The 93,560-nt window shown below is 50.5% G+C and carries 66 protein-coding genes, 1 pseudogene and 1 CRISPR repeat array; of the genes and pseudogenes, 45 read left to right on the forward strand and 22 right to left on the reverse strand.

Annotated features, from left to right (window positions below; all coding sequences use genetic code 11):
- Both ACO6UY_RS09445 and ACO6UY_RS09450 read left to right on the forward strand, forming a co-directional pair.
- Positions 1–2,388 (forward strand): transglutaminase-like domain-containing protein (locus tag ACO6UY_RS09445; protein ID WP_422489721.1); only part of this gene is annotated, 2,388 nt, incomplete at its 5' end.
- 98 nt (positions 2,389–2,486) lie between these two features.
- Positions 2,487–4,448 (forward strand): WD40 repeat domain-containing protein, encoded by a 1,962-nt coding sequence (locus ACO6UY_RS09450; RefSeq protein WP_422449858.1) that lies wholly within the window; start codon positions 2,487–2,489, stop codon positions 4,446–4,448.
- 308 nt (positions 4,449–4,756) lie between these two features.
- Here ACO6UY_RS09450 and ACO6UY_RS09455 read toward each other — a convergent pair whose 3' ends face one another.
- Genes ACO6UY_RS09455 through ACO6UY_RS09465 form a run of 3 tightly spaced genes read right to left on the reverse strand, consistent with a single transcriptional unit; the run spans position 4,757 to position 8,297 of the window.
- A complete protein-coding gene (locus ACO6UY_RS09455) occupies positions 4,757–6,226 on the reverse strand; it encodes an N-acetylmuramoyl-L-alanine amidase (RefSeq protein ID WP_422449859.1) in 1,470 nt (489 codons plus the stop codon).
- Positions 6,223–6,720, reverse strand: coding sequence for a tRNA (adenosine(37)-N6)-threonylcarbamoyltransferase complex ATPase subunit type 1 TsaE (tsaE, locus tag ACO6UY_RS09460; protein ID WP_422449860.1), 498 nt, complete (start codon positions 6,718–6,720; stop codon positions 6,223–6,225). The genes ACO6UY_RS09455 and tsaE overlap by 4 nt, the downstream gene beginning before the upstream one ends.
- Positions 6,721–6,752: 32 nt before the next feature.
- Positions 6,753–8,297: an NAD(P)H-hydrate dehydratase gene (locus tag ACO6UY_RS09465; protein WP_422449861.1), complete on the reverse strand. Its 1,545-nt coding sequence runs from the start codon at positions 8,295–8,297 to the stop codon at positions 6,753–6,755.
- Positions 8,298–8,450: 153 nt separating this feature from the next.
- Here ACO6UY_RS09465 and queG point away from each other — a divergent pair, with 153 nt between their 5' ends.
- Together queG and ACO6UY_RS09475 are read left to right on the forward strand one after the other, a co-directional pair.
- Positions 8,451–9,548 carry a tRNA epoxyqueuosine(34) reductase QueG gene (queG, locus tag ACO6UY_RS09470; RefSeq protein WP_422449862.1) on the forward strand — a complete coding sequence of 366 codons (1,098 nt, stop codon included), beginning with the start codon at positions 8,451–8,453 and terminating at the stop codon, positions 9,546–9,548.
- 341 nt (positions 9,549–9,889) lie between these two features.
- Positions 9,890–10,645, forward strand: coding sequence for a hypothetical protein (locus ACO6UY_RS09475; RefSeq protein WP_422449863.1), 756 nt, complete (start codon positions 9,890–9,892; stop codon positions 10,643–10,645).
- A gap of 105 nt (positions 10,646–10,750) precedes the next feature.
- On the opposite strand, the gene ACO6UY_RS09480 is transcribed toward ACO6UY_RS09475, so the two are convergent.
- The gene (locus tag ACO6UY_RS09480; RefSeq protein WP_422449864.1) at positions 10,751–11,359 is read right to left on the reverse strand and encodes a trimeric intracellular cation channel family protein; all 609 of its coding nucleotides are present in this window, start codon (positions 11,357–11,359) and stop codon (positions 10,751–10,753) included.
- Positions 11,360–11,693: 334 nt separating this feature from the next.
- On the opposite strand from ACO6UY_RS09480, the gene ACO6UY_RS09485 reads away from it, so the two are divergent.
- From ACO6UY_RS09485 to ACO6UY_RS09505, 5 genes are all read left to right on the forward strand, one after another.
- Positions 11,694–13,046: an NAD(P)-dependent oxidoreductase gene (locus tag ACO6UY_RS09485; protein WP_422449865.1), complete on the forward strand. Its 1,353-nt coding sequence runs from the start codon at positions 11,694–11,696 to the stop codon at positions 13,044–13,046.
- Entirely contained in the window at positions 13,046–14,341 is a 1,296-nt protein-coding gene (gene preA, locus ACO6UY_RS09490; RefSeq protein ID WP_422449866.1) for an NAD-dependent dihydropyrimidine dehydrogenase subunit PreA, read from the forward strand. The genes ACO6UY_RS09485 and preA overlap by 1 nt, the downstream gene beginning before the upstream one ends.
- A 22-nt stretch (positions 14,342–14,363) precedes the next feature.
- Entirely contained in the window at positions 14,364–15,542 is a 1,179-nt protein-coding gene (locus tag ACO6UY_RS09495; RefSeq protein WP_422489723.1) for an ankyrin repeat domain-containing protein, read from the forward strand.
- Between the two features lie 222 nt (positions 15,543–15,764).
- Positions 15,765–16,019, forward strand: coding sequence for a hypothetical protein (locus ACO6UY_RS09500; protein WP_422467818.1), 255 nt, complete (start codon positions 15,765–15,767; stop codon positions 16,017–16,019).
- 27 nt (positions 16,020–16,046) lie between these two features.
- On the forward strand, positions 16,047–17,252 hold the full coding sequence (locus tag ACO6UY_RS09505) for an ankyrin repeat domain-containing protein (RefSeq protein WP_422462093.1): 1,206 nt from the start codon (positions 16,047–16,049) through the stop codon (positions 17,250–17,252).
- A gap of 195 nt (positions 17,253–17,447) precedes the next feature.
- On the opposite strand, the gene sfsA is transcribed toward ACO6UY_RS09505, so the two are convergent.
- The gene (gene sfsA, locus ACO6UY_RS09510) at positions 17,448–18,173 is read right to left on the reverse strand and encodes a DNA/RNA nuclease SfsA (RefSeq protein ID WP_422449870.1); all 726 of its coding nucleotides are present in this window, start codon (positions 18,171–18,173) and stop codon (positions 17,448–17,450) included.
- A 457-nt stretch (positions 18,174–18,630) separates the two neighbouring features.
- Here sfsA and dksA point away from each other — a divergent pair, with 457 nt between their 5' ends.
- The 9 genes from dksA (at position 18,631) to ACO6UY_RS09555 (ending at position 30,779) form a co-directional block, all read left to right on the forward strand.
- Positions 18,631–19,074, forward strand: coding sequence for an RNA polymerase-binding protein DksA (gene dksA / locus ACO6UY_RS09515; protein ID WP_422449871.1), 444 nt, complete (start codon positions 18,631–18,633; stop codon positions 19,072–19,074).
- A gap of 275 nt (positions 19,075–19,349) precedes the next feature.
- Positions 19,350–20,255 carry a tRNA glutamyl-Q(34) synthetase GluQRS gene (gene gluQRS, locus ACO6UY_RS09520; RefSeq protein WP_422449872.1) on the forward strand — a complete coding sequence of 302 codons (906 nt, stop codon included), beginning with the start codon at positions 19,350–19,352 and terminating at the stop codon, positions 20,253–20,255.
- Between the two features lie 207 nt (positions 20,256–20,462).
- Positions 20,463–21,218 (forward strand): hypothetical protein, encoded by a 756-nt coding sequence (locus tag ACO6UY_RS09525; RefSeq protein WP_422489725.1) that lies wholly within the window; start codon positions 20,463–20,465, stop codon positions 21,216–21,218.
- Positions 21,219–21,319: 101 nt separating this feature from the next.
- Entirely contained in the window at positions 21,320–21,967 is a 648-nt protein-coding gene (locus ACO6UY_RS09530; protein ID WP_422467824.1) for an alpha-ketoglutarate-dependent dioxygenase AlkB family protein, read from the forward strand.
- A gap of 175 nt (positions 21,968–22,142) precedes the next feature.
- The gene (locus ACO6UY_RS09535; RefSeq protein WP_422449875.1) at positions 22,143–24,971 is read left to right on the forward strand and encodes a hypothetical protein; all 2,829 of its coding nucleotides are present in this window, start codon (positions 22,143–22,145) and stop codon (positions 24,969–24,971) included.
- 323 nt (positions 24,972–25,294) lie between these two features.
- Positions 25,295–25,471 carry a hypothetical protein gene (locus ACO6UY_RS09540; RefSeq protein ID WP_163370786.1) on the forward strand — a complete coding sequence of 59 codons (177 nt, stop codon included), beginning with the start codon at positions 25,295–25,297 and terminating at the stop codon, positions 25,469–25,471.
- Positions 25,461–28,556, forward strand: coding sequence for an ATP-binding protein (locus tag ACO6UY_RS09545; RefSeq protein WP_422489726.1), 3,096 nt, complete (start codon positions 25,461–25,463; stop codon positions 28,554–28,556). Before ACO6UY_RS09540 ends, ACO6UY_RS09545 begins: the two co-directional genes overlap by 11 nt.
- Entirely contained in the window at positions 28,553–29,926 is a 1,374-nt protein-coding gene (locus ACO6UY_RS09550) for a sigma-54-dependent transcriptional regulator (RefSeq protein WP_422489728.1), read from the forward strand. The genes ACO6UY_RS09545 and ACO6UY_RS09550 overlap by 4 nt, the downstream gene beginning before the upstream one ends.
- Before the next feature lie 292 nt (positions 29,927–30,218).
- Positions 30,219–30,779: a hypothetical protein gene (locus ACO6UY_RS09555; RefSeq protein ID WP_422466616.1), complete on the forward strand. Its 561-nt coding sequence runs from the start codon at positions 30,219–30,221 to the stop codon at positions 30,777–30,779.
- A gap of 430 nt (positions 30,780–31,209) precedes the next feature.
- On the opposite strand, the gene ACO6UY_RS09560 is transcribed toward ACO6UY_RS09555, so the two are convergent.
- Positions 31,210–32,478, reverse strand: a complete 1,269-nt coding sequence (locus ACO6UY_RS09560; protein WP_422462081.1) for an MFS transporter — start codon at positions 32,476–32,478, stop codon at positions 31,210–31,212.
- 392 nt (positions 32,479–32,870) lie between these two features.
- Here ACO6UY_RS09560 and ACO6UY_RS09565 point away from each other — a divergent pair, with 392 nt between their 5' ends.
- The 8 genes from ACO6UY_RS09565 (at position 32,871) to ACO6UY_RS09600 (ending at position 42,028) form a co-directional block, all read left to right on the forward strand.
- On the forward strand, positions 32,871–33,662 hold the full coding sequence (locus ACO6UY_RS09565; protein WP_422462079.1) for a hypothetical protein: 792 nt from the start codon (positions 32,871–32,873) through the stop codon (positions 33,660–33,662).
- Between the two features lie 150 nt (positions 33,663–33,812).
- Positions 33,813–34,718 carry a tRNA (adenosine(37)-N6)-dimethylallyltransferase MiaA gene (miaA, locus tag ACO6UY_RS09570; protein ID WP_422489730.1) on the forward strand — a complete coding sequence of 302 codons (906 nt, stop codon included), beginning with the start codon at positions 33,813–33,815 and terminating at the stop codon, positions 34,716–34,718.
- A 330-nt stretch (positions 34,719–35,048) separates the two neighbouring features.
- Positions 35,049–35,294 carry an RNA chaperone Hfq gene (hfq, locus tag ACO6UY_RS09575; RefSeq protein ID WP_101745449.1) on the forward strand — a complete coding sequence of 82 codons (246 nt, stop codon included), beginning with the start codon at positions 35,049–35,051 and terminating at the stop codon, positions 35,292–35,294.
- A gap of 147 nt (positions 35,295–35,441) precedes the next feature.
- Entirely contained in the window at positions 35,442–36,734 is a 1,293-nt protein-coding gene (hflX, locus tag ACO6UY_RS09580; RefSeq protein ID WP_422449881.1) for a ribosome rescue GTPase HflX, read from the forward strand.
- 603 nt (positions 36,735–37,337) lie between these two features.
- Positions 37,338–38,510 carry an FtsH protease activity modulator HflK gene (gene hflK, locus ACO6UY_RS09585; RefSeq protein ID WP_422449882.1) on the forward strand — a complete coding sequence of 391 codons (1,173 nt, stop codon included), beginning with the start codon at positions 37,338–37,340 and terminating at the stop codon, positions 38,508–38,510.
- The gene (hflC, locus tag ACO6UY_RS09590; RefSeq protein WP_422449883.1) at positions 38,507–39,382 is read left to right on the forward strand and encodes a protease modulator HflC; all 876 of its coding nucleotides are present in this window, start codon (positions 38,507–38,509) and stop codon (positions 39,380–39,382) included. The genes hflK and hflC overlap by 4 nt, the downstream gene beginning before the upstream one ends.
- 125 nt (positions 39,383–39,507) lie before the next feature.
- Positions 39,508–40,707, forward strand: a complete 1,200-nt coding sequence (locus ACO6UY_RS09595; RefSeq protein WP_422449884.1) for an ATP phosphoribosyltransferase regulatory subunit — start codon at positions 39,508–39,510, stop codon at positions 40,705–40,707.
- Positions 40,708–40,735: 28 nt separating this feature from the next.
- Positions 40,736–42,028 (forward strand): adenylosuccinate synthase, encoded by a 1,293-nt coding sequence (locus ACO6UY_RS09600; RefSeq protein ID WP_422449885.1) that lies wholly within the window; start codon positions 40,736–40,738, stop codon positions 42,026–42,028.
- A 292-nt stretch (positions 42,029–42,320) separates the two neighbouring features.
- Here the strand turns inward: ACO6UY_RS09600 and ACO6UY_RS09605 are convergent, their stop codons facing one another.
- Positions 42,321–43,535, reverse strand: a complete 1,215-nt coding sequence (locus ACO6UY_RS09605) for a hypothetical protein (protein WP_422489732.1) — start codon at positions 43,533–43,535, stop codon at positions 42,321–42,323.
- A 414-nt stretch (positions 43,536–43,949) separates the two neighbouring features.
- Here ACO6UY_RS09605 and rnr point away from each other — a divergent pair, with 414 nt between their 5' ends.
- The 3 genes from rnr to rlmB all read left to right on the forward strand — a co-directional run bounded on the left by rnr (position 43,950) and on the right by rlmB (position 48,412).
- The gene (gene rnr / locus ACO6UY_RS09610) at positions 43,950–46,577 is read left to right on the forward strand and encodes a ribonuclease R (protein ID WP_422489733.1); all 2,628 of its coding nucleotides are present in this window, start codon (positions 43,950–43,952) and stop codon (positions 46,575–46,577) included.
- Positions 46,578–46,855: 278 nt separating this feature from the next.
- Complete coding sequence (locus tag ACO6UY_RS09615) at positions 46,856–47,452, forward strand: hypothetical protein (protein ID WP_422489735.1); 597 nt, start codon at positions 46,856–46,858, stop codon at positions 47,450–47,452.
- Between the two features lie 225 nt (positions 47,453–47,677).
- On the forward strand, positions 47,678–48,412 hold the full coding sequence (rlmB, locus tag ACO6UY_RS09620) for a 23S rRNA (guanosine(2251)-2'-O)-methyltransferase RlmB (RefSeq protein ID WP_422466603.1): 735 nt from the start codon (positions 47,678–47,680) through the stop codon (positions 48,410–48,412).
- A gap of 195 nt (positions 48,413–48,607) precedes the next feature.
- Here rlmB and ACO6UY_RS09625 read toward each other — a convergent pair whose 3' ends face one another.
- The 3 genes from ACO6UY_RS09625 to ACO6UY_RS09635 form a co-directional block, all read right to left on the reverse strand.
- Positions 48,608–49,642, reverse strand: a complete 1,035-nt coding sequence (locus tag ACO6UY_RS09625) for a hypothetical protein (protein ID WP_422489737.1) — start codon at positions 49,640–49,642, stop codon at positions 48,608–48,610.
- Between the two features lie 65 nt (positions 49,643–49,707).
- Positions 49,708–53,580 (reverse strand): translocation/assembly module TamB domain-containing protein, encoded by a 3,873-nt coding sequence (locus ACO6UY_RS09630; protein ID WP_422489739.1) that lies wholly within the window; start codon positions 53,578–53,580, stop codon positions 49,708–49,710.
- Positions 53,577–55,346 carry an autotransporter assembly complex protein TamA gene (locus tag ACO6UY_RS09635; protein ID WP_422489741.1) on the reverse strand — a complete coding sequence of 590 codons (1,770 nt, stop codon included), beginning with the start codon at positions 55,344–55,346 and terminating at the stop codon, positions 53,577–53,579. The genes ACO6UY_RS09630 and ACO6UY_RS09635 overlap by 4 nt, the downstream gene beginning before the upstream one ends.
- A 406-nt stretch (positions 55,347–55,752) precedes the next feature.
- Here ACO6UY_RS09635 and rpsF point away from each other — a divergent pair, with 406 nt between their 5' ends.
- The 4 genes from rpsF (at position 55,753) to rplI (ending at position 57,848) form a co-directional block, all read left to right on the forward strand.
- Positions 55,753–56,169, forward strand: coding sequence for a 30S ribosomal protein S6 (rpsF, locus tag ACO6UY_RS09640; protein ID WP_101745436.1), 417 nt, complete (start codon positions 55,753–55,755; stop codon positions 56,167–56,169).
- Positions 56,170–56,257: 88 nt separating this feature from the next.
- Positions 56,258–56,482, forward strand: coding sequence for a 30S ribosomal protein S18 (gene rpsR / locus ACO6UY_RS09645; RefSeq protein WP_020584246.1), 225 nt, complete (start codon positions 56,258–56,260; stop codon positions 56,480–56,482).
- 21 nt (positions 56,483–56,503) lie between these two features.
- On the forward strand, positions 56,504–57,376 hold the full coding sequence (locus ACO6UY_RS09650; protein WP_422449893.1) for a hypothetical protein: 873 nt from the start codon (positions 56,504–56,506) through the stop codon (positions 57,374–57,376).
- A gap of 25 nt (positions 57,377–57,401) precedes the next feature.
- Positions 57,402–57,848, forward strand: coding sequence for a 50S ribosomal protein L9 (gene rplI, locus ACO6UY_RS09655; RefSeq protein ID WP_422449894.1), 447 nt, complete (start codon positions 57,402–57,404; stop codon positions 57,846–57,848).
- Between the two features lie 123 nt (positions 57,849–57,971).
- On the opposite strand, the gene ACO6UY_RS09660 is transcribed toward rplI, so the two are convergent.
- Positions 57,972–60,224: a hypothetical protein gene (locus ACO6UY_RS09660; protein ID WP_422449895.1), complete on the reverse strand. Its 2,253-nt coding sequence runs from the start codon at positions 60,222–60,224 to the stop codon at positions 57,972–57,974.
- A 462-nt stretch (positions 60,225–60,686) separates the two neighbouring features.
- On the opposite strand from ACO6UY_RS09660, the pseudogene ACO6UY_RS09665 reads away from it, so the two are divergent.
- Positions 60,687–60,854, forward strand: a pseudogene (locus ACO6UY_RS09665) (DnaB-like helicase N-terminal domain-containing protein); the annotation flags it as partial.
- Between the two features lie 6 nt (positions 60,855–60,860).
- Positions 60,861–67,543: a CRISPR direct-repeat array (repeat unit 29 nt; unit sequence CGGTTCATCCCTGCAGGCGCAGGGAACAC).
- A 107-nt stretch (positions 67,544–67,650) separates the two neighbouring features.
- On the opposite strand, the gene cas2e reads toward ACO6UY_RS09665, so the two are convergent.
- Genes cas2e through cas3 form a run of 8 tightly spaced genes read right to left on the reverse strand, consistent with a single transcriptional unit; the run spans position 67,651 to position 76,163 of the window.
- Entirely contained in the window at positions 67,651–67,938 is a 288-nt protein-coding gene (cas2e, locus tag ACO6UY_RS09670; protein ID WP_257293982.1) for a type I-E CRISPR-associated endoribonuclease Cas2e, read from the reverse strand.
- A gap of 1 nt (position 67,939) precedes the next feature.
- On the reverse strand, positions 67,940–68,860 hold the full coding sequence (gene cas1e, locus ACO6UY_RS09675) for a type I-E CRISPR-associated endonuclease Cas1e (protein WP_422489743.1): 921 nt from the start codon (positions 68,858–68,860) through the stop codon (positions 67,940–67,942).
- 31 nt (positions 68,861–68,891) lie between these two features.
- Positions 68,892–69,512 (reverse strand): type I-E CRISPR-associated protein Cas6/Cse3/CasE, encoded by a 621-nt coding sequence (gene cas6e, locus ACO6UY_RS09680; protein ID WP_422449897.1) that lies wholly within the window; start codon positions 69,510–69,512, stop codon positions 68,892–68,894.
- Positions 69,499–70,164 carry a type I-E CRISPR-associated protein Cas5/CasD gene (gene cas5e / locus ACO6UY_RS09685; protein ID WP_422449898.1) on the reverse strand — a complete coding sequence of 222 codons (666 nt, stop codon included), beginning with the start codon at positions 70,162–70,164 and terminating at the stop codon, positions 69,499–69,501. The genes cas6e and cas5e overlap by 14 nt, the downstream gene beginning before the upstream one ends.
- Before the next feature lie 2 nt (positions 70,165–70,166).
- Complete coding sequence (cas7e, locus tag ACO6UY_RS09690) at positions 70,167–71,384, reverse strand: type I-E CRISPR-associated protein Cas7/Cse4/CasC (protein WP_422449899.1); 1,218 nt, start codon at positions 71,382–71,384, stop codon at positions 70,167–70,169.
- A gap of 35 nt (positions 71,385–71,419) precedes the next feature.
- Complete coding sequence (gene casB / locus ACO6UY_RS09695; RefSeq protein WP_422449900.1) at positions 71,420–71,869, reverse strand: type I-E CRISPR-associated protein Cse2/CasB; 450 nt, start codon at positions 71,867–71,869, stop codon at positions 71,420–71,422.
- The gene (casA, locus tag ACO6UY_RS09700; protein WP_422449901.1) at positions 71,870–73,432 is read right to left on the reverse strand and encodes a type I-E CRISPR-associated protein Cse1/CasA; all 1,563 of its coding nucleotides are present in this window, start codon (positions 73,430–73,432) and stop codon (positions 71,870–71,872) included.
- Between the two features lie 31 nt (positions 73,433–73,463).
- Entirely contained in the window at positions 73,464–76,163 is a 2,700-nt protein-coding gene (gene cas3 / locus ACO6UY_RS09705) for a CRISPR-associated helicase/endonuclease Cas3 (RefSeq protein ID WP_422449902.1), read from the reverse strand.
- Between the two features lie 339 nt (positions 76,164–76,502).
- Here cas3 and dnaB point away from each other — a divergent pair, with 339 nt between their 5' ends.
- On the forward strand, positions 76,503–77,903 hold the full coding sequence (gene dnaB / locus ACO6UY_RS09710; RefSeq protein WP_422449903.1) for a replicative DNA helicase: 1,401 nt from the start codon (positions 76,503–76,505) through the stop codon (positions 77,901–77,903).
- A gap of 258 nt (positions 77,904–78,161) precedes the next feature.
- Here the strand turns inward: dnaB and ACO6UY_RS09715 are convergent, their stop codons facing one another.
- On the reverse strand, positions 78,162–79,160 hold the full coding sequence (locus tag ACO6UY_RS09715; protein ID WP_422460666.1) for a serine/threonine protein kinase: 999 nt from the start codon (positions 79,158–79,160) through the stop codon (positions 78,162–78,164).
- Between the two features lie 158 nt (positions 79,161–79,318).
- The gene (locus ACO6UY_RS09720; RefSeq protein WP_422460664.1) at positions 79,319–79,774 is read right to left on the reverse strand and encodes a ComF family protein; all 456 of its coding nucleotides are present in this window, start codon (positions 79,772–79,774) and stop codon (positions 79,319–79,321) included.
- Positions 79,775–80,228: 454 nt separating this feature from the next.
- Between ACO6UY_RS09720 and bioB the strand changes: the two genes are divergently transcribed.
- From bioB to ACO6UY_RS09750, 6 genes are all read left to right on the forward strand, one after another.
- Complete coding sequence (bioB, locus tag ACO6UY_RS09725) at positions 80,229–81,362, forward strand: biotin synthase BioB (protein ID WP_422489745.1); 1,134 nt, start codon at positions 80,229–80,231, stop codon at positions 81,360–81,362.
- Positions 81,362–82,585 (forward strand): 8-amino-7-oxononanoate synthase, encoded by a 1,224-nt coding sequence (bioF, locus tag ACO6UY_RS09730; RefSeq protein ID WP_422489746.1) that lies wholly within the window; start codon positions 81,362–81,364, stop codon positions 82,583–82,585. Before bioB ends, bioF begins: the two co-directional genes overlap by 1 nt.
- A complete protein-coding gene (locus ACO6UY_RS09735; RefSeq protein ID WP_422489747.1) occupies positions 82,585–83,355 on the forward strand; it encodes an alpha/beta fold hydrolase in 771 nt (256 codons plus the stop codon). The genes bioF and ACO6UY_RS09735 overlap by 1 nt, the downstream gene beginning before the upstream one ends.
- On the forward strand, positions 83,352–84,263 hold the full coding sequence (bioC, locus tag ACO6UY_RS09740) for a malonyl-ACP O-methyltransferase BioC (RefSeq protein ID WP_422489749.1): 912 nt from the start codon (positions 83,352–83,354) through the stop codon (positions 84,261–84,263). The genes ACO6UY_RS09735 and bioC overlap by 4 nt, the downstream gene beginning before the upstream one ends.
- A 3-nt stretch (positions 84,264–84,266) precedes the next feature.
- A complete protein-coding gene (bioD, locus tag ACO6UY_RS09745; RefSeq protein WP_422489751.1) occupies positions 84,267–84,947 on the forward strand; it encodes a dethiobiotin synthase in 681 nt (226 codons plus the stop codon).
- A 137-nt stretch (positions 84,948–85,084) separates the two neighbouring features.
- Positions 85,085–86,875, forward strand: a complete 1,791-nt coding sequence (locus ACO6UY_RS09750) for an acyl-CoA dehydrogenase C-terminal domain-containing protein (protein WP_422449911.1) — start codon at positions 85,085–85,087, stop codon at positions 86,873–86,875.
- 91 nt (positions 86,876–86,966) lie between these two features.
- On the opposite strand, the gene ACO6UY_RS09755 is transcribed toward ACO6UY_RS09750, so the two are convergent.
- Positions 86,967–87,224 carry a hypothetical protein gene (locus ACO6UY_RS09755; RefSeq protein ID WP_422449912.1) on the reverse strand — a complete coding sequence of 86 codons (258 nt, stop codon included), beginning with the start codon at positions 87,222–87,224 and terminating at the stop codon, positions 86,967–86,969.
- A gap of 517 nt (positions 87,225–87,741) precedes the next feature.
- Here ACO6UY_RS09755 and ACO6UY_RS09760 point away from each other — a divergent pair.
- The 4 genes from ACO6UY_RS09760 to ACO6UY_RS09775 all read left to right on the forward strand — a co-directional run bounded on the left by ACO6UY_RS09760 (position 87,742) and on the right by ACO6UY_RS09775 (position 93,517).
- On the forward strand, positions 87,742–88,674 hold the full coding sequence (locus ACO6UY_RS09760) for a DUF3943 domain-containing protein (protein WP_422449913.1): 933 nt from the start codon (positions 87,742–87,744) through the stop codon (positions 88,672–88,674).
- A 328-nt stretch (positions 88,675–89,002) separates the two neighbouring features.
- A complete protein-coding gene (locus tag ACO6UY_RS09765; protein ID WP_422449914.1) occupies positions 89,003–90,781 on the forward strand; it encodes an acyl-CoA dehydrogenase C-terminal domain-containing protein in 1,779 nt (592 codons plus the stop codon).
- Positions 90,782–91,121: 340 nt separating this feature from the next.
- Positions 91,122–92,267 (forward strand): hypothetical protein, encoded by a 1,146-nt coding sequence (locus ACO6UY_RS09770; protein WP_422465811.1) that lies wholly within the window; start codon positions 91,122–91,124, stop codon positions 92,265–92,267.
- A gap of 110 nt (positions 92,268–92,377) precedes the next feature.
- The gene (locus ACO6UY_RS09775; RefSeq protein ID WP_422489753.1) at positions 92,378–93,517 is read left to right on the forward strand and encodes a hypothetical protein; all 1,140 of its coding nucleotides are present in this window, start codon (positions 92,378–92,380) and stop codon (positions 93,515–93,517) included.
- The last annotated feature ends 43 nt before the right edge of the window (positions 93,518–93,560 follow it).

Here is a 93,560-nt window from a genome sequence, read left to right on the forward strand (position 1 = left end):
CGGCTCAGGCTGCAAGCCATGGGGGTATCTGAGGATCTGAGTCGGTGGCTGACCGATTGCGCCAGTGCCCTCAATAATCATTTCCGACAGCAACGCATTCCCCTTGAACTGACGTTGTCGCAGCTGCTCCGGGCGGCCGATGAATTGGGCAAAATCGCCATGGACCAGTGGACTAAACATCTATCACTGAAGTGGTGGCCCTATCTGAAGTACTGTGAATACAGCTTTCAGTGGCCTTATACTCATGGAAAGGGATCTTCCAGAGGTCCGGACACTCATTCACCGGAGATTTTCAGCTTGGGCTCGCCCCCTGGTGTATCCAGAAACTTTCAGGTTACCCGGTTTTTTCCCGGTAAATGGAGTCCCGATCTGTATCGACTGGAGCTGTATACAGCCGATGTGAACACTGATAAGCAGTTAGTTCAAAGCCGGTTGCCTATACACCCCGTGGAGCAGAGCAATCTTTTGCCCCTGTTAACCGGGCGAACCTATCTGAAAACCGGCGAAACCCCCGGGCGCATGACACTGAAACCGGGCAGCAATTGGCAACGATTGCCATCGCTGACCCCCAACGACGTGTTGACCGGTCTGAGATCCATTCCGAAACAGACGCAGCTGGCACGGGATAAGAGCACCGACCAATACTTTCTTCGTTCCGGACTCACGAAACCGGTGACGGTGGATTTTATTATTAAGCCCGACCTGACTTATTTTCAGCCGTTAACGGCTGATGATCCCATCAACACACAGCCCCTGCGTTGCCCGCCCCTGATCAAAGTACATCTGGATCAGGAGGTGTTCAGCGAATACCCGGCTCCGGGGTACCGGAAGTTGCGGGAAATAGGGCAGTTAGAGAATTTGTCCGAACGGCTACTGGCCCTTGTCGATTGGTTCAGGGCATTTTCTTACGATCGTCCTTTTGACGAAACCGGCATCAGCCTGGTTAAGCAACTGTTGCAGGAACAACAGGGAACCTGCCGCCATCGTGGGTTTCTGTTTCAATTACTCTGTCTTTACTGGGGTATTGAAGCCCGTATAGTAAATTCGGGCTCACATGCTTTCGTTGAGGTCAGATCCTGCAATGGGTGGCGACTTTGTGATTTAGGGGGCGCTGGCAGCTCCACTTACAGTTATTCATCAGAGCCGGAATGGCACAATATTTTCAAGTCAGCGCCAGTGGGCCCCGTCAATTCGCGTTACGCTCAGGACGGAGCCGCTGATGGCTGGAACGGGATATCGTCACTGGCCACTTCTTTGCTCAAGCAACACAAGTGTACTCAATCTGAATTACCCCAAGAGGCGATAAAACAAATCCAGGACACCTTTCTGGAAACGTTCCGGAAAAATTTCCGCCCTATCCCCATAGGCAGGGAGTTATCATCAAGTCGATCTAAACCAGTATCGCCAGGTTGCAAATCTCATAACGGTATCTTTGCATTTCAGATTGTCGTCCATTGGGTACCGGAACAGTATTTGTTGGCGGCCCGACATGCCATTGAGCATTTTTCCACCCTGGCCCCCCCGGAAAAAAAAGCCATTATCGACTGGAGCCACTGTATGCTCATCTGGTCAACCCAATTTACGTCTCCCCTAAAGCATCCTTTCTGTGAGTGGTCGGAGTTTGCCTGGCAACTGTATTTGCAAAGCCCGAATGATTTTCCCGTCCTGCCTGTTCAAAGCCTGCAGACCATTATCCGGTTCAATTTTGATCATAATGGCATGGCTCAACGAATAAGCCAGCGCCTGTTCCAGGTTGAGTCCATCGATAAAGTCTATCTGAAAAATGTCCGCGACAGTCCGGAGGTCGGCAATTTTCCCCTGCTGTGCTCCGGGAAACAATTGCCACAGGTGGCGGCTACCGAAGTTTATTGGAGTCATGCCTCCCGGGGCAAACCGGATATTGCCCGACTGATCCGTGGTCAGCCCTGTTTCCCGGAAAAATCAACCTATTACCAGGAAACCAATACCCTGATAGTGGCCGCCCAGTTTTTGATCGAAAGGGCGTGGGACACTCTCCGGCAAAGCACCAATAAACTGACCGGCTCAGCCTTTCTTAAGGAACTCCCTGTGCCCCAGATCATGAGTACCCTTGATGATCACATCGATGATGCAGAAAATAACCGGCAGTTAATTCGTCTGATCGGCGATCAACGCTCTGCTGACATATATACCCCGGTAATATGTGAAGACCTGAAAAGATTCCGGGTCTTGATCGTTGGCAATTTCCGCGACCGGGTAACCATCTTTGAAAGTGCGGCAGGGCAAAATTTCAACCTGATCGGCAGTGGGATTTTTACTCCGGGTATTGCCCTGGATTGTGAGGATTCGCTGGGAACCATAAAACGCTTGATCAATGAACATGACGCAACCATTTTAAGCAGATATTAAAATTCCTTCTCTCCGGAAATTTAACGAGATTAAAAATGAATCCTTGTTTTACTAACGAGCAATCTACTAAAAGACCAAAGTTGACTCATGACAGTGTAATGAGTCCAAGTACCGATAAGGCTAACTCTGAAACTTCCGCTCATTCATTGCATTTTTCCGGGATACCTTTGAACAAACTCGGTGATATCTCTACTCATCTGAGCTGTGGTGAAATTCAGGAGTTGCAAAAAGAGTGTGGGCAGATCCATCTGTCGGCGGTTACCTCCCGTGACATTAAGGAAAACTGGCCTTTTAAATACCTGTATACCAGACCTGATAAAGCTGAAACCAGGCAGAACGATCCACTCATCACTCACCAACCGGTATTCTCTGAGGAGATACGTCAGATGATTGAATGCCGCGAGTTTAAACTTGAGCGAAAAGGGGTTGCTCATTTTTTTGATGGTCAGAACATAAAAGCGATGTTCAGCCCCTCGGAACGCCATGTCCTGTTCCAGGACTTCCATGTAGTCCGCGGCTGGAGTTGTGATGACAATGGTGACTGGCGGGAGGACGTTGTACTAGGGGTCAAACCAGATAAAACCGCCATCTTCAGCACTTCCGGGCACTATGCGATGGCAGCAGCAGAAGGGGTGTGCAAAGTCTGGAGCTTTGACAGTGGGACCAACTGGCTGGAACAGTTTGAGACCCACAATATCGGCAGGATTAAGAATGTTCAATTTTCCCCCATAGAGCGGGCACTGGCCATCACCAGCAGTGACCATAACGGCCTTGATGCATTGATGATCTGCGTTCGCCATGGCGATAGAGGCTGGATACCGGGATACATGAACAATGGGTTTGAGAATTTGTCTTTTCAATTCAGTCCTTCCGGTAATGATCTACTGATCACTTTCAAACGTGGTGCTGAAATTATGAGCATTGACTACGACGGCCAGGTCAGATGCCAATATTCATATCCGACCAGCGACATGGACGTGAATGCTACCTTCAGTCCGACTGGAGATTGTGCTGTTATCCTCACCAAAACGGTGGGTTCAGATGAAAACACACTGACAATCATTGGCCCTGTAGACGACAAGTGGCAAGAGTTGGGATCCCTCAACATGACAATTCATGATGTCAAATTCAGTAACTCAGCACGGCATCTGATGATCCACACCATAGACCATAAAATCAGACTATGGAGTGTGAATGACCAGGGCCGCTATGTTCAAAAGAAAGAAATTACTGATCAGCCGTCACTTACGGCTACGCAATTCAGTGCATCAGAAGACATCTTCCTGACTCACAATTCTGATAATGGCGTTGTCCAAATCCTGAACTATAACCGTTCGGGCCAATGGGTAATTTCACATAAAAATACTTATTATTTGTCGCGGCAAGCCTGTTTCAGCGATGACCCGGCATCCAACTGTATTATGATCAGGGAGGATAATGATGTTCATGTCGTGCATGTTAGCAACGAAGGCCGTTGCCAATTTAAAAAAATCCATTCAGAAGAGAAAATTGATGAGGCAAGCATCAGCCCATCAGGACGCTATGTTCTGACCACTCATGGTGGCCGTGATGGGCTCATAGCCAGGCTCTGGAGTTTTGACAGCGAGGGTAATTCGTTTGCCAAAACCAGGATTAACCGTCCTGCATCGGTCAACAACGGTTTCAAAGTCAATAAAGCCATATTCAGCGCTTCGGAGCAGTTGCTCCGGCTTTACGGCGGTGGTGGTTTTTTTTCTCTGAATACCATTATCTTTTGGGGGTGTGATAATAACGGCTCATGGACCGAGAGAGGCGTTGTGGACAATGCTGTCTGTGACCCATTGACCGATGAACCTGTCCACAGTCACACAATGCTCCAGATATTGGCTGGCGACGAGGAACAGGACGGAGACTTTAAAATCTTCGGCTACGACCGTGATGGCAATTGGTGCCAAAAGGCAAAAAGAAACCATGGTACAACATTCTCTTCAGGCAGTTTCAGCCCCTCGGGACGAATGCTGTTGACCTGTGGTGACAACAGCGCCAGCATCTGGCAGATCAACCCGGAGAAACAAGTATAAGCAGTCAGTGCCAAAGGGCTGCGCTGGCTTTTTTGCACGCAGCTCTCTGTTTTTTTATGCCTGAAAAACATCATCGGTATTGCCGCATAAGTAGTTGGCCAAATGGAATCGGATATTTCTGGCTAGGTGGGCAGTTGCTATGCAAGGCGCAACGTAGGGAGCATAGCCGTAGCTATGTGACCGGAGTTGCAACGCCGCACGACTGCATGGATGCAGGAGATAGAGCAACGCAGGAGCAGTTGCCGGGAGTGACTGACAACTTAGTCAGAAATATATGATTTCATTTGGTTAACTACTTACACCACGGCTTAATCAGGAATCTGCAGCACCTGCCCCACACGAATAGTATTGGCACTGGATAGCCGGTTAGCACGCCTCAGGTCATTCATGCTGATTTCAAACCGATTGGCAATCTCTGACAGCGTATCCCCGGGTTTAATCACATACCGTGATGGCCGGGTGTTAAGGGTGCCCTCCTGTTTCCACTTGGCAACCAGTGTGTCCGGTGGTGGCTTTTTGTAGAACCAGCTTTTCGTACCATTGAAAATGGCTTTCGCCATCGCCTTCTGGTGACTGCGGCTCTTTAGTTTTCTGGCCTCTTCAGGATTGGTGATAAACCCGGTCTCTATCAGGATGGATGGAATATCCGGAGACTTCAGCACCACAAAGCCGGCCTGTTCCACCTGTTTTTTATGCAGCTGGTTAATCCCACCCATATTCGCCAGAACTTTATTGCCCACTTCCAGGCTGGAGGACAGGGTTGAGGTCATGGACAGGTCCAGCAGAACCCCGGCCAGAACATCATCCTTATCCCCCAGGGATATACCGCCTTCTCCGCCAATCTGGTCTGATGCGTTCTCTTTCTGGGCCAGCCAGCGAGCCGTTTCCGATGTGGCACCTCGGCGTGAAAGGGCATAAACCGACGCCCCTTTGGCACGACGATCCTTAAAGCCATCCGCATGGATGGAGATGAACAGATCGGCCTTGTTGTCCCGGGCAATCTGGGTACGACGGCGGAGGTCTATATAATAATCACCCGTGCGCACCAGCACCGGCCGAAACCCCTTCTCTTTAGACAGCAGGGTGGCCAGCTCTTTGGCTATCGCCAGGGTTACCTGTTTCTCATAACCACCGCCGTAGGCAATGGCCCCGGGGTCTTCACCGCCGTGGCCAGCATCTATCGCCACGATAATATCCCGATGACCAGCGGGCTTCTGCCGGACCACTGGCTGTGGTTTTCTGCTCTTATCATCAAACAGATCAACCACCAGGCGGTGGCCATAGGTCGCATTGGGTTTCAGCAGAAAACTTTCGCTGGACACCTTTTCACTGAGATCCAGAACGATACGCAGGTCATTTTTATTACGGGCACCATGGCGGATCTTTTGAATCGGCGTATCTTTCAGCAGCAGGCTATTGAATGAGCCACTGAGCCGGGCACCGTCAACATCAATAACCAGTCGGCTGGGGTTGCTCAGGTGGAATTTATGGTGTTCAACCGCATCGGAAACATCGAACACCAGTCGTGTTTTATCCGGCGACCGCCAGAGTCTGACATTTTTAATCAGCTTATAGACCGCTTCAGCTACCTGAACCTTCAGGGCTGCAAGCCCCACGGCCAGAATACCCAGCTGCCTGACAAAACGACGCCTGCCACCGGAAAATACCGGTTCAACCTCAGTGCCAGAGGTGGCTCTTTTTCGGGTAGGTGTCGCTGTGCGTTGTCTTCTCGAAAGCCTGGCCAGAACCCGGCGAACAATCCCTGTTCTCTGACTCATCCGCCCCCCTGAAGTGCTCTTATGGTTTCCAGCGCACGCTTCCCTTTTTCAGTCACTGCGACAATCCTTGCTTTCCTGCCGGGCAGCTCACTCTGGTCAAACGAGTGATAGGCAAAGGTAATGTCCAGATCAGCCTCTGGCAGCTCCCCCTGTCCGCGGGTTGGCCACTCAACCAGGCACAGCGCCGCTTCGCTGAAATAATCCCGACCACCAATAAATTCCAACTCCTCAGGGTCGGCAAGGCGATAAAGATCAAAGTGGTAAACCTTATGGTTATTGACCTCGTAAGGCTCCACCAGTGTATAGGTCGGGCTTTTTACCGCGCCCTGATGGCCAAGATGCCGAAGGACACCCCGGCAGAACGTGGTTTTACCCGCGCCAAGATCACCATGCAGAAAAACAATGCCCCGGTCCCCCAGGGCTTCTGCCAGATGCCCCCCCAGCGCCACCATGGCATCTTCATTTTTTATCAGCAGTTCGTATCTGCCTTGCATAAGCCTTTCCATCACAGCCAGTTGCCTGACCCTTAATGACCAATAATAAAATTCAATCGTTGTCGAATAACCGGAATCAACTCCGTTGCCCTTAAGCCGGTTTCACCCTGACCGGCAACCACCTCATCGGCAGCAGATGCATGCAGCCAGGCCGCCATTTGGGCCGCCCTGAAAGGTGTCAGCCCCTGGGCCAGCAGTGCGCCAATAACGCCACTGAGCACATCCCCCATACCGGCCACCGCCATGCCCGGGTTGCCCTCAGAGCACAGCGCGGTGCTCTGGCCATCAAACAGCAGCGTTCCCGCCCCTTTCAGTAGCAGGGCAATCTCTGGCTGCCGGTGTGCTGCACCCTCGCCAGTAAGAACCGTTAATTGTCGATGACTGTCTACCAGCGCTGCAAATCGATTGTTCTGAATCGTTGGAATATCCAAACCCGATAAACGCGCCAGCTCACCAGGATGAGGGGTGAAAATAATCGGGGACTTTCGTCCATTTAGCAATTGTGGATGATCCGATAACAGGTTCAGGGCATCAGCATCCAGCACCATCGGGCACTCTGCCGCCAGGGTATCCTTGAGCAGCTGCAGCCCCCAGTCATCGCGGCCCAAACCCGGGCCAATAACCATGACATTCTTTCCTTCAGCCAGAGAACCCAGGCCGGCCCCGCGCTTTACCGATACCCCCATCACCTCAGGGCAACGCACAGCCAGCGCCGCAAGGTGTCGCTTGCGGGTAACCACCGTGACACGGCCAGCACCGCAATGAAGGGCGGACTCAGCGGCCATCATGATCGCCCCCGGCATCCCGTGGTTACCCCCGATAAGCAGCACATGCCCAAAATCACCTTTATGGGCGGCACGGCTTCTCGGTGACAGCCAGCCGCGAAACTGTTCCGGAGCAATTCGTTGACAGTCAGCAGGAACGGTTTGATAGACCCGTTCAGGCACGCCCAGGTCATTAAAGACCAGCTCGCCACAGTATTCTGGTCCCAACCCTGTCATCAGCCCCTGTTTCAGGCCAATAAAAGAGACGGTAACCCTGGCCTTGACCGCCACTCCCAGCGGAACTCCAGTATCAGCACAAAGGCCGGACGGGATATCCACAGCACACACCGGACGTTCAAGATGATTCAGCCGTTTGATGGCATCCTGATAGTCACCCCGTACTTCACCACAAAGCCCGGTACCGAGCATGGCATCCACAACCACATCCGCACACAGGGACTGGGTGCTGTCGTAAGGTCGAATCACCACGCCAGCATCAGCGCAGGCCTGCCAGGCCGTGAGGGCATCGCCGTTAAGCTCCGCTGGATTTTTCACCGCCAGTACCGAAACCCTCAGCCCCTGCTCTTTGGCCAGTTTGGCGACCATATAGCCATCGCCACCGTTGTTGCCTGCCCCACACAACACCAGCAGGGTTCCGGCTTCTGGCCAGTAGTGGACAATCGTGGACAGCACGGTGCTGGCCGCCCTGGTCATCAGCTCAAAACCCGGGATGCCGTGCTGGTGGATGGCCACATGATCCAGTTGTCGAACCTGATCGGCAGTATAGAGAGACTCTGGTAAGCTCTTATTCATAAGCGTGCCCGCGATGATACAATAGAGATTGTATTTTGCATTCAAACTGTGCCAAACAATCTATGCCAAGAGAGTTAATCCAATTCAGTGCCTGAACCGTTATCTTCACCACCCACTTTAACCACATTGACGGACTCATCGCCAGCACCGGCTATGGAAAAACTCGTTGGGAAAATTCGTATCTGGGCCAGAGAACTTGGCTTTCAGGAGATCGGCATTACCGAAGCCAAAATACCGGAAGATGATCTTAAGCATCTGGCAGCCTGGCTGGCGAAAGGGTATCACGGCGATATGGCTTATATGGCCCAGCACGGTGAGTTGCGGGCACACCCGGAGCAACTGCATCCCGGCGCATTAAGGGTGATTTCTGCCCGTATGGATTACCTGCCAGCGGATACTGAAACCGTGAAACTGCTCAACGAACCGGAAAAAGCCTATGTTTCCCGCTATGCCCTGGGCCGGGACTACCATAAGTTGATCCGCAAACGGCTCACCCAGCTGGGCAGGCAGATTGAAGCTGCCGTTGGAGATCATGGCTATCGCGCCTTTGTGGACAGTGCGCCAGTGATGGAACGTCCATTGGCGCAACAGGCCGGACTGGGCTGGATGGGCAAGCATTCACTGATACTGAACCGTCAGGCTGGCTCCTTTTTCTTTCTTGGTGAACTGTTCACCAACCTCCCGCTGCCTGTGGATAGGCCTTACGAAAATAATCACTGTGGACGCTGTACCTCCTGTATGGACAAGTGCCCAACCCGGGCCATTGTGGCTCCCTACAAGGTGGATGCCCGCCGCTGTATCTCTTACCTGACCATCGAAAACAAGGGCCCCATTCCTGAAGAGCTGCGCCCTCTGATGGGCAATCGCATCTATGGCTGTGATGACTGCCAGCTGGCCTGCCCCTGGAACCGTTTTGCCAAGCCAACCCGGGAGCCGGACTTTCAACCGCGTCACCATCTGGATGACAGTGATCTGGTCGATCTTTTCCTCTGGAGTGAAGAACAGTTTCTGGAACGAACCGCTGGCTCGCCTATTCGCAGGGCAGGTTATGAAAGCTGGTTGCGTAATATCGCCGTGGCACTGGGCAATGCCCCGGGCAGTGACGCCATTATTGCCGCTCTGAAAAGTCGTCTGGATTATCCATCAGAGCTGGTTCAGGAGCATGTCCTCTGGGCTCTCAAGCAACACGATGCCAGGAGGCTGTCCGAGAATAGACTGCCCTACGCGGCAACTGCTCCTGCGTTGCTCTAGCTCCTGCATCCATGCAGTCGTGCGGCGACAGCAAATTGGTCTAAAAATTCGCTTTTGTTTGGCAAATAGCCCCGCTATTCACCTCACAAAACCGATTTTTTATCCTCAATTTTCTGTCGTCCTCGCTACGGGCGCTATTCTCGGACAGCCTCCCAGGTGCTGATGCAGATTGTCCACAGGTGAATCAAGACGGCCAATTCCCGTTACTGAATCTAACGGGCTTGTTAGTGATCTGTCCCGTCGATCAACTAATCTTGGGACAGTAATCATGGCGACTTTATTTTTGACTTGAATCAGGAAAAAGTCTCTTGGAACAATAACTAACAAGGCAGATTATAATCATGAAATCGACTAAACCTATTTTTTTTACGCTACTGTTATCCCTGATGACCAGCAACCTGACTCTTGCAGCCGACGGTGGGAATGACACGGTCTGGATATTTGGCTATGGCAGCCTGATGTCTACGCTTGCCCGCACCGCTACCGCAGAAGACCCCCAAGATGCCGAGTACCTGCCGGTCAGAGTTCATGATATGGCCAGAAAGTGGAATCTCTGGATAGAAAAAGCCACACAGAGAGCGCTGAACATCGAAGCATCCCCCGGAGATTACCTTAATGGCTTACTCTTTCCCGTGAAAACCAAAGATCTGCCAGCTTTTGACATACGCGAAGGGGCATACCATCGAGTAAAAATAGCCAAAGATAAAGTGTCATTTTATCGGGAGGATCACAGGAATAAGGTTCTTGGAACCCACGATGACGTTGAAATTTATGCCTACCTCCCCAACTACAAGTTTTACTTTGGTCCGGAAGATACTGAAAAGAAAATCGCCATGTCCTACCTGAATATTGTCCGTTCCGGCTGTGTTGAAGTGGACCAGACCAATAATCTCAATGGCCAGTTCATCATGGACTGTCACAAAACGCTGGGCCTTGAAGAGTATGACGCTTTTCAGGATGAAGACCAGCCCACCTACATAAGACACCCGAAAAAATTGCTGAACAAAGCAGAGCAAAGAGTGGATTTTCTGAAGGGGTATCTGGAAAAAGACTGGCCCAATTATCTTGAAATCGTCAGGAAATATTGGGGGTTCTGATATCTGGGGGTCGCCGCCCGCTACCCGCAAAAGCGCAAGCGGTTCCGGCTTTTGCGGGTAGCGGGAAGCGTCTGTAGGAATATTGAAGTTATTTCAGGACCATTCCTACACAGGCAACCCAAACCTCGGCAGAGACAATCCCTTATACACTGCCATCAGCCTGAGAATAAGGACAACAGCAGCCGCAATAATTGACGTGTGGTTTATGTTTTGGAGCAATGGCTCCAGCAATATGAACACCGCGCCTCCCGCCATGGCAGCAGATGCATAGATCTCCTGTCTCAATACCATGGGAATCTCCCCGGCCAGCATATCCCGGATGGCACCCCCACCACAGCCAGTCAATACCCCCATCATCACAGCGACCATTGGCTCCACACCAAATGACAACGACTTGGTCAAGCCGATGACCACAAAGACCGCCAGCCCCAGGGCATCAGAGACCTGAAGAATCCACTTGCTGCGCTCATGCCACTGGCGAACCAGGATGGCAAACAGCGTCGTAGCCAGAATAACCAGCAGGTAGAGCGTATCCTGTATCCAGAATACGGGCGTAGAGGAGAGCAAAACGTCTCGAATAGTTCCGCCCCCAACGGCAGTCACGAAGGCGAGTACCATTGCGCCAAAGAGGTCCATGTCTTTACGGCAGGCCAGCCAGACACCACTAATCGCAAAAACCACAGTACCAAAAAGGTCGAGAATATAGAGCAGCATCAACGAATCTACGGAGAAAAGGTCATTGGATTATAGATTATAAATTCGTCTTCCACGGCCAGATATAGTCATATACCGGCATTCTTTCCGAATACCGACAGGCTCCTGGTTTCAATGAGCTTGATGGGTGTCGTTATCAAATGTCTTCGGACTCCGTTCGTCCTGAGCTTGTCGAAGGGCGCAAACTCCTGCCTCCGATAGATCGTGCCAAACACCCTTCGTCCGTGCATCCTGAGCCGAGCCGAAGGGCGCTCAGGGTGAACGGAGATTGTATACATCAAACTCTTTGAAACGATGTACTAGTCTTCGTTACTCCTGATGAGGATTAACCGCCATGAATAAACCCGATATTCACAATGGCAGGCTGCCAGCAGAAGAGTACCGCCGCAACTTTGCCGACATTAAGCCTCCCCTCAGTGATTACCAGGCTCATATTGAAGCCAGCCGATGCCTTTACTGCGAAGCGGCACCCTGTATCCCGGCCTGTCCTACCGGTATCAACATTCCCTCTTTTATCAATCGTATCGCCACTGACAATATCGACGGTGCTGCACAGGCCATTCTGGATGCCAATATTCTGGGAGGAAGCTGTGCCCGGGTCTGTCCAACCGAGGTTCTCTGCGAGCAGGCCTGCGTCAGAAATCATGAACCAGAGTGCCTGCCGGTGAAAATCGGCCTGCTGCAGCGTTATGCCATCGATAACCGCCAGTCAGCTGACCATCCATTTACCCGTCTGCCGGAAACAGGAAAAACCATCGCCGTTGTGGGTGCCGGCCCGGCAGGACTGTCCTGTGCACATGCCTTGGCCAGACAAGGTCACACCATTACCCTGTTTGATGCCCGGGAGAAGCCCGGAGGCCTCAATGAGTTCGGCATCGCCTACTACAAACTGGTGGATAGCTATGCCCGCCAGGAAGTGGACTTCATTTTGGAAATTGGCGGTATCTGTCCGGAGTATGGCTGTCGGCTTGGTCAGAATCTCAGCCTGGATCAATTGCGAGCACAGTTTGACGGGGTGTTTCTCGGGCTCGGGTTGGGCGGTTGCCACTTATTAGGCCTTCCGGGTGAAGCAGCAGAAGGCGTTGAGGATGCTCTCCCGGCCATATCCTCCCTTCGTCAGTGCCATGATCTGAGCCAATTGCCTGTTGGCCGACGTATAGTGGTTATTGGCGGGGGCAACACCGCTATTGATATTGCCTGCCAATGCAAACGGCTGGGCGCAGAGGATGTCACCATTGCCTATCGTCGTGGCCCTGAACAGATGTCAGCCACCGGTCATGAACAGGCGTTTGCCCGGGACAATGGTGTTCGCATCCTCACCTGGGTTCAGCCTTCAGCCCTGCAGACAGAAGATGGCTGCATCACCGCCATCCAGCTGGAAAAAACCGTGCTGGATACCAGCGGCCAATTACAGGGCACGGGAGAGCTGACCACCTTGCCGGTAGACACACTCTACAAAGCCATTGGCCAGCATTTGCTGGTGGATGCCTTTGCCAATACCAGTGACAGCCCTGCGATAAAAGGCAACCGCATAGTAACGGACGACCACTTTCGTACGTCACTGGTTAACGTCTGGGCCGGTGGTGACTGCATTGATAAAGGTGAAGACCTGACTGTCCATGCGGTTGAGCATGGAAAACGGGCGGCCCGGGCCATTGATCAATACCTGCAACGGAGGGAAAGATAATGGCTGATTTAACCAGTAATTTCCTTGGTATTCGCTCCCCCAACCCGTTCTGGCTGGCTTCTGCGCCACCGACGGACAAAGCCTACAATGTCTATCGGGCATTTGAGGCTGGCTGGGGCGGTGCAGTCTGGAAAACCCTGGGTGAAGACCCGGCACCGGTCAATGTCTGTTCCCGTTATTCCTGCCACAGGAATACCCGTGGTGACGTGATCGGGTTTAACAATATTGAACTGATCACCGACCGCCCGCTGCAAGTGAATCTGGACGAGATACGCCAAACCAAAAAAGACTGGCCAGACCGGGCACTGCTGGTCTCGCTGATGGTACCCTGCAAAGAAGAAAGCTGGCAGGCCATCCTCAGCCAGGTAGAGGAGACCGGGTGCGATGGTGTTGAACTGAATTTCGGCTGTCCCCACGGCATGCCGGAACGGGGAATGGGCTCAGCGGTCGGTCAGGTGCCGGACTATATTGAAATGGTTACCCGCTGGTGCAAGCAACACAGCAACCTGCCCGTTGTCGTTAAACTCACCCCCAATATCACTAATATCGTGGTGGCTGCTGAAGCGGCTCAGGCCGGTGGTGCCGATGCCGTATCGCTAATCAATACCATCAACTCCATTACCGGTATTGATCTGGACCGGATGGTGGGATACCACGCCGTCAACGATAAGTTCACCAGTGGCGGTTATTGTGGCGAAGCGGTGAAACCCATCGCCCTGAATATGGTCGGGCAGATTGCCCGCAGCCCGGACACCGCCGGACTGCCCATCTCGGCCATTGGCGGTATCAGTACCTGGCGGGACGCAGCCGAATTTATGGCGTTAGGGGCGGGCACCGTTCAGGTTTGTACCGCCGCCATGCTGAACGGTTTCAAAATTGTACAGGACATGATTGATGGCCTGTCCCGGTGGATGGACCGCAAACACTATCCGACCCTGGACAGCTTTCAAGGCGCTGCCATCCCCAATCTGACCGACTGGAAATACCTGGACCTGAATTACAAGACCATTGCCCACATTGATCAGGACAGCTGTATCCAATGCGGCCGATGCTATGCCGCCTGTGAAGATGCTGCCCACCAGGCCATCGCCATGACACCGGTAAAAAATTCAACCCGGCACCGGTATGAGGTGATCGAGGAGGCTTGCGTGGGGTGTAACCTCTGCCAGATCACCTGTCCGGTGGATAACTGTATATCCATGGTCAGGCAGCAAACCGGCAAACCTTACCTGAACTGGACGCAGCATCCGAATAACCGGGGTCAGGAAGGTAACCTATCGACGGAGCAAACCTGATTTTTCAGTGCCGGAGTATGTCATGAATTCACTGGAATATGCAGTTGTCTGTGGTGACTATGCCATGGTCAAGACCCTGCTGGACAAGGGGGCTGACCCGGATATTCCCGGAAATAACAATGAAACCCCGCTGCACCGGGCAGTTAACGCTGGTCACCATGTTATTGCCAAGACCCTGCTGACCTACGGGGCTGACCCAAACCTCAAGGACATTAGTGGAAGGACAGCCTTGCATTTTGCCGCTCTCGAAGGTCACCATGCTATGGTCGAGCCCCTGCTGGCCATTGGGGCTGACGCGGACCTCAAGGACGTCAATGGATGGACACCTTTGCAATGTGCAGCGAGTAACCGTCATCGCGATGTGTACGATAAACTGCTACCTAAAACTCATCAGCCGGATTGGAACAGCCTGCTACAGGTATTTTCCCGTTCAGGGTGGAAGGATCAAGTTGAGGCGGCACTGGCCAAGGGGGCTAACCCGAATATCCAGGACAGTGAGGGTGATACACCTTTGGGAGGCGCAGCTACGGCTGGCCACCATGCTATTGTTGAGACCCTGCTGGACAACGGGGCTAACCCAAATATTCCCGATAGTGGTCAATACACCCCGCTGCACCGGGCAGCGGCCATTGGTCATCATCCTATGGTCAAGACTCTGCTGGACAGAGGGGCTGACCCGAACCTAAAGGATGGAACTGGACGGAAAGCCTTGACATCTGGACTTAACAGTGATTACCCAGATGTATACAGAACCCTGTTACCTGTAACCCATCAGCCGGACTGGAACAGCCTGTTACCGAAACTTGTCTATGAAGGATGGAAAGATCAAGTTGAAGCGGCACTGGTCAACGGGGCTGACCCGAATATTCCCGATTTTTACCACAAAACCCTGCTGCACAGGGCAGCCGAGGATGGTCACTTTGATATTGTCAAGACTCTGCTGGTCAACGGGGCTGACCCGAAATTCAAAGACTGGAATGGACGGACAGCCTGTCAATGTGCAATGACAGAAGCCATTAAAGAAGCAATCCAGCATTTCATGGCTGAACCTCACTCTCTCCAATTCTACTGCCGGGCCAGCATCCGGGGGCGGCTGGTCAAGTGTCTGCCCGACAACGGATTACCAATGAAGGAGGCGGTCAGGTTTCTGCCGCTTAATCCTCCAACAATGCAGTATGTCGATCGCCTGCTGTCACTGTAGGGCGAGCCGGAGCTGCTCCGGGAGGCTGTCCGGATGCCTTACACGGCAACTGCTCCTGCGTTGCTCTGGCTCCTGCATCCATGCAGTCGTGCGGTTGCAATAAATTGGTCTAAAAATCCGCTTTTGTTCGGCAAATAGTCCCGCTACTTGTGCCTTAGGATATTCACCTCACAAAACCGAATTTTTACCCTTAATTTTCTGCCGTCCCCGCGACGGGGTCGCTTGGATGGGCGCTATTCTCGTGCAGCCTTCTGGGTGCATCATATCCCCGGTTTTTGTCGTTTTCCTGATGGCACCAGCAGCCAGTTTGATGTGATCAGGCAGGCCTGTGTTGTGGGTAACCCCTGCCAGTTCACCTGTCCTGTGGATAACTGTATTACCATGGTCAGACAGCAAACCGGCAAATCCTGTCTAAAATGGACGCAGCACCCGAATAGCAAGGGTCAGGAAGGTAACCTATCGACGGATCAAATCTGAATTTCTATTGAGGGAGTACGTCACATTATGAACACTCTGGCTGAAGCAGCTGCTGATGGTGACCTTGCCAAGGTCGAAACCCTTCTGGACTCAGGGGCTAATCCGAACATTCTCGGATATTTCAGTTACACCCCGCTGCACCATGCAGCTCACTTTGGTCACCATGCTATTGTCAAGATCCTGCTGGCCTATGGGGCTGACCCGAACCTCAAGCGCATGAGTGGGTTGACAGCCTTGCAATCTGCAGTTGACGCTGGTCATCTCGATGTATACAAAACCCTGTTACCTGTAACCCATCAGCTGGACTGGAACAGCCTGTTACAGAAATTTTCCCGTCATGGATGGGAGGATCAAGTTAAGATGGCACTGGCCAAAGGGGCTGACCCGAACATGCCCGGAGTTGACAACTACACTCCGCTGCACGATGCAGCTGCCAATGGTCGCCTTGCTATTGTCAAGATCCTGCTGGCCAGCGGAGCTAAGCCGAACATTCTCAGATATAGCAATGCTACCCCGTTGCACGATGCAGCTGCCGCTGGTCACCATGCTATTGTCGAGACCCTGCTGGCCTCTGGGGCTGACCCGAACCTCAAGCGCATGGGTGAGTTGACAGCCTTGCAATGCGCAGTTACTTTTGGTCGTCTTGATGTATTTAAAATCCTGTTACCCCTAACAACCCATCAGCTGGACTGGAACTGCCTGTTACTGAAATTTTCGGATCATGGATGGAAGGATCAAGTTGAGATGGCACTGGCCAAAGGGGCTGATCCGAATATTCTTGGAGGTGGCAACCACGATCTCTACACTCCGCTGCACTGGGCAGCGGCCAATGGTCACCTTGCTATTGTCGAGACCCTGCTGGCCAGCGGAGCTGACCCGAACATCCCAGGAAGACACAAGAACACCCCGCTGCACCTGGCAGTCAGTGGCTATTATTGCGATGCTCGCGATGCTATTGTTGAGACCCTTCTGGTCAACGGGGCTGACCCGAACCTCAAGGAGCAGAATGGACAGGCCGCCTGGCAATATGCAGGACCAGCTACCAAAAACCTCATCCAGAATTTCATTTCTGCCCCTCGTTTTCCGTCTCTCAAATCCCGCTGCCGGAGCAGCATCCGGGGCCGACTGATCAAACACCTGGATCGCAACAAGCGGCCAATGAAGCAGGCGGTCAATTCGCTGCCGCTGCCTTATTCGGTAACGCAGTACATCTACCTGCCGCTGTCACGGTAGAGCGAGCCGGAGCTGCCCTGGCAGGCCATAGGTGTGCCATATCTCCGATTCCTGCCGTTTTCCTGAACGCCTCCACAGCTAAAAGGCAGCGACAAAAATTCCAGTACCATGATTCATATTGTCCGGTGCTACAACTCACATCTTCGTTCTCACGGGGGCCGTAGGGCACCGAACAGAACCAGGGCATTATGTTTGTTATCCAACCGGCAACTGCCTGACCAGGGTAATGTTATCCGGCGACATGTCTGCCCCCCAGGCCATCACTTCTACGCCAGCGGCAACCGCCTTTTGCAGTTCTTCTGCATAAACCGGGTCAATCGCCTGTGCCGCCGCCACATGGTCAATACCGGTATGCTGAACGCAGAAAAACAACACGGATCGATGGCCATCAGCAACCATCTGGGTGAGTTCCCGCAGATGTTTGGTGCCCCGGCTGGTGACGGCATCCGGGAACAGGCCGAGGCCATTCCCCATTGCCAGCGTGACACTTTTGACTTCCACATAACAGTCGGGCAGGCCCTCCTGTTGCAGCAGCAGATCAATGCGGCTCTTTTCTTCACCATAACGAACTTCACGGCGGACACTCTGGTAGCCGGACAGTTCTGACACCTGGCCAGAACGCAGAAGCTCCTCAACCAGGGCATTGGCTCGTCCGGTATTCAGCCCTGCCAGAGTGAGGCGTTCTTCGCCGTTAAACGCCACCGGAATTTCCGCCTGTTCCCAGGTACAGGGGTATTTACGCCGGGGATTTCCAGAGTCGGAATACCATACCCGATACCCCGGGTAGAGGCAGTTTTTCATGGAGCCGGTATTCGGGCAATGCAGGGTAATCTGTGAGCCATCAGCCAGCTCAACATCGGCCATGAACCGTTTGTATCTTTTTAGCAGGCGGGCCTCAGACAGGCGATTGTCATATTTCATCAGGGGCGCTCATTACTTAATTTCATTAATTTACTTATTGAAATTCTAAAATAGAATCCTAAGATGCCGATTCATCATACCTGACCCTACAGGACTGACAGGCTCTCTGAATCCATTGGGCAGCAGATTCGGAGAATATTATCAGTTGACCTGAGTGCAGGTTTTGGTCAATGTCAGAAAGCGGATGACATTTTTTTATGGCGTCTTGCCATGGGTTTTGGTAGTTTCTCCGCTTCTTTAAGGAAGGCAAGAGGCAAGTGCCAGGAGTTTTTGTTCTCGCCAGGCACCCGTGGTGTTGACCTTGGCTTTCAGGGAGCCGGTTTTCCGGCAGTAACAGAGGGATCGCAGAGGCTGCTTTCAAGGCAGAACGCGAGCGCCTCTAAATGGAGAGATCCAGGATTCTTGCTCATTTGAGAGATCCCCTGGCTCATGAATAGAAGGTGGTGAGGCTGTAATCATGTCAGCACAGAAAAACGCGGATACAGGCAATCTGCTCAAATCGTATACCCCCTACCAGGAAAAGGATGGGGAAGAATACATGAACGAGCAACAGATCGCTCACTTCACCAGGATCCTGCAAGACTGGAAGCAGGAGCTGATGGAAGAAGTGGATCGTACAGTGAATCATATGCAGGATGAGGCCGCGAACTTCCCTGATCCGGCAGACCGCGCCAGTCAGGAAGAAGAGTTCAGCCTTGAACTGAGAACCCGTGACCGTGAGCGTAAGCTGATCAAGAAAATCAACGATACGCTGTCCCGGATCGAAGAAGACGATTACGGTTTCTGCGACAGCTGTGGCGTAGAAATCGGCATTCGTCGCCTGGAAGCCCGCCCCACTGCTACGTTGTGTATCGACTGTAAGACACTGGCCGAGATCAAGGAAAGACAGCTGGGTAACTGATGTACCCGGATGATGAATCAGGCTGTGGTACGTTAGTGCAATGGGCTGATTCATTGTCGACCGGTTCTTTATAGTTAAGGAACTGTCCTGAAATCACTTCGACATTTCTACAGACGCTACCCGAAAAGCCGGAACCTTTTGTGCTTTTGCGGACAGCGGGTGGCGGTCAGCAGTCAGCGACCTTTTCCCCGACTGCGTAAAATGATGAAGTTATTCCGGAACAAATCCTGACGGCACTCACTCAAGACCACTTGCCTGATTGATCATCACTTCCTATGGGCGACACACTGAGCACCCCCTCCTACGTTGGACGATTTGCGCCGTCTCCTTCTGGCCCTCTGCACTTTGGCTCTCTGGTTGCGGCACTGGCCAGTTATCTGGATGCTCAGGTCCATCAGGGAAAATGGCTCGTGCGCATGGAAGACATTGACCCGCCAAGAGAACAGCCCAAAGCGGCCGACCTGATTCTCAAGGCGCTGGACGTTTATGGCCTGCATTGGGATGACAGCGTGCTGTTTCAGAGTGATCGCAGCGAAGCCTATGACCAGGCCCTGGACACTCTGCTCCGTACCGAGAGACTTTACCCATGTACCTGCACCCGCAAAAAACTGGCCGGTTTGAACGGTGTGTACCCCGGTTACTGTCGCAATCACCGTGGAATCCCAAACCAGCCCCATAGCCTCAGGCTGTTGTGCCATGACGATATCATGCAATTTCAGGATCGTATTCAGGGCGATCAGCGGTTTGATTTAAGCGCCCTTGGTGATTTTATTCTCAAGCGCAAGGATGGGCTATACGCCTACCAACTGGCCGTTTGCGTTGATGATCACTTTCAGGGGGTTACCCATATTGTCAGGGGGGTAGACATTCTGGATTCCACCCCGAGACAGCTCTATCTGCAAAGCCAGTTACAGTATCCGCACCCGGTCTATGCCCATGTTCCGGTGATTACCCGGAACCCCGGAAATAAACTCAGCAAGCAAAACCATGCGCCCGCCATACCATTGGACAACCCCCGTCCACTGATGATCAAGGCACTGTCGGCATTTGGCCTGAAACCAGAGCCAGACCTGTTGATGAACTCTGTTGAAGAGATCCTGTCCTGGGGAATAAAAAACTGGACCATGAGCAACATGGCGGGAAAAAAAGAGATTTTACAGAACTCTCTGGACGACCGCTGACGTTTCGTGGCAATTCCAGCGAAACGGGCAGTCTGAGCCAGGAAGTCGCCATATACCCGAAAGACTGGCAACGAAACGTCAACAGCCCCAGGGCAAACCTACCGCTATCCTGTCGAACATGTTATATATGGTTGAATAAATCCTATCCAGAGGCTTTCAGCCACCTGGGAATGGGCCACAACAAAAAGATGTGTTCAAGGAGCGAATATGTCGATAGTCTTTAAAACAGCTCTGGTTGCTGCTCTTTCATTTTTCGCCGTAAACCTGACGGCAAATACCCTGACTTTTTCCTCTTTGAGTGGTACTTCCAGCAGGTCTGCGGCAGACAACCCTGACTTCTGTGATGCCGCGAGACGAACCCGGGAACAGCTTATACGTCAAGAACCGTCTATAACGATGAAGTCCCCCATTCACACACAAGGTGTATCATCCTGCTTTACACCGGATGAAAACCTGATCTTTGTTGCCACACTGGAAGCTCAAAGGGTGCTCGGACCCAATGCCCCCTGGTATACAGAACTCAGCCAGGATGTAAAAAGCCGCGTTACCGAAGCCTGTGGCATCATGGGCTTTGAGAACAGTAAAGTCAGCCGCGCCTACGACTACTGTCTGGAAAGCCGACAGGAAGAGCTGTTGAGTCCCTACGTAGAAAAATTTGCCAAAGAGTCCAGTAAATATCTCCGTAAACGTCAGCAGGTGGCGGACAGCCTGGTGGTTCGTTGTGATGCCTCATTAAGTGTAAAACGCAGCCGTCTTCCTAAACGCATGCGTTTCCCGGTGGCATGGTACAACTCGGACAGCCAATCCGTACCCAGCTGGTTACTGGAACAAAAGCTGGATGATGACCAGTGGCTGGAACAGATAGGCAAATTAAAAATTGATAATATTATGGTCGATGTTCTGGGTAGCGATTGCCCCGGTGAAATGATTTACTGGGTCACTTACGATGCGCCTGGACTGTAAACCTGCAAAAGTCTCAGGCTCTGTTGGCACAAACCCTCTTACACCGGCAGACCTGAGACGATCACTGGTGCTCATCAAGTAAGTTGTCAGGAGCCCGAACATTGAATACATTCAGCGCCGTTACAACACCTCCGGAAATATACACCCCTGCCGATGCCCGCCTGCTTTTATGGCCGCAGATCATCCCCGAACCCACAGGCTGGCAGTTGTACTCAGAGCTGCACTCCACACTGCCCTGGCAGCAGGATCAGATAACCATTTACGGTAAAACCCTGCCGGTGCCCAGACTCCAGGTTTGGATGGGGGATCCTGATGCACACTATCAATATTCAGGTCTGGCGCTTTCTCCACAGCCATGGAGTCAGCCCGTTATCGCCATTAAACAACGGGTCGAAACAATCTGTTGCCATCACTTTAACTCGGTATTAATCAACCTTTATCGCAGTGGACAGGACAGCAATGGCTGGCACAGTGACGATGAGCCGGAATTAGGCGAAAACCCGGTGATTGCCTCATTCAATCTGGGCGCGACACGGCGATTCCGGCTGCGCCACAAATACCGAAAAGACATCCAGCCTTACACTTTTGACCTGACCTCAGGCTCCCTATTGTTAATGGCCGGAACTACCCAAAAATACTGGCAGCACTGCCTGACAAAAACAGCAAGACCAGTAGAGCCGAGGATCAACTTGACCTTTCGTCGTGTGATTACACGCTTCCCCGACGAACAATGGGCAAAAAATGGATAGAAAGGTAATCACCGGAAAAGCCAGACCTTAGCCTCAATCTTACTCCAACATTGAAAGTGAACTTATTTCCACTGCAATAATCAAAGAGCAACAGTAAAAATATTTAATAAAAAGAATTTAATTAATTGTTTCAGCTGGTTAGTTACACATTCAGTTTGCAAAAAGGTTTACCAAAATGGCTAATACGTCCCAGACTTATTTAACCGAAAACCCTCAGGATCCAAGTTTCTGGCTAATGCCTGTCACGGGCTCACCGGAGAACCCTGCGCCAGCAACTGGTACTTTTCACTCACGAGAGACCTTGATAAGTTCATTGGAACTGCAGGAATTGAAGGTTCGGGGATTTTCACAACAGGAAATTGAGGCCGCAGAGAAAACATTGCGAGAAAGAAACACCACCCCCAGCTATAACGCCATATCCCACTTTCTGTCTTCAGAGTCTGGCACTGATGCTTCCCCTCTCTATCACCAACTCAGTGAAGCCATTAAACAGACATCAGGCGTACAGGGTAAAATCCGTCTGGCGGATGAGTTGAGAAAATATTCGGATATGTTAAAAAATCAGGCCAAAAACAATCTTGACCAACACTACGCCTCCCTGTGGCCCGATAGAGATAAAATTAAAACCATCGTTGGGGGATGGCCTCCTCCGCTCGTAAAGCAAGCTGAATATATCAAAACTCACTGGCCAGAACTGGTAGTAAAAGGCGATATGGTGTTTAACTTCGGTTCGACATCAGAAGTTTGTTTCAACGACTATGGAGGCTACAGTAAGACCCCATCACCGTTAGGGTATCTGGCCTTTTTCCGGCTGATCAAAGACATCTGGTTCGACGCCTTAATGACTAAAAATCTATGCACCGTGAATAGAGTTAGCCATCTGCTTATTTCCTTTACCAAGGCGATATCCGACAATACCATAGAACGTAAAGGTGGTAGTCGAAAAGCACAATTTGACAATGTCATTCAGCGGGAGCTGGAAAAAGGCATCTCATCGACTTACGATATTGGCGCTTTTGCTTTTCTGCTGGTAACCAATCCACCGTTATGGCAGGGCCATAAGAATGAAACATTAAAATTGCTGATCAGTAGAGCTTTTAACAATAAGGAAGAACAACTGGCTCCCCTGTATTCACAGTGGCAGGATCCGGACAAGCAAGATCAGGCTTGCAAAACTGTCGAGTCCAAGGTAATCCCCAAGATCACCATTGCTTCGCTTTATCTGGACAGCATTTATGACTACCTGATGAAATATAAATTAAAGGGTTTTCTGACTAGAGGAACACTAGAAGAAATAGCCAACGGAAGATACTTCGATAGCACCACTAATCAGTTAGTAAACCCCATTAAAATGCCTGACTGGAAGACATTACCGCCTATTCCTGGAATAAAAGAAACACTGTCTCAATTTTATGCCAACCCCTGTCATCAAAAACTTTTTTTAGGAACAGAAGAATTCAAGGCATACCAGCAAGAACAAAGGCAACTGAAAGCCAGGCAACGGTTCACTGATGCCATTACAAATACCACCAGGCAGATTAAAAAAAAGAAGGCAGAGTTGATTAAGAAGCAATTCAAAGAGCAGGGATTTGCAGCCAGAAAGGATAGTCTGGGCAACATCAGCTACGGAGAGGCCTATTATAAAAAACGCAAAGAATACATTAATTACCTTAAGGTGCAAAAACTGGCCGTTGAACAACAAATTGGCGTTCCTGTTCCCTTTAAAGCAACTGCTGCACAGCTGGACCAGGTACTTGCTGCCTTTAAAAAATTACCCACTGCTGAGCAACGGTATTGGCAAATGAGCCCTGCCTACGCGCAAAGTACAGCCATTCCAGACCTATTGCGTGATTTAACACTGACTGAAGATTCAGGGCCTGAAGACATGTTGGCCCATGAGCACGAAAAGCTGCTGGAACAACAAAGCAAATTTATTACTTGCCGCTGCTCAGAGTGTACCATTTGCGAAGCGACCCGTTATCTCTGCGAATGTCGGAATGGTTTGAAGCAGAGAGTTACCAAAAGAGAGAACAAAAACAGAGAATTTATGCTGAAACAAAATATTATTAAAAACATTGGGGCCTGTTATTCAAAAAACTACTCTATAAAAGGCACCATCGTACCTGAGAAAGATAAGCAGACAGCACTGCCTGCAACACAGACACCAAACCGAAATAAGAGAAAGCACACACAACTCTCTGGTGATCGTAAGAAAGCCTCCCCTTCCGGTTCTTTCGCTAAAGTGTCTCGCTATGAGCACACGCTCAACGATGAAAGCCAGTGTAAGAAAAAACACCGTCCGGCTTGTATGATTGACAGGCTCCATCGCGAGCTAGTTAACGAAGTATTAAATAAAAAATTTATTGTCCCTGAAACAGTCAAAAAACGTCAGCGACTTTCACCAAAACCTGCCGGGCAACGAAAATACGATAGAGTGTTGAGTCAACTTTATAAACATCATAAACATGATACTGACAAACCGCTGTACAAGATGAGCACGACTGAAATCCTTGAGTGGTTTGCTAAAAACCCGAAACAGGCAGAGGCTGCCATTAACTATTTGCAGGACAAGCCACAGTTGGTCAAGTCTCTGTTTACACCAGGCACTCTGAAGTTTGCAACGCCCAAGACACTGGCGGCTATTCCATGTCAGGTGATCTACCACGATATTGAATCATTTAATAAACACCTCAATGCCCTGGCAACCAATAAGAAGAATAATTTTATTCCTCTGGATAATAAAAAAGTGAAGGGTTTTTACCTTCATAAGACATTCTGCCTTGTCTGCCGTACAAATTTTGGCCAGAGGCGGGAGCTGCAGGCTCATTTAAAAGCAACGCATCAGGCCACCATGGATAAAACGTTTGCCGATATCCGGGCAATGGGGCGTGGGTCGATAGATGAACCTGACACGCTGGATTCACCTGTCGAAAATATGGAACAAATCCCCTTCCATCAACAGTCACAGGAATTTTCAGCCCTCTTCGAGCATGAGCGTGCATAAGTAGCTAACCATATGAAATCATATATTTCTGACTCCTTGTGCCGGCACTCCCGGCAACTGCTCCTGCGTTGCTCTAGCTCCTGCATCCATGCAGTCGTGCTTCGTTACAACTCCGGTCACATAGCTACGGCTATGCTTCCTCCGTTGTGCCTCGCATAGTACCAGCCCAAGTAGCCAGAAATATTCGATTCCATATGGCCAGCTACTTAGATGCACGCTTGTATCCAGGAGGCTGACCGGGAATAGACTGCCAGTAATCTTTTGCGGTTTACCCATATAACCATTACCATGTCCGTCCAACGGCAAAACTGCACAGACGTAATATGTATATCTACCGCCTGGTTCTGCTTCTGGTGATCGGTATTTACCTTTTTTCTCCAGCCATCATGGGCTGGTGGATTACGTTTGGTGAACAGTGGTATCAGCCCTGGATACTCTGGTTCATCCTGATTGTCGCGGGCTTTACCCTTCAGATCAGGGGTAACAGCGATGAGCTTTGAACTGGAGTATATCGTTCTGGCCAGTGTTGCCTATCTGGCGGTTCTTTTTCTCTGCGGCTGGGCGACGGATCGAGGCATCATCCCGCGCAGAGTGGTTCATCACCCGGCAACCTATGTTCTGTCCCTGGGTATCTATGCCAGTAGCTGGGCCTACTATGGCAGTATCGGGGTTGCCCACGACGATGGTTATGTTTTTCTCGGTTTTTACTTTGGCCTGAGCGGTGCATTTTTATTAGCGCCTGTCCTGCTGGTGCCAATATTAAGAATAACCTCCACCTATCAACTCAGTTCTCTGGCCGATGTGCTGGCCTTCCGTTTCCGAAGCCCCGTGGCGGGTACGCTAAGTACACTGCTGCTGCTGTTTATTACTTTTCCCCTGCTGGCCCTGCAGATACAGGCCGTGGCAGACGGTGTTTATCTGCTGAGCGATGACACCTCCCCGGAAATGCTGGCCTTCGGTTTTTGTATTATGGTCACGTTACTGACCATGATGTTTGGTACCCGACACTTGGCCAGCCGCCACCAGCATGATGGTCTGGTGGTGGCGATTGCTTTTGAGTCGCTGCTGAAGCTGCTGATTATGGCGCTGCTGGGCGGCGTCGTCATCGTCGAAGTGTTTGGTGGTTTTTCCGGATTAAACCACTGGCTTGAAGCCAACTCTGAGGTCATCATCGGGATGAACTCTCATCTGGAAGATGGCCCCTGGCGAACAACGCTGTTGATGTTTTTTGCCTCTGCTGTGGTTATGCCACACATGTTTCACATGACCTTTGCCGAAAACCGCGACATAAAAATGTTATTCACTGCCAGCTGGGGCCTGCCATTCTTTTTATTACTGTTGAGTATTTCCACCCCTCTGATTCTCTGGGCGGGTCTCAAAATCGGGAGCCCTTATCCGCCCGAGTACTTTCCACTGGCTATTGGTCATGCCGTGGATAGTCAATGGTTGACTATCATCGCCTATATAGGTGGGCTTTCTGCGGCCAGTGGCCTGTTTATGGTGACCTCACTGTCACTGTCTTCCATGTTGCTGAACCACGTCATCCTGCCGCTTTATCAGACCCTTTATCAGTCCGGAGAGCCGGCCCAGGCCCAGATGAATATCTACCGCTGGCTGACCAATGTAAAACGTCTGATTATCGCCACCCTGATCCTCGCCTGTTATGGGTTTTACCGGCTGCTGCATAACGAGGTGGACATGTACAGCCTGAGCATCGTCGCCTATGTGGGAGCCTTGCAACTGTTGCCCGGTACTCTTTCTACGCTCTATTGGGGCAGGGCAAACCATAAGGGGCTGATTCTCGGGATTCTCTCTGGAACCGCAGTCTGGTTCTTTACCCTGATGCTGCCTTTAACCATGGGACTTGAGATTTTCCCAATCCGCAGCGTCAACTTTGGCACCATCACTAACGACGGCTGGTATATTGCTGCCGTCTCATCACTGGTGGTGAATGTGCTGGTGTTTTACCTGGTCTCCAGCTTTACCAGGATGCCTGATGAAGAGCGCAGTGCAGCGGCCGCCTGCCTGGTTCGTGAAGTACGTCAGCAGCCCTACAAAATCCCCAAGGCCCGCTCTTCCTACGAATTTCAGGAGATGCTCAGCGCCCCTCTGGGGCCGGTAGCGGCGCAGACGGAAATCAATAAAGCCCTGACCGATCTGAATATGAGACCGGACGACAACCGTCCGCACTCCCTGAGACGACTCAGGGAGCGTATTGAGAATAATCTGTCCGGGCTTATGGGACCCACCATTGCCCATGACATCGTTGACTCCTTTTTGCCACTGGATATTGATAATGATTACGTCCCCAAAGATATCCATTTTATGGAATCCCGGCTGGAAGCGTATCACTCAAAACTGACCGGTCTGGCCGGTGAGCTTGACAGTCTGAGACGTTATCACCGTGACACATTGAACAGCCTGCCCATGGCCGTCTGCTCCATTGATGCTGCCATGGAGAGCACGTCGGTTGATCACCAGGAATCGCTGCCATCGAACAACACCGGCGAAGTGATGCTCTGGAATCAGGCAATGGCAGAATTGACCGGCATTCCCGCCGATGCTGTTCTGGGGATGCCCCTGAAGACCATTCCTGCTCCCTGGAACCAGGTCCTCAATGATTTTATGCAACTCCCCGACAATCACCTGAACAAGCACTATGTTGAAATGGAAGGCAGCACCCGCTATTTCAGCCTGCACAAAGCCGCAGTTCAGGCACCGGTTTCCGGTACCGGTGGTAATCAGGTCATGTTGCTGGAGGACCAGACAGAAACCCAAATGCTGGAAGAACAGCTCTTTCACAGTGAACGACTGGCGTCGATCGGGCAGCTGGCCGCCGGTGTTGCCCATGAAATTGGCAACCCGATTACCGGTATAGACTGCCTTGCCCAGGAAATGAGCGCACTATCATCGGACCCGGATATACAACAGAGTTCCCGGCAAATACTGGAACAAACCCAAAGGGTCAGTCGCATTGTGCAAACACTGGTGTCTTATGCTCACTCTGGTCAGAAAGGGGGAGAGCAAAACAGTGATTCTCCATCGGTAGCCGAACCCGTAGAGGTATTCAGCACCATCCAGGAGGCCATCAGTCTATTGCAATTGAGCCATAAGAACAGCAATATCGTATTCCGTAATCTGTGCATCGATGGTCTCTGCGTCAGCGGTAACAGCCAAAAATTACAACAGGTGTTTATCAATCTGCTGAAAAATGCCGCCGATGCCTCAGAGGAAGGCACTGGCACGGCGGAGAGTGTTGTTTCCGTCAGCAGCACAGCCAACCAGCACACGGTCACCCTTCGTTTTGAAGATCAGGGGCATGGCATTCCCAAAGCCATTCAGGAAAGGCTGTTTGAGCCATTTTTCACCACCAAAGAAGCGGGTAAGGGAACGGGCCTGGGTCTGGCTCTGACCTGGAATATTATCGAAGAATATTTTGGCAGTATTCAGGTGGTGAGCCCTTTGGATCCACTCACCGGGCGGGGGACCTGCTTCATCATTTCGCTTCCACGCTACGAGTCTGAATCAGCGATGACGGTAGACACAGGGGAGCAGCCGTTGGAATTTCAGGGGGACATGGCATGAGTCAGGACCAGATACTGATTGTCGAGGACGAAGAAATTATCAGGTCGTCGCTGCGTCGTCTGCTTGAACGACAGGGATATTGTATTACCGAGGCAGGCTCTGTTCACGAAGCGCAAGACTGCCTGAAACAACAGTCTTTTTCGCTGATCATCAGCGATTTGAGGCTTCCCGGTAAGCCCGGTACTGAAATGATCAACCTGGCCAATGGCATCCCGGTACTGATCATGACCAGCTATGCCAGCCTGAACTCGGCAGTCTCGACCATGAAGCAGGGGGCCGTGGATTATATTGCCAAGCCCTTTGATCATGCAGAGATGATTCAGCGCGTGGCTGAAGCTATTGAAAAGCAGGCTGTTCAGAGTACCGGCAGCGATGCGGAACAGGGTAACAATGAAGTGATATGCTCCGGCGATGGCTTTAATGGCATTCTGGGACAGTGTGATGCCATGCAGCTATTGTTCCGGCAAATACAGAAGGTGGCTCCAACCGATGCCACGGTATTGATTCAGGGTGAATCAGGCACCGGTAAAGAGCTGGTTGCCCGGGCCATCCATGAAAACAGTAAACGCATCAATGGCCCGATGATTTCTGTTAACTGTGCCGCCATTCCGGAAACACTGATTGAATCAGAACTGTTTGGCCATGAAAAAGGGGCATTTACCGGGGCTACCGCCGCTAGAACCGGCCTGATCGAAGCGGCCAATGGTGGCACACTGTTTCTTGATGAAATTGGTGAGCTGCCACTGGAAGCCCAGGCCAGGCTACTTCGAGTGCTTCAGGAAGGTGAAATTCGTCGTGTCGGTTCAGTACAGTCCCAGTCGGTTGATGTGCGACTGATTGCCGCTACTCACCGGAATCTCCGTCAGCTCTCTGCACAGAATGAGTTTCGTGAAGACCTCTACTATCGACTGAAAGTGGTGGAACTGCGCATTCCGCCACTCAGGGAGAGAGGCAGTGATATCCTGATGCTGGCGGAAAAACTGCTGGCCAAAACCTGTGGCAAAATGGGGCTGGACGTCTTCTCAATGGCTCCCGAAACCATGGCCGCCATTTCCCAGTATCAGTGGCCCGGGAATGTTCGCGAAATGGAGCATGCCATCGAACGGGGTGTCATTCTTTCTGAAGACAATATCATCACCCCGGAAAACCTGGATATTGACGTTCGTGTGAAGCAGACCCTGTTTCGTCAGGATGCCGAAGAACTTCAGGATGGCCTGACTCTGGAAGACTACTTCCAGCGTTTTGTTCTTGAGCACCAGGATCAGATGACCGAAACCGATCTTGCACAGAAACTGGGTATCAGTAGAAAAACACTCTGGGAGCGGCGCCAGCGCCTGGGTATTCCGAGAAAGAAAACAGCGGCGACATAGTGCATGGTTTCAATGCAATTGATGGGTTCTTTCTATCAATGCCTCCCAAGCTCCGTTCGTCCTGAGCGGAGATTGTACACATCAAACTCATCGAAATGATGTACTGGATTAGTCATGTGTGACAAATAGATTAATTGTACTTTAGTACCGTTAACAAGGTGCTATTTTTCACCCATTTTAACCCGAAAAAGATAAATGAATACATTTTATGGAATCTTTTCATAAATAAGAGGTCTTATATAAGTACGAATAATAATATCAATCCCTGTTTGACGGGATTCAGGAGGTTTATATGCGCTTTGATGATAGTTCCAAAATAGTAGATTTCTTCTCGAATGCATGGAAAGCAGCAAGTGATAATGATGCCCAACCTGATCAGTGTCAAAACTGCCTTAATTTTAGTTATAGATTGGTCAAAGCGTGTGTAGTGGCGGCTTGCTGCCCAAAACCATCGGAAGATGACCCGGCAGGCTTGACAAAGCCATTACTGCCTAAAGCCGATCAAGGTGTTGTGGCTAAACAACCAGATCGGAACGATATGTCAGAATCGGGTCCAAATTCGGACGTATATTTTGTCGGGAGGTACGAAGCTGAGGCCGAAGGTTCTGTCCCTTTCGAGTCTTTTGGGGGTGATGCGCCCGAACCCGGGGAAAATCACGAGTCTTTGGTGGGTGATTCGCCCGAACCCGGGGAAAATTACAAGTCTTTGGTGGGTGATTCGCCCGAACCCGGGGAAAATTACAAGTCTTTGGTGGGTGATTCGCCCGAACCCAAGGAAAATTACAAGTCTTTGGTGGGTAATTTGTCCCAACCCGAGGTAAACGTCACTAACGAGCAGTTAGGGCTGAAATAATAAAAATGATTTAGACATGGTCATTGTCTGCAGCCATTGGTCCAGTGTCAGAGTGACAAAAAGCTGATTTCAAATTGAATAAGATGTCTTTGGCTTATTAACTTGAAAAAGTTCAAACACTAAAGTCGAATCCTTGTCAGTTCAACTTCAAAGGATTTTGAAGTTGAACTGTTCCAGACATCAGGCGGGCTGTCCGCTCAAGTCTGCGTCACTTTCACTGGCTGATTTGATCTTGGATTCATCCCACATTACAAAGTAGATAAGCGCACATATAAGTAGTTAACCAAATGAAATCATATATTTCTGACTAAGTTGTCAGTCACTCTGCGGCGTTGCAACTCCGGTCACATAGCTACGGCTATGCTCCCTACGTTGCGCCTTGCATAGCAACTGCCCACTTAGCCAGAAATATACGATTCCATTTGGCCAACTACTTAAACAGTGCCACAGCAGGCAAGAGGAACATTAGTGCATCGATGCCGAGCAATACTGAGGCTGGCTGTGTTTCCTGTTCTGCCTGATAGCCAATAAAAGATAACCCCGTACCCGCGATGAAACCTGCCAGTGCCTGCCCCATCTTACGGGCAAATGAATAGCTGGAATAGATAACGCCTTCCTGACGCTGACCAGTTAAGTAAGAGTTGTAGTCAATACTGTCAGATACATTTGCCCAGACCAGCAAATTAGGAAGCAGCATCAGTGGAATGCCCACAAAGAGCCACAGGAACATGACATAAATTGAGTCAGGCAGTAAAAAGCAAACGGTCGCTGTAATACCGGCTAACAGAAATCCGGTAATCATAATTTTTCGGGTACCGAACTTTAAGGCGAGCTTTCCGATAAACGATGAAATGATAAGGATAGCAAGAACGCTGACCGCTGAGCTTAAGGATATGAACCACAGTTGGCCATCCAGGTTCTCAGTCAGGAAATAGTAGGTAATGGCACTCTGGGCCATAAATGCCGCCAGCATAAATGCGGAAGATATACTCACACAGAGAAATAATGAATTTTTCCGCAGAGAGGTGATACCCTGAAAAATGTTAATGTTTTCGGTTGAAGGCTCGTGTCGTATATATTCAGCAGTACACCGGTAGGATATAAGATAGGCGATCATGGCAAAAATGCTGACGAAGACAGCAGAGTACAAATAACCTTTGGCAAAGTCATCGGCGAAAATCGACAGGAAAAGTGGTACGGCAATGTTGCCTACGACATTGCCAGCCATGCTACCGACGCCTCTGGCAGCGGAAAGAGAGGCCCGCTCACCTTTATCATTGGTCATCACCGTCGCCAGTGAACCGTAGGGAATATTGATAAAGGTATATGCCATGCCCCAGACAATGTAGGTGGCGTATGCCCAAATCAGTTTTTGTGAGTCACTCAGGCCCTGTGGTGCCCAAAACACAAAAATGGCTGCCACCGCAACAGGCCAGCTGCCTTTTACCAGAAAGCCGCGAAACTTGTCCCCGGTATGCTTGCGGGTGAAGAGTTTGTCACAGATAGCACCCATGATCGGGTCATTCACCGCATCCCAGATTCTGGCAACGAGAAACAGCGTCCCCGCTGCAGCGGCAGTAATACCCAGTACATCCGTATAATAAGCCAGCAAGAAAGTGGACATCATACCGAAGGTCAGTGTGTTGCCCAGGTCCCCCATGGCATAGCCAACTCGATTGAGTTTGGTAATGGTCTTCATTGTGTTGCCTTTTTTTAATTGTTTTTGTTGTATAAATTTTTTTGGCTTGCCTTAAGAGCTTGAGTTCAGAGTTTGTAATGTACGACAGTGCATTACAATGAGCAAATAAGGGGCTCTTATCGCGTAGCCGATAAATCTCAATAAATGAACAAAGCGGCAGCATTGTCAGAAAGATTTCTGGCAAATTTTCAATTTTCTACCATCATGGAGTGTCGATTATCTGCCTATGAGTCATGAATTAAAACATGAGATTGCCCTGTACCGTTTTCTCCCTGGTTCAGATACGGATCGGGTATTGCGTTGGTGTTTCAGCCAACCGTCAATCGCTGGATTAACTTGGACACTTTTTCTATGCAATTTCAGGTGAAAAAAAATTGTGAAGAGGGTGGGGTATGGATCCTGCATTATTGGCTAGTACATTAAACACGTTATCTAGTACGAGTACCACAGACCAAAGTAAAGTGGGTACAGAGGAATCATCAGAAAACGGTAATCCAAAAATAATGGATGCCAGGGTAGTTAAAAATAAATTACCACTGAAAGAAGATATTTATTCTCAGGTATTAAATATTCAAGTTATCAGTGATCGATTAATTCAATACCTTGGACTGGATGACCTTCGCCGATTGGGTGCTGCATTAATAAGCAGTTCAGAGTGTAAGCCTTTATTTTCCAGCACTAGAGAGGAGGTGAGAAATATTGTGTTTACTCCGGTGGAAATTGACGGTTCGCTCTGGGAGGGTAATTATGCATGGTATTCTTTTTTAGTTGATGATGGTTCCTGGGAAACACGGGGGACGCCGCAGCCCGGTATGGTCGAATACACAACTGAGTGCAGGGATATTGACAAAGTCTTCTCATATCAGGAGGGTGAAAATGAAGTAGAAAACTGGATCATGTTTGGCGAATTAAAGGATGGTAGTGTTTATAAGTTTGAAGGGGGGTGTGATTATACAGGATTTGATTGTATAGGTGGCGGGGAGTTGATATTGGCACCTGGCTGGAGAAATTTGTTTGATCATCTTACTGCTTGTGAAATTGGCAGTTTTATCGATAACTTGAACCAGGGGGCAGTAGAATTAAAACAAGCCTTGGATGATATTTCTGATTCTAAAGACCTGAATGAAGTATTAGCGCAATTGTTTTCCGATAAAATTATCCCGGACTGTTTGCAACTAAGGTAGATCAGTCTGGCTTTTGAAAAATGAAATATCTGGTCTCCCCGCATTGCAAAAAAAGACCTTCCCTATAGAATCACATTTTTATTATTTTCAGGTACACATTCTCCTATGTCCGCGCATGAGGAAAAGCGGCTCCCTCCCGCTGTATTTTTGATGGGTCCTACCGCTTCAGGCAAAACTGACCTTGCGGTAGCGCTCATCAAAGAGCTGCCTTTTGAGATCATCAGTGTTGACTCGGCACTTATTTATAAAGGGATGGATATTGGCACTGCCAAGCCGGAACCTGAGGTTCTGGTGGAAGCGCCTCATCACCTGATCGACATTCTTGATCCGGCGGAATCGTATTCAGCCGCCGATTTTCGACGGGATGCCCTGGCGTTGATGGCCGATATCACCGCCCGTGGGAGAATACCTCTGCTGGTTGGTGGTACGATGATGTACTTTAAGGTGCTCAGGGACGGTATGGCGACCATGCCCGCTGCTGATGCCGGGGTTCGTCAACGGCTGCTGGATAGTGCACGGGCACGGGGTTGGGCATTTTTACACCAGCAGCTCTCAGGCGTTGATCCGGAAGCGGCACTGAGAATAAAACCCTCGGATACCCAGCGCTTGCAGCGCGCCCTGGAGGTTTATGAGCTGACAGGTAAACCGCTTTCTCAATGGCACAGGGAGCAGAAAGTGCAACGTTTACCCTATGGCATTGTCAGCCTGGCGATGGCTCCAAAAGACCGTTCTGTGCTCCATGAACGCATTGCACTGCGTTTCAGAATGATGCTGGAGAACGGTTTTCTGGAGGAAGCAACCCGGCTTTATCAGCGTGGGGACCTGAATGTTACCATGCCTTCTGTCCGTTCTGTTGGTTATCGTCAGGCCTGGTCTTACCTTGTTGGGGAACTAAGCTACGATGAGATGGTCGAAAGAGGTATTATTGCGACCCGACAACTGGCTAAAAGGCAGTTAACCTGGCTCAGAAGCTGGCCTGATATTCACTGGCTTGATACGTTTTCCAACAACCTGCCGGGTGATGCCTTGAAAGTTTTGGAGGGTGCCCTTAAATAACTTCGGTATAATTTATAGTCATGAGGTAAAGTGCATAGCCCTGAGGAATGCCGAGGGCGTTAATGCAACTTTCTTCCATAAACCGTTGGCTGTTTAGACTTATTGCTTAATAAAGTAGTACCTTAGAACCTCTAATTGTTCCGGCAGGACTGGTGGGAGTAGCTAATATTACTTATTGAGTGCGGTGTTGGGTTAGCTTAATGTGAGTCGGCATTTCATAGGCTGTACATATATTGAACAATGAGTACTGGCACAGCCGGTCCAGCGGATAGTCCTCCCCAAAGTGAAACAAGGCTATTCAAAAACCCGAGAATTAAAAGGAGTACAGAAATGTCAAAAGGGCATTCTCTACAAGACCCTTACCTGAATGTGCTGCGTAAAGAACGCGTGCCGGTTTCTATCTACCTGGTTAATGGTATTAAGCTTCAGGGGCAGATTGAGTCTTTCGATCAGTTCGTTATTCTTCTCAAGAATACGGTGAGCCAGATGGTTTACAAGCACGCCGTATCAACTGTCGTTCCCAGCCGTCCGGTTCGTTTGCCGATGCAGGGTACTGATCAGCCTGAGAATGAGTAATTCTGTTGATGCATCTTGAAGGCACCTGAGGTGCCTTCAGGTGTTTATATTTATTTTAAAAATGAGCCATGTGGCGCAGTCTTGTTTTCAGGTTGTCTGTTAGCTGGTTCTCAGCTCGTGCGGTTCGTGGCTGTTTAGGAGATCTATTTGTTTTTTGACCGCCATGAGGGTGGTGAAGCCGCGGTTCTTGTTCATCTGGAATTGAACGATGAGCGTGAGCGGGAAGACCCCCAGGAATTTATGGAGCTGGTACGCTCCGCTGGCGTTGAGTCTGCCGCATTTATTACCGCAGGCTGCAAACATCCCAATCCCCGTTTCTTTGTCGGTCCCGGCAAAGTTGAAGAAATCCGTCAGCTGGTTGTCCTGCACGATGTCGATGTTGTGCTGTTTAATCATGCCCTCTCTCCGAGCCAGGAACGTAATCTGGAAAAAGAGCTGAAATGCCGGGTTATTGATCGTACCGGACTGATTCTGGATATTTTTGCTCAGCGTGCCAGAACCTTTGAAGGTAAACTTCAGGTTGAGCTGGCTCAGTTGCAACACATGAGCACACGACTGGTTCGCGGCTGGACTCACCTTGAACGACAAAAGGGTGGTATCGGCCTGAGAGGACCGGGTGAAACCCAGCTGGAAACCGACCGTCGTCTTCTCAGGGCGCGCATCAAAAGCATTAGCCGTCGTTTGGAAAAGGTGCGCAGGCAGCGGGAGCAGGGGCGACGTTCCAGACAGCGGGCAGAGGTTCCCCAGGTATCACTGGTTGGCTATACGAACGCTGGCAAGTCGACACTGTTTAACCGCGTGACCGAGTCGGTGGTTTATGCGGCTGACCAACTGTTTGCCACCCTTGACCCAACGCTGCGGCGAATTGATTTGCCGGATATCGGGCCTGTCGTTCTTGCGGATACGGTGGGTTTCATACGTCACCTGCCTCATAAGCTGGTGGAGGCATTTCGGGCAACCCTTGAGGAAACCCGTCAGGCTGATCTGCTGCTGCATGTTATTGACAGCCATGATCCGGAGCGTCTGGAAAACATGGATCAGGTTCATTCGGTACTGAAAGAGATCAATGCGGATGAAGTGCCACAGTTGGAGGTCTATAATAAAATTGACCTGTTACAGGGGGTAGAGCCGAAAATCCAGCGCAATGATGAAGGGCGTCCTGTGCGAGTCTGGGTTTCCGCAGTGACCGGTGAGGGTGCTGATCTGCTGCAAGACGCCATCAAAGAGTTGCTTTCTGATGATATGCTGCAGGGGCAGTTAACCCTGAAGCCTGCCCAGGGACGCATCCGTGCCCGTCTTTATAAGCTTGGCGCTATTCAATCCGAAGTCTACTCCGATAGTGGTGATGTGGTTCTGGATATTCGCCTGCCAAAGTCTGACTTTGAGCGCCTTTCCAAGCAGGAAGGTCTGAGTGAGAGTTGCTTTAATTCCATGCTGTAAGCTCTTGTGGTTTGTGCGTATTGGCTCGGGTCAATACGTACGATGTCTTTTATCTTCAATATTACCTTCTCGCTGTCTCTGCTGGCTGTGTGCCAGTAACAGTATGTACTGTTTATGCGGTCAAAAAGTGTAGCCGCAGATGATAAAAAGCGTTCCTCGCTGGACAGAATATTTCATCAGGACAGATGGATGAAATTTGGGCGAAACAGCTCTGATTTGGTGTTTGTAAAGAAAATCCGTTGCGGTCTTTACCAATTCGGCTTGCGCTATTCGCTATCCAAACTCTACAATCTGGCTCAGGAACTATCTTTACCGGGTACGTCTTATTGAGTGCCTGTAAAGGCTGGTCAGGATTCCGGACGGTACGGATACATTGCATTTTTTACGCTCCTGTGTTGCAGTGAAGGGCGAAGTGGAAGTTGATGACTGCTCTGGAAATTTATCCTGCGACGTCATGTCATACCTGGGACTCTCAAGGTCTGTAGGTAACTATGGTGTGCACATCCTCTGATGGACCGGCAATGGATTTAATCGCCTGTTGTCCCCAGTAACAGGGATGCTCAAACCAAAATTCAATCTGATGCTGACTCTACGGAGACATATATGGCCTGGAACGAGCCGGGTGGAAACAACCAGGATCCATGGGGCGGTGGTAACAAAGGCGATAAGCAAGGACCACCGGACCTGGACGATGCTTTTCGCAAATTTCAGGAAAAACTGAATTCCATGTTTGGGGGAAGCCGCAAAGGCGGTGGTGGCTCCGGTGGTGGTGCTCAGGCAGGCTCCTCTTCCGGCATTTTTATTGGCATTCTGATACTCGCTGTTGCAGCCTACATCTGGAATGCGGTCTATACCGTTGATGAAAAAGAGCAGGCCGTCATCCTGCGCTTTGGTGAGTATGCAGAGACGGTTGGCCCTGGCCTGCATATGTACTTCCCTCCCATTGAAACCAAGTTTCAGGAACGGGTGACTGAACTTCGGACCTATAACCTCTTGCAGCAAATGTTGACCGAAGACGAGAACATCGTCGAGGTGGCCATGTCGGTTCAGTACAACATTGATGATATCAAGCACTATGTTCTCAACGTTGCTAAGCCGCTGGTCAGTCTGGAAGAAGCGACACAGAGTGCATTGCGTCATGTTGTCGGTGGCTCCGAGATGTACCAGGTGTTGACCGAAGGTCGTGAGGTGATGGGTATCGAAGTGCGTGATCGCCTTCAGGCTTATCTGGACAGCTACGGTACCGGCCTTAATGTTGCCAAGGTAAACATTGAGAGCGCCCATCCTCCCAAAGAAGTGCAGGCAGCGTTTGATGACGTTATCCGCGCCCGTGAAGATGAAGAACGGGCCAAGAACAAGGCCCAGGTGTATGCCAACAAGATCATTCCGGAAGCCCGTGGTCAGGCTCAGCGTATTATTGAGAGTGCCAACGGTTACCGTGATGAGGTAGTTGCCAAGGCAGAGGGTGAGGCGGATCGTTTCGTGAAACTGTTGGGTGAGTACCAACAGGCACCTGAAGTAACCCGCGAGCGTCTATATATTGAGGCGATTGAAGACGTGTTCAGTAAATCCAGCAAGGTACTGGTGGATGTTGAAGGTGGCAATAACATGATGTATCTGCCGCTGGATAAACTGACACAGTCCCATGGTAGCAGCAAAGTGCCATCCAGACAGTTATCTGCCCAGGAATTAAACGAGATTACCACCCGGGTGACAGAAGAATTGAATAAACGCGTCAATAGCTCGCGAGTCAGTGGGGGGAGGGTAAGTCGATGAGTCAGAAAGCCTTCACTGGACTGATTATTTCTCTGGTTGTTGTAATACTGGCATGGGGAAGTTTATTCGTTATCTCCGAACGGGAGAGGGCGGTGCAACTTCGTTTTGGTCAGGTAGTACGTGACAGTATCCCTCCGGGCCTGCATGTGAAAATCCCGCTGGTTGACAAGGTTAAGGTGTTTGATGGCCGTCTGCAGACTTTGGATGTGCCATCCGAGCGCTTCCTGACCCTTGAGCAGAAGGCCGTGATTGTCGATTCCTACATCAAGTGGCGCATTCACAACGTCTACGACTTCTACCGCGCAACGGCAGGCGATGTATTCCGTGCCAGTAACCTGCTTGCCCAGCGTGCTGAGTCCAGCATGCGGAACCAGTTTGGTAGCCTCACTCTGAACGAAGTGGTGTCCGGCCAGCGTGACGAGATGATGGAAGAGCTGACCACAACGCTGAATGAAGTTGCCCAGGATGAGCTGGGGGTCAGTGTTATGGATGTACGTATCAAGCGGATTGACCTGCCTCCCCAGGTCAGTGACTCGGTATTTGAGCGGATGTCATCCGAGCGTGAGAAAGAGGCCCAGGACTATCGTTCCCGTGGTCAGGAGATGGCAGAAGGTATCATGGCGAATGCCGACCGTGAGAAGCAGGTGGTTCTGGCCGATGCCTACCGTCAGTCTGAAATGATCCGCGGTGACGGGGATGCCAGGTCAGCTGAGATTTATGCCAAAGCGTATCGGCAGGATCGGGAATTCTATGCCTTCTATCGTAGCCTTCAGGCCTACAAAGAGAGCTTCGGAGAGTCCGGTAACGTCATGCTGATAGAACCAAAAGGTGATTTCTTCCGCTACTTTAATCACGATAAGCAAGGCAAATAATGAACTCTTGCTGCCAGCGCTAAAAAACCGTGGTAATATTATCAAAACCGGGCCTCGCCCGGTTTTTTCGTGTGTGGGCAAGTAGCGAAGAAAAAACTTCCACAGTAACAATAAGAGAGGCTGTTATGACCGTCGCTGATCGCTGGCTGCTCCCTGATGGAATTGAGGAAATTCTTCCCGGCAGAGCCCGTTGTGCTGAAAAGTTAAGGCGCGACATACTCGACCTGTTTGACCGCTGGGGTTACCAACTGGTGATTCCTCCCCATCTGGAATTTATCGAGTCACTGACGGCAGGTGTCGGTCATGACCTGGATCTGCAAACCTTCAAGGTAACCGATCAGCTGACCGGTAGAACCATGGGATTAAGGGCAGATACCACACCGGCGGTGGCCAGAATTGATGCCCATACCCTGAAAGTGGATGGGCCGGTAAGACTTTGTTATTCAGGCAGTGTCTTTCATACCCGCCCCGCTTCCCTCGGGGCTTCAAGGTCACCCATCCAGATCGGTGCAGAGCTGTATGGTCATTCTGGCGTGGCAAGTGACCTGGAAGTGATTTCCCTGATGCTGGAAACCCTGGCTCAGGTGGAGGCCGATTCAGTCAGTCTGGATCTTGGGCATGTGCAGATTTACCGGTTGCTGGCATCTCAGGCCGGGCTGTCCGGTGATCAGGAGCTGGCGCTTTTTGATGCCTTGCAGCGCAAGGCGATCTCTGAAGTTGAACAGCTGGTCAATCAGTGGGATATCAGCGCAGGGTCTGCCCGAATGCTGAAAAGCCTGCCCAATCTGGCCGGTGGTCCAGAAATACTGGAACGGGCCAGGGGTGAGCTGGCTGATGGTCCTGAGGGCGTTGCCACTGCTCTGGATGAACTCGGGTTGATTGCCAGAGAGATTACCAGTCTTTATCCGGGTGCTGACTTCTATTTCGACCTGGGCGAACTCAGGGGCTACAACTATCATACAGGTGTCGTTTTTGCGGCTTATCTGCCCGGTCAGGGGCAGGCAATCGCCAAAGGTGGGCGCTATGATGGGATCGGTGAAGCCTTCGGCCGATCACGCCCTGCGACCGGTTTCAGCACTGACCTCAAGACGCTTATGGAGCTTAAGGCGTTGCTGGAGCTGAAAACAGAAAGTACAGAAGACTGTACCGAAGGCAAGACCATTTTTGCGCCTGTTGATGCGGATGCTGCCCTGGTGCAGTCCCTGCGTCGGCAGGGGGAGCGGGTAGTTCGCCAGCTGCCCGGGCAAGCGACAGACGCAGCAGGTATGGGTTGCAACCATCAGCTGATCTGCCGTGACGGCGAATGGTTGGTTGAACCGTTATAAATTGCATTGAAACTAAGAGACCGATTCCATGGGTAAGACTGTTGTCGTACTTGGCACCCAGTGGGGTGATGAAGGTAAAGGCAAGATTGTCGACCTGCTGACCGAGCAGGCGGAAGCTGTTGTTCGCTTCCAGGGCGGCCATAATGCCGGACACACCCTTGTTATTAATGGTGAGAAAACCGTTCTGCACCTGATTCCTTCCGGAATCCTGCGGGAAGATGTGGTTTGTTACATCGGTAACGGTGTTGTGCTGTCTCCTGAAGCGTTGCTGAAAGAGATGAAGCAGTTGGAAGAAACCGGTATTCCTGTGCGCGAGCGCCTGAAACTCAGCCCTGCCTGTCCTCTGATTCTGCCTTACCATGTGGCGCTGGATCAGGCCCGTGAGCTGGCCCGTGGCGAAGCCAAAATCGGTACGACGGGGCGTGGTATCGGTCCTGCCTATGAAGACAAGGTAGCTCGCCGAGGTTTACGTGTTGCTGATCTGCTGCACCCTGAACGTTTTGCCAGAAAGCTGAAAGAAGTGATGGATTATCACAACTTTGCCCTGCAGCACTACTACAAGACAGAAGCCGTAGATTACCAGACCGTTCTGGATGACACGCTGGCCATGGCCAGGGAACTGATTCCGATGATTGATCGTGTTTCAGACCGTCTGCATGAGCATCATGGGCGTGGTGACCACATTCTGTTTGAAGGTGCCCAGGGTTCTCTGCTGGATATCGACCACGGCACTTACCCGTTTGTCACGTCATCCAACACCACCGCAGGTGGTACCTCTACGGGGACTGGTTTTGGTCCGCTGTACCTGGATTATGTCCTGGGTATTACCAAGGCTTACACCACCCGTGTAGGTTCAGGCCCCTTCCCGACAGAGTTGGATGACGAAAATGGCCGCCATCTGGCCAAAGTCGGTAATGAGTTTGGTGCTACGACCGGTCGTCCACGCCGTTGTGGCTGGTTTGATGCCGTAGCCCTGAGACAGGCTATTCAGATCAACTCGGTCAGTGGCCTCTGCCTGACCAAACTGGATGTACTTGACGGTCTGGAAACAATCCGCATTTGCGTGGATTACAAGAATGCTGATGGTGAGTCCATTACCACGCCTGTTGATGTTGAAGAGTACGAGTCGGTTCAGCCTGTCTATGAAGAGATGCCGGGCTGGAGTGAGTCGACATTTGGTGCGAAGAGCCTTGATGAGCTGCCTGCCAATGCGCTGGCTTATATCAAGCGTCTTGAAGAAGTCACCGGTGCACCGATTGATATTATTTCCACCGGACCGGACCGTGTAGAAACTATCGTTCTGTGTCCGCCGTTTGCCTGATCATCAGGATTGGCCTCTGTGACAAAATCGCCGGTTTATCATTGGACAAACCGGCTTTATACCTAGTACATGGTTTCAATGAGTTTGACGGGTTGTCGTGCCTCCGCACTCCGTTCGTTCTGAGCTTGTCGAAGGACCCATAGGGCCTAAAGGCGGAAACTCCGGACTCTGATAGATCGTGCCAAGCACCCTTCGACTCCGCTCAGGGTGAACGGAGATCGTACACGCCAAACTCATTGAAACCATGTACTAGGGTGATATTGTCAGTAGTTATGGTTTTGACATCAATTTTTTAAGCGCTTTCAAAGTCACCTGCAATAACTGAGTCATAACTCGGTGGTGGACTTGGGTAAAGACAATGATAATCGGGCGGGGCTTCATAAGATGTGGTCATAAATATGTCCATAATTTTATTGTTTAGTTGATCGCAGTTAAGATGTTGAAAATCAGCAGGGGATGGGTCATGCCTGTCCTGATGCCCGATAGCAAACAGTGTGAGAAATTGCTGTTTGAACAGCTCATTTTCGCTGGCCAAAAGTTGGTTGCGAAAGGTGCCAGAGTTGGCAATTTTGTCCCTTAGAGCGTTGAGTAAAATATCAAAACGCTGGTTTAATTTGCGAAAACATCCTTTGCAGTACTTGTCCATAAAAATAATCAGCAGGTTTTCAGCGGCTCCTGTGCCGATGGGTAAGCCGGGATCCAGATTCAGAGTCTGGTCTGTAAGCAGATGCTCAGTCAGGCCGAAGTTATCAAACATCAGGGTCTGGCCAATAAAATTTACGTGGATGTAAGGACTTTGTGGATGTGGATAAAAACTCTGATTATCTACTTTGCTGGATAGAGCGAACGCACCCGTTTGGTAAAAAGAGATCTCCGTGTTCACATCGACTCGATTGTGACTGGCAAGCATTTTACAGATTACTTCCCTGTTGATATTGCCAGGGTTGCTGTTGATTAATTCCTTTGGCGTAAAACGCAGATAATGGCCCCCGGTATCCCCAAGCCTGATGGTGACTTCAGGGCGAATATAAATATTATTAAGCAATATACTCACTATTTCTGGTGTCAGCTTTTCTGTAACATGATACTGGCGACGGCGTCCCCGCGCATCAAACATTCTTCTTGGGGGGATCAGAAAATTCTCACCCGCCAACGCATAATTCGGGTAGGCCCCAAACTCAAGCAATAACTCCAATGCTTCTGCCTTGCCGTTTGCCGCCGCTTTGGCCGCCGCGTCTTCCAGCCCTGTCCCAACAGAGTTACCGTTGGCTAAAGTGTGCTGGCGAACCAGGCGCCTGATCAGTGGCACATCACCGGTTGTTGCAGCCCGTAACAATGTCGCTTCACGACTCTTGAATTTCAGAGAAATCAAATTGATGGCTTGATGGCAACGGAGGGTGAGCTTCTGACGGGAAGTCCGCCGGGTTGCCCGATACGGTGGTGCATCAGTGGCATTCGGCGATTGATTGCCAATCTGGATGGGGGCAGGGCTGCTACTGTGTATCATGCTTCTGACTTCGTTGAATTTATGATGTTTCGGGATTGGCGCTTGCAAACCCCGGAGTTCCAGCAATCAATGAATCGGACTTACCTGCCAGTCAATAAGTTCCCGGTCTCAAGCAGTTTTTTCTGTTGATCTGTCCGGGGGAAGTATCATTTGCCTTCAGGGGTCCGGCTTGCTTTACACTGTCTCCACCGGTTGTTTTGGCATAACACTGAGATCAGCTATTCTTTTGTTATTCTCTCTTTTCACTTTCTCCCTTTGCATTAATAGTCTGATGCATGTACTAATACAGAATGGATTCAATGTTGACTTCTCCCCCCTCCATGGCCTTTGAAGAAAGATATCATGATTGTAGATTTTCATTTTCACCAGGCAGCCCCGGGCTGCCATACGCCCTAAAAGAGGTGCAATAAGCCCATGTCAAAAGGGTGGAAAAGCCAGGATAGTCAGGCATCTCTCGAAGCAGAGCGCTATGAAAACCCGATCCCCAGTCGTCTGTACATCATGGAATACCTTGAGCAACGCGGGGCTCCGGTCAGCCATCAGGCGTTATGTCGTGCACTGGGTATAAACGACGAAGAACAGCAGGAAGCACTGATGTTCCGCCTTAAGGCGATGATCCGCGATGGTCAGCTGCTGCAAAATCGCAAGAATGCCTTTGCCCTGATCAGTAAGCTGAATCTTATTAAAGGGGTAGTTCAGGGTAATAAAGAAGGATTTGGCTTTTTAATGCCGGATGGTGGTGGTGAAGATCTCTACCTTTCCCCCCGTGAGATGCGTCAGCTGTTTGATGGTGACCGTGCGGTTGTGCGTGAATCAGGTGTCGATCATCGTGGCCGCAGGGAAGGCCAGCTGGTTGAGGTGATTGAGAGAAATACGACACAGGTTGTCGGTCGTTACTATACCGAGTCTGGTGCGGCCTTTATGGTGCCTGAAAACCCCCGTATCAGCCGGGAGATTATTGTTCAGCCGGGCCCGCTGATGCCCACGGAGGGACAATATATTCTGCTGGAAATTACCCGGCAGCCCGGCCGTCGCAACATGCCTATGGGCATTGTTAAGGAAATTCTCGGTGGCAGAGCCGATGCCGGCATGGAGGTCGAGGTTGCTGTTCGCACCCATAATATTCCCCATGACTGGCCGGAAGCGGTGGAAAAACAGTGCAAGGGTTTTACCACTGAGGTCGCAGAGTCGGACAAAGATTGCCGGGTCGATTTACGGGCAACGCCGTTTGTCACAATTGATGGGGAAGATGCCCGTGATTTTGATGATGCGGTTTATTGTGAGTCAAAAAAAGGCGGCGGCTGGCGTCTGTTTGTTGCGATTGCCGATGTTTCCCACTATGTGAAACCGGGCTCAGCCCTGGACAAGGAAGCGTTTAACCGGGGGACTTCGGTTTACTTCCCGGGGCATGTGATTCCCATGTTGCCGGAGGTTCTGTCCAATGGTTTGTGCTCCCTGAACCCCGAAGTAGATCGACTGGCAATGGTCTGTGAAATGACCATCAGTGGCAAAGGCAAGATTTCCGGCTACAAATTCTATGAGAGTGTTATCCGCTCCCATGCCCGGCTGACGTATACCAAAGTCTGGGATATGTTGTCCCTCAGTGATGAGGGCCGGGCGCTACGGAAGCAGTACCAGCCATTAGTGCCACACCTTGAGCATCTGTACTCGCTCTACAAGACCTTGGTATCCGTACGGGCAGAGCGTGGCACGATTGATTTTGATACGGTGGAGACCCAGATTATTTTTGGTCGCCACCGCAAGATTGAGCAGATTGTGCCCAGGGAGCGTAATGACGCCCACAAGTTGATTGAAGAGTGTATGCTGTGCGCCAATGTGTGTGCGGCAAAGTTCCTGGAAAAGCACAAACTCCCGGGGCTTTATCGTGTGCACGAAGGGCCGACGCTGGAGAAGAAGCTTAACCTGAACAGCTTTATTGGCAGTTTGGGGCTGGCACTTCCCTCAGGCAAAATCACCCCCCGTGATATTCAGGCATTGTTGCTTAGGGTGAAAGATCGTCCTGATTACCATGTGATTCAGACCGTGGTTCTTCGCTCAATGAGTCAGGCAGTCTACAGTGGTGATAATCAGGGGCATTTTGGCCTGGCCTTCAAGGCTTATGCACACTTTACCTCGCCCATCCGCCGTTACCCTGACCTGCTGGTACACAGGGCGATTCGTCATATTATCCGCTCAGAGAGCCCCTCCCGGCATGTGGTTCGTGTGGGGGCCAGCCCCATACCTGAAAAGCGCATCTACCCCTATAACGCCGGCGATATTCAGGCACTGGGAGAGCACTGTTCCACCACAGAGCGACGGGCTGATCTGGCAACCCGCGATGCCATGGACTGGCTGAAGTGCGACTATATGCAGCAGCATATTGGTCAGACCTTCAGCGGTATTGTCTCTTCAGTGACCGGATTCGGGTTGTTTGTTGAGCTGAAAGATGTCTATGTCGAGGGATTGGTTCATGTGACCAGCCTGCCGGATGACTATTATATTTACGACAATGTTCATCATTGCATGCGCGGTGAGCGCACCGGTCGCCGGTTTGGTCTGGGCGATGAGTTGGAGGTGATGGTCAGTAAGGTGAATCTGGACGATAAGAAGATCGACTTTGAACTGCTGTCAGCACTTAGCAGGCCGGGAAGAAGAAAATCATCCGGTAAGTCTGGTTCGGCGAAAAAATCCCGTTCATCCGGAAGCGCGGCACTTGGCAGTCGATTCAAGTCGGCAGCGGCCAAGGAAAAACTGCTCAGAGAAGCCAGGGCTGCTGAAGAGGCGGCTAAAAAAGGGAAAGGCAGTTCATCCGCCAAGGGCTCTTCATCCGCTAAGGGCTCTGCCGAAGACGGTAAGCCATCCGGCCGTAGGACGAAAGGCAGGAAATCCGCCAAAACAACCGGTAAAAAGGGCAAGCCAACCGCTTCCGGCAAAAAGAAGACTGCCGGTAAGAAGAAAGCCAGCAGCGCCCGGAAGTCTGATTCAGCCAAAGCCTCAAAGCCGACGGGTAAACAGCCTCGTAAACGGAAGATCAGTCAATAAGCTTCGCACCACAGGTATTATCAATCATTGCTGCCTGGCTCCTTGGGTTACTCCGGGAGTCTGTCTGCTTTAACGATATGTCTTTTGAAATCAGGCCGCTTCACAGCGGCCTTTTTGTTTCCGGATTGAGAAGAGTTTTTATTTAACGATCACTTTCCGGGCAAGGAAAACACCTTAGCGGCAGAATTGGTTAAATATCTTAGTGTTCATAGGGAACTAAAACCAAATATAAATATCTATTAGCTGTAACAAACATTAATTAAAACGGAAGGTTTGATATGGACCAAATTATCGCTTCTAATCCAAAAATGGACTTTGGTTCAATAAATAAAATAAAAGATAGTACAAAATGCAAAGATTCTTCTGGCCGTTCAGGTACACGGGAATGCGTGGAAAGTTCTGACCAAAAAAATTATCTCTCCTGTGAAAAACAGTTTACTGATAATGAGATAGAAAGTATTCCATTGCAGGATCGTTTAGTAGCTGTTTCGAAAAAAACCATTAAATTTCTTTGTCAGGCTACTTTGACGCTCACTCTCCCGGTTGCTCCCTCGGCTTTAGTCGGGTTTGCTATCGGGGCTACCGGGTCTGCTGCTGTCGGGGTTGATAGTGCCGGGTTTGCTGCTTGTGCTGAGCTTGCTGCCGGGCCTGCCTTGATTGCCTTAGCTGGATTTGCTATCGGGGCCTTCTGGGGTTCTGTTCAGGGTGAAAGGGCTACCAGCGATGTTGGTACTGGTGTTGCCAAAGGTGTTGCGACAGGTGTTGCTACCAGTGTCTGTATGGGGACTGTCGGGGCTGCTAGTCTTGCTACCTCGTCTGCTATCGGGTCTACTGTCGAGGCTGTTGGTAATTATTTCTTTAAAAAAGACGATTAAAATGTTTGGCCGAGCTATTGTTACGCATACTCGGCCAGCCTCCTCGGTCGAGGTTGATGCAGAATTTAGCTAACTGGAAATGAGTCCGGTAGCGCATAGGTCATGCTTATTCTGGCCGTTTTCGTTAACATATCAGTGTTAAAACATCAGCAATAACTCCTGTCCTTCCAGTTTTGCTAAAATCCCCCTTTTTATGGCCTGTAAAGGCTTTCAAATGAGAAATCAATGAGCAATGACGTAGTATTTGGCCTGCATGCAGTGCAGAGCCTGTTTGAACGATCACCCGAAAGAATACTGGAGCTTCAGATCCAGAAAGGTCGTACGGATAAGCGAATCAATGCCCTGGTTGATCAGGCCAGAGATCAGGGCGTTTCCGTCCGATTTGTTGAACGCAGTCGTCTTGATGCCAAAGCGGAGGGTGTGCATCAGGGTATTATGGCCAGAGTCTCTGCCGCCCGGGTTTACCGGGAAGAAGACCTGGAGGATATTCTTGATGGGCTGAATGAACCACCCTTTCTCCTGATTCTGGATGGCGTTACGGACCCTCACAATCTTGGGGCCTGCCTGCGGACTGCCGATGCGGCAGGTGTACATGCGGTGATTGTGCCCAGGGATAAGTCTGCCAGTCTCAATGCTACAGCAACCAAAGTGGCCTGTGGTGCAGCAGACAATGTACCTCTGATTCAGGTGACCAACCTGGCACGGAGTATGGAATGGCTCAAGGAGCGAGGTATCTGGATGATTGGTACCGCAGGCGAGAGTTCCGGCAATATTTATCGGTCGGATTTAACCGGTCCTCTGGCTCTGGTCATGGGCGCAGAAGGTAAAGGAATGCGTCGCCTGACCAGAGACCTGTGTGATTCGCTGATTTTTATTCCAATGGCCGGTTCTGTCAGTAGCCTCAATGTGTCGGTTGCTACCGGGGTGTGTTTATTTGAGGCGGTTCGACAGCGACGATGATTGTCACCACTCTGATTTCACTGAATCTGCCCTTTGGATAAATCATCGATTCAACAAGCCAGTTCAAAAAGACTGGCTTTGGGGCATTGGCTTATTCAATGGTCGTTCTTCGGTTGTTCCATATTGACGATACGCATCTAATTGCCCAAAAAAAACGCAATAATAAAGGATTAGCCGGACTCATCTGAGGAAAAGCTATTCCCATTTGGCATTTTTGAGTAATGTTTTATCAAGATGATTTAACTTCCAGCTGTGATAACGTCCCCAAGCCATACGATCTTTATAACTGCAAAGGATCTCCGGAAGATCGTTGATTGTTGCTTCTGAGTTCAGGCTATTCTCATGAGGAGTAGAGACTTGTCTCTTCATCTCTTTGATAGAGGCATAGAAGCTTTTTTCCAAAATAAATCTTGCTTCCTCAGGGTTGATATCTTCCAGGAAATTATTATGAGTAACAATACGTGAAAGCGAGGTTTTTTTTAAATCATATTTTGGTTTTAATTTATTAAATATTGACCGTTCAATCGAATTCATTGTTTCATGATCCTTATCATTCTTTTTTTTAAGTTTTTTGCAGAAGTCATCAACAATCCAACAAGTTTGATTAAGGGAGATACCTAACAACTCAGAACTGTAAGGTGATTCTTTTAATGATGGTATAGATTGAAAAACGCAAGTATGGAATCTTCCCTTCAGGTCGTCTAATTGGAATTTTGGTTTCCCGATGGCCAAAATGTTGACAGCTCCAATATCATTACGATCATCCGTTACTACTGCATAGACATCCATGTGTTTAGATAGTATATCCCTGAAGTCTCCGTGTGTCATAAGGTGTTCTTCCGCAAAAATAAGAGGTTCTTTATCCTTGGGACGGTAAAATGTTTTAGTCAAGTGGACTGTAGGCGCACCGGATAAGGCGCTGGCAGCCTGTACAGAGCTCGATGCAGCTGCACCCTCTGTCGAAATACATGTTCTGTGAGCAATGGGATTAGTGGTTCCACTTTCCCCTTGCGACACTGTAGTATCCATTTTTTCATTCTTGTTTTCCTGTTGGGGATTATAAGTGTTTCTTGCAACATCACCGTTATTTACACCGTGCATGACTGGTAACCTCAATTTTGGAAAAACAAAGACTATCTTCATATAGTTCTTGATATTTGGCCCAATATCTGACCATTTTTCTAAAATTAAGTTTCCTTCCTCCAGGTAGCCAATGTATTTTTTTACCAATTAATAACGATGCAAAATTTTCGGAAGTCAGTACCTCTCATTGAATTCATTAAATCTTAATAGGTCTATTTTTTTTCTGTCGCAATTGTAAACTGGTAGAAAAGGTCGATAGCCTGGGCAATGCCGCTAACGGCCTGAAGGTAAAGTCGCGGCATTAGTTCGTAGCGCACCTTAACTTCAGCGATAGAGTCAAAAACACCTGCGCCATATTGCACCCGCAGGCCCGGCGCAATCGTCCCGCCAATGGTGACCCGGGTGTCATCACCGCTGCCCTGGGTGTCGAGCGTGACATCCGAGAGGCCGATTTTTTCACCAATGGAAGTCACTACGCCGCCAAACTGGCTGACACCGAAACCGATCAGCATGGATTGCACTGCCGAACTGTCACCATCTTCGAGTCCCCGCCCTCTGAGCAGATAAGACCACTGTTCCTGCTGTGGCATGGATGGGTCCGAATAGATAGAAAACTCCGGCCGGGAGGGGGCACCGCTCACCTGCATGCCTATTAATACATCGTCTTCTATGCTGTCAGGGTTGCGAATAGCGTTCACCGACAGGTACGGGCTGGATAGCGGGCCGGAGAAAATAATATGGCCCTCTTTAATCAGCAGATCCTGACCGAATTGATGATAGCGGCCGTTGGTCAGTTGAATAGAACCATTGGCAGTCATTGGTTTTTCGGGTTGCAGATCCAGCAGCAGTTGGCCGCCAAGGTCTGATTTCAGCCCATAGGCGTCGATCTTGATGTCTTTACCTAAAATCACATTCACATCCATGGAGAAGGGCGGACCGGCACGCAGCAGTGCTTTTCTGGTTCCCGGAGTGATAATCTCCACATCATCAGAGGGGTTGACGGCCTGTTTGGGCAGTTGTTTGATGTTCGCTCTTGCCCAGGGAATGGTGATGTTCCCGGTCAGGGTTTGCGCGGCTCCAATGGTCAGCCTTAAATCGGGGGAGGCTTTCAGCTGGAGGATGCCCGGCACTCTGGCTCCCAGGTTTTGCCCTGTTATATCGATGACACCGGAAGGGGGCATCTGTTGCCAGTCAAGATGACCTGACAGCTTCACTTCACCGTCGTCTATCTTCATGCTGCCACTGACTGCGCCTTTATTGCCATCCACATTCAGCTCAGTGATCAGATGGCTGACTTTGACCATTTCCTGTTTAGCGGCCAGCTGTCCTGCACGGAGTTTCAGGTTGCCAAACAGCAAGGGGTCTTTCAGGGTTCCACCCATGCGTGTGTCAGCGGATAAAATACCATCAATATGACTGATATCCGGAATCAGTGGTTGCAGAAAGTACAGGCGCATATCCTGCAGTCTGGCTTGTCCACTCAGGGTCTGGTCACTGTGCATGTTGTCGATGGCCAGATGGATGTGGGCGTCCCCCAGCTGTTTTGAGTCAAAGTCAAACTCTGCCTGCAGATCACCCTCATTCAGATTAATCACGGTGGAGAGCGTTTGATAGTTCACTGATAAAGGCTGATCTGAGTTGCTGGTGATTTCACCCGGCGTCGTCTGGATTTGGATATGAGCTATGGGCTGACCGTTATCCCATTGGATATCGCCACGGCCCGACAGTATGGCCTGCCAGTTAAGGTTGCCTGGCAGGAGTGGTTTCAGGGTTGACAGGTTAAAGTCTGATAGCCGGAAGCGTGTTGTTCCACGGTTGGCTGAAAATTGTGATGCATCAATACAGAGCCTTGCCGGTTTGGCAAGCCAGCATTGATCCGTCAGTTTCACTTCTTTGTTGGTGGCATTCAGCCCGATGGTAACAGGCTGCTCCAGAGACCAGGCATCCACCGGTGTGATTACCCTGGCACTGGCTAACTCCCCCTGCCATTTGCCATGGCTGTTACCGTGGGTACCCTGCCAGACTCCGTTAATCTGTAACTCGCCGGATACCGGCTCACCCTGAGTTTTCAGGGATATTTGATGATTCCGTTCACTGCCACTGGCATTTAGCAGCACGTTTTTCAGCTGAATATTGCCACTGTTGAGAGAGTCTGCCTTAACCGTGGTTTTACCTTCCAGTAAGGTGGCTCTGGTCAATTCGCCGTTCACTTGTAACCGGTTGATACTGGTCTGTTCAACCTCTAGGGATGGGCTATCAAAGCTGAATAAAAGCTTTGGATGTTTATCGCTCCCTGATAGCTGAACGCTGCCTTGTAACGAGCCTTTCAGCTCCGGGGTAATCCTATCCAGAGAGCTGGCATCCAGTTTGGCGCTCAGGGATAACTGTTCTGCGATTTGTCCACTGATGTTAAGGCGGTTCTCGCCAAACGCTGCATAAAAGCTGTGAATATTCACGTTGAAGGGTAAAGCGGCCATAGGCCCGACCTGGTTGTCGGATGCCAGTTTTCCGGTCAACTCAAGAGGGTTATTCAGTAATGAGCCATTGATCATCAGTTCCGGAATGCTGAGCTGCCATAAACCATCGGTCATCGTAAATTGAGTGGTTACTTTGCCGCTCAGCGTGCCGGGAAATTCCCTTAGCCATACTTCTGGCTGTAGTTTTGACAGCAGAATGTGACCTTGCCAATGAATGCCATCTTGCCAGTTAACTGTTCCGGTCAGTTCCAAGGGATTTTCGGAAAGATTGCTTTCATCATCAGGGCTAAGTGACAGTGTTTTAATATCCAGCTGCTGCAAACTGCCAGAGGCATCTAAACGCAGTTGAGTTGCTGGTTGCTCAGCCACTTTAATGGATGTGTTCAGTGAGAGCTGGTACTGATTCAGATTGCCAGTGATCCTGGCTAAGCCATTGTCGGATGAAACCCCGGAGGCACTTTCTTGCAGCGGCCATTGGAATTCATGCCATTTCAGGGCAACGCTCAGGGGGAAGTTGGGGGCAAGAGGGCCAATATTTCCTTCCAGCAATGCATTGATGGAGCCCTGTGTGGCAAGCCGCAGTTGCAGTTGGCTAAGATCGCCCGAGGCTGCCAGTGCTAGCTTATCCCCTTTCATGGCTGCCAGCTCAGGAATATTGAAGTTATCCAGAATAGTGGTATTCAGGGTCAGGCTTAATGGATAGTTTTCAGCTAGCTGTATTTCGCCGTTTAAATGAATATTGGCCTTGGTTTGTTCTGCCTTAAGTGTCAGGTTAGTGATATGAGTCGCTTGCCAGTTGAAACTCAGCGCCAGCGCTTTCAGGGTTTCATCAATATCACCCTGCTGGTAGCGGGCATTGGTTAGTGTGAAATTTTCCAGGCTGACAGGGATTGGGAGTTTTACTTCCGGCAGTGTGATGGTTGAGAGATCAATGCCTGCCGACGTTGGTTTGTTCGGCGTTAAAGCCTTTGGAGTGGACGTTGTGCTGTCTTGGTCTTTTAACACAATCTGAAGGTTATCTGCCCGAACCTCAGGGATAAACAGCTGGCTATTCTGTAGACGGGCGTCTGCGGTAAAGGTTTCCAGGGACACCGTGGTTCCTGAAAAGGTGACTTCAAAATCCTGGATATGGATCTGACTGATCAGAATATCCAGGGGAATATCGACGGTTGCATCGGTAGAGGGCGGTGCTGAAGGCACGATTTCTTCGGCTACGGGCTGAATCTCAAGGTTGCCGCCTTTAACTTCCACCAGTTGTACCGGCAGCTGCCTGGTTAACACTTTTCCAAGCTGCCACTTCAGCGTTATATCATCAGCCTGAAACTTGATCCGGCTATCTTGCCAGCGGAGATTCTGAATATGCCAGCCTGTCATCAGCTGGCCTTCCGTCAGCTCCCCATCAAGCGCCGGAAGCACATTGTTCAGTTGGTGCCAGAGCAGGGTGTTGCCAGTGTGAGTAAACAGCAGCAGTGAGATCAGGGTAAGCAGGAAGACGGCTGTGACTGATAGACACCGCTTGATCAGAGATACTTTTTTCACTGGGCGTTGGTCTGGCGCTGCCGGGGCAGACCCGGCCTGTTCAGAGTTATGGTTTGGGGCGCTGTTCATAAATCCGGCCCCATGGAAAAGTGGATTCGCCAGGGAGAGCCGGGCTCACTGATCGCAAAGGCAAAGTCCAGTTTTAACGGACCCAGGGGCGTCACCCAGCGGATGCCCGGCCCAGCCCCGGTTTGCCATTCAACCTGACCTTTTTTGTAGGAGTTGGTTGCAGTTCCGCTGTCAACAAACAAGGCGACCCGCCAGTTTTCAGCAATTTCATAGTCATATTCAATACTGGCTACCGAAAGGTACTGGCCGCCAACCAGCTGGCCGTTGCTGTCCCTTGGGGACAGGCTTTCATAGCTGTAGCCACGGACCGTCTGGTCACCACCGGTAAAGAAACGAATGGACGGCGGGATATTCTGAATGTCGTCCACCCAGATGGCACCCTGCTCAATTCGGCTGATCAATCGGTGATGCTTGAAGAACGTGGTCAGCCATTTGGCCCGGCCCCACACTTTGATAAAGTCCGCATCAGATTGCCAGGCTTGGGCAGAGGTTTCGATTTTCAGGTTGTAGAGGTGTCCGGAGCGGGGATCCGTTGGGTTACCAACCACTTTCCGGCGATCAAATGACATGCCGGGTATTAGCAACAGGTTACTGCTGTTCTGCTGCCCCTGGGTGTAGTTCTCGTAATCTACCCGGATAAAAAAGTCCTGGTCCCAGTTACCCGGCCGCTTTTTCCACTTATTAATAGAAGCGGAAACAAGCTGGCTGTCGGTATCCTGAACCGACGTTCTCTGGTAACCGCTGTCCAGGCTGTAGTATTCCAGCAGAGGGTTGCCATAGGGGATTTTATAGCGCCCACTCAGCTCCTGCCCTGTTTTGGACACTTTGATATCGCTGGTGAAACTGTGCCCTTTTTCATCCAGCCATGGGTTATCGACACTCAGGGATACCCTCGGACCTTCGTCTGTAGAGAAACCGATACCGGTCTCCAGCTCCCAGGCACTTTTGGGTATCACACTTACGAAAATCGGAACCTCACCATCAACCGCTTTGTCCTTGAGAGGGCGGACTTCAATGGATTTAAAGTAACCGGTGGCAGAAAAGTCCATGTTCAACTGGCTGAGCTGTTCGGAGCGATAGGGTTGCCCCGGCTCAAAATTGATCATGGTGTTCAGCAACTCACGGGTAGCTTCGCTCACCGGGGCGTCATAAATAACCGGTCCGAACCGGTATCGTTGGCCGGATTCCATGGTCAGGGTAATGTCAGCCCGATGTTTGGCCGGGTAGACTTTGATCTGGTGTTCACTCAGGTCTGCATCAAAATAACCACGGGTCAGGGCCAGTTTATTGAGCCCTGTTTTCAGCGACTCATATTCACCATCATTCAGGACATCGCCTGTTTTTAACCGGCTCTGCCTGATTAACCGGGTAAATGCCCGGTCTTGCCGGGCATCACCTTCCAGATTGATTTGCAGGGACTGGACAATCACTGGCTGACCCGGATTGATAGTAATGATGAGCTGACTGGCAGCTTTTTTGCTGTGAAAGTCAATGGTGGGCTGGTAATAGCCCAGGGCCATCAGGGATTTTTGCAGGGCCTCCCGGATTTCTTGCCGGTATTCATCCAGTTGTTCGGGTTTGATGGCAGGCAGGTTATTAAGGTAGAGCGTCGCATTTTGCAGTAAGGCTTTGTCGAGCCCATTGATTTTATAGGTCAGAGGTTTTGTTGCCCAGGCCGATGCAGAAAAAAACAGGATGATCAGCAGCCACAGGCCGATTCGCCGTTTCGGTGTATGGATAAGTGCTGTGCTTTCGTGATCGGCCATAATTCAATGATAGTGGGTACGCGTTCCCGGCAATAAAAACGGTAAATTGGAGCGGTCTCTGGCTATATCGACCTCCAGGAGGCTCATCGTTGAATGGATAGTGGTAAATCACCATATCGACACCGGATATTACCAGTGCGGCAGACCTTGTCTCCCCTTGCAACCAACGCAACAAATCTCTAAAATTCCCGCTCTTTGTATGCTCCGGCCAATCTGTCCGGCGTATATTTCATTCTCAGTAGAGCTTTTTTGGTCAAGAGTCGATCAAGAGGGTTGCCATTGTGAATGTAGTAACCGGTGAGCGCCTGCGCTCACACTCTCCTTGCCTTACTGCTTTATAGAATCTTTTCGACGGCTGTCGGAGATAAAAATTGCAGGAGGCTATTTAACCCGTAAGGAGCAAATAATGCGTCATTACGAAATCGTTTTCCTGGTCCACCCTGACCAGAGCGAGCAAGTACCTGCCATGGTTGAGCGCTATACTCGCGCTATCACCGAAAATGGTGGCAAGGTACACCGTCTTGAAGACTGGGGCCGTCGTCAGCTGGCTTACCCAATCAACAAGATCCACAAGGCTCACTACGTTCTGATGAACATTGAGTGTGGTAACGAAACTCTGGATGAGCTGACGGAAAACTTCCGCTACAACGACGCGGTTATCCGTAACATGGTCATTCGTCGTGATGAAGCCATCACTGAAGCTTCTATCATGCTGCAGTCTGAAGAAAAGCGTGATCGTCGCGACGATCGTCGTGAAGACCGCCGTGAAGAACGTGCCTCTGAAGAAGCCGTTGAAGACGAAGTAGAAGAGTCTGAAGAGTAAGACCTGACGCTCAGTCGCTCACGACTGCTAAGGTTCCTGCTTTAACCTGCTCTTTACCATACAAGCATAAATCCAAGGAGGCGTTGCCATGGCACGTTTTTTCCGTCGCAGAAAGTTCTGCCGTTTTACCGCTGAAGGCGTGAAAGAGATCGATTACAAAGATCTGAACACCCTGAAAGCTTATGTTTCTGAAACCGGTAAGATCGTTCCTAGCCGTATCACCGGTACCAAGGCTCGTTACCAGCGTCAGCTGGCAACAGCGATCAAGCGCGCTCGTTACGTGGCCCTGCTGCCATACACCGATCGTCACTGATTTATTCACAGGGTATAGCTGATGCGTGGACTGGCGGAACTGGTAATGCGTGGCCCGAAACAGGCAATGATCCTGGCCACTGTGTTTGCCTGTATTCCCATGCTGTTCTGGGTGAGTGCAGCCATTATTTCACTGGTAGTACTACGTCGTGGTACCAGTGAAGGGCTGAAAATACTCACGTGGGCTGTGCTGCCGGGTATTGCCTGGGCAGCCATGGGACAGTTCTCCACGATCATCGGTTTGACAACCATCGTGGCTTTGGCCCTGGTATTACGCCAAACGGTTTCCTGGCAAAAAACACTACTGGCGCTGCTGCCAGCCGGAGCTTTCATCGCTCTGGTCATGGCGCAGCTGGCTCCACAGCAAATCGCCCTGATCAGCGAACTGGTCATGACACTGGTTCGTGACTACGTTCAGCAGGCAGGGCAGAGTACGGACGACTTAGTAGCGGGCATTGGGCCGTTGGTAGAATACGGGGTTATCGGTGTGATCACCTGGTTTAACCTGGTGATCTGCATCCTTGGGTTGGTGCTGGCCAGATCCTGGCAGGCACAGCTTTTTAACCCGGGTGGATTCCGTGAAGAGTTTCACCAGATCCGCCTGCCGTTCCCGGTAGCCATGGGGCTTCTGGCATTTACCCTGGTGGGAGCAACCGTTGTTCCTTACATGCTGGTGCTGGTTCCTGCAGCAACGCTGCCATTGCTGGTGGCGGGGCTTGCCATGATCCACGGGCTGGTGAGGATGCGACAACTGGGAAGCTTCTGGCTGGTAGGGTTTTACATCCTGTTGATTTTTGTCACGCAACTGGCGTACCCGGTCATTGTTTTAACTGCATGTCTGGACAGTCTTTTTGATTTTCGCGCCCGCGCGAATAACCGACTGCATCAGGGATGACAGGTACTAGATAGAGGCTAGCGAAATGGAAGTAATCCTGCTCGAAAAAATTGCCAAGCTTGGTAAGCTGGGCGACAAGGTCACCGTTAAAAACGGTTATGGCCGTAACTTTCTGATTCCTTTTGGCAAGGCCCTGCCTGCCACTGAAGCGAATCTGGCGACTTTCGAAGCCCGTCGTGCCGAGCTTGAGAGCGCGGCTAACGAACAACTGAGCGGTGCTCAGAAGCGCGCTGCAGAAATGGCTGAAATCGAACTGACCCTGACCGCCAAAGCAGGCGACGAAGGCAAACTGTTCGGTTCTATCGGTCCTCGTGACCTGGCGGAAGCCATCACTTCTGCCGGTGTTGCGGTTGCCAAGAGCGAAATCCGTCTGCCAGAAGGCCCAATCCGTGCCGTTGGTGAGTACGACGTTGGTATCCAGCTGCATTCTGATGTTGCTGCAACTATCAAGGTGTTTATCGAAGCTGAATAATCAGTTCGGTTAACAGATAGATTAAAAACCGGAACTCTAACGGGGCTCCGGTTTTTTTTAACCCGGCTTATGGCAATTCATCGGTTTTTTTCCCTTTCTACAAAGAGAAGGGCTGTCCTGAGATTAACCATCGAGCGTTGCAATAAGTTGCTCAAAAAATTCTGGACAGTGAGTCCTTATCTCTTTCACGTCAAGTGCTGCTAATGTTAACGGATGGATGGGGTTTTTATTAACCCATTTAAACAGCAGGTCATGCTCAAAATAGACGGTCTGTGGCCCACCCTGGTTCTGCTTTTTGTCGATTGCTGCCGGCCATGAAATTAAATTTCCGCCAATGGGGCAACGATAGGCTGATGACTCGTTATCTCCCGACTCACTCAGAAGGTCTTTTGCCAACGTCAATTGCCCGGACCACTCAACAAGTTCTTTAACCCTTTGTGGTGATGGGGATTCTCCGGCTGCCAGAAGGAAACTGATGAGATTCCAGCCAGGATCACAGGATACAGGAATGTGATCAAATTCTCTCCTGGGCAAGCCGATTTTGCAGGCAATCGGAAAGATCCATCCAATTCCATCGTCTGTGTCGGGGATCTGGCTGAATGCTGAAATATAAGCCATTCCCTGCTGGATGTTGCTAACGGTCTGCTCAGGCAGACAACTCAGGAACTCATCGGTTTGTTGTTGCGGGAAATAGGCCAGCGCTTCCTTGTCATTCAGCCATTGCAGCGCCTGATAAAGATGACCCGTTTCAAGACCCCGTTCGGTTTCAGTCAGTTTCTTAGACAGGCGATAAGCCAGAAGCTGTGGTTTGTCTCCGGTACACGTTTGTAATGCCTTTAGCTCATCAAATCCAAGCCCTGTACACATACCAATTCTATGCACGTTATGGCTCAGCAGTAGATTACCCAGGAAATCCATGGTTAAGGGTATTGAGCCTGGTTTTCGGGGGATTTCATCTTGCTGGCCAAGTACTAACGGCGGTAATGGTGTGCCGGTGATGGATTGTAACTGCGGAAACGTACTCATATTGCACACGCTGTTCACCAATGATGCCGAACAAGTCTGATTCAAAGCGTACAGGAGATTTTCGGGAGTGAGCCTTCCCAACGTATTGGCTGCATAGAAAATGTCATAAATCATTTTTTGTAAAACTTTTGCATGCTCCCCGGAAACAATCAACTTTCTTTTATGGTTGGGTAGACCCAGCATTTTTGCCAGAGGTTCTGCCTCAAAATCCGGATTCTGAATCAGCATGTCGGCCAGTTCTAACAATTGTGATCGCGTAAATACCGGGCTTGCCTGTTCAGAATCACCAGCGGTCATGTTACTCAATAACCGGTTGGCTACTCTGAACTCCATCACCTCCGGTTTATTAAGAATGCGGACAACGTCAGTAATGGATAAACCGCCTTTGCTATTTCCACGGTTTTTCTGGTAAATCAGTTCCAGAAAAATCACTCTTTTAAGAGTATCAGGAAAAAACTTGATTTTTTTCTGCATCGTCATCAACAGGGGGTGTTTAAGTAGTTCGGAATAACCACAGACCTGTGCCAGATATTCCGGGAGGATTTGCATTTGATTACAAAAAACGGAAACCAAATCCCGTATACTTAACAACCGATCAGGCTCGCCGTTATTTTCTGATAACCTCCTTTTGGATTGGTATTGTGGAAGCTGATGATAATCCAGGCCCAGTTTGGGACAAACTTTCGTCTCGACTGACCAGCAACTGCCACTTTCACAAATAACCGCACACAAATTGGCGAAGGTCAGCAGTTGCTGTTCGTCTGCCCGCCATAACAGCTCTGCGACATAGACATTCCATTCTCCGACCAGTAGTGGCAATAATGCTTCCCGGTCAGCGTCAGGCAGATCTAATCTGGCGGCAAGAGAATAACGTTGTGCTTTATCCAAGTGCTTATTAACGATCAGGTAAGCATCTCTGGGTGAAATCCTGTCGTACCACGACCGATTGTCATTGTTATAGCAATCAGGCTCCGCCAGGGAGAGAGATCCGCAGTCAAAAAAGCTTTTTGCTCTGGTGACAATTTCCTGTTTTTTATTGAAAACGTATTGATGCGGGAAAATGAATCGACATAAGGCGTATGTGTTATTTCTATATTCTTCACACAGTGCCATATCCATAAGTTCGCTGACCCCCTGAACCAACCTTTCTGGTAGCAAAAGGTTTGATGTTTCAGCGCAGGTGAGTAATTCGCACAACTTGCTCTCGGGGTTGCTCAATGCAAGGTTTGTATCGATGCTTTTTATCATGTCATAGGGAACCTCCAGTACTAACCCGAGCCCTTGCCACTGTTGTGCGTCTATACCAGCATCTTTCAGACATTTCAGGGCATTTTTGACGGCGTCTGTCATCGGTACCCGGCTACCGTCTGTGGGTGTTTGTGAAATATTTCTTGATGTAACTGACGATGTGGTGGCGTGTGGATGCAGAGCTGAAGTACCTTGCGGTATCTGTGGGACTGTTATCTCAGAGAGCAGCCTGACAGGGCATTCTTGATGGGATGGTATGGTACTGTCTGATTCAGGCGAACGGGCCTCTCGGGGTGTCAGGATTGGAGCATGTGAACGAGTTGGAAAATTATTCATGGGAACATTGCTTTCCGTTGGCCTGATTTTTTGTTGGACTCGTTAATTGAATAAAAATTCCAGATAATCCCTTTGTTAAATAGATAGCCATTGATTTTTATGCTGTTTCCAGTTCGAGGCTGAACGCTGTGCCGTTTTATTGTACTGGTGAATGAAAATCGTTATTCCTTCTGAAGGTCGGAATCAGGTATCCTGACATGCCACTACTCTTTTCCGCAGCACGTTAATATGCTGGATGTCAGTCCTCGCGAACTGTCGCTTCCCCTTGATGAAGCGACAGTTGCCATTAAAACACCTCCCCACTCCATTGAAGCGGAGCAGTCCGTTCTGGGTGGTCTGATGCTGGATAACCAGGCCAGGGGCCGGGTGGCTGATAAGCTGACGTCGGATGGTTTCGGATCGCGGTTCATCCCTGCGGGCGCAGGGAACACGGTTGGCCTCTGCATTAGGCGTTGATAAATCCCGGTTCATCCCTGCGGGCGCAAGGAACACTGGGTTAATCGCAACCTGATGAGTTCGTCTGACGGTTCATCCTTGCGGGCGCAGGGAACACCTTCATATTCAGAACTGTGAAATCTAATTTCTCGGTTCATCCCTGCAGGCGCAGGGAACACGTGGCGTCAGATTTTGAGAGTCGTCATCTTTCTCGGTTCATCCCTGCAGGCGCAGGGAACACGCCAGGGGTGGGTACCTCACCAAGGAGACGGTCGGTTCATCCCTGCAGGCGCAGGGAACACTCCGCGCCCCTGGCCTGCTGCCAGGCTTTTTTCGGTTCATCCCTGCAGGCGCAGGGAACACCCGGCTGTCTTTTACCAGCCGAGTGCTTTTGTCGGTTCATCCCTGCAGGCGCAGGGAACACTCGTATTATTCTTTTCCTGATGCTTTTTGGGCCGGTTCATCCCTGCAGGCGCAGGGAACACCGGCATTCGTCGGGGGCAGCTGGTGGTGAGGCCGGTTCATCCCTGCAGGCGCAGGGAACACACCCGTGCCGTCAATCTGTTGCAGCGTGAGGGCGGTTCATCCCTGCAGGCGCAGGGAACACTGATCGTTTGGCCCGGTTAAAGTCCTTCACCACGGTTCATCCCTGCAGGCGCAGGGAACACAAGGAAGCATTGACCCGAAAGCCCTCAACCATCGGTTCATCCCTGCAGGCGCAGGGAACACCTGGATACAGAACACCTGTCTACTCTTCCCATCGGTTCATCCCTGCAGGCGCAGGGAACACGGCGGCGCGGATGTTGAGGGCCCGTTGGGTTTCGGTTCATCCCTGCAGGCGCAGGGAACACACCCATACCGATTTACGTCCACAGTTGGGACACGGTTCATCCCTGCAGGCGCAGGGAACACTTCGGATGACGTTCGGGAAAGAGAAGGACTTGCGGTTCATCCCTGCAGGCGCAGGGAACACATTCAGTTCAAGCCAAGGCCGCTACAGACTCACGGTTCATCCCTGCAGGCGCAGGGAACACGCCGAACTTAATCAGATCAGCGATAACCTTTTGCGGTTCATCCCTGCAGGCGCAGGGAACACGCATTGTTATCCCTATGCTGCTAAAAAATCTCGCGGTTCATCCCTGCAGGCGCAGGGAACACACCGAAGAGCAGGACTACTTCTTTGATGTCACCGGTTCATCCCTGCAGGCGCAGGGAACACGCTGATCTACATCAGAGGGGAGTCGTGTATCTGCGGTTCATCCCTGCAGGCGCAGGGAACACGACGACGATGCGGTAATGGAGCGTATTGTTCACGGTTCATCCCTGCAGGCGCAGGGAACACTGTCACGCTGGCCTTTCAAGTTAACCTGACTGCGGTTCATCCCTGCAGGCGCAGGGAACACTTGATGGTGCTGAACCGCTCCGCCACTTCCGGCGGTTCATCCCTGCAGGCGCAGGGAACACTGCATATTTGAATTGCCATTCTACAAGCTTTCCGGTTCATCCCTGCAGGCGCAGGGAACACACACAGCGGTATCGAGCGGTACCATCGGATTTCGGTTCATCCCTGCAGGCGCAGGGAACACCGATTCAGCGGGATAACTGCCAGCGCCCTGAACGGTTCATCCCTGCAGGCGCAGGGAACACCTGCATTATTTATCCCGGGCTTTTTTGCTTTTCGGTTCATCCCTGCAGGCGCAGGGAACACCGGTACTCATCGTCATCCATGCCCAGCTGGCTCGGTTCATCCCTGCAGGCGCAGGGAACACCGCAAGGCCGTAGCGTCGCTCAGCTCTGGCAACGGTTCATCCCTGCAGGCGCAGGGAACACATATCGCCACGCAGCAGGGCACCGGCATTGAACGGTTCATCCCTGCAGGCGCAGGGAACACACTCTGGAATTCATAGACGCCTGTGACTATTCCGGTTCATCCCTGCAGGCGCAGGGAACACAACCGGTTAGCCAGGTAGCTGGCGGTAAAGCTCGGTTCATCCCTGCAGGCGCAGGGAACACGGCGGTGTTACCGTCCGGCAGTTTCGGGATGCCGGTTCATCCCTGCAGGCGCAGGGAACACGACTGCGCCGTCTATTTTGTTTTCGGCGGTCGCGGTTCATCCCTGCAGGCGCAGGGAACACCCGGCCAGATTCAGGCAGGCCCTTCTCAGGTCCGGTTCATCCCTGCAGGCGCAGGGAACACTTGTCGCCGGGGAAGTCTACAAACGGGTTAACCGGTTCATCCCTGCAGGCGCAGGGAACACAAAACCGAGGGCGCTTTCTGCTCCGAGCAGGGCGGTTCATCCCTGCAGGCGCAGGGAACACGCGGGTTCTGAAGGCCATGGGTTACGACCTCCCGGTTCATCCCTGCAGGCGCAGGGAACACTGGAATTTCCCGGCGCAAAGTGGCAGATAAAACGGTTCATCCCTGCAGGCGCAGGGAACACATTCACTGATGCGACTCGGCGCGATCTGGGCGCGGTTCATCCCTGCAGGCGCAGGGAACACTTTGTCCAACTCTGGCGTGTTTTCGTAGTATTCGGTTCATCCCTGCAGGCGCAGGGAACACATTTGAACGAGAGCTATCAGCTGTTTGCCTGACGGTTCATCCCTGCAGGCGCAGGGAACACTTCGACTCATGGGGCACCACCCACCCAGACCGCGGTTCATCCCTGCAGGCGCAGGGAACACCACTTCCGGATTTTTGTGGGCTGGTGTTATGACGGTTCATCCCTGCAGGCGCAGGGAACACTGCAGCACCCCCGATCTTGAGCGAGCGATACACGGTTCATCCCTGCAGGCGCAGGGAACACCGGATCAGGGCGTCCAGTTGCTCCTTGATGGCCGGTTCATCCCTGCAGGCGCAGGGAACACGGTTATGAACTCAATGAAATCGGTAAACAATCCGGTTCATCCCTGCAGGCGCAGGGAACACGTGGTTTTGTCTACATCTACAGTAGTCTCCTGCGGTTCATCCCTGCAGGCGCAGGGAACACGCATAGATATCCAGCCGGAAATCCTCAGTAACCGGTTCATCCCTGCAGGCGCAGGGAACACTGGCTCTTCCTTGACATGGCGACGCCAGCTGTCGGTTCATCCCTGCAGGCGCAGGGAACACCAACTGGGCATCCATTAACCGTTCAGCCTTGGCGGTTCATCCCTGCAGGCGCAGGGAACACACGCCCGGAGTATTGCAGATATACGCTCATTGCGGTTCATCCCTGCAGGCGCAGGGAACACTTGGTATGCGTCATTCTCTACACAGCTTCACTCGGTTCATCCCTGCAGGCGCAGGGAACACATCATCTGGTCATTGAGTTCCGCTACCTGATACGGTTCATCCCTGCAGGCGCAGGGAACACCGAAAACACACTCATAAAATCAAACCTTCCAGCGGTTCATCCCTGCAGGCGCAGGGAACACAGACCAGCCAGGTTGGAGCAGCCTATAGAGACCGGTTCATCCCTGCAGGCGCAGGGAACACGTATCAATGGAAGAGGCGAAAAAAATATTTCCCGGTTCATCCCTGCAGGCGCAGGGAACACTACCGTTGTAAACGCCATCGACGGCCTTCGCGCGGTTCATCCCTGCAGGCGCAGGGAACACAATGAAAAACTCAATAAAAACAATGACATTAGCGGTTCATCCCTGCAGGCGCAGGGAACACAAAAAGGCAGGAGTCAGGAACGCCACCACAAACGGTTCATCCCTGCAGGCGCAGGGAACACACCACAATCAGCATCAATTCCCTTTCTGTAAACGGTTCATCCCTGCAGGCGCAGGGAACACGCCAGTGCAACCACCAGTACCGGAGCGATGAACGGTTCATCCCTGCAGGCGCAGGGAACACAAAAAGAAGGGATTCAGGAGAGCAACGATAAACGGTTCATCCCTGCAGGCGCAGGGAACACAAACACCGACTACAGAAAGCAGATAATTATTTCGGTTCATCCCTGCAGGCGCAGGGAACACAGATCGGCCACCGTTTTATAACTGTGAATCGGCGGTTCATCCCTGCAGGCGCAGGGAACACTTTTCTCGCCTTTTTCTCCGCCTTCCCGCTGCCCGGTTCATCCCTGCAGGCGCAGGGAACACGAGCTGTTGCAGGCCATGAAGAGTGGCGAAACCGGTTCATCCCTGCAGGCGCAGGGAACACGCCTTGACCGGCAATCCCGATGCCACACAAAACGGTTCATCCCTGCAGGCGCAGGGAACACCACAGATGAATACGCCTTAATTCCTCTAATACCGGTTCATCCCTGCAGGCGCAGGGAACACGTATTCCACGGCCTGATTTTTTGATCTGCTCTCGGTTCATCCCTGCAGGCGCAGGGAACACGGTGATGTTCTGGATAAGAACAACGTGCTCGACGGTTCATCCCTGCAGGCGCAGGGAACACCCACGGCAATGACACAATATTGCCCTGCCTGTCGGTTCATCCCTGCAGGCGCAGGGAACACCTTGGTAACCGCTTGAAGGTGTTTTAAACGATCGGTTCATCCCTGCAGGCGCAGGGAACACTGCTGCCACATCTCCCGCCAGTCAAACGTGGGCGGTTCATCCCTGCAGGCGCAGGGAACACCCCCGGTTAGTTTTTCATGCTGCTTTCTCAAACGGTTCATCCCTGCAGGCGCAGGGAACACCGGTGATAGTCACACCAGCAGCGTAAAGCATTCGGTTCATCCCTGCAGGCGCAGGGAACACCCAATACCCAGAACCTGTCTCAACTCCCTGCCCGGTTCATCCCTGCAGGCGCAGGGAACACAGCAGCCACAAACGACGCTGTTCTTCCGTGGCCGGTTCATCCCTGCAGGCGCAGGGAACACCATTGTTTTTTGTTCATTAGCTGCCTGCTCCGCGGTTCATCCCTGCAGGCGCAGGGAACACCCGGAAGCGGAGTTTTTAGCGTGGCAGAAACACGGTTCATCCCTGCAGGCGCAGGGAACACACCGACAAACTCAATATTGATTTTGACGGTGCCGGTTCATCCCTGCAGGCGCAGGGAACACACCGACAAACTCAATATTGATTTTGACGGTGCCGGTTCATCCCTGCAGGCGCAGGGAACACGAATTGACGCTATGCCGTTCTCCATATCAATCCGGTTCATCCCTGCAGGCGCAGGGAACACGAGCCGGTACTATTACTCACTGTGTAAGTCACCGGTTCATCCCTGCAGGCGCAGGGAACACTACCTTTTCAGAGTTGAAGGTATGCTCCAGTGCGGTTCATCCCTGCAGGCGCAGGGAACACGTGGCGGCCAAGACTGATCTGACGGCTGCCGACGGTTCATCCCTGCAGGCGCAGGGAACACTTTCACATAGGTTTTCACAGCCTCACGGCAAGCGGTTCATCCCTGCAGGCGCAGGGAACACACAACTGTCCCGGAACCACTACTGTTTGAGAACGGTTCATCCCTGCAGGCGCAGGGAACACCCGACTTGTCCAGCCGGTCATATTCAAACTGGCGGTTCATCCCAGCAGGCGCAGGGAACACGGCCTGAATATCGCCCCGCACATCGTTATGGACGGTTCATCCCTGCAGGCGCAGGGAACACACTATTGCGGTACTCTTGGGTACACCTCGGTACGGTTCATCCCTGCAGGCGCAGGGAACACGCTGTTGCTGTTGTATTCAATCCGGGCGCCGTCGGTTCATCCCTGCAGGCGCAGGGAACACAGGAACAGCTCATCGGTATCCATCAGGGAGGCCGGTTCATCCCTGCAGGCGCAGGGAACACCCTCATCCCCCTGATCTCAAACTAGAGTTCTCCGGTTCATCCCTGCAGGCGCAGGGAACACTGATTGTTGCCTTTGAAAGCGTCGTATATGCGCGGTTCATCCCTGCAGGCGCAGGGAACACTGTTTTACTGCCTGTTTATCCTTCCTTGCATCCGGTTCATCCCTGCAGGCGCAGGGAACACTGGGCTCCAGTGTTCCGCTCTGCAAGCAATATCGGTTCATCCCTGCAGGCGCAGGGAACACTTTCATAAACAGCTATTTCATTCTCACCTACGCGGTTCATCCCTGCAGGCGCAGGGAACACATTATTCGCGTCGGCGCTTTTTGCCGCCGTATCGGTTCATCCCTGCAGGCGCAGGGAACACAGCTATTTAGATCACTAACAAACACAGAGATACGGTTCATCCCTGCAGGCGCAGGGAACACCAGTTTTTCGGAGAGCTGTTTACGCTCATTATCGGTTCATCCCTGCAGGCGCAGGGAACACGTGGTAACTGGCTGAGGTCAATCACCGTAAAACGGTTCATCCCTGCAGGCGCAGGGAACACAATCTACTGATCGATTCCAGATCGTACACCGACGGTTCATCCCTGCAGGCGCAGGGAACACCTATAACTAGGCCACCGAGTAGCTGTTGTAGGCGGTTCATCCCTGCAGGCGCAGGGAACACGTCCACCCGGTCATCCGGTTAAAAACATCCGCCGGTTCATCCCTGCAGGCGCAGGGAACACGATGGCATTGACTCCTGTGCGGCCTGATCGTGCGGTTCATCCCTGCAGGCGCAGGGAACACAACAGCAGAAGAAAAATTAAAATGGTTTGAAACGGTTCATCCCTGCAGGCGCAGGGAACACAACAGGGGTATTCCTGCCTGAATTTGTCCAGGCGGTTCATCCCTGCAGGCGCAGGGAACACTCTAAAAAAATACACCACTAAATCAAAAGGTTGCAAGACCTAAAATTTCCACCAGCAAATTCATCCAAAATTCGCTGTAAATATTCCATTGTTAAAGAACAGATTGATTATTCTTCCGATTGAAAAAGAACCAGCCTTAAACCATCTTCTTCGATTGGTATTCTCCTGTTTGTGCCGTAGGTTTGAAAATCAAATCCGGATTCTGTGTTGGTTGCCCAGGCCATAGCCACGTTGCCTTCCTCAGCAAGCGCATTTATCTGTTCCCAAATCATTTCCCTGATTCTTATGGACACATCTCCAACGTACACACCGGCGCGAATCTCCAGCAGCCAGACCGCCAATCTCCCCCTTAATCTTGGTGGTACATTTTCAGTCACCACAACCAACATACTCATTTCAGCTGCTCCTGTGACCTGTATCACCTATCGAAACAGGCTCAGGAATCGCCGGTGGTTGTGCATCTTCCGGTGGCGGAGGTGGCGTAATTTCTCCCGCTGCCAGAATCTCTTCAATGGTAGGAATGATTTTTTTCAGCAGCCGTGTTTTACGAAAACTGTCACGACAGGCAATACGTACATCCCTGTCCGGACTATGGGTACCTTTGGCAGCAATCTGAAACGCCACCGGCACCACTGTTTCGAATTTGAACAGATCAGCAATGTCATACACAAACGCTTTGGGCTTACCGGAATGAATAAAACCGATAGCAGGCGCATATCCTGCCGCCAACACCGCTGCCTCAGTAACACCGTAGAGACAGGCTGTGGCGGCACTTAAACATTGGTTGATGCTGTCTCCTGACTCCCAGTCCTTTGGGTCATAACTTCGCCCCTTCCATTGCACACCATATTGTTTTGCCATCAGCTGATACGTTTTTCTGACCCTGGCACCCTCAAGGCCTCGCAACTGATCAACTGAGCGACGGGAAGGGGCTGGCTCACCAAAACGAAATTCGAACATCTTGCGCACGACTTTCAGTCTCAGTTCTTCATCCAGAGCCAGTTTTGCCTGATAAAGCAATTTATCTGACCTTGCACCACCCGGCTGACCGGCAGAGTAAAGCCGAACACCGGATTCTCCAGTCCAAATCAATAGCGTCCCGGTCATTGCCGCCAGTTTGACGGCAGCATGGGATACCCGTGTACCCGGTTCGAGCATAATACAGACGACAGATCCCACAGGAATATGCTTTCTGTCACCTTTGACTTCATCAACCACAACGAAGGCCCCATCACGAACATCAATACGACCTTTGCTGACAAACACCATGGACACCCGGTCTTTGATCGGGATGGGTTTTAGTGGGATAAACGACATCCAACCTCCTTGTCATTGTTATATTTCAGGCTTAACCAGTAGCCAGACTTAACAGCCCCATGCCAAAGGATTTGGCTGGCCCTATACCTTCAGCTACAACTATCTGGAATGCAGCCGGATCATTCACCAGCAATACCCCCTCAAACAACACCGGCTGCACCTTGCCACTGCGTTTCTCCCTTGCCTTACGGAAGTAAAGTGGATTTTCTTGCACTATATTCACTGCCTGTAAACGGGCTCCTGCTTGCCTGAGTTTACTGTCCAGCCATTGCTGCTGCTCTTCTTCCCTGATTAAAGGTACTCTAACAGAACGGATATGCGTTCTACCGTTACGAGTTACCGTACCTTTACGCTCATCCTTAATCGCCTTGACCGGATTACACCGTAGTCGGAATCGCAGTTGCTGACCTTCCTGAAATTGATAATTAATAGCTTTGGCTGCCAGGCAACGAACGTGCTCACCACTTCCAGTCGGTTTTAGGTGTGACTGCATTAATACCTGAGCACCAAACGCACGACTCAGGCTTTCTACACGAAACAGAAAGGAGCGGTTATCATCCGGTCGATCAGGAAATAATTGCCATAAAGCCCGGTGCAATTCGTAAGCATTGTTACTCTTTGCAGGAGCAATATGCACTTTAGCCAGATACATCACATCCCTCCTCTGTTGTCAGCACCTGCACATGGACTCTCCTGTTAGCAAACTGCCTTGGTTGTTCAGGGATGGGTATATCCCTGAGCTGCAGTTGGTGGTTGCCTGATGCTTCTTCGTTGTAGACCGTACCTGCTACAGGTTTAATTTTTATCAGTGCGGCCAGCGCATCTTCGGCTTCAATCATATCTTCAAACAAGGGGCGAACCAGCGGACAGCTGCGTCGGCCCAGTACCGGAGTAAAAACAGGTTTGCATATAGCCTGCTGTAATTGATGCAGAGAGATACTGGCTTCTGCCAAATTCCAGATGGCAATAGTGTATTTGGCATCTTGCCAGTACTCGCGCCAGGTCTGAATGGTCTCATGGCTTTTCAGGCCCTGATAATCCACCCGTGCATCCTTCACGGTGTGGTAGTCCGTCATTTTTATCGGCCCGTGTTTGCCCTGATCAACACGTACTGCAAAGCCGACACTTGTCGCCAGTTGACGTTGCCTTTCACAGTCCGCACGGTCAATACCAAGACAGGCTCCCAGAAGCCCCAACAAGGCACTGCGCCCCGGAAAAGCCTCCGACGGTCGTAACCCTTCAAAGCTGTGTTTACCCCAGCTTTGCAAGGGACCTTCCAGTTTCAGAATCAAATGCTGTCGCATTATCAACCCTCACCATTGTTTTGAACCCACTGTTTCAGTGCAGGTAAGGACTCAACAGCATTAATACCTTGAGGTAGTTCAACATCCTCAAGCACCCATTCGGCACAGCATTCATCCAGACCAAACCCTACTGACAGTTTTTGCCAATGGTCATGGAGTTCCTTTATTGAGGGACGGCGAAAGCCATTGCCGGTTTCCTTCACAGGGCTTTCAAAAGCATTGGCCAGGGACAGAGGCTGGTCAGAAAAACTAACCAGTGCCAGATCAGCCAGGTTATGGGCAGCAAAACTTTGTTGTTTGGCAGAAGGCACTTCGGTGGCAAGCATATGTAATACATGTGCAGCGATTTCCAGCGCCTGTTCACGGGGAGCATCACCCAGATTTTTTTGTAACTGCTGAAGGTTCAGGCTGGCATAACGGTAAAAAACGCCAGAAGAAAATTCCTGAGTATCCAGATGGCCCGATCCCATTTCCTGCAAATCATCCACAGCAGTGAACCAGTCGATATCGGCATCAACAGCGTGGGTGGTGATGGAATGGGCCACTGCAAGGGCACCATCAACATTGGTCATTAAACCCGATGTTGCCATTCGCCCCGACAACGCAATATCTGTTGCACGTCCACAAGCTTTTACCATTATTTCAGTGCGCTCTTTTAGCTCTCGTTTTACTATTTTTGCCAAGATAATATCTTTAACTTGATCATCAGATAATCTCGGTTTCTTTGCCGTTGCCTTTCGTTTACCCTCTTTCTCTATGGCTTTTACCAGTGACGCATGATCCTTTTCATTTAAATCAGACTCATAGATTTCCTGAACAAGCTCACAAAATGTTTTAAACTCTGAGATAGACCAAGGGGCTACTGCTGTTTTCTTTTGTGTTATTTCCTCGTCCGATTCCATATCATCATCTGAGTCATCTATCACTTTACTGGAAAAAAGCTCTACACTCTTAGCAATCCATTTTTCATCAATTTTAGGGGCCAACTGAGTTAATTTTTTCGCCAATAACTCCAGTTGCCTGGTACGAATTGATACTTCAGGAAAATGCTCCTGATAATACTCACTGGTGCGCATTGCACGCTTAAGACTCTGGCTAGAAACGCGCACACGGCGTTTACCACCGAAAATAGCCGACTTCTGCATATTCATGTCATCCCGGTTAAGGCAGGATGGGCTGTGAGAAATCAGGATATGAAAGTTTATAAAATTCTTATTCATAAGACTGCCCTTTTAAATGTTGTGAAAAAAATGGTTCAGTGCGACTCTTTCTGATGCAGAAAGAAATTTTCCAGCAATTTTTGCTTTTGTTCCGGCTTATCCCAGCGCAATAGCAGCCAGGCTGTTTGAGAAAAGTCGACTATTGGGTTCACTTGTTGCAATAAACGCCGCAACTGAATCAGATCATTCGGTTCCTGTGAGCGAATCACCATGAACAGGCGTTTTTCCCTGACACCAGCCTCAGCCAGAGCTTTACCCAATGAATCGCCACCGTCCCGATGCTTCAGGTGTGGCAAACAGTAAACCAATCTCCGGATATTCTTGTGACTGCCATAACCTCGTGTTAAACGATAAAAGGCGGGGATTTCAATAAGGTCATCGGGTGCTGCAACCCTGCGCAACTCGGCTTTGAAGCCAGTACCCAAATCATCATAGCGATTCCACAGCCGGATGAAATCCTGAGACTTTTCATTATAAGATTGCATTTAATTCTCCTCTGTAACCACAGGCTGAAGGTCAGCGAGCGATTTATTCAGGCTGCGCCGAGCCAATGCCAGTGCTTTGAGCATTTTGGGTTCCTGCCGGTAGGGTTGTGTGAGCTGATCAAAAAGTGCCTGTATGGTTTGCTTTAGTTGAAAGCGCAGGCGATCCATAGCAGGTAGTGGCTCACTGAAATCGATATCAGCAAATATGTCCCGAATCCACTGTTCGGTTTGCTGGAAATAGAGGTCATCCCCAGACTGACAGAGATTGACTCCAGCACCTTTGATTTCTCTGTTTTTATCCTTGATACCTTCTGCAAAGAGATAGAGAGCCCTGCGCAGAGCCGTTTTATACCCCAGACCTGTCTCTATAATGTGATGGATCACCTCCCCATGTTCAGCCCAGCCATCCGCCAGACTAAAAAATTCATGGCGACGCTCCAGCACAGTTGCCTGCTTGTTTCTATAACCGCCGATAATAAATTGTAAATACTTCTGCCTGATCAAATTGTCATCCCTGATCTGTATCAGCACAGGCGCAGGGTTTTGTCCTTCTTTTTTGGATTCCATGGCCACAACCAGACGGCTAAGTTGAGTCCAGCCAGGTGCTGTGGTGGTAAAAGAAGGAAACTTTTCTTCTTTTTTTCCTTTGGCAATCTTGAAGGAGCGGGCTGACAGTGGGTGAGGCCAGACACCTTCTACCGTGTATTTGAACTTGGCTTTATTAAAACCCTTATACAATGGCGCAGTGACATTACAGACGCTACAGCAACCAGTATCTTCAGCAGGCAAGAGTTCAAAATGTGCTGGTTGCCACAGTAAACCACGGTTAAGGCCGATATTTGTTGCACAAATTTTCTCACCTGCTTTCACGGTATCTACATAGTTTGGAGCTTGTTGTGCAGTATCTTTGTACCACGGCATGACAGAGTTATTCAGACGGTCCTGATGCAGCACATTCAGCCACACTGTTATGCGCAGATCAGGCCCTGTAATCAGTTGCGTAATCGGTGTACTACCGCGCAAACTTCCCTTGAACCCTCCACCCATACTGGGGCAATTATTGGCCATATTAAACAAGGCTATTGCCGTACAACTGCCACAGAGCCCTTCCGCTAATCCTTGAGGATTAATAAAGGTTTTATTGGTACCGTCTGCCACACCTGCCAGCAGCTTATCCATCGGGGTCGGTTCGCTCGCCTTAACTCCGCGAATTTGCATAAAGGGTGTATCCGGGTGATTCAGGTCAAACCAAGCCTTTTTATCCTCCACGCCAGTCAGAAATATATCGGTAGGCAAAGGCTTTTTGAGCCGGGCCAGTAACTCCTTTCGATTAAATGGTGTGAAGCAAACCTGAGTTATGGCTACCAATAATTGCAGACAAGCCAGCTCCAGGTCATCACGGGGTAGACAAAGATCGCCTTTTTTCTCCCCACATAAAAGTTGCTGGTACGTGATTCGCAGCCGGGCTCCTTCGTACTGGACGGGAATCCACGGTTCAGTAAGTAATGAGAATGGTTTCAATTTTTCTTGTCCCTCCAGATTGACAACCAGTGCAATAATCAAGGCTCAACATTCACAACACTTTGTTACAATTTCATGTTTTTGTGCGCTGGAAACCAGTTTCCGGAAAATAGGTGTACTCTGTCTCTCCCCATTGCCCCCGGTAGCCCTGCTCCACGAAAGCCATTTCCAGCCAGATCAAACCGTCATCATCTATATCAGGCAGTTGCCCTTCACTTTTTTTCTTATTCCAGCTGGCGGGTATTCCGAGACTATTCAGGCTGATTTTTTCAAAGCGGTCACTTTTATTCAACTCATCAATCACCGAACCATCCAGCAAGCAACGTTCACCTTCGGAATTACAAGTGACCGGAACAAGTGTCAGGTTCATTTCACCGTCACGGGTTACCGCAGAAATATGATTGTCAGTATCTGCCAGCATATTCATACCGGATTTAATTAGTGTTTGTGCCCCCATACGCTGGCTTTGCTGATGCTCAGCAAAATCCTGATGGGACTTCATAACCCAATCAGGTTCACTCCCCCAGTCGTCTTTTTCATAAACCGGTTCAATCCACTCCCGGTATGCGCGAGGAAATTCAACAATATTTCCGGACTTAAGCAATAACTGCTGAGTCCGCCACAGTATACGGCTATCACCGTATATCAATGCATGCAGCTGATAGTCTTCAGATTCCGGTGGAACCAACACAGTACAAAGGGGGTGACCAAATCCCTCGGGGCGCTTGTGCTTGCTTTGATGACGATGTAGCCGCCCCCAACGTTGGAATAACAGGTCAATTGGGCATAATTGAGTGATCATCCAGTCCATATCTGCATCAATAGAGCACTCAAACACTTGAGTACTTACCAATATATGCCCTTTCTGTCGTTTACCTTCGGGACCAAACAGCTCAAGAACTTTGTCTTCTTTCTTTTGACGGTCAGCAAACACAAAGCGGGAGTGAAACAAAATCAGCTGCTCTTCATCCAGTCGCCCTGCCGCTTTTTCTCGCAACTGGTATAAAGACTGCTGAGCTACATCAACAAGGTTGCAGATAAAACAGACCTGGGCACCCTGCTCTGCGGCAGTAATCATTCGTTCCAACAAGCCATCATCAGGCAACAACTCTGACACTGTTTGCATTTCAATATTGACATGCTTTGTGGCGGGTCGCTGCTGGGTGTCAAGTGAGAAGTGTTGCTGCTTCTGCCCATAGCAGGTTATCAGCGGGTAAGGTGCATCAACAGGGTATTCAAAACGGCCAGGTACTTTTTTCCCAGCCCAGGCCTCCATTAACTGCTGCTTCTGATAATCCGGCAAAGTTGCAGATAACAAAATTGCCGATCCTCCCGAAGCTCGTTGCTGTTTTAATACTTCCTCCAAAAGGCCGTACATATAAGCATCATAGGCATGCACCTCATCAATGATGAGAACGCTGCGCCCAATACCAAAGCCGCGAACAAATTTGTGTCGCACCGGCAACACTGAAACCAACACCTGATCAACTGTACAAATGCCGATCTGCCCTAAAAAAACTCTTTTTTTACTTTCAGCCAGCCATTGAGCACATTGCACTCTGGCCTCCTCTTCCCCCTGTGCAGGGTGTGAGTTGAATGCTTGTTTAAGATTGATAAAATCCTCTTGAAATCCTGCCCGGCCATGAGCCAGCACCGCATTGATTTGCCCTTCAAAAATAACAGGTGCAGCTTTTTCTATACGACCCAACATAGCATTGGCTGTCGCCTGAGTTGGTAGAGCGAACACAATACTATCTGCAAGGTTCTGTTGAATTAATTGCCAGGCATGAGCCAGAGCGGCTTCTGTTTTTCCAGAACCAGTCGAGGCCTCTATTAACGTCAGACTTTCAGTTAGCGGTAACTGCCCCACCAGGCACTGAACTTGCCGTGGCTGATATCCCGCCTCAAGAAGGTTCTGAATAGCAGGATTGTCACGACTTTGATAACCGGTAATACCTGCACGATGAAGCAATTGTCTGGCAATCGGCAAACGAGATTTAAACCAGTCTTGTAGATCATCTATTGGCTGGCTTTCAAATTCAAAATCACCCTCACCACTGGATGAACCCAACCAGTCAGAAACTGAACAAAAACCAGCCAGCAAGGTCCCGTCAGCCAGAAATGGTGGATCACCTTCCAGTGTCAGCCCGGCAGGTTTTAAAAACAGAAACTCCAGAGCTTTCAACCACTCCAGGCGAGCCTGTTTCAATAATGCCAGTCCCTGGGCGCTGACCGACCCGGGTAAAAAAGTAAAGCTGTGGTTATCTTTGTCGGAGTTATCTGCCATGGTTCCATGATGCCCCGCTACCGGCCCGAGCCAACTCAACCACGCATCCCAGCTTTCATTATCGTCATCATCAAAAAAATAACTGTCTTCATCTTCACCTGCAAAACCAGCATGTAAGTCTTGATATAACCAATAAACACCGGCTGGCCCGTGATAATAATCATTGATGTCTTTTTGAGAAAAACGAGGCTGAAAGCAACTTGCCTCAGGATTAACCTGCTGCCAGGCAAGTTTTGCTTTTAATTGAAAACGGAGATCAAATTTGCCCAGATCGTGCAAAGCAATAAAAAAAAGCAACCAAGCCTGAGTCTGCTCATCTGGCAGACCACTTTGATCACAAAACTGACGGCGGAGGGACGCAGATGTCTGCCACCAAACCTTAGCAACCGCAGCGACATCCAGACAGTGATAGGCCAGCAAATGATAACCAGCATTATCATTTTCCGATTGATTACCTGCTTTGCCCCAATAGTTGTAAAAAGACACGCCTGCTTCCATTCTATGACAAGAGTTTCACATTATATGGAGTGTGTATTTGAAAAACATGCTTCACATCAACGTTTGACAGGCTTTCATTGAACTGGAAAAAGCAGCAAAAGCGCAAACCTCTGCTACTGCTGGATGGTGCCAGGTGGGTAAGTCTTATCTTATCGAGGAGTGTTTTGGCAAAGATCACTTCCGTCGGGTTCTTAAGCTGGGATTTCAGACAGGCTGGGAATTAGTACGTAAGTAAATTTTAAGAACAGGATCATAAAAGATAATGTCGCTGTATTTTTACCTCCTGAATTCGTATCATCATTTAATCTTTTTTCTCAGATCGTCACTATGCTGGATGTACGTCCCCGTGAGCTGGAGCTTCCCATCGACGAAGCCACGGTTGCCATTAAAACACCCCCTCACTCCATCGAAGCGGAGCAGTCCGTGCTCGGCGGGCTGATGCTGGATAACCAGGCCCTGGACCGGGTGGTGGATAAGCTGACGTCGGATGACTTTTATAATCCGGGGCACCGGCGTATCTATGCATCCATCAGTACACTGAGCAATGAGAGCAAGCCTTTTGACCCTCTGACGGTTGCCGAGATCCTGGAAAACCGGGGTGAGCTGGATGAAGTGGGCGGGCTGGTTTACCTGGCGGAGCTGGCGGGCAGTGTGCCCAGTGTGGCGAATATTCGCGCCTACGCGGAGATTATCTTTGAGCGTTCGGTACTGCGTAAGTTGATCAATACCGGCCAGAAGATTGCGGACAGTGCCTATAATCCCGAAGGGAAAGACAGTCAGGCGATTCTCGATGAAGCCGAACGGCTGGTGTTCAATATTGCCGAAGAGCGCCCGAACACCGGTGGCCCGATGGGGGTGCGGGAGATTCTTGAAAACACCGTCAAGAAAATTGATGAGATGTTTAATGCCGGTAACGCCATTACCGGTACCACCACCGGCTTTAAGGATCTGGATGAGATGACCTCTGGTCTCCAGCCTTCTGATATGGTGATTGTGGCTGCCCGTCCCTCCATGGGTAAGACCACGTTTGCCATGAACCTGGTGGAAAACGCCCTGCTGAACAGTGAGAAGGGCGTCATGGTATTCAGCCTGGAGATGCCAAGTGAGCAGCTGATGATGCGTATGCTCTCTTCTCTGGGCAGGATCAACCAGTCCAAGGTAAGAAGTGGACAGCTGGAAGAAGAAGACTGGCCAAAACTGTTGTCAGCGGTTGAGCGCATTAAAGACAAGAAGTTGTTTATTGATGATACGGCGGGGATCAGCCCCTCGGAAATGCGCTCACGGGTTCGCCGGGTGGTGCGGGAACACGGTGACCTGGGCCTGATCATGATTGACTACCTGCAGTTGATGCAGATTCCCGGTTTTGGTGAGGGGCGAACCAACGAGATTTCGGAAATCTCCCGATCGTTGAAAGCCATTGCCAAGGAGTTCAATGTTCCTGTTATTGCCCTGTCGCAGTTGAACCGTTCTCTTGAGCAGCGACCCAATAAGCGCCCGGTCAACTCCGACCTGCGTGAATCCGGCGCCATCGAGCAGGACGCCGACGTGATCATGTTTATCTACCGGGACGAGGTGTATAACCCGGATACCGAGTACAAAGGGGTTGCTGAAATCATTATCGGTAAGCAGCGTAATGGTCCCATCGGTACTTGCCGACTGGCGTTTATTGGCCAGTTCACCCGCTTTGAGAACCTGGCACCGGATGCTTACCGGTTTGAGGAAGACTGATGTTTTAACCACAAAGGCACAAAGAGCACGAAGGAAGAAAACAGTCTCCCTGGTGTGCTGTGTGATAACCCTGAGGAATTGTCCCGGAATAATGTGCACATTGCTGAGCTTCAAAACTGCGTTCGTCCTGAGCCTGTCGAAGGGCGTGAACTCCGGCCTCATGCATTGTGCCAATCACCCTTCGATGCTTCGACAAGCTCAGCACTCAGGATGAACGGAGATCGAGTTTAAAATGCCGAAATTATTTCGGGACAATTCCTAAACCTGTCCAAAGACGGACAGTGGTGGCTCGTCCAGGGCTGCCAGTTGTTCCCGCAATTCCAGAATATGCTCTGCCCAGTACCGTTCGGTATTAAACCAGGTGAATGCCATGGGAAAGGCGGGATCATCCCAGCGCTTGGCCAGCCAGCCGCTGTAATTGATCAGTCGCAGGGTACGAAAATATTCCACCAGGTTCAGCTCAGAAGGGCTGAAATCCATAAACTCTGTGTAACCTTCCAGAATCTCGGCCATTTGCAGGGTCTGCTCTTGGCGGTCTCCGGATAACAGCATCCACAGATCCTGAATCGCCGGAGCCATACAGGTATCGTCAAAGTCAACAAAGTGTGGTGCCTCATTCCGCCAGAGAATATTGCCGCTGTGGCAATCACCGTGGACCCGAATGGATTGCCACGTATGCTGTTGCGTCATCAGTTCCAGGCGATGGAGCAGGTCCCGGGTCAGGGTCTGGTAGGCTTCCAGAAGAGAAGCGGGAATAAAGTCGTTTGCCAGCAGGTATTCAACATTATCGATGCCGTATCGCTGCAAGCTGATCGCCGGGCGGTGTTGGAAGTCGCTGGCTGATCCCAGCTTGTGCATGCGTCCCAGGGTGCGGCCAAGGGTCAGCAGGTTATCCAGATTATCCAGTTCCGGTGCATGGCCGCCCTGACGGGGAAACAGGGCAAACAGAAAGCCTTCAAACTCATGCAGTGTGTTGCCTTTTTCGTCAGCCATCGGGGCGACCACCGGTAATTCCATCGCTTGGAGATCCAGGGTGAACTGATGTTCCTCCTGAATCTGATCTTTTGACCAGCGTTCGGGGCGGTAGAATTTTGCAATCAGGGGTTCACTGTCCTCAATGCCGACCTGGTAAACCCGGTTTTCATAGCTGTTCAGGGCCATAATGCGGGCATCGCTCAGAAATCCTGCGCTCTCAACGGCGTCCAGTGCCCGGTCAGGCGTCAGCTGGTCGTATGGATGTTGAGTAGGCGTGTTCATGCGGGCCTCCGAAGGAGTCTGAGTTCTGTGGAGGGGATTCTATAACCAATAGTAAAGACTGGCCACTGACGCCGGGTGGAATTCTGCTTTGAAATTAATGTGGATAATTACCCTGAATGCAGTTCCTGGAGGCTGTCCGGGAGCAGCTTCAATAATCATCAGCTCTCCGGTGTTCTGGCAACACTCCATATATCCACGCGTTTAACACCACTTTTTTTCAATAGTCGGGTGATTTCATTGACGGTGGCACCCGTGGTTACCACATCGTCCACTAGGGCAACGTGGTGCCACGGCGGTGTGCCGTTTAAAGTGAATGCGTTGCGAATGTTTTTTTGTCGGGCGGTGGCATCCAGGCTTTGCTGCGGCACTGAGTGGATGGTTCTTTTGATCAACTGTTGTTCAATGTCCAGCTCTCTGACACTGAGCAGCTTCTTCAGGGCTTTGGTCAGCAGGAGCGTCTGGTCATAACCTCTTTCCCGCAACCGTTTGCGGTGCAGTGGTACCGGCAATATGATTTCCGGCCACTGATCATCAAGGTAATAGTCCAGCAACCATTCAGCCAGTGATGCGGCCATTGGCTTTATCAGTTCCAGCCTGGACTGGTATTTCACCATTTGTAATATCCGGTTGACGGGAAACTGGTACAGAAATGGTGAAAGACAGTGGTCAAATAAGGGCGGTTGCTTCAGGCACTGGCCACAAATGCCCGTGTCACTGTCTTGAATGGGCAAGCCGCAGCATGAGCAAAAGCACAATGGAACCGGGCATGTTGCCAGGCATAATCGGCAAAGCGGTTGGGCAAGTGTGGTATGGCCCCGGCAAAGAATGCATTTGATCTGTACTTGTTGTTTAAAATTAGACCAGTTGTAAACCTTAAATAATTTCATAGATTGACGGTGGCAGTAATTCCGTTATCATCTTTTGCATCTTTATTGTGAAAATGTCGTTCTAGTGATTGGTAATTTCATTTTCATGGTTGTTAACTCAAACAATGAATAAATCTCAGGTCTCCGTTAGCAAAGGTTTTCTTCCCTTCTGTGATCGGTGTTCCCTCCCCCAGAGGATGTCATGTCCAATACCAGTTCAGCTCCAGCAGAAAATTCCTCCAGCTCTTTTGGCCACAGTGTCGTTCGTCATGACTGGACGCTGTCAGAAGTAGAGGCACTTTTCCAACAGCCGTTCAATGATCTGATCTTTCAGGCCCAGCTGGCTCACAGAGAACATTTTGATCCAAACCAGGTGCAAGTTAGCACATTACTGTCGATCAAGACGGGTGCCTGTCCGGAGGACTGCAAGTATTGCCCCCAGAGTGGTCACTACAATACCGGTCTGGAAAAAGAAAAATTGATGGAGGTGCAGAAGGTACTGGAGGAGGCCAGAAGCGCCAAGGCTTCCGGTGCTACCCGCTTCTGCATGGGGGCGGCCTGGAAAAATCCTCCCGCCAGGGACATGCCTTACATTATTGAAATGATTAAGGGGGTGAAAGCACTGGGTCTTGAGTCCTGCATGACCCTGGGCATGCTGAGTGAGGAACAGGCCACAGAGCTGGCCGGGGCAGGACTGGATTACTACAACCACAATCTGGATACCTCGCCAGAGTTCTATGGCAACATCATTACCACCCGAACTTATGCTGACCGGCTGAACACTCTGGCGTTTGTCCGGGAGGCGGGGATGAATGTCTGCAGTGGTGGCATTGTGGGCCTGGGTGAAAACGAGCGCGATCGTGCCGGGATGCTGGTTCAGCTGGCCAATATGCCGAAGCATCCGGAGAGTGTGCCCATCAATATGCTGGTGAAAGTCGCTGGCACACCATTGGCAGACGCTGAGGCGGTGGATGGTATTGATTTTGTCCGTACTATCGCCATGGCCAAAATTATGATGCCAGCGTCCAACGTCCGTCTGTCGGCCGGGCGTGAGCAAATGAGCGATGAGCTTCAGGCGCTGGCCTTTCTGGCGGGAGCCAACTCAATTTTCCTTGGCGATAAACTGCTGACCACCGCGAACCCTGAGGCGAATAAGGACCGGCAGCTGTTTGCCAAGCTCGGCATCAATAAAGGGCATGATTGGGGTGAGCAATCAGCAGTACAGCCTCCTGAGCAGTGCCCGATCAAAGCAATGTACGACGCTGAAAAAAGCAATGACCATTACTATGATGCGATGGCCAGCCAGTCAGATCGAAACATGGCTGGTCATGGCTGATGAGCTTCAATCTGGAACAGGAGCTTGAGGCCCGCCATGCTGCTGGCCTCTATCGCCGTCGTCAAACCCTGGACTCGCCCCAGGGGCCTGAGGTCATTATCAATGGCCAGCACTGTCTTGCCTTCTGCAGCAATGATTACCTCGGCCTGGCAAACCATCCCGATGTTATCGCAAGCTTTCGACAGGCAACGGATCACTATGGGCTGGGTGGCGGTGCTTCCCATCTGGTGGTGGGGCACAGCCGGGCACATCATCAGCTGGAAGAAGCACTTGCGGAATTTACCGGCAGAGAGCGTGTGCTGCTGTTTGCCAATGGCTATATGGCCAACCTGGGCGTGATCAGTGCCTTGCTGGGTAAGCAGGATGCGGTGTTTCAGGATCGCCTGAACCATGCCTCATTACTGGATGCCGGACGGTTGTCTGGTGCCCGGTTCCAGCGTTACCTGCATAATGATGTGGATAACCTCACTAACCGACTTCAGAAAACCCGTGCCCGACGCAAATTGATCGTAACGGATGGCGTGTTCAGCATGGATGGCGATGTTGCGCCGGTAAAGGCGCTGTCGGAACTTGCTGAGCAGCACCAGGCCTGGCTGATGGTGGACGATGCCCACGGTTTTGGTTTCCTGGGAGCCACTGGCGGTGGGGTTGCCGAAGCCTATGGCTTGGACCAGAAACATCTGCCCGTGCTGGTGGGGACATTGGGCAAAGCGTTTGGAACTTATGGTGCATTTGTAGCTGGCAGTCACGCTTTGATTGAGACGCTTATTCAATTTGCCCGGACTTATATCTATACCACGTCCATGCCACCGGCGGTCGCGTCGGCGACCCTGACCAGCCTGAAGCTGCTCCGGGAACAACAGTGGCGCAGGGAGCATTTGCAGACACTGGTTCACTATTTCAGATCCGGTTGTGAGCAGCTGAGGTTGCCTCTGATGCCGTCATCAACACCGATACAACCGTTGCTGGTTGGTTGTACAAGACGGGCGATGGCCATAAGCTGCCGGTTGTCTGAGCAGGGGATACTGGTCACGGCAATCCGTCCTCCGACGGTACCTGAAGGATCTTCCCGATTACGTATTACCTTCAGTGCATCCCATGAGTTACATCATGTTGATCGCCTGTTGGATGCCCTTAAAATGGCTGCACAGTCGACAGGTGTTGCAGACGTTTCTGATCAACCTGCCACCGCATCTTTATCGATGACAGGAGTGTTGTCCTGATGAGTAACTACCCGATCGTTTTAATCAGTGGCTGGGCCATGCCAGCCGGTGCCATGGCGTCACTGGCGGACGCCCTGGATGTTGACCATCGCCGGGTTTCCATTGTCGAGTTGCCAGGTTTGGTGCGTGAGTCACAAGCGTACAAAACCAGCCATGACTGGAACTCATTGCTGACGTATCTGGATCACCAGCTGTTTGAGAAGCCAGCAGTGCTGGTGGGATGGTCGCTTGGCGGAATGCTGGCAACGCTGTATGCCAGCCGGTATCCGGATAATGTGGCCGCTGTCGTTAACCTGGGGGCGAATGCCTGTTTTGTGCAGAATGACAGCTGGCAGCAGGCAATGGATCCGACGCTGTTTGCCAGTTTCTATCAAGGCATGTCCCGGTCCCGTGACAAGACGTTGCAGCAGTTTGTTCTGCTGTGCAGTTCTGGCAGTCCTCGGCGGAAAGAGCTATCGAAAGCCCTGCAGGCACTACTGTCTGATGCTGACCTTGATCATCAGGCCGAAGACAGCACCCTGCTAAGCCTGCTGGGCATACTGGGCAAGAGTGATCTTCGTTCCGTATTTGGTGATATTCGCTGCCCGGTGACTCATCTGTTTGGTAAAGACGATGCCCTTGTTCCGGTGGAGGCAGCTGATGCCATTGAGCAGGCGTTTGCGAAGCATCGGGTTCAGGTGCTTGATGGAGGGCATTGTTTCTTTATGGATGATCCCGAGCCGGTTATCAGTGAGGTGCGGCGGCTGTCCAGCGGGGATGTCGGAACATGAGTTCGATCCCTGTCCATAATGAAGTTGCCGGTGGCTTGGCAGGTCTTCGGCCTGCCTCCTCTGCCATTAGCGTGACAACAGACCGGGCAAACGCTCGGGTAAAGCAGCGTATCGCTGAAAACTTCAGTCGGGCTGCTGACAGTTATGATCAGGCGGCCATATTACAGAAACGGGTCGCTGCCCGGACGATGCAGGGCTTACCGGCCCGACTCAGCTCAGAGCAGCCACGCTCAAAAGCGTTACACTCCCACCGTATTCTTGACCTGGGTACCGGAACCGGTTTGCACACACTGACGCTGGCTGAACGATATGATAATGCCGTGGTCATCGGTATGGACCTGGCCATGGGGATGCTGCAATTTGCCCGGCACAATACCAGCCATCCCCGGGTTGACTGGTGCTCTGGTGATATTGAGTCCATGCCCTTGCAGTCCGGTGCTGTGGATCTGATCTATTCCAGCCTGGCTATTCAATGGTGCGACTTCGAGCAGGTGCTTGGTGAGGTGAGCAGAGTACTGAAGCCTGGTGGGACTTTTGTCTTTTCTACCCTGGCTGAAGGCAGCTTGGCAGAGCTGGATAATGCATGGTGTCTGGTGGGGGAAAATAATCGGGTTAACCGCTTTGACAGTTTTGATACTCAGAAACAGCGTATGAACGCCAGTGATCTGGTTTGCCAGGCGTTCTCACTGAAGCCTGAAACACTGTTCTATCCCGATGTGATCTCCCTGTTGCGCAGTTTAAAGGCTCTGGGGGTAAACACCGTATTGGCGGATAAAGGTGGCCTGGTGACCCGACGGAAGCTTGAAGCCTTGCAACAGGCTTATGAACAAATACGACAGCCTGAAGGATTGCCTTTGACCTATCAGGTCCTTTACGGCGTCTTGCAGAAGCCAGTGTGTGAAGAGTAGAAAATGGGAAAAACTTATTTTGTCACCGGTACGGATACGGATGCCGGGAAAACCGTCGTCACCTGTGGACTGCTTGAGGCAGCGCGCTTAACAGGGTTAACGACGCTGGCCTTAAAACCGGTGTCTGCAGGATGTCAGCACACTGAAAACGGCCTGAGAAATGACGATGCATTGGCATTGATGGAAGCCATGACGCTTGTTCTACCTTACGAACAGATAAACCCCCTGGCTCTGGCACCTGCCATTGCCCCCCATATTGCGGCACAGGAAGCCGGTGTGCGTATGACCCTGGATCGACTTGTGGGCTACAGCCGCGGAGCCTTGATGCAAAAAAATGATCTGGCTCTTATCGAAGGCGCTGGTGGCTGGCGGGTTCCCCTGAACTCACGGGAGATGATCAGCGGACTGGCAAAAGCGTTGAATACTCCTGCTATTCTGGTGGTTGGCATGAAACTGGGTTGTATCAGCCATGCCTTGCTTACCGTTGAAGCCATTGTCCGTGATGGTGTCAGGCTGGCAGGCTGGGTGGCAAATCAGGTGGATCCTGATATGAGCCGTTATGATGACAATCTGGACACCCTGAAAAGCCTGATTCCAGCACCCTGTCTTGGTGTGGTGCCCTTTCTTGAGGAGGCCAGTGCCAGTCAGGTCGCCGGGTATCTGGATATTTCACCATTGGCTTGATTGACTTGAATTCACCCGTAATAACTTTTGCTGGCATGTATTGACATTTATTCTGTCTAAACGTAAGTTTCAAACAGTTGTTTGAATCGTGCTATACTCATCTTTATCCATAAGTAAAAGAATATCGAGGATGCATCATGCCAGAATATAAAGCCCCCCTGCGAGATATCCGCTTTGTCCGTAATGAAGTTCTGGGCTACGAGGAACATTACGCAAACCTCCCTCAAGGTCAGGATGCCACTCCGGATATGGTGGACGCCATCCTGGAGGAAGGTGCCAAATTCTGTGAACAGGTACTTTCACCGCTGAATCGTGTGGGTGATGAAGAAGGTTGTACCTGGACACCAGAAGGCGTTAAAACCCCCACCGGATTTAAAGACGCCTATCAACAGTTTGTTGAAGGTGGCTGGCCATCGCTGTCCAGCGATGCTGAGCATGGTGGTCAGGGTCTCCCTGCTTCGCTGGGCCTGGTGCTCAGTGAAATGATGGGGGAATCCAACTGGTCCTGGGGAATGTATCCCGGGCTGAGCCATGGCGCAATGAATACTCTGGAAGCCCATGGTACCCAAGAGCAGAAAGAAACGTACCTTACCCGCCTGATTTCCGGTGAGTGGACCGGTACGATGTGCCTGACTGAGCCTCACTGCGGTACTGATCTGGGTATGCTGAAAACCAAGGCCGTACCCCAGGAAGACGGCACTTATCGTATTACCGGCACCAAAATCTTTATCTCTTCCGGGGAACACGATATGGCAGAGAATATTGTTCATATCGTTATTGCCCGTCTGCCGGGGGCACCTGAAGGCACCAAAGGTATCTCCCTGTTTATTATTCCCCGTCATCGCCCGGATGCTCCGGGTGAAACAAATGGTGTCAGCTGTGGTTCCATCGAGCATAAGATGGGTATCCATGGTAACGCCACCTGTGTGATGAACTTTGACGAAGCCACCGGTTATCTGATTGGTGAGCCCAATAAAGGTTTGAACTATATGTTCACCTTTATGAACTCTGCCCGTCTGGGCACCGGTATTCAGGGTCTTGCCCATGCAGAAATCGCTTATCAGGGGGCTGTTCGATATGCCCGTGACCGTCTGCAGATGCGTTCTCTTTCCGGCCCGAAGAACCCTGATGGTCCTGCCGACCCGATCATTGTTCACCCGGATGTTCGCCGTATGCTGTTGACCATCAAGGCACTGACGGAAGGCAACCGGGCACTGGTTTACTACGTGGCACAAATGGCCGACCTGGTGAAGAGTCCTGATGAAGAAGTCCGGAAACAGGCTGACCTGGAAATGAGCTTCCTGACGCCTATTGTTAAGGCGTTCATGACCGAGACAGGGTTTGAAGCCGCTAACCACGGCCTGCAATGTTACGGTGGTCATGGCTTTATCAGTGAGTGGGGGATGGAGCAGAATGTTCGTGACTGCCGTATCTCCATGCTCTATGAGGGAACCACGGGTATTCAGGCGCTGGACCTGCTGGGTCGTAAAGTCCTGATGACTCAGGGTGCCACCATGAAGCCCTTCACCAAGCTGGTTCATAAGTTCTGTCAGGCTCAGGCAGACAATGAAGAACTCCAGGAGTTTATCAAGCCGCTGGCTGCCATGAATAAGGAGTGGGGCGATCTGACCATGCAGATTGGTATGAAGGCCATGCAGAACCGGGAGGAAGTTGGTGCCGCCTCGGTTGACTACCTGATGTACTCCGGTTATGCCTGCCTTGCTTACTTCTGGGCCCGGATGGCACTGACGGCAAAAGAAGCCCTGGCGAATGGTACCACTGAAGAAGGGTTCTATAAGGCTAAAATCCAGACTGCACAGTTCTACTTCCAGCGTCTGTTACCAAGAGCCCAGATGCACAAGGCGTGCATTGAGTCTGGTGCCGACAACCTGATGGCCATGGAAGCGGATGATTTTGGCGACGTTTAATTCGCTGGTCTGACGGGCTGAAAGTGAATCAGCCATAAGCAAAACAATAAACAGAGAGGCTACCGGTTGGTAGCCTTTTTTTTGCAGATTATTACCGCATTTCATCAAGAATCATAAAGCTCAGAAAAGTAGTGGGTAAGGCAATAATCATAATCACCGGGAGTGCCGGATTAAATAGCATGAGAGTGCCTGCTACCAACCAGATCGTTCTGACCCAGCTGCGCTTGATGCGCTCTTTTCTGGAGATGATTCGACCACGAGGTCTGAGCAATTTGCTGGCTAACTGGTTAAACAGGGTGGAAAAAAAAATCTGCAGGATTGCAGTGATCAAGACGAGAAGATATCGCATAAGATGCCTGAGTATCTGGTCAACAATATCGGAACTGCAGGACAGCTTATCTTCCGGAACCGAGCAATCGAATCAACACTGTTTGATCCGATAAAATGATCAAACAAAAAGAAAACGGTTAAATTAAGTTAGCTTACTTTATCGGCAATTGGCACTTATTTATGATGGATGTTCATGAAGATCTCAGTGAAAAAGGATTTTTCTTGCTTGTTTCACTCTTTTGGTGCGTTTGAACTCAGTCTTTAGCAGCATTGACTGTTTTGCCAGCTATAAAAATATGGTCTATAAAATTTGATTTGCTTTTATGTAGTTGGCCAAATGGAATCGTATATTTCTGGCTAAGTGGGCAGTTGCTATGCAAGGCGCAACGTAGGGAGCATAGCCGTAGCTATGTGACCGGAGTTGCAACGCCGCAGAGTGACTGACAACTTAGTCAGAAATATATGATTTCATTTGGTTAACTACTTATAAGACCTTGGAGCTGAATTCAGCAATCACGCTGTGTTGATGTCGCATCATGAAGAAGAATACCCAAACGATAAAAAGCCTGTTAATTCTTCTTGCCTTCTTTTTTATGTTATCGGGATTATTGCCGCCTGTTTTCTCAGATGATTTCAACCCTGCTCAAGGGCCTTCACTGGCTGCTGTGCATCATGATCTGACCCGCCAGGCAGAAGTCTTTAGCCAACATCCACCATCATTTGTGCAGCAATCGCCATTGCCTTCTGACGACTGGCGCTGGTTTTTAAAAGATAAAGACCAGAGTTGGGACATCACGCTATTTGATAAAAAACCGGCAGAGAATCAGGCTAGACTTTGGTACCAAACCAAAGTGACGTTTGGCTTGGCGCTGGGGGTTCTTGGAGTGATCGCTCTGTTACCAGAAAGTGTTTCCAATTGGGATAAATCGGAAATCAGGCCCATCAAAAAGTGGTGGAGCAATGTCAGGTCAGGGCCTGTATGGGACACCGATAAATGGTACATCAATTATATCGGGCATCCTTATTTTGGTGGTGTGTACTACGTTATGGCCCGGTCATCGGGCTATAACCAGTGGAACTCGTTTGTTTATTCATTTTTGATGTCCACTTTCCTGTATGAATACGGCATTGAAGCGATGTGTGAGCCGCCATCCATTCAAGATATCATTGTGACTCCTCTCGGCGGGTGGCTGTACGGGGAGTGGGCTTATCAGAAAAAACAGAAAATTCTGGACAATGACAGTGAGGTGATGGGCTCCAGGATGCTAGGTTCTACCGCACTGTTTCTGCTGGACCCGGTTGGCAAATTCAGTGAGTGGGTCGGTGGTGACAGTGGTGAGGGGACAATACAAAATTTGTCCATTCGATTGAGCGTTATGCCCCCGGCTGCCAGTTTTTCCCCTTACCGGAAAACGTCACTCGACGTTGATCATCGCTACATCGGCGTGGAGGTTTTCTTTAATTTCTAAATACGACAGCGAAACACAAAGAAGCACAGTCTTTTTGCTGAAAAACAGGGACTCTTCAGGTAACATGGCGTCACGGAACTCAACAGCCTGTGTGACTGAAAGCTGCTTTGGTGTGGTTGCGATAAATGGGACTCCCGCTTCTTCGTCAAGTAACCCCGCTATGCTCTTCAGATGCAGACATTTTTATTACCAATACCATTATGGACGCTTAAACCTGACAGGTTGCCGGTAAAACAGCTATGAGCCACTTTGTGTCCTTTTGCGTATAACTCAAAGGCATAATGGCTGTATTCCAATAGTAAGAAAAAAATTCCAGGAGTGGAGAGTAATGGCCGAGTACAAAGCCCCCCTTCGCGACATGCGGTTCGTAATGTACGACGTATTCAACGTAGCTGAGCAGTGGGCTCAGTGGCCTGCTGTCAGTGAAACGGTGGATCAGGAAACTGCAGATGCGATTCTGGAAGAAGCCGCCAAACTGGCTTCTCGCACCATTGCCCCTTTGAACCGCCCGGGAGATGAAGAAGGGTGTCAATGGGACAGCGGTCAGGTGACCACACCGGAAGGTTATAAAGAAGCCTATAAACTGTTCGCTGAAGGCGGTTGGAGCGGGCTGGGTGGTAATCCCGTTTATGGTGGTATGGGTATGCCCAAGGTACTGGCTGCCCAGTTTGATGAAATGGTCTGCAGTGCCAGCCTGGCATTCACTCTCTACCCGAGCCTGGGGGCCGGGGCCTGTCTGGCCATTGATGCCCACGCCTCCGATGCGTTAAAAGAAGCGTACCTGCCGCAAATGTATTCCGGTGAGTGGGCGGGCACCATGTGTCTGACGGAACCCCATGCGGGCACCGATCTTGGTATCATCCGCACCAAAGCGGAAGACAATGGCGATGGCAGCTACGCCATCACCGGTACCAAAATCTTTATTACCGGCGGGGAGCATGATCTTACTGAGAATATTATCCACCTGGTGCTGGCCAAGCTTCCCGATGCACCTCCCGGGCCTAAAGGCATCTCATTGTTTCTGGTACCTAAGGTATTGGTGAATGAGGACGGATCTCTGGGTGAAAGAAATGCCCTTGCCTGTGGTTCCATTGAGCACAAGATGGGCATTAACGGCTCCGCCACCTGTGTCATGAATTTTGATGGGGCCAAAGGCTATCTGGTGGGAGAACTGAATAAAGGCCTGAATGCCATGTTCACCATGATGAACTACGAGCGCCTGTTTGTGGGGATTCAGGGGCTTGGCAGCAGTGAGATGTCCTACCAGAACGCACTCGAATATGCTCAGGATCGCATCCAGGGACGTTCCGCCAGTGGCGCTGTGCAAAAAGATAAAGCGGCGGACCCATTAATGGTCCATGGGGATATCCGGCGAATGCTATTGAATATGAAAGCCATGAATGAAGGCGGCCGGGCTTTCTCCACCTATGTGGCCAAACAACTGGATATTGCCAAGTTCAGTCAGGATGACCATGAAAAAGAGAAGGCTTCTGCCCTGGTGGCGTTGTTAACTCCCGTTGTGAAAGCCTTTTTAACCGATGCAGGGCTGGAAAGCTGTGTTGCCGGTCAGCAGGTGTTTGGTGGTCATGGCTTTATTCGTGAGTGGGGCCAGGAACAACTGGTCAGGGATGTGCGCATCACCCAGATTTACGAAGGAACCAACGGTATTCAGGCGCTGGATCTGCTCGGACGTAAAATTGCCCTGAGCGGTGGAGCCTACCTGGAAACATTCCTGAGTGAAGTTCGGGGCTCAGTGGACGCTAATGATGAATTTGCTGAAGAGCTGCTGGCTGCGGTTGATAAGCTTGAGGAGCTGACGCGCAAACTTCTGGCGCAGTCGAAAAATGACCCCAATGTCATTAATTCTGCCTGTGTTGATTACCTGAATGCTTTTGCCTACGTTGCCTATGGCTGGATGTGGTCATTAATGGCGAAAACAGCAGCGAGCCAGCTTGCTGAAGGCAGTGAAGACCAATCCTGGCTGGAAGCCAAGCAGCTGACTGCCCGGTATTATTTCAAGCGTTTACTGCCTCGCTTTGAAAGTTCAGCGGCCGCCGCTCTTGCGGGAACTGAGGAACTATTTGCCTTATCTCCTGGTCAATTCTAATAGCAAGCAAAATCATTCCAGTTGAAACCAGAAAACCTCGCTTTGCGGGGTTTTCTGGTTTTTTGGTCTTTATTTTTCAGGATTACGGCCAATAAAAATAGAGAAATCCAGATGTTCTGTTGTATGGGTTATTAAGTAGTTAACCAAATGAAATCATATATTTCTGACTAAGTTGTCAGTCACTCTGCGGCGTTGCAACTCCGGTCACATAGCTACGGCTATGCTCCCTACGTTGCGCCTTGCATAGCAACTGCCCACTTAGCCAGAAATATACGATTCCATTTGGCCAACTACTTAATGGTTCGCGTAATTTTTATTGAAATAAATTTTGGGGATACACATGACTCTCAGCTCAGCCTACAGGTCTTTATACCCGATATGTGTCTATCTATTGATCATGACCCCCGGCAATAATGCCTATGGAATGGATGATGTTAAACCTCCGATTTATGCCAGTAACTTTCTGTTAAAACAAAAAGATACAGGCCAGTGTCTGGTGGTAATGGACGAGCAGGAAGGTTGCAGCTCTGAAGAAATCCGGCTGACGGATGACTGTGTGAATAGCAACAGGATAACGTTCGGGGTCTGTGATGAAAAAAAACCGGAGCAGAGGTGGAAGTTTGACTTCCAAAAGAAACGAATTCACTCATTGGAACGAAGTGCTGATCTATGTTTGACCCGGTTGTCGAAACATCTGGCCATGGATGTTTGCCAACCAGCAAGTTTGCAACAGCTATGGTTTTTTAATCAACAGGACCATCTTTACAGCCGGGCTGATTATTTTGACCCTCTTGCGTTTGTAGCACTCTTGCAAAGTGATACGGATATTTCACCGGTCTCGTTCCACTTTAGCGACTCTGAAACGGGAGATGATCAATGCTATCTGAGTCCTTTTACCGGCAGGGTTGAGTGTGCAGGATTTGAAGTTGGTGAAGAGGCACTGAAACAACAGGAAGTTCAGTCCTGGCACTGGTCAGGCCACTGGCCATGGCAGGCAAAGCCAACAAAGCTGACTGAAGAGTTGCGGCTTGGTGATTTCAGCAATAATCATTGTCTTGCGGTTACACAATGTCATATGGACAGTGTTGGGCAGTACGACTGTTTTGGTGGGGCAAAGGTTCAGGTAACTGCCTGTCAATCCATCAGTCATCAGGTCTGGCGCTATGACCTGGTGTCTAAAAAACTGTTTAACAAACAGGCCGGGGAGCAGTTCTGCTTAAGCTGGTCAGCGGGAAAACTGACATTGGAACACTGTCTGCCCGGTGCTGGTCCTCAGCAATGGTATTTTGCCCAGGGAAGAGGAAGCAAGTATCCGGAGCGAGGACAACTGCGTTGGTTTACCAATTTAGATGAACATTACGATTACGTTAAGGCACTTGATTTTGATCCCATCGTTAAATTTGAAATATTAAAGAAAGACATTCAGGGAAATGACTGCGGCTACGATCCCATTAATGGCCTTTGGAAAGGCTTATGTGCTAATTAGGCTATTTGATCAACAGAGTCATTCGGGCTGATTGAACTTATTCCCGTCTATGTTATCTAACGGTATTCTTGGACTAAGCCTCCTGGAACATAAATAGTGAGGATAATCCTGTGTATTTGCATGGCAGTGCTGCTGCGCGTAGAGGCGATCAAAGAACAGAATCGTCTGAGCGTGCTGAAACATCCGGGGTCAGAGCGGGGCGTGATGTCAGGGTCCATGCTGATTCTCCCGGTTTACCAGCCAGTTATGCGCCACCCGGCACTGAACCATTACAGCGAAGCGTATCAGAGTATAACCTCGCCATTGTCAGAGATGGTATCAGAGGTTGTGTGGAAACGGGGAAGAAAGCCTCTCCCGAGTTTTTCATCTACCTGGAAAAGATCAAACCATTATTAGATGGCCCCCCAACTGAAGAGTCTCTCAAGGAAATAGGCGAATTATATAAACTTATCAATGAATGCGATTTCTTCACTGAAGAAATGAAAACCATGGATGACCTGAAAAAAAGGATAGCCTCCAGCTTTTCATCTTATGTTGAACAACAAAAAACAGAGCTGGTGAAACAACTGAAAACCTGTTTTACCATCCGCAGCAGCGGCGGAGCTGATCGCTTTTATGAACAGCTTACTGGCAAAATCAAACAGCTTTTTCCTCAATTCACACCGCCAATGCAGGAGTTGTTGCATAATGTTGGTGCAACCATTGTGTCCAGTGAGTTGGATCAAGGTTTTAAAAAATACCTGACTGACCAGCTCCGCAAAAATGGCAGCTCCGAACACCAGGTGAGAAATCAGAGTGCTGCCGTGCGGTCAGAGCTGGAAGAGTTTGCCCGCATTGCCAGGATGATTGTTGAACGTCAGGGAAAACACAAGCTTGCTGTCACGCAGAATTATCTGGAAAGACTCTCAGTAATGGTTGATCGATCGGTAAGAATGTCAGTGGCAGACTGCAGGTTGCACCTGGAAGCCCTGGAAATGATCGATTCAGCAATGATGGACACAATGGCAATAAGCCCGGGGTCGGATGCTGAAAATTATTGGCATCACATGCTTTTTGAGGCCGTCCTTGATCTTCGCTTTGCTTCCGAATTTATGGCTGCCTATCATCACCTGATTTCGCCATTACCACCACAGAAATGGGGTTTGGAAGAGCTGGAGGGGTTTGTCACTTTATTAAGATATTCCGGTCAGTCCCTCGGCTACCAGCTACTCCCGATGAATACACGTCAGCTGCCACAACCAGAAAACTGACATACTCATAATTTCTGAAAACACAAGAGAACCCTCAACTTTC

Origin of the sequence: Endozoicomonas sp. ALE010 (assembly GCF_049310165.1) — a bacterium.
Classification (GTDB): Bacteria; Pseudomonadota; Gammaproteobacteria; order Pseudomonadales; family Endozoicomonadaceae; genus Endozoicomonas.

Coding starts and splice junctions, on each gene's coding strand:
- cas7e (WP_422449899.1), bottom strand. CDS start 71,384: ATGAATAAGAATTTTATAAACTTTCATATCCTGATTTCTCACAGCCCA.
- ACO6UY_RS09765 (WP_422449914.1), top strand. CDS start 89,003: ATGGCCGAGTACAAAGCCCCCCTTCGCGACATGCGGTTCGTAATGTAC.
- ACO6UY_RS09595 (WP_422449884.1), top strand. CDS start 39,508: ATGACCGTCGCTGATCGCTGGCTGCTCCCTGATGGAATTGAGGAAATT.
- rlmB (WP_422466603.1), top strand. CDS start 47,678: ATGAGCAATGACGTAGTATTTGGCCTGCATGCAGTGCAGAGCCTGTTT.
- bioD (WP_422489751.1), top strand. CDS start 84,267: ATGGGAAAAACTTATTTTGTCACCGGTACGGATACGGATGCCGGGAAA.
- casB (WP_422449900.1), bottom strand. CDS start 71,869: ATGCAATCTTATAATGAAAAGTCTCAGGATTTCATCCGGCTGTGGAAT.
- ACO6UY_RS09540 (WP_163370786.1), top strand. CDS start 25,295: ATGTATATCTACCGCCTGGTTCTGCTTCTGGTGATCGGTATTTACCTT.
- ACO6UY_RS09660 (WP_422449895.1), bottom strand. CDS start 60,224: ATGACAGACGCCGTCAAAAATGCCCTGAAATGTCTGAAAGATGCTGGT.
- bioB (WP_422489745.1), top strand. CDS start 80,229: ATGTCCAATACCAGTTCAGCTCCAGCAGAAAATTCCTCCAGCTCTTTT.
- gluQRS (WP_422449872.1), top strand. CDS start 19,350: ATGGGCGACACACTGAGCACCCCCTCCTACGTTGGACGATTTGCGCCG.
- ACO6UY_RS09545 (WP_422489726.1), top strand. CDS start 25,461: ATGAGCTTTGAACTGGAGTATATCGTTCTGGCCAGTGTTGCCTATCTG.
- ACO6UY_RS09760 (WP_422449913.1), top strand. CDS start 87,742: ATGAAGAAGAATACCCAAACGATAAAAAGCCTGTTAATTCTTCTTGCC.
- ACO6UY_RS09770 (WP_422465811.1), top strand. CDS start 91,122: ATGACTCTCAGCTCAGCCTACAGGTCTTTATACCCGATATGTGTCTAT.
- rpsR (WP_020584246.1), top strand. CDS start 56,258: ATGGCACGTTTTTTCCGTCGCAGAAAGTTCTGCCGTTTTACCGCTGAA.
- ACO6UY_RS09615 (WP_422489735.1), top strand. CDS start 46,856: ATGGACCAAATTATCGCTTCTAATCCAAAAATGGACTTTGGTTCAATA.
- rnr (WP_422489733.1), top strand. CDS start 43,950: ATGTCAAAAGGGTGGAAAAGCCAGGATAGTCAGGCATCTCTCGAAGCA.
- ACO6UY_RS09750 (WP_422449911.1), top strand. CDS start 85,085: ATGCCAGAATATAAAGCCCCCCTGCGAGATATCCGCTTTGTCCGTAAT.
- ACO6UY_RS09450 (WP_422449858.1), top strand. CDS start 2,487: ATGAGTCCAAGTACCGATAAGGCTAACTCTGAAACTTCCGCTCATTCA.
- bioC (WP_422489749.1), top strand. CDS start 83,352: ATGAGTTCGATCCCTGTCCATAATGAAGTTGCCGGTGGCTTGGCAGGT.
- miaA (WP_422489730.1), top strand. CDS start 33,813: ATGGGTCCTACCGCTTCAGGCAAAACTGACCTTGCGGTAGCGCTCATC.
- ACO6UY_RS09735 (WP_422489747.1), top strand. CDS start 82,585: ATGAGTAACTACCCGATCGTTTTAATCAGTGGCTGGGCCATGCCAGCC.
- dksA (WP_422449871.1), top strand. CDS start 18,631: ATGTCAGCACAGAAAAACGCGGATACAGGCAATCTGCTCAAATCGTAT.
- ACO6UY_RS09600 (WP_422449885.1), top strand. CDS start 40,736: ATGGGTAAGACTGTTGTCGTACTTGGCACCCAGTGGGGTGATGAAGGT.
- ACO6UY_RS09550 (WP_422489728.1), top strand. CDS start 28,553: ATGAGTCAGGACCAGATACTGATTGTCGAGGACGAAGAAATTATCAGG.
- ACO6UY_RS09485 (WP_422449865.1), top strand. CDS start 11,694: ATGAATAAACCCGATATTCACAATGGCAGGCTGCCAGCAGAAGAGTAC.
- rplI (WP_422449894.1), top strand. CDS start 57,402: ATGGAAGTAATCCTGCTCGAAAAAATTGCCAAGCTTGGTAAGCTGGGC.
- hfq (WP_101745449.1), top strand. CDS start 35,049: ATGTCAAAAGGGCATTCTCTACAAGACCCTTACCTGAATGTGCTGCGT.
- sfsA (WP_422449870.1), bottom strand. CDS start 18,173: ATGAAATATGACAATCGCCTGTCTGAGGCCCGCCTGCTAAAAAGATAC.
- cas5e (WP_422449898.1), bottom strand. CDS start 70,164: ATGCGACAGCATTTGATTCTGAAACTGGAAGGTCCCTTGCAAAGCTGG.
- cas2e (WP_257293982.1), bottom strand. CDS start 67,938: ATGAGTATGTTGGTTGTGGTGACTGAAAATGTACCACCAAGATTAAGG.
- bioF (WP_422489746.1), top strand. CDS start 81,362: ATGAGCTTCAATCTGGAACAGGAGCTTGAGGCCCGCCATGCTGCTGGC.
- ACO6UY_RS09755 (WP_422449912.1), bottom strand. CDS start 87,224: ATGCGATATCTTCTCGTCTTGATCACTGCAATCCTGCAGATTTTTTTT.
- ACO6UY_RS09480 (WP_422449864.1), bottom strand. CDS start 11,359: ATGCTGCTCTATATTCTCGACCTTTTTGGTACTGTGGTTTTTGCGATT.
- ACO6UY_RS09455 (WP_422449859.1), bottom strand. CDS start 6,226: ATGAGTCAGAGAACAGGGATTGTTCGCCGGGTTCTGGCCAGGCTTTCG.
- rpsF (WP_101745436.1), top strand. CDS start 55,753: ATGCGTCATTACGAAATCGTTTTCCTGGTCCACCCTGACCAGAGCGAG.
- ACO6UY_RS09630 (WP_422489739.1), bottom strand. CDS start 53,580: ATGAACAGCGCCCCAAACCATAACTCTGAACAGGCCGGGTCTGCCCCG.
- hflC (WP_422449883.1), top strand. CDS start 38,507: ATGAGTCAGAAAGCCTTCACTGGACTGATTATTTCTCTGGTTGTTGTA.
- cas6e (WP_422449897.1), bottom strand. CDS start 69,512: ATGTATCTGGCTAAAGTGCATATTGCTCCTGCAAAGAGTAACAATGCT.
- ACO6UY_RS09720 (WP_422460664.1), bottom strand. CDS start 79,774: ATGGTGAAATACCAGTCCAGGCTGGAACTGATAAAGCCAATGGCCGCA.
- ACO6UY_RS09650 (WP_422449893.1), top strand. CDS start 56,504: ATGCGTGGACTGGCGGAACTGGTAATGCGTGGCCCGAAACAGGCAATG.
- dnaB (WP_422449903.1), top strand. CDS start 76,503: ATGCTGGATGTACGTCCCCGTGAGCTGGAGCTTCCCATCGACGAAGCC.
- ACO6UY_RS09475 (WP_422449863.1), top strand. CDS start 9,890: ATGAAATCGACTAAACCTATTTTTTTTACGCTACTGTTATCCCTGATG.
- hflK (WP_422449882.1), top strand. CDS start 37,338: ATGGCCTGGAACGAGCCGGGTGGAAACAACCAGGATCCATGGGGCGGT.
- ACO6UY_RS09715 (WP_422460666.1), bottom strand. CDS start 79,160: ATGAACACGCCTACTCAACATCCATACGACCAGCTGACGCCTGACCGG.
- ACO6UY_RS09525 (WP_422489725.1), top strand. CDS start 20,463: ATGTCGATAGTCTTTAAAACAGCTCTGGTTGCTGCTCTTTCATTTTTC.
- ACO6UY_RS09495 (WP_422489723.1), top strand. CDS start 14,364: ATGAATTCACTGGAATATGCAGTTGTCTGTGGTGACTATGCCATGGTC.
- ACO6UY_RS09555 (WP_422466616.1), top strand. CDS start 30,219: ATGCGCTTTGATGATAGTTCCAAAATAGTAGATTTCTTCTCGAATGCA.
- ACO6UY_RS09565 (WP_422462079.1), top strand. CDS start 32,871: ATGGATCCTGCATTATTGGCTAGTACATTAAACACGTTATCTAGTACG.
- ACO6UY_RS09535 (WP_422449875.1), top strand. CDS start 22,143: ATGGCTAATACGTCCCAGACTTATTTAACCGAAAACCCTCAGGATCCA.
- ACO6UY_RS09605 (WP_422489732.1), bottom strand. CDS start 43,535: ATGATACACAGTAGCAGCCCTGCCCCCATCCAGATTGGCAATCAATCG.
- ACO6UY_RS09465 (WP_422449861.1), bottom strand. CDS start 8,297: ATGAATAAGAGCTTACCAGAGTCTCTCTATACTGCCGATCAGGTTCGA.
- cas1e (WP_422489743.1), bottom strand. CDS start 68,860: ATGTCGTTTATCCCACTAAAACCCATCCCGATCAAAGACCGGGTGTCC.
- ACO6UY_RS09505 (WP_422462093.1), top strand. CDS start 16,047: ATGAACACTCTGGCTGAAGCAGCTGCTGATGGTGACCTTGCCAAGGTC.
- preA (WP_422449866.1), top strand. CDS start 13,046: ATGGCTGATTTAACCAGTAATTTCCTTGGTATTCGCTCCCCCAACCCG.
- ACO6UY_RS09560 (WP_422462081.1), bottom strand. CDS start 32,478: ATGAAGACCATTACCAAACTCAATCGAGTTGGCTATGCCATGGGGGAC.
- queG (WP_422449862.1), top strand. CDS start 8,451: ATGGAAAAACTCGTTGGGAAAATTCGTATCTGGGCCAGAGAACTTGGC.
- ACO6UY_RS09635 (WP_422489741.1), bottom strand. CDS start 55,346: ATGGCCGATCACGAAAGCACAGCACTTATCCATACACCGAAACGGCGA.
- tsaE (WP_422449860.1), bottom strand. CDS start 6,720: ATGCAAGGCAGATACGAACTGCTGATAAAAAATGAAGATGCCATGGTG.